Origin of the sequence: Pseudoalteromonas sp. MMG006, from assembly GCF_018101025.1 — a bacterium.
In the GTDB taxonomy this organism is placed as follows: Bacteria; Pseudomonadota; Gammaproteobacteria; order Enterobacterales; family Alteromonadaceae; genus Pseudoalteromonas.
Genome location: NZ_JAGJEJ010000010.1, coordinates 57,672 through 140,019, shown reverse-complemented (window position 1 = coordinate 140,019; position 82,348 = coordinate 57,672). Strand labels below are relative to the sequence as shown.

General features: G+C 38.8%; 73 protein-coding genes (1 of these 73 running past the window's edge). 27 read left to right on the top strand and 46 right to left on the bottom strand.

Going from position 1 to position 82,348, the window contains the following annotated elements; genetic code table 11:
- Positions 1-1,160, bottom strand: a 1,160-nt coding sequence (locus J8L73_RS11675; protein WP_211017247.1) for an ATP-binding protein, incomplete at its 3' end; no start/stop codon positions are given.
- Positions 1,161-1,448: 288 nt separating this feature from the next.
- Positions 1,449-2,078: a cold shock domain-containing protein gene (locus tag J8L73_RS11670; RefSeq protein ID WP_211017245.1), complete on the bottom strand. Its 630-nt coding sequence runs from the start codon at positions 2,076-2,078 to the stop codon at positions 1,449-1,451.
- Positions 2,079-2,483: 405 nt separating this feature from the next.
- Between J8L73_RS11670 and J8L73_RS11665 the strand changes: the two genes are divergently transcribed.
- Positions 2,484-3,104 carry a trimeric intracellular cation channel family protein gene (locus J8L73_RS11665; RefSeq protein ID WP_211017243.1) on the top strand — a complete coding sequence of 207 codons (621 nt, stop codon included), beginning with the start codon at positions 2,484-2,486 and terminating at the stop codon, positions 3,102-3,104.
- Positions 3,105-3,175: 71 nt separating this feature from the next.
- Here the strand turns inward: J8L73_RS11665 and J8L73_RS11660 are convergent, their stop codons facing one another.
- Entirely contained in the window at positions 3,176-3,685 is a 510-nt protein-coding gene (locus J8L73_RS11660; protein ID WP_211017242.1) for a YetF domain-containing protein, read from the bottom strand.
- 186 nt (positions 3,686-3,871) lie between these two features.
- Here J8L73_RS11660 and gloA point away from each other — a divergent pair, with 186 nt between their 5' ends.
- Positions 3,872-4,399 carry a lactoylglutathione lyase gene (gene gloA, locus J8L73_RS11655; RefSeq protein WP_211017239.1) on the top strand — a complete coding sequence of 176 codons (528 nt, stop codon included), beginning with the start codon at positions 3,872-3,874 and terminating at the stop codon, positions 4,397-4,399.
- 65 nt (positions 4,400-4,464) lie between these two features.
- Here gloA and htpX read toward each other — a convergent pair whose 3' ends face one another.
- The 6 genes from htpX to bioB all read right to left on the bottom strand — a co-directional run bounded on the left by htpX (position 4,465) and on the right by bioB (position 11,132).
- Positions 4,465-5,328: a protease HtpX gene (htpX, locus tag J8L73_RS11650; RefSeq protein WP_211017238.1), complete on the bottom strand. Its 864-nt coding sequence runs from the start codon at positions 5,326-5,328 to the stop codon at positions 4,465-4,467.
- A gap of 258 nt (positions 5,329-5,586) precedes the next feature.
- Positions 5,587-7,146, bottom strand: a complete 1,560-nt coding sequence (locus J8L73_RS11645; protein ID WP_211017236.1) for an FAD-dependent oxidoreductase — start codon at positions 7,144-7,146, stop codon at positions 5,587-5,589.
- A gap of 151 nt (positions 7,147-7,297) precedes the next feature.
- Positions 7,298-7,981, bottom strand: coding sequence for a dethiobiotin synthase (gene bioD / locus J8L73_RS11640; RefSeq protein ID WP_211017233.1), 684 nt, complete (start codon positions 7,979-7,981; stop codon positions 7,298-7,300).
- A gap of 28 nt (positions 7,982-8,009) precedes the next feature.
- Positions 8,010-8,927, bottom strand: a complete 918-nt coding sequence (locus tag J8L73_RS11635; protein ID WP_211017225.1) for a methyltransferase domain-containing protein — start codon at positions 8,925-8,927, stop codon at positions 8,010-8,012.
- The gene (locus J8L73_RS11630) at positions 8,924-10,081 is read right to left on the bottom strand and encodes an 8-amino-7-oxononanoate synthase (protein ID WP_211017223.1); all 1,158 of its coding nucleotides are present in this window, start codon (positions 10,079-10,081) and stop codon (positions 8,924-8,926) included. The genes J8L73_RS11635 and J8L73_RS11630 overlap by 4 nt, the downstream gene beginning before the upstream one ends.
- Before the next feature lie 10 nt (positions 10,082-10,091).
- On the bottom strand, positions 10,092-11,132 hold the full coding sequence (gene bioB, locus J8L73_RS11625) for a biotin synthase BioB (RefSeq protein WP_058550095.1): 1,041 nt from the start codon (positions 11,130-11,132) through the stop codon (positions 10,092-10,094).
- A 92-nt stretch (positions 11,133-11,224) separates the two neighbouring features.
- Between bioB and bioA the strand changes: the two genes are divergently transcribed.
- From bioA to J8L73_RS11600, 5 genes are all read left to right on the top strand, one after another.
- The gene (gene bioA, locus J8L73_RS11620; RefSeq protein ID WP_211017221.1) at positions 11,225-12,526 is read left to right on the top strand and encodes an adenosylmethionine--8-amino-7-oxononanoate transaminase; all 1,302 of its coding nucleotides are present in this window, start codon (positions 11,225-11,227) and stop codon (positions 12,524-12,526) included.
- A 158-nt stretch (positions 12,527-12,684) separates the two neighbouring features.
- Positions 12,685-13,497 carry a hypothetical protein gene (locus J8L73_RS11615; RefSeq protein ID WP_210999441.1) on the top strand — a complete coding sequence of 271 codons (813 nt, stop codon included), beginning with the start codon at positions 12,685-12,687 and terminating at the stop codon, positions 13,495-13,497.
- On the top strand, positions 13,498-14,538 hold the full coding sequence (locus tag J8L73_RS11610) for an extracellular solute-binding protein (RefSeq protein WP_211017219.1): 1,041 nt from the start codon (positions 13,498-13,500) through the stop codon (positions 14,536-14,538).
- On the top strand, positions 14,538-16,037 hold the full coding sequence (locus J8L73_RS11605; RefSeq protein ID WP_211017217.1) for an iron ABC transporter permease: 1,500 nt from the start codon (positions 14,538-14,540) through the stop codon (positions 16,035-16,037). Before J8L73_RS11610 ends, J8L73_RS11605 begins: the two co-directional genes overlap by 1 nt.
- A gap of 13 nt (positions 16,038-16,050) precedes the next feature.
- Positions 16,051-17,067: an ABC transporter ATP-binding protein gene (locus J8L73_RS11600; protein ID WP_211017215.1), complete on the top strand. Its 1,017-nt coding sequence runs from the start codon at positions 16,051-16,053 to the stop codon at positions 17,065-17,067.
- Positions 17,068-17,130: 63 nt separating this feature from the next.
- Here the strand turns inward: J8L73_RS11600 and J8L73_RS11595 are convergent, their stop codons facing one another.
- Positions 17,131-17,565: an ATP-binding protein gene (locus J8L73_RS11595; RefSeq protein WP_211017213.1), complete on the bottom strand. Its 435-nt coding sequence runs from the start codon at positions 17,563-17,565 to the stop codon at positions 17,131-17,133.
- Positions 17,566-17,858: 293 nt separating this feature from the next.
- On the opposite strand from J8L73_RS11595, the gene asnS reads away from it, so the two are divergent.
- Positions 17,859-19,256 (top strand): asparagine--tRNA ligase, encoded by a 1,398-nt coding sequence (gene asnS / locus J8L73_RS11590; protein ID WP_211017204.1) that lies wholly within the window; start codon positions 17,859-17,861, stop codon positions 19,254-19,256.
- Between the two features lie 152 nt (positions 19,257-19,408).
- On the top strand, positions 19,409-20,341 hold the full coding sequence (locus tag J8L73_RS11585) for a substrate-binding domain-containing protein (RefSeq protein ID WP_211017202.1): 933 nt from the start codon (positions 19,409-19,411) through the stop codon (positions 20,339-20,341).
- A gap of 270 nt (positions 20,342-20,611) precedes the next feature.
- Here J8L73_RS11585 and J8L73_RS11580 read toward each other — a convergent pair whose 3' ends face one another.
- Both J8L73_RS11580 and J8L73_RS11575 read right to left on the bottom strand, forming a co-directional pair.
- Complete coding sequence (locus tag J8L73_RS11580; protein WP_211017200.1) at positions 20,612-21,538, bottom strand: FAD-binding protein; 927 nt, start codon at positions 21,536-21,538, stop codon at positions 20,612-20,614.
- A complete protein-coding gene (locus J8L73_RS11575) occupies positions 21,539-22,288 on the bottom strand; it encodes an electron transfer flavoprotein subunit beta/FixA family protein (protein ID WP_211017198.1) in 750 nt (249 codons plus the stop codon).
- A 206-nt stretch (positions 22,289-22,494) separates the two neighbouring features.
- Here J8L73_RS11575 and J8L73_RS11570 point away from each other — a divergent pair, with 206 nt between their 5' ends.
- The 6 genes from J8L73_RS11570 (at position 22,495) to J8L73_RS11545 (ending at position 29,273) form a co-directional block, all read left to right on the top strand.
- Positions 22,495-24,141, top strand: coding sequence for an electron transfer flavoprotein-ubiquinone oxidoreductase (locus J8L73_RS11570; protein ID WP_211017196.1), 1,647 nt, complete (start codon positions 22,495-22,497; stop codon positions 24,139-24,141).
- Positions 24,142-24,274: 133 nt separating this feature from the next.
- Positions 24,275-24,739: an acyl-CoA thioesterase gene (locus J8L73_RS11565; protein WP_210999448.1), complete on the top strand. Its 465-nt coding sequence runs from the start codon at positions 24,275-24,277 to the stop codon at positions 24,737-24,739.
- A 260-nt stretch (positions 24,740-24,999) separates the two neighbouring features.
- The gene (locus J8L73_RS11560) at positions 25,000-25,569 is read left to right on the top strand and encodes an outer membrane beta-barrel protein (protein WP_211017194.1); all 570 of its coding nucleotides are present in this window, start codon (positions 25,000-25,002) and stop codon (positions 25,567-25,569) included.
- A 199-nt stretch (positions 25,570-25,768) separates the two neighbouring features.
- Positions 25,769-26,473: a tRNA (N6-threonylcarbamoyladenosine(37)-N6)-methyltransferase TrmO gene (gene tsaA, locus J8L73_RS11555; protein ID WP_211017192.1), complete on the top strand. Its 705-nt coding sequence runs from the start codon at positions 25,769-25,771 to the stop codon at positions 26,471-26,473.
- 88 nt (positions 26,474-26,561) lie between these two features.
- Entirely contained in the window at positions 26,562-28,286 is a 1,725-nt protein-coding gene (locus tag J8L73_RS11550; protein WP_211017190.1) for a proline--tRNA ligase, read from the top strand.
- 159 nt (positions 28,287-28,445) lie between these two features.
- A complete protein-coding gene (locus J8L73_RS11545) occupies positions 28,446-29,273 on the top strand; it encodes a UDP-2,3-diacylglucosamine diphosphatase (RefSeq protein WP_211017188.1) in 828 nt (275 codons plus the stop codon).
- Positions 29,274-29,310: 37 nt separating this feature from the next.
- Here J8L73_RS11545 and J8L73_RS11540 read toward each other — a convergent pair whose 3' ends face one another.
- The 4 genes from J8L73_RS11540 to J8L73_RS11525 all read right to left on the bottom strand — a co-directional run bounded on the left by J8L73_RS11540 (position 29,311) and on the right by J8L73_RS11525 (position 35,424).
- The gene (locus J8L73_RS11540; protein WP_211017186.1) at positions 29,311-32,370 is read right to left on the bottom strand and encodes an ATP-binding protein; all 3,060 of its coding nucleotides are present in this window, start codon (positions 32,368-32,370) and stop codon (positions 29,311-29,313) included.
- 255 nt (positions 32,371-32,625) lie between these two features.
- Positions 32,626-33,834 carry an ABC transporter permease gene (locus tag J8L73_RS11535; RefSeq protein WP_210999657.1) on the bottom strand — a complete coding sequence of 403 codons (1,209 nt, stop codon included), beginning with the start codon at positions 33,832-33,834 and terminating at the stop codon, positions 32,626-32,628.
- On the bottom strand, positions 33,827-34,615 hold the full coding sequence (locus J8L73_RS11530; protein WP_211017184.1) for an ATP-binding cassette domain-containing protein: 789 nt from the start codon (positions 34,613-34,615) through the stop codon (positions 33,827-33,829). Before J8L73_RS11530 ends, J8L73_RS11535 begins: the two co-directional genes overlap by 8 nt.
- The gene (locus J8L73_RS11525; RefSeq protein ID WP_211017182.1) at positions 34,612-35,424 is read right to left on the bottom strand and encodes a DUF3025 domain-containing protein; all 813 of its coding nucleotides are present in this window, start codon (positions 35,422-35,424) and stop codon (positions 34,612-34,614) included. The genes J8L73_RS11530 and J8L73_RS11525 overlap by 4 nt, the downstream gene beginning before the upstream one ends.
- Before the next feature lie 113 nt (positions 35,425-35,537).
- Here J8L73_RS11525 and J8L73_RS11520 point away from each other — a divergent pair, with 113 nt between their 5' ends.
- Both J8L73_RS11520 and J8L73_RS11515 read left to right on the top strand, forming a co-directional pair.
- Entirely contained in the window at positions 35,538-37,163 is a 1,626-nt protein-coding gene (locus J8L73_RS11520; RefSeq protein WP_211017180.1) for a M28 family metallopeptidase, read from the top strand.
- Positions 37,164-37,284: 121 nt separating this feature from the next.
- A complete protein-coding gene (locus J8L73_RS11515; protein ID WP_211017178.1) occupies positions 37,285-38,454 on the top strand; it encodes a putative manganese transporter in 1,170 nt (389 codons plus the stop codon).
- Between the two features lie 47 nt (positions 38,455-38,501).
- Here the strand turns inward: J8L73_RS11515 and J8L73_RS11510 are convergent, their stop codons facing one another.
- The 7 genes from J8L73_RS11510 to seqA all read right to left on the bottom strand — a co-directional run bounded on the left by J8L73_RS11510 (position 38,502) and on the right by seqA (position 46,439).
- Positions 38,502-38,750, bottom strand: coding sequence for a DUF4282 domain-containing protein (locus tag J8L73_RS11510; RefSeq protein WP_211017176.1), 249 nt, complete (start codon positions 38,748-38,750; stop codon positions 38,502-38,504).
- Positions 38,751-39,017: 267 nt separating this feature from the next.
- The gene (locus J8L73_RS11505; RefSeq protein WP_211017174.1) at positions 39,018-40,604 is read right to left on the bottom strand and encodes a dihydrolipoyllysine-residue acetyltransferase; all 1,587 of its coding nucleotides are present in this window, start codon (positions 40,602-40,604) and stop codon (positions 39,018-39,020) included.
- Between the two features lie 8 nt (positions 40,605-40,612).
- Positions 40,613-41,590 carry a transketolase C-terminal domain-containing protein gene (locus J8L73_RS11500; protein ID WP_211017172.1) on the bottom strand — a complete coding sequence of 326 codons (978 nt, stop codon included), beginning with the start codon at positions 41,588-41,590 and terminating at the stop codon, positions 40,613-40,615.
- Complete coding sequence (locus J8L73_RS11495; RefSeq protein WP_211017170.1) at positions 41,590-42,804, bottom strand: thiamine pyrophosphate-dependent dehydrogenase E1 component subunit alpha; 1,215 nt, start codon at positions 42,802-42,804, stop codon at positions 41,590-41,592. Before J8L73_RS11495 ends, J8L73_RS11500 begins: the two co-directional genes overlap by 1 nt.
- A 264-nt stretch (positions 42,805-43,068) precedes the next feature.
- Entirely contained in the window at positions 43,069-44,121 is a 1,053-nt protein-coding gene (astE, locus tag J8L73_RS11490; RefSeq protein ID WP_211017168.1) for a succinylglutamate desuccinylase, read from the bottom strand.
- An 80-nt stretch (positions 44,122-44,201) separates the two neighbouring features.
- Positions 44,202-45,839, bottom strand: a complete 1,638-nt coding sequence (gene pgm / locus J8L73_RS11485) for a phosphoglucomutase (alpha-D-glucose-1,6-bisphosphate-dependent) (protein WP_211017166.1) — start codon at positions 45,837-45,839, stop codon at positions 44,202-44,204.
- 9 nt (positions 45,840-45,848) lie between these two features.
- Entirely contained in the window at positions 45,849-46,439 is a 591-nt protein-coding gene (seqA, locus tag J8L73_RS11480) for a replication initiation negative regulator SeqA (RefSeq protein WP_211017164.1), read from the bottom strand.
- A gap of 240 nt (positions 46,440-46,679) precedes the next feature.
- On the opposite strand from seqA, the gene J8L73_RS11475 reads away from it, so the two are divergent.
- The 5 genes from J8L73_RS11475 (at position 46,680) to fur (ending at position 49,216) form a co-directional block, all read left to right on the top strand.
- Entirely contained in the window at positions 46,680-47,447 is a 768-nt protein-coding gene (locus J8L73_RS11475) for an alpha/beta fold hydrolase (protein ID WP_211017162.1), read from the top strand.
- Between the two features lie 94 nt (positions 47,448-47,541).
- On the top strand, positions 47,542-47,763 hold the full coding sequence (locus tag J8L73_RS11470; RefSeq protein WP_002962930.1) for a DUF2788 domain-containing protein: 222 nt from the start codon (positions 47,542-47,544) through the stop codon (positions 47,761-47,763).
- 2 nt (positions 47,764-47,765) lie between these two features.
- Positions 47,766-48,044: a LexA regulated protein gene (gene ybfE, locus J8L73_RS11465; RefSeq protein WP_002962928.1), complete on the top strand. Its 279-nt coding sequence runs from the start codon at positions 47,766-47,768 to the stop codon at positions 48,042-48,044.
- Positions 48,045-48,058: 14 nt separating this feature from the next.
- Complete coding sequence (gene fldA / locus J8L73_RS11460; protein ID WP_211017160.1) at positions 48,059-48,586, top strand: flavodoxin FldA; 528 nt, start codon at positions 48,059-48,061, stop codon at positions 48,584-48,586.
- Positions 48,587-48,772: 186 nt separating this feature from the next.
- Positions 48,773-49,216 (top strand): ferric iron uptake transcriptional regulator, encoded by a 444-nt coding sequence (fur, locus tag J8L73_RS11455; protein ID WP_058550126.1) that lies wholly within the window; start codon positions 48,773-48,775, stop codon positions 49,214-49,216.
- 275 nt (positions 49,217-49,491) lie between these two features.
- Here the strand turns inward: fur and glnS are convergent, their stop codons facing one another.
- Entirely contained in the window at positions 49,492-51,150 is a 1,659-nt protein-coding gene (gene glnS / locus J8L73_RS11450; RefSeq protein ID WP_211017158.1) for a glutamine--tRNA ligase, read from the bottom strand.
- 215 nt (positions 51,151-51,365) lie between these two features.
- Between glnS and J8L73_RS11445 the strand changes: the two genes are divergently transcribed.
- On the top strand, positions 51,366-52,436 hold the full coding sequence (locus J8L73_RS11445) for a DUF3083 family protein (RefSeq protein ID WP_211017156.1): 1,071 nt from the start codon (positions 51,366-51,368) through the stop codon (positions 52,434-52,436).
- Positions 52,437-52,498: 62 nt separating this feature from the next.
- Here J8L73_RS11445 and sucD read toward each other — a convergent pair whose 3' ends face one another.
- From sucD to sdhC, 8 genes are all read right to left on the bottom strand, one after another.
- The gene (gene sucD, locus J8L73_RS11440; RefSeq protein ID WP_008127375.1) at positions 52,499-53,371 is read right to left on the bottom strand and encodes a succinate--CoA ligase subunit alpha; all 873 of its coding nucleotides are present in this window, start codon (positions 53,369-53,371) and stop codon (positions 52,499-52,501) included.
- A complete protein-coding gene (gene sucC / locus J8L73_RS11435) occupies positions 53,371-54,537 on the bottom strand; it encodes an ADP-forming succinate--CoA ligase subunit beta (protein ID WP_006794719.1) in 1,167 nt (388 codons plus the stop codon). The genes sucD and sucC overlap by 1 nt, the downstream gene beginning before the upstream one ends.
- A gap of 176 nt (positions 54,538-54,713) precedes the next feature.
- Positions 54,714-56,228 carry a 2-oxoglutarate dehydrogenase complex dihydrolipoyllysine-residue succinyltransferase gene (gene odhB / locus J8L73_RS11430; RefSeq protein WP_211017154.1) on the bottom strand — a complete coding sequence of 505 codons (1,515 nt, stop codon included), beginning with the start codon at positions 56,226-56,228 and terminating at the stop codon, positions 54,714-54,716.
- Positions 56,229-56,231: 3 nt separating this feature from the next.
- Positions 56,232-59,051 (bottom strand): 2-oxoglutarate dehydrogenase E1 component, encoded by a 2,820-nt coding sequence (sucA, locus tag J8L73_RS11425; protein ID WP_211017152.1) that lies wholly within the window; start codon positions 59,049-59,051, stop codon positions 56,232-56,234.
- Between the two features lie 91 nt (positions 59,052-59,142).
- Entirely contained in the window at positions 59,143-59,859 is a 717-nt protein-coding gene (locus tag J8L73_RS11420) for a succinate dehydrogenase iron-sulfur subunit (RefSeq protein WP_211017151.1), read from the bottom strand.
- Positions 59,860-59,869: 10 nt separating this feature from the next.
- Complete coding sequence (gene sdhA / locus J8L73_RS11415; protein ID WP_210999472.1) at positions 59,870-61,642, bottom strand: succinate dehydrogenase flavoprotein subunit; 1,773 nt, start codon at positions 61,640-61,642, stop codon at positions 59,870-59,872.
- Complete coding sequence (gene sdhD / locus J8L73_RS11410; protein ID WP_210999473.1) at positions 61,643-61,990, bottom strand: succinate dehydrogenase, hydrophobic membrane anchor protein; 348 nt, start codon at positions 61,988-61,990, stop codon at positions 61,643-61,645.
- Positions 61,981-62,358 (bottom strand): succinate dehydrogenase, cytochrome b556 subunit, encoded by a 378-nt coding sequence (gene sdhC / locus J8L73_RS11405; RefSeq protein ID WP_084554498.1) that lies wholly within the window; start codon positions 62,356-62,358, stop codon positions 61,981-61,983. The genes sdhD and sdhC overlap by 10 nt, the downstream gene beginning before the upstream one ends.
- Positions 62,359-62,774: 416 nt before the next feature.
- Here sdhC and J8L73_RS11400 point away from each other — a divergent pair, with 416 nt between their 5' ends.
- From J8L73_RS11400 to J8L73_RS11390, 3 genes are all read left to right on the top strand, one after another.
- A complete protein-coding gene (locus J8L73_RS11400) occupies positions 62,775-64,061 on the top strand; it encodes a citrate synthase (protein ID WP_210999474.1) in 1,287 nt (428 codons plus the stop codon).
- Positions 64,062-64,174: 113 nt separating this feature from the next.
- Positions 64,175-65,401 carry a SufS family cysteine desulfurase gene (locus J8L73_RS11395; protein ID WP_211017149.1) on the top strand — a complete coding sequence of 409 codons (1,227 nt, stop codon included), beginning with the start codon at positions 64,175-64,177 and terminating at the stop codon, positions 65,399-65,401.
- Between the two features lie 33 nt (positions 65,402-65,434).
- A complete protein-coding gene (locus J8L73_RS11390; RefSeq protein ID WP_210999476.1) occupies positions 65,435-65,851 on the top strand; it encodes a SufE family protein in 417 nt (138 codons plus the stop codon).
- A gap of 6 nt (positions 65,852-65,857) precedes the next feature.
- On the opposite strand, the gene tcdA is transcribed toward J8L73_RS11390, so the two are convergent.
- From tcdA to J8L73_RS11355, 7 genes are read right to left on the bottom strand one after another with little or no spacing between them, the layout of a single operon-like run.
- A complete protein-coding gene (gene tcdA, locus J8L73_RS11385; protein WP_211017147.1) occupies positions 65,858-66,655 on the bottom strand; it encodes a tRNA cyclic N6-threonylcarbamoyladenosine(37) synthase TcdA in 798 nt (265 codons plus the stop codon).
- On the bottom strand, positions 66,656-67,336 hold the full coding sequence (locus tag J8L73_RS11380; RefSeq protein WP_211017145.1) for a TIGR01621 family pseudouridine synthase: 681 nt from the start codon (positions 67,334-67,336) through the stop codon (positions 66,656-66,658). It abuts the gene before it with no gap.
- Entirely contained in the window at positions 67,333-68,094 is a 762-nt protein-coding gene (kdsB, locus tag J8L73_RS11375; RefSeq protein ID WP_211017143.1) for a 3-deoxy-manno-octulosonate cytidylyltransferase, read from the bottom strand. The genes J8L73_RS11380 and kdsB overlap by 4 nt, the downstream gene beginning before the upstream one ends.
- Positions 68,082-68,279 carry a Trm112 family protein gene (locus tag J8L73_RS11370; RefSeq protein ID WP_210999480.1) on the bottom strand — a complete coding sequence of 66 codons (198 nt, stop codon included), beginning with the start codon at positions 68,277-68,279 and terminating at the stop codon, positions 68,082-68,084. The genes kdsB and J8L73_RS11370 overlap by 13 nt, the downstream gene beginning before the upstream one ends.
- Complete coding sequence (lpxK, locus tag J8L73_RS11365; protein ID WP_211017141.1) at positions 68,269-69,249, bottom strand: tetraacyldisaccharide 4'-kinase; 981 nt, start codon at positions 69,247-69,249, stop codon at positions 68,269-68,271. Before lpxK ends, J8L73_RS11370 begins: the two co-directional genes overlap by 11 nt.
- Entirely contained in the window at positions 69,246-70,991 is a 1,746-nt protein-coding gene (gene msbA / locus J8L73_RS11360; RefSeq protein WP_211017139.1) for a lipid A export permease/ATP-binding protein MsbA, read from the bottom strand. The genes lpxK and msbA overlap by 4 nt, the downstream gene beginning before the upstream one ends.
- Positions 70,992-71,051: 60 nt before the next feature.
- The gene (locus J8L73_RS11355) at positions 71,052-73,319 is read right to left on the bottom strand and encodes a DNA internalization-related competence protein ComEC/Rec2 (RefSeq protein ID WP_211017137.1); all 2,268 of its coding nucleotides are present in this window, start codon (positions 73,317-73,319) and stop codon (positions 71,052-71,054) included.
- Here J8L73_RS11355 and J8L73_RS11350 point away from each other — a divergent pair.
- Complete coding sequence (locus J8L73_RS11350) at positions 73,299-73,805, top strand: DUF2062 domain-containing protein (protein WP_210999484.1); 507 nt, start codon at positions 73,299-73,301, stop codon at positions 73,803-73,805. The two genes, J8L73_RS11355 and J8L73_RS11350, sit on opposite strands and share 21 nt — an antisense overlap.
- 78 nt (positions 73,806-73,883) lie before the next feature.
- On the opposite strand, the gene J8L73_RS11345 is transcribed toward J8L73_RS11350, so the two are convergent.
- The 7 genes from J8L73_RS11345 to J8L73_RS11315 form a co-directional block, all read right to left on the bottom strand.
- On the bottom strand, positions 73,884-75,638 hold the full coding sequence (locus J8L73_RS11345; protein WP_210999485.1) for a DUF3466 family protein: 1,755 nt from the start codon (positions 75,636-75,638) through the stop codon (positions 73,884-73,886).
- A gap of 11 nt (positions 75,639-75,649) precedes the next feature.
- A complete protein-coding gene (locus tag J8L73_RS11340) occupies positions 75,650-77,566 on the bottom strand; it encodes an ABC transporter ATP-binding protein (protein WP_211017135.1) in 1,917 nt (638 codons plus the stop codon).
- 15 nt (positions 77,567-77,581) lie between these two features.
- Positions 77,582-77,821, bottom strand: coding sequence for a glutaredoxin family protein (locus tag J8L73_RS11335; protein ID WP_138682400.1), 240 nt, complete (start codon positions 77,819-77,821; stop codon positions 77,582-77,584).
- On the bottom strand, positions 77,814-79,931 hold the full coding sequence (gene rlmKL, locus J8L73_RS11330; protein WP_211017133.1) for a bifunctional 23S rRNA (guanine(2069)-N(7))-methyltransferase RlmK/23S rRNA (guanine(2445)-N(2))-methyltransferase RlmL: 2,118 nt from the start codon (positions 79,929-79,931) through the stop codon (positions 77,814-77,816). Before rlmKL ends, J8L73_RS11335 begins: the two co-directional genes overlap by 8 nt.
- Positions 79,932-80,022: 91 nt before the next feature.
- The gene (locus J8L73_RS11325) at positions 80,023-80,553 is read right to left on the bottom strand and encodes a cell division protein ZapC domain-containing protein (protein ID WP_211017131.1); all 531 of its coding nucleotides are present in this window, start codon (positions 80,551-80,553) and stop codon (positions 80,023-80,025) included.
- A gap of 127 nt (positions 80,554-80,680) precedes the next feature.
- Positions 80,681-81,691: a quinone-dependent dihydroorotate dehydrogenase gene (pyrD, locus tag J8L73_RS11320; RefSeq protein WP_210999490.1), complete on the bottom strand. Its 1,011-nt coding sequence runs from the start codon at positions 81,689-81,691 to the stop codon at positions 80,681-80,683.
- A 118-nt stretch (positions 81,692-81,809) separates the two neighbouring features.
- Positions 81,810-82,348, bottom strand: partial view of an NAD-glutamate dehydrogenase gene (locus J8L73_RS11315; RefSeq protein WP_211017129.1) — the final stretch only. It continues 4,303 nt past the right edge of the window; only the last 539 of its 4,842 coding nucleotides appear in the window; its start codon lies off the right edge, out of view; it ends in the stop codon at positions 81,810-81,812.

Below are 82,348 nucleotides of genomic sequence, written 5' to 3'. Positions count from 1 at the left end.
ACACCATCTAAGACATCGAATAGTTCTGATAGCCTATTTGATTGAACTATTCTATCCAATAATTTTATTAATATTCTTTTTTGAGATTTATTGAGCTGCTTCGAAAAGACTGATGGTTCAGCCTCGTAAATAGTTTTTATTGTAGATATAAGTTGCTCTCGATGAAACTCATTGAGGACACGGTTATCCCCATTCATATCAGGGAATACACCTTCTTTAATATATTGCTGTATTAAATTGTCCGCAGCTGAATTACGGAAATTAATATATTCTTGCCTTAATTTTTTTCTAGCTAATGCCAATATATTTTTAAAAACATCTGAATCTTTATTCTTACTACCTGGTAACATTTCTAATTCTTGATTAAATCCATCAAACCAATCAGACTTTACGTAAGAAGAGCAATAGAAACCTTTTAGGTTTAACTCTGAAAGTTCTTTATGAATTATCTCACCTGAAGAATCGATAAAATATACGAGTGACTTTTCTTGGTTTGGTTTTTCGTCCCAAATAACGCTATCTAAATTAAAAACCCCTTCTTCTACTTCTTCGGTGTGAGGTATTGAAGAATACTCAGCTTTATTTATATGAATTCCGTTGATCAATAATTGAAGCTTAGGATTTGAAACAAGCAACCACGTGAATTCATTAATTAAAAAAGGAACGGTAAAATCATTAAATTGGTTAAAATCAATATTCTTAATGTGGGAGAAAACTACTTTTGTACCTTTTGATTTAGAGCTATTCTTAATGATCTCCTTAGGTTCATATTTATTAAGATAGCCTGAATCAATAGTAAAACTAAAACCTTTATTACCTGAAAAAGTTTTCCAAAAAGCTTGTTCACAGAATTTAATAAAAGTGAATCGTCCTCTACCTTTTTTACCTCTAGTTGTAGGTTTTGAAATGTTTTTCTTTTTGGAATCAAGGAACAAATCCAAGGTGTTTTCTAGTTCGTCATAATCAATACCATCTCCATTATCTCGTACTGTAATTGAAACTAATTTATTCAATTCGTTCATTTCAGTATTTAATTCAATTTTGGTGGCATTAGCATCGAAACCATTCCAGATGTATTCAGCCAATGCTTGTTCAGGTTTTACTTTTGATAATTGACCTTGAATGCTCTGGTCTGTTGTTTTTAAGTATCTAGGTTTCATTAATGCCTCCTCCTTGGTAGAGACTATATCATGCTTCATAACAGCTTATTGAACCCTACTTTGGGGGGTTATAACACCCCAAAACGGCATATGTTACGTTGTTCGATAATTACACCAAACAACTCGTTTATAATTAGACAATAACAATTGCCATTCAGTAGCCTTTATTATTTAACCCTATAACCCATTTTAATAATTTTATGGGGTAAATTGCGCACCACTGTATTTATATACAGAATACAGTAAAGCCTATTTTAAATTTAACTTTTAACTAATCGGTTTCTAAAATTACCATTCATTTTGAAACCTTGTATCGTTCTCGCAAGGTTTTCCATCTCTATCGCCATCCATTTTTGTATTCGGGCAGTTATTAATAAAAAATATTGCTTCATCTTTAGATGTCATTTGGCTGCAATGCTGCCGTCCATCGCAGGTAAACTTTTGCGTGTTTTTAGGAATAACGACTTTTGGAATAACGATTTTTGGGTATTGCTCATCAAGGGTGGCTAAATCGGCGTTGGTAATAACAGGTGTTTGGTTATTAAATTGCTCGTTACTTTGATAATGGTTGTATTTATTTACTGCGATAAAGCCAAGCACAGCGATAATGCTAATTGAGGCAACTTTGCCTAAAAAGCTACTGGCAAAATTAGATTTGGCAATGCGGTGCGGCTGTTGTTTGTTTTTTTGGTAAGGGGCTTTAAACTCTGCAACGCCTTCTATGCGGCAGTTAATGGCTTTGGTTTTACCATCGGGCTGTGATGCGACTTCAAAGTAAATGGTGTCGCCCACTTTAGGCTTGCGGCTCATATGTTTGAGCGCTGAAATGTGTATAAACGTGTCGTGTTCTAGGGTGTCTGATTTAATAAAACCAAAACCTTTGTCGGTTTTCCACGACTTTAACAATCCTTTTTGCATGTACCCGCCTATTATGCTTAAGCTGCGTTTTACGCAAATTCCATTTAGTTAACATTTGTTATTATACGTTCCTAAATTAGGACGATGCAACTATATATTCATGTTGCGTTAATTTTTTACGCTTTACCTAATTAACTCAACTATTAAATTCAGCCTAAAAATAAACGCACTAAAACAACTAAACCTGACCTGTTTTATTTATAATTTGCGGCCAAATGTCCTTTAATTCATATCAACCATTAGGTACTCACCCACCAGCTTAACAGCTTGTTTACACTCAGTTTTGTTATTAGTTATTTCTATCTAAATTAACCGTTTTTAGTACGATTTTTCATTCGTTATTTACTTAATTTATCTATACAATCCACACCTTATTTTTACGCACGTATTTTAAGTGATTATCTCATGTTACTAACCGTTGTTTATATTATTGGTATTACCGCAGAAGCCATGACCGGCGCACTTAGTGCTGGGCGTATGAAAATGGATTGGTTTGGTGTTGTACTGGTTGCCAGTGCTACGGCCATTGGTGGTGGCAGCGTGCGAGATATTTTACTAGGCAATTACCCGCTCACCTGGGTACAGCACCCTGAATATTTATTAATTACCTGTATTGCCGGTATTGTCACTACGTGGCTTGCTAAGTGGGTGGTTAAATTTAAGGGCATTTTTATGCGCTTAGACGCACTGGGCCTTGCTGCCTTTAGTATTATTGGCTGCCAAGTTGGCCTAAATATGGGCCTGCATTACGGTATTTGTGTAGTGGCTGCGGTTGTAACGGGTGTTTTTGGTGGGTTACTACGTGATTTAATATGTCGCCAAGCGCCGCTGGTATTACATAATGAGCTATACGCGAGTGTATCGTTACTTGTAGCCTGCTTATACTTAGCGATGCACCATTACAATATTGATGACAACATCAGCATTATTGCAAGCCTTTTTGCAGGCTACTTAATACGTATGGCATCAATACGCTTTAAATGGCGCTTACCTACCTTTAGTTTATTAGAGCAGCACGCTAAATAAAAATACGCTTTACTACCAAATAAGGCAGGTATTAAACCTGCCTTAATTAATATAATTATTAGCGTATTACTTTATTGCTCGCTTACATCACTCAGCGCCGTTTTTAACCCACTGTTATTTTGTTTAAGTACACTAAAACTGCCGTCGGTTTCGAGCACTACGGCGGCAACATCTTCTATGGCTAATATACCCGCACCACGAATAGCCGCGCGAATTTCTGATTTAGTTACCCGCTGTGACTCAAGTGCCGCGGTGCAGTATTCACCATCACTTAGTAACAGCGTGGGCTCTGCTTTTATAAGCGCTGCAAATTTAGATGAGCGCACACTAAGCCACGTAATAACATATTGCAGCCCTATTAACACAACAAACGCGAGTATACCCTCTATCAACGCAACGCTTTTTGAAATGATCACCGAGGCTAAAATAGAACCCAGCGCAATGGTGACTATAAAGTCGAACACGTTCCATTTAGAAAGCGTACGCTTGCCCGATATACGCAGCCAAAACACCAGTGCGATATAACCAAGTACGCCAATAATAAGTACGCGTATTAAACCCTGCATATCATCAAAAAACATAGTTACTCCCTGTAGTTTAAATTACGTATAGCCTTAAGTTAAACCGTACATGCCTAAAAATTAAAACTGTATGAATAAAAGGGGTAAGTAGTAAGTTAAAGTAGTTTAAATTTAAACTACGGTTGATTATGATGATTTAAGCATTATATCTCCATTTTCGCTTCTTAATTTATACAAAGGATTACCATGTCTAGCTATAACGAATCTCCAGAGCAAATCGAACAGGCCACTAAAGGCTATGTGATGCAGCAAACTATGTTGCGTATTAAAGATCCCAAACCGTCGCTCGAATTTTATCAAAATGTATTAGGTATGAAGCTGTTAGGTAAGTATGACTTTCCTGAAATGAAGTTTACACTTTACTTTTTGGGCTATGAGCAAGAGCAGCCAGAAGGTGATGATAAAACTAAAGCAAAATGGGTATTTGGCCGCCCTGCGCTAATAGAGCTTACCCATAACTGGGGCACAGAAGACGACGACAGCTTTGAGGGTTACCACAGCGGTAACCAAGAGCCTAAAGGCTTTGGCCACATTGGTATTAGTGTGCCTGATGTTTACGCAGCGAGTGAACGTTTTGCAAAGTACGATGTAGAGTTTGTGAAAAAGCCAGACGATGGCTCAATGAAGGGCTTAGCATTTATAAAAGACCCTGATGGCTACTGGATAGAAATACTCTCACCAGAGGGCATTACCGATATTATTTTTGGTAAATAACCAGCTCCCAAACACTAAAAAGCCAGCTATTACGCTGGCTTTTGTGTTTTTAAATAAGGGTTAGCTTATTTACGTAATGCGTCTATTCGCGCATCAAGCGGTGGGTGAGATGAAAACAGCTCAGCAACACCTTTACCACTTGCAATACCAAAAGCCATCATAGAGCCTTGTAATTGCGATGGGTGGTTTTGCTTTAATCGCTCAAGGGCTGAGCGCATTTTATCAGCACCTACCAATTTAGCTGCGCCGCTGTCGGCTGCAAATTCGCGTTTACGGCTGTAACTAGCCACCACTATGCTCGCAAGTACACCAAATAGTACTTGGAATAACATATCGAATAAGAAGTAAGACCAGCTACTGCCGCCCTCTTCTTCATCGCCATTTAAAAAGTTATCTACTATGCCTGCAAGTACTTTTGCAGCAAATATTACAAAGGTATTTACCACGCCTTGTATTAGCGTAAGCGTTACCATGTCGCCGTTAGCTACATGCGATACTTCGTGGGCAAGTACGGCTTCGGCTTGGTCTTGGCTCATGTTATGTAATAAGCCTGAGCTTACCGCCACCAGCGAGTTGTTTTTACTTGGGCCAGTTGCAAACGCGTTCATTTCTGGGCTGTCGTAAATTGCCACCTCAGGCATTTTAATACCTGCTTTTTGTGCTTGTGCAGATACGGTTTGTACAAGCCAATGCTCGGTTTCATTACGTGGTTGGGTAATTACTTGTGCGCCGGTTGATTTTTTAGCAATCCACTTAGACATAAATAACGAAATAAACGAGCCACCAAAGCCAAATACAGTGGCTATAAGTAATATTCCGCCAAGGCTACGATGGCTCAAGCCCAGCACACTCATTATTATTGAAAGCACTACACCTAATACCAACATAACCGCTAGGTTAGTTAATAAAAACAAAAATATACGTTTCATATTGTCCTCACAAAAATAGGTTTGATCACCGAACATAAAAATTAAATTAGGTTAAAGCAATCACTGCGTTATGACACACTATGTCATAACGTTAGCGCTATTCTGTGACAAACTATGTCATAACGCAAGTGTTATTTGTGGGTTTATAAATAATTTTTTGAAGGGTTTTAGGGCATGAAATTTTTATAGGCTTACTGTTATTTAAAAATAACAGTAAGCCTAAAACTTTTACTTATCAGGTAGTTAATGGATTTAAGATTAGGTAGCTTTGTTTATACCATTATTAATATTTGCCATAGCTACAGGGAAACCACGCTCTTTTGCAAGTACTTGTGCAATTTTAGTTATGTCTTCATTACAGTTGTGTTCAAGATACGCCCATTGGTGGTTATTACGGTGATTATTAATATTCGGCTCGCTACTTACTAAGCCTAACTTTGTAAATTCAGCGACTATTTCGTCGGCAGCAATAAGCGTAGATGACGCTTTTACGTTTTCAGCGCGCGCATAGCTAATATGCGAATATAAGCTAACATCAGCTACCCGTAATGTGTCGTCTTCTCCTGGGATTTGTTGCCCACCAAATAATGCATTGTTTTGCGCATCTGCATTATTAAATGCCGGTACAAACTCGGCAACAAAATCTATTGCTTTTTGGCTGCGTGCTTTAAGTGCGGTTTCATCCCAACCTTCGCTTATATAGTTTAAATATTTGCTAGGTAGTTTTGGTTGGGCGCTATTACTGCTTGTTTCTGCAAGGCCATCGTTAAATAAAGTTATTGCGTTGGTCATACCATGTATTTGAAAGTACCCGTCTGGGTATGGTGTTAACTGCGCCATACCTTCGGGCGTACCACGGTTACCGTAAATAATAATTTCGGGTATTTGCCCACCTGCGCCCTGCCAATGTGTAATGTACGAAGCTTTAAATTCGACCATACGTTTAGCATCAACTCCTACCATGTCATCAACAATACCCGTTTGAAAACCGCAGGCATTAATGAGGTAATCAACTTCTGTTGTTTGTGTGGCGTTGCTTTGTGCGTTTTGGTATTCAATTTGCCAACTTTGTGATTGGGTTTTGCCATTACTGCTATTTACTTGGCTAACCTGTTTAACCTCTGTACTGGTAAGTACGTTAGCGTGTTCATATTGTGCTAGTGCAAGCTGTGCACTGGCCGACAATCTAAATATGTTCCAGCCATATTCTTGAGCAACAATAAGTGGGTATTTTATTTTGTTTAAATTTAGATGCTTTGCAACGGGGATCATCCACTCATCAAGTGTTTTAGGCTCTGCTATTTGATCTTTATGTGAAAGCGCGATCATTTGCTCATAGCTATAAAGTTGGTAGTAATTGTCGGGCTCGCCGAGTACTTGGTTGTTAGGGTCTTGCTCAACTAACTCTTTATACGCATTGGTTATTTTATTTAGCCTTGGTAGTAAATCATCGGGTGAGTCGTCATCGCGGGTTGGTACAGCAAACACGGTTGGACGTACATCTATGGTGAAAGGGTACAGCCTTAAAATATCAATGCATTGCTTTAGTAACTCTACGCAGTCTTCGTCGGGTATCTCTCGGTATAAATTTCCCCCTGCGTGCAAGTGACACATAGGCGGGCCATCTATTAATGACTTTTTTTTCTCAAAAACAGTAGTGTGAATACCTAATGCCGCTAAGCGAATTGCTATTGTTGCCCCTGCAGTGCCCCCACCTAAAATACCCACACGGGTTTTAGGCAAAGCACTTTTAAGTACGTCTGGCTCGGCCTTTACGTGCGTATTTTGAGCGTAATTTTCAATAAATGGGTGGGTCATAAGAGGTGTTATTTCCTTAGTAACAATAGCAACTTGGTTATAAATGTAATATGCGTACTAAGGGGGATTATTTCAAGGCTGAAACGAAATATTAAGCTTATGTATTTTATACAAAAGCTGCTTTGTATTTAACAAAGCAGTTTTTTAACTTTTAAGAATTTAAATCGAGAGTATTGAGTAAGCTTTTGTATATTTGTAGTTTTGGTGTTTGCTCGCTGTAAGGGCTTATTGCCAGAATAGGAAATGGTAAACGTGATTTAAGCGAATCAAGGTTAGCTTGGTATTCGTCCATGTTTGGGTCTACTTGGTTTGCAACCCACCCTACACAGTTAATACCTAAACTTTGCATATGTGCAGCTGTAAGTAAGGCATGGTTTAAGCAGCCTAGCTTCATGCCTACCACTAAAATTACAGGCAGTTGCTCTGCTTTAACCCAATCGTATAAATAATCGGTGTTATTAATAGGTAATGCCCAGCCACCAGCGCCTTCTGTTAGGTGATAATCAGCACCTTGCTGTTTAAGCGTAGAGTACGCTGCGCTTAATTTATCTAGCGTGATGGTTACGCCTACTTGTTTTGCCGCTATGTGCGGAGCAATTGGCGGCGCAAATGCAAATGGGTTAATTACATCGTACTTGGCACTTACCGTTGCGCTTTCCATAAGCATAAGCGCATCGGCGTTTACCAGCTGATCAAAAGCCATTTCGCATCCAGCAGCAATGGGTTTAAAACCAATAGCAGGCTTTTTATGTTGAGCAAGTAGCTTTAATAGCAAACTGGTTACATGGGTTTTGCCTGCATCGGTATCGGTGCCCGTAATAAAAAATTCTTTCATTGCTTAACCTTGGTATTTTAATCGTGCGCTATTTAAATTTTGTGATTGGTTTTTGTAGTGATAACAATACCACATGGTACGACACACACGCTTGATTGTTTATAAGCGGATACGCATTACACACCTTTTGCAGTGCCGATTTAGTTAATAACCCTTGGCGTGCATTAATATGGTTTTGCGTAGTAGCACCAATGGCTTTAATTGATTTAATGGCCTTTAAAGGTGTTGAGTAACAATCGGTATAAACCCTTTTTTGTGTGCTATTAATTGCAAACCCAGCCTTTTGGACTGATTGGTTTATATATTCTTGTGTATTAAATGAGTTTATATGGCTGCTGTTATCAAGCGCAGTAAAGGCTGTTTTTATTTCATTAAGTGACCCCTCAACCACAGTGCTTATATACGCCTGCCCGCCAGGTTTTAAAACACGATAAAGTGATTGCATTAACAATTCAAAATTAGCAGACCACTGCACAGCAAAGTTACTAAATATGGCATCTACACTGTTTGCTTGTAGCGGTAGGTTATCCATATCGGCGCAAATACGTGGTGAGCTTAACGCGCTGCTTTTTAACATGTTTAAGCTTAAATCTATAGCTATTACCTGCCCAAACTGATTTTGCAACGTATGTGTATTAACAAGCGGGCCTGCTCCTAAATCTACACACAGTTTGTTTTTATTTTGTGGATTTGCATTTATTGATTTAAATAAGTCGTTTGCTGCACGTTTTTGTACATTAGCATGGCTGTTGTATTGCTCTGCCGCTTTTGAAAACTTAGTTTGCGCTGCTTTTTTTAGTGACTTATTGGCAGGATGTTTAGTTATACCGATAGCCGTATTTGCAATTGGTTTTATGTTTTGAGGTGCTTTATGCTCAACTAGCTCAACTACCTCAGTTTTACGCTCAGCTTGCTTATATGTGCTACTTAGTGTGTGTGCAATCATGCTATTGCACCTTTTAAATGTTTAATTAGCGTTGTTATATCGGCTTGTGTATGTGCCGCCGTTAATGTAATCCGTAAGCGAGCGGTATTATGTGCAACCGTGGGCGGGCGAATAGCCGTTAGCCAAATACCTTGCTTTTTTAATTCCTCAGCGGCTTTTAGTGTTTGCTCAGCGCAGCAAAGTACAATGGGTTGAATTGCCGTATTTGATTCCATTACTGCTAGGTTATGCGTTTTAGCAAGCTGTTTAAAAAAAGTAATATTGCTATTAAGTTGCTCGCGTTTGCTGGTTGCTGATTTAATTGCTTTTAAACGGATAAGTGTGTGGCTTGCCATAAGCGGCGACATAGCAGTTGAGTACGTGTAATCGCGGTTAAATTGCAGCATGTAATCAATAAACTGTTTACTGCCTAGTACGCACGCGCCACTGCTGGCAACGGCTTTGCCAAAGGTGATTACTAGTATTTCGGGGAGCGCTAAACCCTCTTCTAAAAGTGCTTCACAACTACCTAAACCCGTTTTACCTAATGCGCCAAAACCATGGGCGTCGTCTATCATGAGCCACGCATTGTGCGCTTTAGCTAAGGCAAGTAACGCTTTTAATGGCGCAATATCGCCATCCATCGAAAACACCCCTTCGCTTATAATAAGCTTGTTTTGCGCTTTTGATTTTTCGAGCCGAGAGCGTAAATGGTTTAAATCGTTATGATTAAAGCGCACTAATGCGGCGTTAGAGTGCATTGCACCGTCAATTAAGCTGGCATGATTTAACTTATCTTGAAAAATAGCACTATTTTGCGCGGCGGTTTTATCTTGAAACAGCGCTTTAATTACACTGCTGTTTGCACTAAAGCCTGAGTTAAATAGCATACCCGCACCATAGCCAAATTGTTTACATAAGTACTGCTCAAGCCGTTTTTGCTGCGCTTGATATCCGGTAACTAACGGCGAGCTGTGACTACCAAGTGTTTGGCTTTGCTCAAGGTTTAATGCGCAATCGCCAAATCCTAAGTAATCATTACTCGCAAAGTTAAGGTAAGTTACGTCATTTACTGTAATGGTGCGGGGTGTGGCGCTTTGTACAATATGGCGATTACGTAATAACGCATCTTTCTTTCGCGTTTGCAGGTGCGTATTAATAAATTCAAATGGCATACGTTTAAACTTAAGCTTCGTAAAATAGTTCTGACGTTGCTTTATCAGCCACTTGCGATGAAAGCGACGCTGCTACAGCTTCATCTGAGTAATCTTCGCGAGTTTCTGGGTTCATGCCTAATTTTTTAATTAAGTTCATGTCGGCATCGGCTTCTGGGTTTTCAGTAGTTAGAAGCTTATCGCCATAAAAGATTGAGTTAGCGCCAGCAAAAAAGCACATTGATTGCATTTGCTCGTTCATGGCGTTGCGCCCTGCAGATAAACGCACATAGCTGTGTGGCATCATAATACGAGCTGTGGCTATGGTACGTATAAATTCAAAGTGGTCTAAATCGTCAACGTTTTCAAGCGGTGTGCCTTTTACTTTAACCAGCATATTAATAGGGACGCTTTCGGGTTGTTGTGGCAAGTTAGCTAACTGCATTAAAAGGCCAAAACGATCGCTTGCTTGTTCGCCCATACCAACTATACCGCCTGAGCACACTTTCATGCCTGCATCACGTACGTGATCTATGGTGTTTAATCTGTCTTGAAATGTGCGAGTTGATATAATTTGCTCGTAGTATTCAGGTGAGGTGTCAAGGTTATGATTATAGTAATCAAGCCCAGCGCTGCTTAGTTCATGGGCTTTTTCGTTACTAAGTTTACCAAGGGTCATACAGGTTTCTAGGCCAAGCTCTTTTACTTCTTTAACCATTTGCGAAATGTACGGCATGTCTCTGTCTTTTGGATCTGACCAAGCTGCTCCCATACAAAAACGTGTAGCGCCTTTTTGTTTAGCAAGGCGTGCTTGCTCTACTACTTTTTCTACTTCTATGAGGCGTTCACGTTCTAGGTCGGTTTTATAGTGCCCCGATTGCGGACAATATTTACAGTCTTCTGGGCAAGCGCCTGTTTTAATAGATAACAAAGTAGATATTTGTACTTCGTTAGGATTAAAATTAGCACGGTGAACCGACGCCGCTTTAAAGAGTAAATCGTTAAATGGCATTTCAAATAATGCTTTAACTTGTGCGTGGGTCCAATCGTGGCGAACAGGTGCAAATTCCATAGTAGTCTCTTATTTTTCTCAGTGGTGATATTGGCTTAGTCTACGTCTTGAAGTACCATTGTCAACGAAGCCCACCAAATTAAAGTTTACATATGAATGAAAAACAAACGATTGACCTTGATTTTGATCGTGAGCACATTTGGCACCCATATACGTCTATGACTCAGCCAATTCCGGTTTACCCTGTTACCCATGCCAATCATAATTTAATTCACCTAGAAACCGGCGAGCAACTTATAGATGGCATGGCCTCATGGTGGAGCGCCATTCATGGCTATAACCACCCTACTTTAAACGCTGCCATGGTTGAGCAAATAAATAGCATGAGCCACATAATGTTTGGTGGCATAACGCATAACAGCGCGGTTGAGCTGTGTAAAAAGCTTGTTGCTATTACCCCTGAAAATTTAACTAAAGTGTTTTTAGCCGATAGCGGCTCGGTAAGTGTAGAAGTGGCCATAAAAATGGCTCTGCAATATTGGCTTAGCCAAGGCATTACTACTAAACAAAAATTAATGACCCCGCATAAGGGTTACCATGGCGATACATTTGCTGCCATGAGCGTATGCGATCCCGTTAACTCAATGCACAGTTTATATCGCGGCTTTTTACCCGAGCATATATTTGTGCCTGCGCCAGTGAGTCAATTTGGTAGCGAGTTTAACCAAGCAGAAGCCCAAATGCTTGAGCAATACTTTAAAACTCACCACAACCAAGTAGCCGCCTTTATTATTGAGCCCATAGTGCAAAACGCGGGTGGTATGAACTTTTATCACCCCGATTATTTAGCCTGCGTACGCACACTATGCAACCAATATAATGTACTGCTGATTTGCGACGAAATTGCCACAGGATTTGGCCGCACAGGTAAATTATTTGCTGTTGAGCACGCTGACATTGAGCCCGACATTTTATGTATAGGTAAGGCACTCACCGGTGGCACAATGACACTTTCGGCAACGCTTACCAGCGAAAAAATAGCAACGGGTATTAGTGAAGGCGAAGCCGGTGTTTTGATGCACGGGCCTACCTTTATGGGTAACCCACTCGCCTGTGCCGTGGCGTATGCGAGCATTGATTTACTTTTAGCGCAGGATTGGCAACAACGTATTAGCGATTTAAACAGCCAATTACAACAACTTAATAAGTGCCGTGAACTTAATGATGTAGCTGATGTACGCACATTAGGCGCAATAGGTGTAGTAGAGCTAAACGATACTGCGGGCAGCGTTAATGTAGCTAAAATTCAAACCTACTTTGTTGAGCATGGCGTATGGATTCGCCCGTTTGGTAAACTTATTTACCTTATGCCTCCGTATATAAGTGACGCAAACAGCATTAAAACACTGTGCGATGCTATTTATAATGCAATTAAAGGTAAACATTACGCCTAATTTCTGCGCTTGTTAAACTTAAAACCGTATTTACACGTAACTTAGCGCTGTATTTAGTGTTTTTATCTATTTAGCCAGTTTGTGGTTATTGATCTAGCTGATCAATACGGATATGATAATGTCTATCATTTACAATTACCTTTATGGACTCTTCTGCAATGAATTTATTATTTAAACCAGCTAAAACCTTAGGTGCAAGCCTTTTACTTGCTTCAGCTTTTATGGCGCAGCCAGTACTTGCTAATGGCCCAATTGGTGAGCATGTAAATCACCTTCAAGCTAATCTAAAAAGTTATGCTGAAGAAGTAGAATGGATGGTAGGCAAAGTAGATACCATGGTAAGCGACTACGATACAAAAGGCGCTAAAGCGGTTAAAACTGACGATTTAATTGAATACTGGGAGTCTGTTAAGTTCCACAGCGCAATTGAAACAAACTACGTACCTGTTTACGCATCTATTTGGCAAGGTATATATGGCGTAAAAATGGCCATTGAAAATGGTAAACCTGCCGCTGAAGTACGTAAAGAGCAAGAAGCGATGAACATAGCCTTGTGGCAAGGCCTTGGTGCTGTTAAGCTTGCCGCAAAATTCCAGCAAAAAGGCTTGTTAGACACTGTAAAAGCAACGGCTACAGAAGAAATGACTCAAAGTGCAACAATTGATGAAATTAAGCACAAATTAGACCGAGTAGTCGCTAAATTTGCTGAACGTTTACAAGATGAAGCCACTGACATTGTTCACGATACTTACCTACACCTATTTGAAGGCGTAGAAGGTACGCTTATCGAACAAGATGCCAACTTAGTTGAAGTGCTGGAAAAAGACTTTAACGTAACACTGCCACAAGCAATTAAAAATGGTAAAAGCGTAGACGACGTACGCAATGTGGTAAGTGATATGCAAACCAAATTAGACCGCGCTAAAACGCTTATAGAAAAAGCAGAGAAGTCGCGTAAGGATGTATTTTAAGTGAAGCGTAGGACCTTTATACAAGGCCTAGCTGCGTTAGGGGTTGTTGGCTCATTGCCACTTCCTCTTTCTCGCGCACTAGCTGCCAATATAGCAAACCCTGTTTCTGTTGATGATTTACCAAAGCTTAAAGGTGAACTCACCTTATATTTAGGCCGTGGTGAAGGCGGTTTATACGAAAACGTATTACAAGCTATTCAAAAAAGAAATCCAGACTTTAAGTTAGGCATTCGCCGAGGTCCAACTGCTGCACTCGCTAATACCATTGTTGCCGAGGCTAAAGCCGGCGTTAAACGCGCTGATTTGTTTTGGGCTGTAGATTCTGGTGCGATTGGTTTAGTAACCGATGCTGGGCTTGCTCAAAAAATTCCTACTGATTTATCTGAGCAATTACAGCCGCAATTTAGATACAAAGAATGGGCTCCTGTAACTGGGCGCATTAGAACATTGCCTTACAACACCGCTCGCTTAACGAAAGAGCAAATTCCGACAAGTATTATGGAAATTGCCGATAGCGATTTAAGTATTGGCTGGGCGCCGGCTTACGCGTCTTTTCAATCGTTTGTAACCGCAATGAGAATTTTAGAAGGCGATGACAAAACCGCTAAATGGCTTAAAAAAGTTCAAAAACGCTCTAAAACATACGCCGGAGAATTAGGCGTAGTTATGGGTGTTGAACGCGGTGAAGTAGATATTGGTTTTGCTAATCACTATTACACCCTTCGCCTTAAATCAGGCAAACCGGATGCAAAACTCGATTTAGCCTTTACTCAAAATGATGCAGGTTGTTTAGTTAATGCATCGGGCGTACTTGCACTAAACGACGACCCACTTGCTACTAACTTTATGCGTTATTTACTTAGTAAAGAAGTACAAGGTTATTTAGCAACTGAAGCGTACGAAATTCCGCTAATAAATAACATTAGCCAACCCGATGGATTACCATCGCTCGCTAATATTTCACCGCCGAAGATAGATTTAACCCAATTGGCAGATTTACGACCTACCATCGATTTGATGAGAAATAACGGCGTTTTATAATGCGACTACCCGCTTCTTACCCAATGGCGCTGCTTGCAGCGCTCATTACGCTTACCCCTGTTTTTATATTAATGGTACTGGCTAGCGATGCTAGTACTGTTTTTGATAGTCATAATTTAAAAATTTTAGGAAACACCCTGTCGTTAATGGGCTTAACTGTTTTAGGCTCTATTTTAATTGGTGTGCCATTGGCGTTTATTAGTGCCTATGTGCACTTGCCCTTTAAAAAATTATGGCTGGTATTTTTTGCAGCGCCACTTGCTGTACCCAGTTATATAGGTGCATTTACTTTATATGCGGCCTTTGGCCCCGGCGGTGAAATTAATACAGTGACCGGCATAGAAACCCCTTCTATGTATGGGTTAACTGGCGCTGCCATTGTAATGACTTTGTATACCTTCCCTTTTGTAATGATGACTACCCGCTCATCGCTTTTAAGCTTAGATGCTAGTATGGTTAACGCAGCGCGTACTTTAGGTATGTCGATGACACAAAGCGTGTTTAAAGTAATATTACCGCGTGTAGTTAATGGTATTGCAGCAGGTTCTTTATTAGTTGCGCTTTACACCCTCTCTGATTTTGGTACTCCGGCGATGATGCGCCTAGATACCTTTACCCGCGTTATATACGTAGAATACAACGCCTTTGCGTTAGGCCGAGCAGCAATGCTTTCATTGCAGCTAATGGTTATTGTTGGCTTTTTATTATTAGTAGAATCACAAATAAAAACAGCCAGTGAAAAACAAGGTCGTCCGCTAATTTTATTTCCTAGCAAGTGGCAGTTAAGTGCTATGTTTGTGACCTTTGCGCCAGTGTTATTGTTAGCCATTGGCTTACCTCTAGCCATTTTTACACTGTGGTTAGGGCGTGATGGTTTTAGCTCGTTTGATTTTAATATTGCTTGGAACTCAGCTTATGCATCAGCCATTGCCGCTGTGGTTGCCGTAATTGTAGCCGTGCCCGTTGCTCATGCTGCATTAAGTGGTAAAGCCGGTAAAGTAATGGAGCGCGTAACTTATTTTGGTTTTGGTATTCCGGGTATAGTAATGGGTACTGCTTTGGTTTATGGCGGCTTACAACTACCGTTTTTATATCAAACGTTAGGGCTTTTAATTATTGCATATATGCTGCGTTTTTTACCGCTTGCGGTAGGCTCTGTTCGTACTAGCACAGAACACTTAGATCCTAGTTTAATTAAATCTGCCAGAGTACTAGGAGCAAGCCCACGTGAAGCCTTTACGCGTATTACATTACCGCTGACTATGCGCGGAATAATAGCAGGTGCAGCACTTGTGTTTTTAGAGTCTATGCGTGAACTTGAAGCCACTCTTTTACTTGGCCCTACAGGCTTTGAAACACTTTCAACCTACTTATGGCGTGTTTACGAAGCAGGTTATTTTGGCCGCGCTGCAATACCTGGTTTATTGTTAGTAGTGATTTCTGCGTGCGCGTTAGCTATTATGCTCACTGGCGAAAAACGCAATCAGTTAGAACATTAAGGATTTAATAACAATGCTATCTGTAAGTCAGTTGTCTATAGATTATGGCAGTAACCGTGTAGTCAGCGATTTAAATCTATCGCTTGAACAAAGTGAAATCCTTATGCTTGTCGGCCCTACAGGCTGTGGTAAGAGCACAATTTTACAAGCACTTGCTGGGCTTTTACCTATCAGCGAAGGCGAAATAAACGTGGGTAAATGGCGTGCTACGCCTAAATTAACGGTACCACCTGAAAAACGCAGTGTTGGTATGGTGTTTCAAGACTTTGCATTATTCCCGCATTTAACGGTTGAGCAAAACATTTGCTTTAGATTAAAAAATACAGCGCCTGCAGAGCGCTGGATAAAACTATTGGGTCTTGACGAATTTAGAAATAAAAAACCTGCTACGCTTTCAGGCGGTCAAAAGCAGCGTGTTGCTCTAGCCCGAACTCTTGCACACGAGCCAGACTTTGTTTTACTTGATGAGCCATTGTCTAACCTAGATGCTGCACTAAAAGATATGCTGCGTTGGGATATTAGAAACGCACTTAAAGATGCCGGTGTTCCTGCCATTTGGGTAACGCACGATCAAGAAGAAGCGCTTTCTGTTGGTGATCGTGTTGGTGTTTTAAAAGCGGGTAAAATTCAGCAAATAGATACACCTGAGCGCTGCTTTAGTATTCCTAACAATCGTTTTGTTGCTCGCTTTTTAGGTGAGGCTAGCTTTATTGCCGGTAAATTTGAAAACGGACAAGCCACTACTTCTATAGGCAACGCACCAGCTCAAGGTGTTGATTGTGAAAGCGGCGATGTTGATGTACTGCTTCGCCCTGATGACGTATTACTTGTACAAAGTAGTGTTGGTAATAATGGTGAAGTTGTATGGGTACGCTTTGAAGGTGGCAGCAGATTATGCGCTGTAAAACTTGCCTGCTCTACCGTGGTAACCAGCCGTGTTAGCCATGAGGTTGTAGTAAACCCAGGCGATGAAGTACATGTATCATTAAGTACATCGCACCCACTTGCGGTTTATACAAAAGCTAACTAGTCGCGCTTAAAAACTAAAAAAGCCCATATGTATGGGCTTTTTAGATTAAAACATTAACGCAAATCACCACTCAAACATGTACGCCATTTTACTTATGGTTTTAAGCGGCACATTATGTGAGTTACGCTTAGCGTATAAATGCTGCATAGATTTGTCTTTTACTTCACCTACGATCACTTCTTTAACTTGATACCCTAAAGCAACAGCAGCTTGTGAATACGCGATAAATTCCCACTTTTTAATATTAGTGTTATCAACTATGACTAATGGGATATTTTGTGCGAGTGCATTAATAAAACGAACCAAGTTTAAATTATGGTATTGCGAGAGCCTAAACTTATCGAAGTGGTATTCGCCTTGCTCATTTATAAAGTAGTCATCGGTTGAACAAATTAGATATTGGCTTTCGTCAACACCACCTAGTTCATCTGCAAGGTTTTGCGCGTAATAAGACTTACCGCTTCCTGGTAGTCCTCGTAAAATAAAAACTTGTTTCATGGCATCCGTTTCTAAGTAAAAGGCAACATTAAAGAATTTAAAAACTTATAATGCCACAAAATAGTTAAATTTCAGAGTATCAAATCACAAAGTTAATCATTAATGCTGTAAAAATGGCTAAAAATAAAGCGCATTGATAAAAACTTTTAAAGAGTTGCCCACAATAGTTTTTTTATTTGAGTTAACTAGGTAAGATACAGGGTTCAAGTGCAGCAACGTTTATGCAATTAATGCCAATGTGCTGCGCACAGTTTAATAAATAAAGTTAGGCAACTTATATCATTGGAGTGAAGATGAGCCATTTAGCGATTTCAGAGCTATTAAAAGGCAACGTTGCGGTAGACAGCCAAGTGACAATTAAAGGCTGGATCCGTACTCGCCGCGATTCAAAAGCAGGAATATCATTTTTAGCCGTTCATGACGGTTCGTGTTTTGATCCTATTCAAGCGGTAGTTCCTAATTCACTGAATAATTATGATGAAGTTACTAGCTTAACAGCCGGTTGTTCTGTATCGGTTACTGGTGTTTTAGTTCAATCTGCTGGTAAAGGTCAGTCGTTTGAAATTCAAGCTAATTCTGTAACGGTTTTAGGTTGGGTAGAAAACCCAGATTCTTACCCAATGTCGGCAAAACGCCACAGCATTGAGTACTTACGTGAGCACGCTCACCTTCGCCCTCGTACAAATATGATTGGCGCGGTAACACGTGTACGCAACTGTTTAGCACAAGCTATTCACCGTTTTTACCACGAGCAAGGTTTTTACTGGATCAGCACACCAATCATCACGGCAAGCGACTGTGAAGGTGCTGGCGAAATGTTCCGTGTATCTACGCTTGATATGCAAAACTTACCGCGTACAGATAAAGGCGATGTTGATTACAGCGAAGATTTCTTTGGTAAAGAAGCATTTTTGACTGTATCTGGCCAGTTAAACGGCGAAACTTACGCATCAGCAATGTCAAAAATCTATACATTTGGCCCTACTTTCCGTGCTGAGAATTCAAATACTTCTCGTCACTTAGCTGAGTTTTGGATGGTTGAACCTGAAGTGGCATTTGCTGATTTAGAAGATATCGCAAAACTTGCAGAAAACATGCTTAAGTATGTATTTAAAGCCGTACTTGAAGAGCGCCGTGACGACATGGAATTTTTTGCACAACGTGTAGAAAAAACCGCAATCACTCGCCTTGAAGAGTTTGTAGATAAAGACTTTGCACAAGTTGATTACACAGACGCTGTTGAAATTCTTAAAACGTGTGGCAAAAAGTTTGAGTACGCTGTTGAATGGGGCGTAGATTTACAGTCTGAGCACGAGCGTTACTTAGCAGAAGAGCACTTTAAAGCACCGGTAGTTATTAAAAACTACCCGCGTGATATTAAAGCGTTTTACATGCGCCAAAACGAAGACGGCAAAACAGTTGCAGCAATGGACGTTGTAGCACCTGGTATCGGTGAGATTATTGGTGGCTCGCAACGTGAAGAACGTCTTGACGTACTTGATGCTCGCTTAGACGAAATGGGCTTAAACAAAGAAGATTACAGCTGGTACCGCGATTTACGTAAATACGGTAGTGTGCCACATTCAGGCTTTGGTTTAGGCTTTGAGCGTTTAGTTGCATACGTAACCGGTATGGGTAACGTACGTGATGTTATTGCCTTCCCTCGTACTAAAGGCAGCGCAACCTACTAATCAATAATTTGATTTGAAAAGCCAGCTTAATTGCTGGCTTTTTATTTTGTGCATCATATTTATTTTAAGCCGTATTAACGTAATATCTATTAACTAGTGATTTATAAATTCTGAACTATAGTTTTATAAACTCTCATTAATTTGGCTACTTTATGATTAAAAACCTAATTTTGGCAGTTTCAGTTCTTGTTTCCGCCTCAAGTGTAACCACCAGCCCCTCACCCGATTTTTCACAGCATAAACCTATTTTAATTGGTGGCTCATCCTCTGTTTCACAGTTATTTGAAATAATAAAACCTGAGTACGAAAAACAAACCAATACATTAATGCAAGTACGCTCTATGGGCAGCGATAAAGGCATTAAAGCTATCGGGCAAAACATTATAGATATTGGCACAAGCTCCCGTTACTTAACACATGAAGAACAAGCGAGTTACCCTCATGTTAGGCAAATTGTTATTGCACAAGATGCGTTAGTGTTTTTCACCAATAAAGAAAATAAAATTGACTCCCTTCAAGTTAAGCAGTTAACCGATATCTACGCAGGTAAATATAAAACATGGCAAGAAATTAACCCAAGTTACAACCCTCAAACAGAACGGGATAATAAAATACTGCTTTTTAGTAAAGCGTATAACCATGGCACCTTTGATGTGTTACTTGAGTTTTTAAACCTTAGTTATATGAAAGTACCGAGCAATAACAGCATAAAATTAAAGCATGCAGGAAATAGAGGTTTATTCCCTAAAACTGAAGTACAAATGTATGATGAATTTAATCAAGCGCTAGGAATTGTGCAGCGCATGCCTAATGCGATTGCTTTTGACTCGTATGGTGCAGTTTCACAACTTTTAGGCTCTAAAAAAGTTGATATGGTAAATTTAGTTGGTATAGATGGTGTAAAAGTCAGTGACCGCACAATTAAAAATGGAGAATATACTTTTGTTAGGCCGCTCATTCTATTGGTTAATACCCAGTCATCTCGCTCTGTAGAACAGGTGGAGTTAATGTTAAGCTTTCTCAAAAAAGATAAAATCCAAAAGATACTCTCTGAACACCACTATTCAATGGTTGAAGATAGTTAGTCAATAAAAAAGCCGCAAGAACATAAGTTCACTGCGGCTTTAAACCAGAATAAGTTAACTACCAATGTGCAATAATACACAACCATTTTATAAGGCTAAGTGTGTCGCTACCTACCTTAAATACTCTCATTTACGACCGCATGGATGCAGAAGGTAGAGCAATGCAGTAGCAATTGCCGAGAACAACTAAATAGCAATTTTTTTGTCTAGCTATCAACTCATTTTTCCACCCGCAAAATAGATCACTTAATTAAGCGAATTGATATAAATTTAAAGCGCGTTTTCAAGCTGCGGTAATACCTCAAATAAATCCGCAACTAAGCCGTAATCTGCTACTTGGAATATTGGCGCATCAGGATCTTTGTTAATTGCGACGATCACTTTAGAGTCTTTCATACCGGCTAAGTGCTGAATAGCCCCGCTAATACCTACTGCAATATATAAGTTAGGCGCTACAATTTTACCGGTTTGCCCTACTTGCATATCGTTAGGTACAAAGCCTGCATCAACAGCTGCACGCGATGCACCAATGGCTGCACCTAGTTTATCGGCAATACCGTTTAATAACGCAAAATTTTCGCCATTTTGCATACCACGCCCACCCGATATAACCACCTCTGCTGCGGTAAGCTCTGGGCGCTCTGATTCAGTTTGCTCAACGCTTACAAACGTACTTAACTGTGAGTCCGATACCGTATCTAACGTATTAATACTTACAGCGCCTTGCTCGCCTTGTAAATCAAAGCTACTTGCGCGTACGGTAATAACCTTTTTAGCATCAAGTGATTTAACTGTCGCAATAGCGTTACCTGCATAAATTGGGCGTTTAAACGTATCTGCATCTATTACATCGATTATTTCTGAAATTTGAGCAACATCTAAAAGTGCTGCAACGCGTGGCATAAAATTTTTGCCTGTAGTAGTGGCACTTGCCACAATATGACTATAATCGTCAGCAAGGCTCAATACTAAGTCTGTCATGCTTTCAGCAAGTTGATGCTCATAAACAGCGTGGTCTACTGAAAGTACCACATTAACACCGGCAATTGTTGCTAGCTTTTCGCTCATCGCGCTTATATTTAAGCCGGCAACGAGTACATCCACGTCTAAGCCTAATTTAACAGCGGCATTAATTGTTTTTGAGGTTTCTGGTTTTAAGGCACCGTTATCGTGCTCTGCAATTACAAGTGTTTTCATTTAAATCACCTTTGCCTCTGTTTTAAGTTTTTCTACAAGCTGTGCTACATCTTCTACAATAATGCCACCGCTGCGTTTTGCTGGCTCTTCTACGCTTACAAGCTGTATGCGAGGCGCTAAATCAACGCCTAACGAGTCGGCTGCAACAACTTCAAGCGGCTTACGTTTTGCTTTCATTATATTGGGTAATGATGCATAGCGAGGCTCGTTTAAACGTAAATCGGTAGTAACAATAGCTGGTAAGCTAAGTGCTACCGTTTGCAGGCCACCGTCTACCTCTCGGGTTACGTTTACTTTGTTATTTTCGATAACGACTTTTGATGCAAACGTACCTTGTCCACGATTTGTTAAGGCAGCAAGCATTTGTCCCGTTTGGTTATTATCGGAATCGATAGACTGTTTTCCTAAAATAACCAGCTCGGGGGCTTCTTGCTCAACAATTTTTGCAAGTAGCTTAGCAATATGAAGTGACTCTAGTTTTTCATCGGTTTCGATGTGAATTGCTTTGTCGGCACCTAGGGCAAGTGCAGTACGTAATTGCTCTTGCGATGCTTTAGCGCCAATGGTTACAGCAACTACTTCTGATGCTGTGCCTGCTTCTTTTAATCGTATAGCTTCTTCAATTGCAATTTCGCAAAATGGATTCATTGCCATTTTTACGTTAGCTAAATCAACATCGCTATTATCACATTTAACGCGAGCTTTTACGTTGTAGTCGATAACTCTTTTTATTGGTACGAGAACTTTCATAGGAACTCCATAATTATTTAAACCTACAAGGTAACGTGCACGTCAACTTATTTATTTTATGAAATCAGACTACTTCCTGTTGACGTAAACGTCAACCTAAAATAACCTTAAACTATTCACAGCCTGTAATGTTTAATGTGCAAGTATTAAAAAGGCTGCATTGCTTATCTAATTTAGCTAAGCCCGTTATTGATTGAGAGGTTATTATGGTCGAACGTGAAACCATGGAATTTGATGTAGTAATTGTAGGAGCAGGCCCTGCAGGTCTTGCTAGTGCAATTAAACTCGCGCAATTAGCACAAGAAAAACAACAAGAATGTATGATTTGCGTAGTAGAAAAAGGCTCTGAAGTGGGTGCACATGTACTCTCAGGAGCCGTATTTGAAACTAAAGCGCTTGATGAGCTATTACCCAATTGGCAAGAACTAGGCGCGCCTGTTTCAACAAAAGTAACTAACGATGAAATCTACTGGTTTAATAACGAACACAAAGCGACATCAATCCCCCACTTCGCTACACCTAAAACATTTCATAATGATGGTAACTACATTGTGTCTATGGGTAACGTATGTCGATGGCTTGCAGAACAAGCCGAAGGTTTAGGTGTAGAAATATTCCCAGGTTTTAGCGCACATTCGTTAATTATTGAAGATGAAGCCGTTAAAGGCATTATTACTGGCGATATGGGAGTCGATAAAGACGGTAACGAGAAAGACGGTTATATGCCCGGTATGGAGCTTCGTGCTAAATACACTATTTTTGCTGAAGGTTGTCGCGGTCATTTGGGCAAACAGCTTATAAACCAGTTTGAACTCGATGCCGATGCATCTCCTCAACATTACGGTTTGGGTTTTAAAGAGATTTGGCAAATTGATGAAAGCAAACATGAGCTAGGTAAAGTAATACATGGTGCAGGTTGGCCACTTGCAGGCGATACCAACGGTGGTGCATTTATGTATCACAGTGAAAATAACCAAGTTGTGGTTGGCCTAATAGTTGACCTAAATTATTCAAACCCGCATTTAAGTCCGTTTGATGAGTTTCAACGAATGAAACATCACCCTGTATTTAAAAACGTACTTGAAGGCGGTGAACGTATTGCTTATGGCGCACGTGCAATTGCAAAAGGTGGCTTACATTCGTTACCTAAAATGAATTTTGCGGGTGGCTTATTAGTTGGTTGTAATGCAGGCACACTCAATTTTGCAAAAATTAAAGGTAACCATACCGCAATGAAATCGGGAATGGTGGCAGCCGAGGTCATTTTTGATGCACTACAAAATAATATGGCTAATACTGATTTAACCGAATTTAAGGCGGCATTTGAAAACTCGTGGGCATATAAAGAGCTATATCAATCACGCAATTTTGGCCCAGCAATGCACAAGCTCGGAAAATTTGTAGGTGGTGCTTATAATACGCTTGAGCAAAACCTATTTAATGGCGCGTTACCGTTTACATTTAAAGATAATACACCCGATCACTCAACGCTTGTTGACGCTAACACCGCTGACAAAATAGCGTATCCAAAGCCAGATGGACAATTGAGCTTTGATAAACTCTCGAGCGTGTTTTTATCAAACACAAACCACGAAGAATCACAGCCATGTCATTTAAAATTAAAAGATGCGTCTATTCCTATTACAGTTAACTTAGTTAAATTTGATGAACCCGCACAACGTTACTGTCCGGCTGGCGTATACGAAGTGCAAAAAATTGAAGGTGAAAACCAGTTTGTGATTAATGCACAAAACTGCGTGCACTGTAAAACCTGCGATATTAAAGATCCTAGCCAAAATATTACTTGGGTAACACCAGAAGGCGCTGGTGGCCCTAACTACCCTAATATGTAACTATTTTATGCACAAAGGGGCATTTAAACCCTATCTTTTACATATAAATTATAAACCTATCCTAAATTGCAGGGGCTTCGGCCCTTTTTTTGCGGTATGCTCATAGTTATGTTTAATAAAGTGAGTATTTAATATGCCGTCGTCAAAAGTTGTTTTTCGTTTTTTAGCCGAGCCCACCGATGTAAATTTTGGTGGTAAAGTCCACGGTGGAGCTGTAATGAAGTGGATTGACCAAGCTGGTTATGCATGTGCAGCGGGTTGGAGTGGTCATTACTGTGTAACTGTATCGGTTGCTGGTGTTAAATTTAGGCGCCCTATTCTCGTTGGCCAAATTGTAGAGGTAGAAGCTAAAATCGCCCATACAGGCAGAAGTAGTATGCAAATATTTATACAAGTTCGCTGCGGCGATCCTAAAACACAAAACATGGTTGAAACTAATCATTGTGTTATTAGCTTTATTGCTATGGACGAAACCGGCTACCCTATCGAAGTACCTTCATTTAAAGCGGTCACAGAAGAAGATATAAAATTAGAAAACTACGCAATAAAAATGAAAGAAATTGCGATAGAGACTGAAAACCTATTACACGAAGTATAAACTACTGTAATTTTTAATAGGACTGAACAACCCTGTAAAAATCACATGGTACTTTGTAAAACATTCAACTTTAGTTAGAAAACAAAAATACTAAAAAGTTCAAGTTGATTATAAAACACTCTCAACGCCATTAAATTCAATACTAAAGCATTGTTTATGGCGTTTTTTATTACTATTTTAAACTTGGCACGCCAGCTGCAACTGAGTAATTGTCGTTTGATGAGATTAATCAAACATTTATTATTTAAAGGAGCTATTCAATGATTAAAACACTTTCTCTTTCTGCACTTGCTTTAGCAACAATGGGTTTTAACTCTGCAGCACACGCCGATATTGCCGATTTCGACTCTCCTCGTATTTACACCGGTATTGGTTACGGACAATATTCTTTTGAGTTTGAAGATAGCGACAACGACACTGACTTCGACGATGACGCACAAATGCTTAAAGGTTACGTCGGCACACAATTTAATGAATATTTAAGCTTAGAGCTTGCTTATCAAAATTTTGATGAGGTGAGCGACATAGACAATAAAGCTGAAATTGATGGTGTATCACTTGCAGCACGCCTAGGTTTACCGATCAGCGAAAGCTTCTCTGTATACGCAAAAGGCGGTTGGTTTGAATGGGATGCAGACTATGAGCAAGAACTACCTGTAGGCAGCATTTCAGCTTCTCAAGATGGCGGCGATGTATTTTACGGTGCTGGTATCGAGTACGCTCTAACAACAAACGTGCAATTTCGTTTAGAATATGAGCGCTTCAAACTAGATGATGACATTGACCCTGATATGGATGTTGCATCTGTTTCAGTTCAGTACATGTTTTAATTAAACATTACTCTATTTAAAAAGGTAAGCTTATGCTTACCTTTTTTGTTTTGTAACCCTTCTAATAACATTATAAACTAATCAGTCTATTTAATTCTTTTATACCAGTAAGTCTATAAATAATTAACTTGCTGTCATTAATGCCATAACTATTAAATAAAGGTAGAATAACGCCCTATTTTATTATTACCTGAGTACTATGAGCGATTACAGCATTTCGGCAATAGGCCATATTCAATCTCCATACAAACAAAAATTTGCCATTCCTAGGCAGCCTCGATTAGTACCAGAAGCTAAAGCTAAACTTATATTTACACCTGAGTTTAATCGTGAAGAGTTTGTACGTGGAATTGATGAATTTACTCATATATGGTTGCTATTTAGATTTCATGAAACCGCTGATAAGGGCTTCTCCGCTATGGTACGTCCTCCTCGATTAGGCGGTAATGAACGAAAAGGTGTGTTTGCTACACGCGCTACCTTTAGACCTAACGCCATTGGTATGAGCGCTGTAAAACTCGAAGGAATTGAATATAAAAATGGGCAGCTTAGTTTATTGCTTGCCGGCATAGACTTACTTGATGGCACACCCATAATAGATATAAAACCCTACTTACCTTATTCAGATGCAATGCAAGATGCTAGTGCAGGGTTTGCCGATACACGCCCAGAAACACAAATGAGTGTGGAGTTTACGTCTGAAGTAACCAATTTTATTGAGCAACAAACACAATACACCGATTTGCTCAACTTTATTAGTAATGTTTTAAAACAAGATCCTCGCCCTGCTTATAAAAAACAAAAAGATGGCGAGCAGAGCTACGGAATGACTTTGTATGATTATAATATTCGCTGGCAAGTTAATGGCGAGCATAACGTAGTAACAAGTATAGAAAAAAACTAAATAACTCACTTAGCGCTTTAGTGTAAAAGCATCCGCTGGTAAACTTAAGCTCTATTAAAAGAACATATTACTCTATTTCGGAAAAATAATGCGTACCAGTCAATATATACTCGCAACACTTAAAGAAACGCCATCAGATGCTGAAATTGTATCGCATCAGTTAATGCTTAGAGCCGGTATGATCCGTCGCGTCGCTTCGGGTTTATACACTTGGCTACCCTCTGGTTTACGTGTACTACGTAAAGTAGAAACTATTGTACGTGAAGAAATGGACAAAGCAGGCGCTATTGAAATGCTAATGCCTGTTATACAGCCTGCAGATTTATGGGAAGAGTCAGGTCGCTGGAGTGAATTTGGTCCAGAGCTTATACGCTTTACTGACCGTCACAACCGCACATTTGCACTTGGCCCAACACATGAAGAAGTAATTACTGATTTTGTTCGTAAAGAAATTAGCAGCTACAAGCAGCTGCCAATTACATTGTACCAAGTTCAAACAAAAGTACGTGACGAGCGCCGTCCTCGCTTTGGTGTAATGCGTGCTCGTGAATTTACAATGAAAGATGCATACTCATTTCACTTAAGCGAAGAATGTTTAGATGCTACTTATAAAGCAATGCACCAAGCATATTGTAATATTTTTGAGCGTTTAGACCTTGATTACCGCCCTGTTATCGCAGATACAGGTTCGATTGGTGGCAGTGTTTCTCATGAGTTTCATGTACTTGCTGAATCAGGCGAAGATGCTATAGCCTTTAGTGATGGTAGCGATTACGCCGCTAATATTGAAAAAGCAGAAGCGCTTGCTCCAAACGTTTCACGCCCAGAGGCAACAAAAGAGCTAAAAGCATTTCCTACACCAGACGCTAAAACTATTAGCGAGCTTAAAAAACATTACGGCGTTAAACCACATCGTGGCGTTAAAACGTTAATTGTTTACGGCACGCCTGATGAAAACGATGTACGTGGTTTAGTGGCGCTTGTACTTCGTGGCGATCATGATTTAAATGAACTAAAAGCCGAAAAGCACCCACTTGTTGACTCGCCTCTTGAAATGGCTACGGAAGCAGACATAGTTGACGCTATTGGCGCAAAACCAGGTTCACTTGGCCCTGTTGGCTTATCAATGCCTATTATTGTTGATAGAACAGCAAATGTAATGGCTGATTTTGTAGCTGGCGCTAATAAAGATGACGAACACTTTAGCGGTATTAACTGGGATCGCGACGTAACTAACTACGAAGTTGCCGATATCCGCAATATTGTTGAAGGTGACGCTAGCCCATGTGGTCAAGGTAATCTTCAAATTAAACGTGGTATTGAAGTAGGCCATATTTTTCAGCTGGGTACTAAGTACTCAGAGGCAATGAAGGCAGGTGTATTAAGCGAATCCGGTAAAAACCAAGTTATGACTATGGGTTGTTATGGTATTGGTGTATCTCGTATTGTTGCAGCGGCTATTGAGCAAAACAATGATGACTACGGTATTAAATGGCCGCAACCAATTGCACCATTTGATTTAGCAATCGTACCGATGAATATGCACAAATCTCATCGTATTCCTGATATTGCTAATAACCTTTATCAAGGTTTAAAAGATGCCGGCCTTGATGTGTTATTTGACGACCGTAAAGAGCGCCCAGGTGTTATGTTTAATGATATGGAACTGATTGGTGTTCCTTATACATTGGTTATTGGCGAACGTAACCTTGACGAAAATAAAGTTGAACTTAAAAATCGTCATACCGGTGAAAAGCTTATGGTTGATATAGACACCGCAGTTGAAGTTATTAAGGCCACCGTAAAAGGTTAATTAATAGTTTAACGAGCTTATAAACAGATAGCCGCTTTAATTAGCGGCTTTTTTATATTACTTTTTAGCATGTAATGTCATGTAGGCTTAGCCAAAGTGCCTTATAAATGTCACGCGGCTTATCTAAAGTGGATAATTATTCAACTATGTGTAGATGACATGACAGATAAATTAAACGCAGACAAGCAACACTATCCTGCGGTATGGATTTCCGACATACACTTGGGGTTTAAAGATTGTAAAGCAGAATACCTGCTAGATTTTTTAAACTCAATTGAATGCGATACGCTTTATTTAGTCGGTGATATTGTTGATTTGTGGTCACTAAAACGCCAGTTTTATTGGCCCCCTTCTCACTACCAAGTACTTAACTGTATACAACAAAAAGCACTGGATGGAACGCGTGTAATTTACATCCCTGGAAATCACGATGACACATTTCGACAGTATCTTGACCAAACAATGTGTGGTGTAGAAATACACCAGCAATATATTCATACCACTGAAGCTAATAAACGGTTTTTACTTATGCACGGTGATGAATTTGATACCGCAACGCGCTATAGCACACTCATTAGCATTGCAGGAGATGCTGGCTATGATTTTTTGCTGTTTTTAAATCGTTGGACTAACCGGATTAGAAAAGCATACGGAGGAAACTACTACTCACTTGCCGCCTATAAAAAAGCACGGGTACATAAAGCCCAAGCGGCAATCACAGCCTTTGAAGATGCCGCTATACACGAAGCTAAAAAACAGAAGGTGGATGGAATAATTTGTGGACATATTCACCATCCTAAAATCAAGGTTGAAGATGGCATAGTGTATTGCAACGATGGTGATTGGATAGAAAGCTGTACTGCACTAGTAGAGCAGAAAAACGGTAAAATAGAATTGCTACATTGGTCAGATACACAAAAAATACTACAAAGCGCAGAAGTAAATAATACTGCTACACTCGTAAAACCAAACAAGTCAGCGGCCTAACCACTGACTTATCAAATCACACTCCTTAAAACGCTAGTTAATTCAACCAAGTTATTAGCCTGTCTTTCAGCGTTTTAGGTTTTATAGGCTTGGTAATATAGTCGTTCATACCAGCAGCTATACAGCGCTCTCTGTCACCTTCCATAGCACTTGCGGTCATAGCGACGATTGGTACGTGAATATAGTCAATGCCAGCTTTAGCATTACGAATTTCGCTAGTCGCATCGTAACCATTTAAATTAGGCATTTGGCAATCCATTAGTACTAAATCAATAGGTGGCCCTTCATTAAATTTCAGCGCGTCAATTGCCTCCACGCCGTCAGAAGCACACGTAATATTGATTTTAGTCCGATTTAAAATAGCTTTAGCTACTTCTATATTGATCATATTGTCATCAACAAGCAGTACATGATATGCCGATAAATCAGGCTCAGCTAATTCCTCTGCAAGTGTATTAGGAGGCGTTAAAACGAACTCTTTGCTGGCACCAAACAAGCTTGCCAACTTATATGTAAACTGATCTTGCGTAAGGGGTTTATTAAGAATATGACTATGCTCTGGGAATACCTTTTTAGATTGCTTATTCATCACCATATCACGCAAAATTAAAACGTAGCGTTTATCATGTTGCTTACAAAAGTTTATAAGAGCATCCACTTGAGGATGCTCATCATCAATGATTAATAAATCAGCGTCAAAGGCCTCATGCTCACTAAAGTAATCGAGCCTTATTATTTTGTCTTCATCGACCTTACAGGTTTGTAATAATAAATCAGTAACGTTATTAAATACGTTATCGCGCGCAATTAAGGCTGCCACATTAATGCTCGTTGCAAGCTCAATACCTGTGTTTAGCTTTTTCTGTGCCGCTACATGAAGTTCAACTGATGCTGTAAATGTACTTCCTTTGCCTTTTTCACTCATTACAGTAATGTTGCCGCCCATTAACTGTGCTAATTTTTTACAAATAGAAAGGCCTAACCCGGTTCCACCAAAATGTCTGGTTGTACTTGAGTCTTCTTGGGTAAACACATCAAATAATTTATTAATGTTTTCTGGCGCAATACCTATACCGGTATCTTTAATTGTAAAACTCATTAGTAGTTTTGAATCAGTAATATATTTAGAAGATAACGTTAAACTCACTTCACCTTTGTGTGTAAATTTGAATGCGTTATTTACAAGATTTATTAAAATTTGTTTTAACCGATGGCTATCACCAATGACCATCCTATCGACCACGTTTTTAGTATCTAAAAATACTTCAAGGCCTTTACGTTGTCCATGCAGCGCAAGCGATGTGATCATATCACTACAAACAGTCACAACGTCAAACGTATGGTTGTCTATATCAAGCTTGCCGGCTTCTATTTTAGAAAAATCTAAAATATCGTTTATTAAATTCATCAAAGAATTAGCACTGCTATTAGCGAGTTTTAAGTAATGATGTTGCTGATCGGTAAGGCTATCTTCTTTAAGCATTTCTAACATGCCTAGTACGCCATTCATCGGTGTGCGTATTTCGTGCGATATATTAGCAACAAAATCGCTTTTTGCCTGGCTTGCAGCCAGTGCTTGGTCAATTGCGCGCTCGAGCTCTACAGTTCGCTGAGATACTTTTAACTCTAATGTATTATTTAGCCCTTCAAGTTCAGATTGAATATTTTTTAGCGAACTAATATTCCTTAAAATGGCTGCTACTTGGTAACGGTTTTTAAATACATCAAAAATACTACTTAACGTAATAGAGTAAAATTGCTTGTTACCAAATCCATCTGTATAAACTGCCTCAAAAGGCATTTTAACGCCATCGGTAATCGTATCTTCTATACAGTTTTCATCAGCTTCATTTAGCTCAAACAGTGAAGTAAAACTGACCTGCTCACCTTTTAACTTTGAGCCAAACACCTCATTGGCTGTATTATTAAAATTAACTATTTCACCTGTTTGTTCAATAGTGAAAATAGCATCAAGTGAATTTTCAATTACTTTATTATTTTGCTCTTTTAATGAGTGAATAAGTAACTTTCTATTTATAAAACGCTGATACAAACCTGTAATAACTAAAAATATGCTTAAAAATACCACCAGCATAGTTATAAAGTTATCCCTTCTTTGACTTACTTTAGCGAGTAGCTCCTGTGAATTTACACTTACGGCAAGTTCAAGCGGCAGCATTGCTATATGGCCGTCAAAGGTGATGCGTTTTTTTAAGGTATAAAAAGGCGGGTAGTCGCTAAAAGTAAGCGTGCCTTGTGGCTTCATTGTTGCTGAACTCGAAAATTCGTCATCCCACGTTTTAGCTTTACTAAACTCAAAGCCAAATCTAAGTTCAGGATTGGGGTGATACAAAAATTCATTTTCGTTGTTCATTAAATAAATTTGAGTACCATGAGGAAGCTCAACAGTAAGGCTCTTTATTAAATCTTCTGCAAAGTAGTTAGTCACTAATATAGCAAAAACTTGTTTTTGTTCGTCAAATACAGGCTTAGCAACGCGGAACGTACTAACGTAAGGCTTTTGAATTTGCCCATTTTCGCGGTTGTAATTAATTGGTGAAATATAAACGCTTTTATCATCTAGCATGCTTGCCTTAATTATATAGTCACGTTCACCTTTTTTTTGTAACTGGGTGCCCTGCAACCTTATAATTTCACCTAATTGATTACGATCAACTCTTACTATTTCTTGCCCACCGTCCGCTAACATTATGTAACGCGCTTGCAATATGCTCTCGTCTGTACGCATAAAACCGCTAAATATGCTGGCTAAACGAGTTTGCCAAACATCTATAGGCGTACCTAGCAACGGATCTATGTATTTATTTTCAGATGCACGAGATATGCCTTGAATAGGAGGTGTAGCATCTAAAAATCTAATTGCATTAACGCTATCTTGCAGGTGTTTTTTTAAAGAGAGGCTTTTTAGTTCTAGTTCACGCTTTAACTCAATTTGCGCAGAGTGATAAATGTCACTTCTAACATTTTTCTCAAATATATACAAAGATGGCAACGCAATCAGCAAAAAGAGTCCCGCTGCTATAACGATTAGTTTATTACTTTTTGCTATATCCAAAAAAACATTCCTTTTTAACATTTACCTTCACCACCAAACTTTCTTGCTACAGTATAGTGTATTAAAAGCTAAAAAAGGACCCTAAAACTAATTAGTTATCATTATTTCATTTTATAATCTTGTATATTAATGTATGGACACGACAGCTTATACTTAGCCACACAATAAGACTGAATTCAAAGTGAATATGTTCTCCATTATAAGTTTTATTAAATATGTTATTTATTCGCAAAAAAGGTAGCATTTGCTACCTTTTTAGATATTTAAAAGCACCTTTTATCTAAACAGTACGTCTTCTCTATTAAACCATTTAACACAAAATGCTAGTAGCGCACCGGCTATCAGCGCCGTAGCCAAAAATATTAAGCCTACAAAAGTGTAATCAACGGTGCCTTTAATTATATCTTTAATTGCTAAAGCAACATTAGTAACAGGAATAAACGCAGTTTTAGCGGTTAGCTCCATATTAGGTAATATTGAAATTATAATAGGAAAGAACACACCCATACTAAGCGGGGCCATATAATTTTGAGCTTCTTTAAACGTACGTGCATAGATAGATATAGCCAATGCTAATGATGAAAATATTGCAGCCAAAGGTAGTAGCAATACAAATATCATTAGTAAATCGGTTACTGCTAAAGAACTAAAAGCCGTTTTAATCACATCTAAATCTGCAAACGCTAATGCTAACGCAACCCAACAGCCCATACTGAGTACCGTTATTGTTGTGGAGGCTATAGAAGTCGTTAACAGCGTTATAAATTTACCAAGTACTAACTCAGTACGCGTAATCGGAGTAAGCAGAAGAGTTTCTAGTGTGCCACGCTCTTTTTCACCGGCGCCTAAGTCTATAGCTGGGTAAGTCGCCCCCATTAATACGAGAGGGATAAGTAAATAAGGTAAAAAACCACCCATTTTTTCGCCTAAGTTTTCACGCTTATCTGCGGTATCAACCTTTATTACATCTACTGGATTTAACAGCGCTGCGTGCGCTGACATATCAATACCAAAACTAATCAATTGTTCTTTTTGTAAGTTGTCGCTGTATTCTTTTGCGAGCTCTTTTACACGTTCAAATAAAAAATTAATTGATTTTGAATCGTTAAATACTACTTGCCATTTACTTTGCTTTTCATCATTTAGCGTTTGTTTTGCATCACTGGGTAAATAGATACCCATATCGATATCACCAGCAATAACACCCGCTTTCAGCTCTTCAATAGTATTAAACGTTTTGTTGCCTTTATACAACTCAAAACTTTTGTGATAAAACACTTTGTCTGTAAATTCTTGTGCGTACTCACCATTGATAATTACGTATGTATTTACTTTTTGATCAGCATCAAGCGCTGCTTGAGAACTTATAAATGCCATTACTGCAAATATTATTGGAAATATAATAACGGGCAGCGCGACAACAAACATTAAGGTTTTTTTGTCGCGAAGGAGTTCTTTTAATTCCTTTTTAAATACTTCAAACATCATGTTTCTCCGTTAGTATATTTATAAACGCTTTGTTAAGCTCATCGCTTTTACCCGCTTTTTTAAATTCATCTATTGTGCCATCAAAACAGCTAATACCTTCATTAATAACCGCTACTCGGTCGCATAAAAGTGCAACTTCATCTAAATGATGAGTCGAGAAAATAACAGGCGTGCCCTGCTCTTTTAAGCCTTTAATAAAGTTTATAACCGTTTGTGTAGTCATTATATCAAGGCCCGTTGTTGGTTCATCAAGCACTACCACATCAGGATGATGAACTACCGCACGCGCTATATTTGCTTTTTGCTTCATACCTGTTGAGAGGTTTTCTGCGCGTTTATCAATAAATTTGTGCATATCGAGCATACTAAACAGCTCTTCACAACGCGATGCTATGTCTTTTTTACTCATCCCATGGAGTTTTGCAAAGTACTCTATGTTTTCTTTTACGGTTAAGCGGCCGTACAACCCTGTAGATCCTGATAAAAAGCCGATTGATTTGCGCCCAAGCAATGGTTTTTTTACTATGTCGTTACCCGCTATAGTAATAGAGCCTTCATCTGGTTTCAGTGCGGTTGATAACATACGTAGTGTTGTTGTTTTACCCGCCCCATTTGGGCCTAATAAACCAAGCACTTCACCTTTAGCACAACTAAAGCTTACATTACGAACAGAGTGAAAATAGTCTTTGTCTTCACGTGGGTCGATATCGTCGACTTTGTTTTTTTTATGATCTTTGGTTAACTTAAATTTCTTTTTAAGCCCAGCGATTTCTATCATGTTCGTATCCTTCGTTTCGCTCTAAAATAATCTGTATTGTCGTAAAATGACGCGTCTTGATTTTCATCATGCCAACCTGGCACACCTAATAAAGGTAAAGGTGAAAGCTGTGTGTTATCAGCTAAACAGTTGTTAGTATTAATCATCTCATAAAGGGCTTGGTCTAGGTACTGATATTGAGTAACTAAATCTTTACAAAATATTTCATCGGGCATACATACAAACAACGCTTTACCCGTTAACCCTATATAAGGCTTGGTAAGCATTTCGTAATTTGCATGACCAAACATGAATGGCTTTATTGTTTTACCCCACTCGTTTTTATTATCAACAAAAGCTGACTTCCATTGGTGCTCGCGAAGTAGCTCAATCCATTTAGTGTCGCTAATGGCTAATACAACACCACATTCATCAAACAAAGTAAGTGCATTTCTGTGTTTGGTACGCTTTTGTAGCCCATATTGCGCTATATCTTGCACGTGACGTTGGTTGATCAGTGCCTTAGTTTTTGGGAATAAACACCAAATAAAACCACCAAATAAGTCATGCCAATTTTCTGCACGAGTTGGCACTACACCCGTTTCAAAAATAACCTGCTCATAATACCTATCGCCAAAATCTACTTTTGCGTCGTCTTCAAAGCTAATAGCAATATTATTAGCATTAATCGCTTTTAAAAAAGGAGAAAACCACTGAGGTGCAGGCCAATTAGTTAGCTCGTCTACTTTAAATAGCTCACGTAAGTGCGAAAATGCGCCTGTTTGTAAACTACTCACTTGCCATTGCTCTGGAGGAGTAAAGCGTTTCATTTGTACCTTTAACAATTTATACCTTTAATTTGCGGGAAGTTTACCGCAAAAACTGGTTCTACTTAATAGAACTTAATATACTTATTAAATCTTAAAACAAGAAAAGAGCTGACATGAAACGTTATTTTTCTCTCACATTACTTGCAGGTGCTGTTTTAGCAGGCTGTACAACAACAAGTATTACCTCTACCGATGTAACTACAGGCTATAACAGCATTAAAGCTGATGAACTGGCTAAACATGTAAAAGTACTCGCATCTGATGAATTTGGCGGACGCGCTCCTTCATCGCCTGGCGAAAAACTAACGCTTGATTATTTAACAGCGCAATTTAAAGCCCTAGGTTTAGAGTCTGGCAATGGCGACAGCTACTTACAAGAAGTTCCACTTGTGTCGCTTGAGGCTGATGCAAACATGGTATTAACTATTGGTGGGAAAGATTACCAATACAAAAAAGACATGGTTATGGGTAGTAGCCGTATCAGTGCACAAGAAGGCATTGAAAATTCAGAACTTGTATTTGTTGGCTACGGTGTAAATGCGCCAGAGTACAACTGGAATGATTACGAAGGGCTAGACGTTAAAGGTAAAACAGTGGTTATGCTTGTTAACGATCCGGGTTTTGCTACAAAAGATCCTGCGTTATTTACAGGCGATGCAATGACCTACTACGGACGCTGGACTTACAAGTACGAAGAAGCAAGCCGTCAAGGTGCAGCTGGAGCCATTATTATTCATGAAACAGCACCTGCTTCTTACCCGTGGTCGGTTGTAGAAAACTCTTGGAGTGGTGAGCAATTTGGGTTTCAAAAAGAAAATAACAACATGGACCGCGTTGCCGTTGAAGGTTGGGTAACTAGTGATGTAGCAAAAGAGCTATTTACTAAGGCTGGCCTTGATTTTGAGACTGTAAAAACAAATGCAGCAAAAGGTGCTTATAACGTTGATATGGGCGATTTAACTGCATCGGTAAGCGTTAAAAATACAATAAAAAAATCGGTGTCGTACAACTTTATTGCAACCCTCCCAGGTAGTGAAAAACCTGACGAACACGTTATTTACTCTGCACACTGGGATCACTTAGGTACAGATAAAACCCGTAAAGGCGATCAAATTTATAACGGTGCACACGACAACGCAACAGGTACAGCTGGACTTATTGAAGTAGCTGAAGCCTTTACTCAATTACCAAAGCACCCTAGCCGCTCAATGACCTTTTTAGCCGTTACTGCAGAAGAACAAGGCTTACTTGGTTCTAAGTATTACGCAGCAAACCCGGTTATTGCTGCTAATAAAACCGTTGCGAACATAAATATGGATAGCTTAAACCTACTAGGTAAAGTTAAAGATATGAATGTAGTAGGTATTGGTAAATCGCAAATGGATGAATTTTTAACTACCGCAGCCAAAGAACAAGGTAGGACAATATCAGGCGATCCAAAACCATCATCGGGTGGCTATTACCGCTCTGATCACTTTGCATTTGCAAATATGGGTATTCCTGCAATGTATGCAGGCGGTGGTACCGTAGCGGCCGATGAAGAAACAGCAAATTATCGTAAACGTATGAGCTTAGTACTTCGCGGTTGTTACCATCAGCCTTGTGATAGGTACCGCGATGAGTGGGATTTATCAGGCGCTGTTCAAGACTTACAATTATTTTATAAAGTAGGTTTTAATATATCTGAGCAAGAGCAATGGCCTACTTGGAATGCCAACTCAGAATTTCAACGTAAATAGCACAGAGTTTAACATCGAAAAACTCAAAGTGAGTAATCGATATAAATAGATGCAAATGATATTGATTATCATTTAATTAAAATATACAGTGTTACTAAGTTTATTTAATTGGTGACACTGTATGATTTTACTCTCTCAAATAGGATTTATTACGCCCGCTTCTAAACGCTTTGTTACCCAAAATAAACGTTTATTATTACCACTGTTTTTGTTGGTATGCTTAGTTTTGCCATCACTTCGTGAAATGACCGTAACAGCACTAAGCGATGCTTTTTTTCAAGTTAGCGTATTTGTTGCTGCTACATTATTAATTTATTACTACGCCATAGAGCATTTACCTCAGTTAGAGCTTAGTTATTTAAGTGCTAAGTCGCCGATACTAGAAATATTTTTTGCAGCCGTATTAGGTGCCCTTCCTGGATGTGGTGGTGCAATAATAGTGGTTACTCAATTTACAAAAGGCCAAGCAAGTTTTGGTGCTATAGTCGCCGTGCTTACTGCCACAATGGGCGATGCTGCATTTTTACTCCTTGCCACTCGCCCTACTGAAGGTTCAATTATAATGGCGATTGGTTTAGTCGTCGGTACACTTTGTGGTGTTGTAGTAAATGCCCTTCATGCAAAAGATTTTTTACGCCCAACTAAGCAAGAACAAAAACACCAAGTTAAAGTATTACCTACTCGAATAATTAAAATAAGCAAACCCGTTTGGATGTTCGCTATTATTCCAAGCCTCATTATTGCTTTTTTAATTGCGTTTAATGTCGACTTTGATCAATTTGGACAATACACAGGCACAAGTATTAGCCTTTTTGGTGCTGCAATGGCGTTATTTACTATCACTATATGGGCGTATTCTTCTAAAGGTGAAAGCTATAAAGAAGTAACCTCTGAAGACGATGAATGTAATCCACCTTCTAAAATTATTAAAGTACTTCAAGACACACACTTTGTGACTGCATGGGTTGTGGCATCGTTTATGTTGTTTGAAATTTTAGTAAATATTGCAGGGCTTGATTTAAAAACTTGGTTTGCACATTACGCTTATTTAGCGCCGCTTATCGCTGTAGTGATTGGTTTTTTACCAGGTTGTGGCCCGCAAATAATTGTTACTACGTTATATATTCAGGGGATCATTCCATTTAGCGCATTAGCTGCTAATGCAATTTCTAACGATGGTGATGCATTATTCCCTGCAATTGCCATGGCACCTAAAGCGGCTATAATTGCGACTTTGTATACGTCTATCCCTGCATTAGCTGTTGGCTATGGCCTTTACTTTTTAAGCTAAAATAGCCAAACACAAAAAAGCTCAGCAATTGCTGAGCTTGGTTTTAATTAATTTTCTTTATCAGCTATTTTTTGTAAATTACTATTTATTTTGAATAACACAATCACAAACTCACACCAAACTCTTGCACCAATTGCTCCGAAAACAATAATGCCAATACCATTAATAAAGCCACCACCATAACTTGTAAACATAGCAGTAATCCCTGAAACTAATGAAGCAAATAAAATTAGCCAGTAGATAAAAGTGATTATTTTAGGGGTTATCATTGAATCGAAAAAGAAAAGATCTTTCATTGTAATCCTTATTATTTTTTATAAGTGGATTTGATATTCGTACCTACATTAAAACAAAATTACAGAGTTCAAATTAAGATAGTATGAGGGGGTTTATAAATTGACTAAGTAAAAGTCAATATTATTTCAAACATCCCTATATCAGACCACAATCCATTGAGTGTTGATTAAACTTCTTCAACAAATTAATCTTAATATAAAGCAATTTTTTTAAAACAAAAAACCAGCAAATTGCTGGTTTTTTATTAGGTTTAAACAATTGTATTATTAACTCATAGCCATCATCATTGCCGATGGGTTTTCTAGATATGATTTCCATAGGTTATTAAAGCGTGCAATTGTTCCACCATCAATAACGCGATGATCGCCAGACCAACTTACTTGCATAATTGCTTTACTCACAACTTGCCCGCTTTCATCAAAACGCGGTAGATGCTGCAATTTACCTAATGCAACAATTGCGACTTCTGGCTTATTAATAATAGGCGTCGCAATAGTGCCACCAATTGCACCAATATTCGAAATGCTAATTGTGCCACCTTTTAAGTCATCCGGTGCTACGCGCCCTTCGCGTGCTGAATGAGTTATACGAGTTAAATCGTTTGCTACATCTACAATGCTCTTACTCTGACACGATTTGATATTAGGCACTAACAAACCAATTTTAGAGTCAACTGCAATACCAATATTATGATCATCAAAGTAGGTAAGCTCTGAACATTCGTCATTTACTTTTGAGTTAAGTATTGGAAACTCTTTCATAGCCAGTGACAGTGCTTTTACAAAAAATGGCATCATGGTGAGCTTTATACCTTGCGCTTTATACTGCTCTTTTAAAGCACTTCTGAGTGCAATTAAGTGTGTTAAGTCAATTTCATCACTAAAGGTGAAATGCGGAATAGTAGACACAGAAGCCATCATTTGCTTTGCCATCGCCGCTTTAATACCTTTAATTGGCTCTGCGCGTGTACCACCACTTTGATTTTGCGTTTGATTTTGTACTGTACTTTGAGAGGCATTGTTATTAAGAAGTGAAGTATCAATAGTATTTGGCACTTCACCTTTTACAAACTCTTCTATGTCTTGCTTATAAATACGGCCATTTTTGCCACTACCTAGTACACACGTTAAATCAACATCAAGCTCGCGTGCTTTACGACGAACCGCAGGTGAAGCCACTGCTTTTTGGTTGATAACTCTAGCAGTTTGCTGCGTTTTAACGGGTGCTATTTTTTCAACAACAGCATTAGTTTGCGCCTTTACGACCGCTTGGTTTATATCAACATTTGGCGTAGCTGCACTGCCTGTAATTGTCATTTGAAATAACGGGCTGTGTACTTTAGCAATTTCACCTTTTTGATAATAAAGCTTTTGCACAGTCCCCGTATATTTAGCCGGAATTTGTACTAATGCTTTATCCGTCATTACGTCGCAAACAGCTTGGTCTTCTTCTATTTCCTCGCCTTCTGAAACTAACCAATCAACAATTTCACACTCAACAATACCCTCGCCGATATCGGGTAGTATAAACTCTTCTAAAAAATCAGTTGAGCTAGTGTTTGCTTGTAGTTCAGTTGTAACGTCTTCTTGAACGGCTTCATTATTTACACTGTCACCGGCTACATCCATAGCAAATAATGGGGCATGTACTTTAGCAATTTCACCTTTTTGATAATAAAGCTTAGTAATTACACCATCATGTACAGCCGGAATTTGCACTAATGCTTTATCTGTCATTACATCACAAATAGGCTGATCTTCAGATACGCTATCGCCCTCTTTGACTAACCATTCAACAACTTCGCATTCAACAATGCCTTCACCAATATCGGGTAATATAAAATCTTTAGCCATGGTAACCCCTAAAAATCCATTGATTGTTTAATTGCAGCCAGTACTTTTAACGCATCCGGTACATATTCTTTTTCAAGTGCAAGCGGATATGGTGTATCTAAGCCGCACACTCGCATAATAGGAGATTCTAAATATAGGAAGCACTCATGTTGAATAGTTGCCGCTATTTCAGCGCCAAAGCCATTTGTAATAGGCGCTTCATGGCTAACAACTAGCCGGCCCGTTTTGGTTACCGACTTAGCAATGGTGTTTACATCCCATGGTAATATACTTCTAAGATCTATTACTTCACAGCTTATACCTTGCTCACTGGCTTGTTTAGCAGCCTCTTCTACAATCTCCATTTGCGCGCCCCAAGCAAGTACGGTTATATCAGCCCCTTCTTGTACTACTTCGGCTTTTCCGAGCTCAATAGTGTAATCTTCTTCAGGTACTTCACCAATTGATGCACGGTACAAACGCTTTGGTTCAAAGAATAAAACAGGGTTATCGTCTTTGATACACGCACGTAACAAACCTTTTGCTTGATAAGGGTTGCGTGGTACCACTATTTTTAAGCCAGGCGTATGTGCAAAATATGCCTCTGGTGACTGCGAATGATATAACCCACCGGCAATACCGCCACCATAAGGAGTACGTATGGTTAAATTCCCTACGTTGAACTCGTTACCACTGCGGTATCTAAATTTTGCTGATTCATTAACTATTTGGTCAAATGCCGGAAAAATATAATCAGCAAATTGTATCTCCGCTAAAGCAGGTGCACCAAATGCCGCTAAACCATTAGCAAAACCTAAAATACCTTGCTCAGTTAAAGGTGTATTAAAAACACGGTGTTTACCGTATTTCTCTTGTAAGCCCGAGGTTGCTCTAAATACGCCACCAAAGTAACCAACATCTTCACCAAAAATACAGGCTTGAGGATGTTCATTCATGGTAATGTCGAGCGCAGAGTTTATTGCGTGAAGCATGTTCATTTTAGCCATTACTTAATTCTCCCTGCTGTGATCGGATACGCATCTGGGTGCTTTTTAATATGCTCTTTTAATTCGTTATATTGACGAACAAGAGAAGGAATTGGCGTATCGTATACATCAGAAATTAGCTCTTCTAATGCAGGTTTTTGTACTATTTCTGCACGTTTAAGGGCTGCTAAAATTTCTTCGCGAATAGACTCTTTTGCTTTTACGTCTTGCTCTTCGCTTAACCAGTCTTGCTTAACAAGCCATTTTCTAAATTTATCGATTGGACACGTTTGATTATTTGCCTCTTCATCTTTTGAGCGATACCCACTAGGATCGTCAGATGTAGAGTGCGCACCTAATCGATATGCTATAGATTCAATTAAAACGGGCTCACCTTGGGTAGTTGCAATTTCTCGCGCTTTTTTTGTTGCAGCGTAAACAGCCAATGCATCAGCCCCATCCACCCTAATCGTTTTAATGCCGTAGCCAACACCACGAGATGCAATACCATCACCTTTAAATTGCTCTTCGGCCGGAGTAGATATTGCGTAACCATTATTACGGGCAAAAAATATAACGGGTGCTTTGTGTACAGCAGCCATATTTAAACCAGCATGAAAATCCCCTTCCGATGCCGCACCCTCACCAAAGTAACATATAGTCACGTTATCAATAGTACTTGCAAGCTCACCTGTTTTTGCATCTATATGCTTTACTTTTTGTCCGTAGGCATAACCTGTAGCTTGAGGAATTTGAGTACCTAATGGCGATGAGATAGTCATGTAATTCAATTCTTTAGAACCATAATGAATCGGCATTTGGCGACCTTTGCCTAAATCCAGTTCGTTTGAAAACATTTGGTTCATAAACTGATCAAGTGTAAAGCCACGATAGTGCAGTGCAGCTTGCTCACGGTATTGCGCCATTATCATATCATCTTGATCTAGTGCTGCAGCAGATGCGGTTACAGCAGCCTCTTCGCCTAAGCATTGCATATAAAAGCTAACTCGGCCTTGGCGCTGTGCACCTTGCATACGTTCATCAAGCAGGCGTATAAAACGCATGGTTTCGTATAACTTAATAGCGGTATGTTTTGAAATATCAGGTGCGGTTGCACTAGGATGGATGTCGCCGTCCTCAGTTAAAATACTAAGGGTAGGAATATTAAGTGCTTGGCCATCAATAAATTCAAGCTCATGGTTAATATTCAGCGATACGTTATTTGGATTACTCATAACCTACCTTCTTTTGTTGTCGGTAAAACAGTGCCCCTGTAAATTATTATTATGGGTGATAGCTGCGAATAAACTTTGCAGCATCTGCACTGTCTTTAATTAAAGCTGCCAACACTTTACGTTAACGTAAAGTGTTATTCAACAAATCTGTGACGAAACAAAAACAAATACTGATTAATAAACTGGCAAGTTAACTATACGGCTAATTAAATTAATACCAACCATATAGTTAACTTAAATGTAGGTGTAGTCTGATGAGTTCTATTAGACGAAATTACTATCAATTTGCATAGGAATAACAGTAAGTAATGCTCGCTGCCCTAAAGCAACGTGTGCATTTGGGAAAATGATAGCTTCGCCCTCAACGTCGGCATAGTAAGGCGTATCGCCGTCTGTAGCAAGCAGCTCCCCCTTTGCAAACCCAGTAAAGTTTTCTGCATCATCTGAAAACGGAAAACTAAACTCATCTTGTGTTCTGTTAATTGTACGATGTACTGCAAACAGCTCAAAGTCACCTGCATTAAATTGAGGATATTCAACTTTATTTTGACTAATTAATGCAGTTAGTGTTTTTTTGGTTTTTTCAAATCGAGTCATGTCGTTTTGACCAAAAGGTTTAACTTGACCCAATTCAACAGTAAACGAGTCAGCACCGTGAACAAACGACGAATAATAACTAAACGTTGTAGCTTCAGATTTCATCATCAATACGGTATTTACACCACAGCTTAATAAAAACTGTAATTGTGATTTTTTCCATGGTTTACCATGTAAGTATGGATAGACGGCAAACTTCTCATTTTTTGAGCCACGAATTGCAGTATGTAAATCATAATGACTACGTGCACTACCGTGCTCACCACGCTCAAAAAAATCACTCACGTAGTGTTCAAGCTTTGCAGCACGAACACGTTCATCATTCATAGCTATACCCTCTACAGTATGATGACCGTTAAATAACCTATTTAGGTTTTCTTCAACAAAACGTAAACCAATATTTATAGACTTAGGGTTACCGTAAATAAATAGCACTCGTTGAGCTAGCTTAAGCTCGCCACTTATAATTTGCTTTATGAGCGCATCACAAATTTCTATTGGCGCTGTTTCGTTACCGTGCACTGCACTTGAAAGCACGACATCTTTTGTTGTTGTAATACTTGGCTGAAACTCAATAACGCCCGTATCATGAACAGTTACGCGCGTGCCGTTTTCTAAAGTAAATTCACTTGACTCTAAATGCCATTCATTATTACGACTCAGTGTTAAAAAATCACCGGTATCTTTTAATTCGTTTAAGTAACTTGGTTTGGCTAACATGATAAGCCCTTTTAATATTGTGAGAGGTACAAACAAAAACGGCTGAATAAATCAGCCGTTTTTAAATAGTTTAAGCGATGTTAGCTGATCACAGAGTCAACTAACTTTTTAGCTTCTTTTTCTAGAAGCGCTAAATGTTCTTCACCTTTGAAAGACTCAAGATAGATTTTATATATATCTTCAGTCCCTGATGGACGTGCAGCAAACCAACCATTTTCAGTTACTACTTTTAAACCACCAATGGCAGCGTTGTTACCAGGAGCATGCGTTAGCTTTTGTAAAATAGGCTCTCCAGCTAAGGTATCCGCTTTTACATCATCAGCACTAAGTGCTTTTAAACGCGATTTTTGAGCGCTGCTTGCTGGTGCATCCAGGCGTTTATAAAGTGGCGAACCAAACTCCTGCTCAAGCTCTTTATAAAGCAATGAAGGTGTTTTACCTGTAACAGCTAAAATTTCTGCTGCAAGTAGCCCCATAATAAAGCCGTCTTTATCTGTACACCACACGGTGCCATCAAAACGTAAAAATGCTGCACCCGCACTTTCTTCGCCGCCAAAAGCAAGTTTGCCTTTGTTTAAGCCCTCAACAAACCATTTAAAGCCTACAGGCACTTCTTTTACTTTGCGCTCATTTCGTGCAGCAACTTTGTCTATCATTGAGCTTGAAACCAGTGTTTTACCAATTTCTACGCTTGCATCCCAATCTCGGTGTTTTAATAAGTAATCAATCGCCACAGCTAAAAAGTGATTTGGGTTCATTAAACCATCTGGCGTAACAATGCCATGACGGTCGTAATCTGGATCGTTACCAATTGAAATATCGAAATCATCTTTAAGCTTGATTAAGCTAGCCATAGAATAAGGTGATGAGCAATCCATACGTATTTTGCCATCCTTATCAAGTGGCATAAATGCAAAACGCGGATCAACACTGTCGTTTACTACGGTTAAATCTAAATTATATTTTTGCGCTATGACTGGCCAAAAGTTAATACCAGAACCACCTAGTGGATCTATACCTACTTTAATGCCAGCTTTACTTACCGCTTCTAAATTAACGATATTTTCTAAATCATTAATGTATGGCGTCATTAAATCTTCATATTTAATAAAACCAGAACGAGATGCTTTTGCAAATGGGAATAACTCAACTTCTACTAAATCTTCTAACAAAAGTTGATTGGCTCTGTCTTCAATCCACTTTGTCACATCGGTATCAGCTGGGCCGCCATTCGGTGGGTTATATTTAAAGCCACCATCTTCAGGAGGGTTATGCGAAGGCGTTACAACAATACCATCGGCTAGTTCATTTGGGTTAACTTTGTTATGGCAAACAATGGCGTGGCTAATAACTGGAGTAGGCGTAAAATCGCCATTTTCTTGAGTAATTACTTGCACTTCATTTGCAACCAATACTTCGATTGCTGAGTTAAACGCAGCTTCACTTAAGGCATGAGTATCTTTGCCCAAAAATAGTGGACCAAAAATGTCATTTTGCTTTCGATAATCACATATAGCTTGTGTAATTGCTAAAATATGAGATTCGTTAAATTTTACATCGTACGAACAACCACGGTGTCCTGATGTACCAAAAGCAACACAATGCTCTGGATTTTGCTCAAGGTCTGGCTCATTTAAATAATAAGCAGAAACTAACTTAGGAACATTAACCAATACTGATTGTGGAGCAGTGTTTCCTGCGCCTGAGTGAATAGCCATTATATTTCCTTACAAGTAATCGCGAATTTTTTCAGCTTGCTCTGCACTGTATCCTAGGCAAAGCGCAACTTCGTGAAGCATCATCTTTTTTCGTGTTGTATTAGAGTTAGTCATTACCCAGTATTCACTATCAGTTATATTTTTAGGGTTCATGCTACTGCCACTATTAATTAAGTCTTCTTTGCTTGTTGCAAAATAAACTCTATCGCGGCCTTTAATTTCTAATACAGCACTAAAGTCCGTTTTATGCGTTCTATAAAACGCACTCAAAATAAATAAAAACCGACCAACAACGCCCTTTTGCATTGCTAACTCTTCTTTATTTAATATATTAAAAACATTAGCGCTTTTTTGCTTCACAGGTGTGACAGCATCAGGCGCTTTTACCTTTTTAGGCTCATCAACTTGATCAGAAGTTGATAAAGTATTAGTTGTTATCGCAGTTTGATTATTTTGATTAAGTTCTACGTTAGCAGCTTGAATTTTTTCGCCGCTGAGGTTTAATAAACGACGTAAAATAGTGGATGCACTCTCACCAATACTTTGCGTATTGCTGGCAATATATTGGTATAACTCGTCGTCTATGTCGATTTGTTTCATGTTCTTCCTGTCATTACGGGTCACATTTTTTTCTCCCGTGTGATTATACCCAAACCAATTAGAAATGCGAGTTACAACAAGCACTCCCATAAACATAACCAGTAAACAATAATTAAAGAATAAAGTTTACCCAATGTTGTTGATTTAAAACCCAATAGCCCAATGAAATAAATAGTGGCTGCATTTTTTTGCTTTTTACAGCAATGCTCGTCAAACTATGCAAAATTTTTGGAGACTGGTATGCAGTTAAATTACAAACAACAAGGGCAAGGCCCGGATGTTATTTTAATTCACGGCCTTTTTGGTTCGCTAGAAAACTTAAATGTGATCGCAAAACCGCTTAGTGAGCATTTTAATGTAATAAATGTAGATTTACGCAACCATGGCCGCTCCCCCCATAGTGACGAAATGAACTACCCTGCTATGGCGCAGGACGTTTTAGAGCTAATGGATAGCTTAAATATAAAAAAAGCACATGTGATTGGTCACTCAATGGGCGGTAAAGTTGCAATGCAATTAGCACTAACACAATCTGAACGTGTTAATAAGCTTGTGGTGCTAGATATTGCCCCCGTAAGCTACCCAGCTCGTCATACACAAATTCTAAAAGCACTCAACGCAGTGGCTGACGAAAAAGTAAATGACCGAAAACAAGCTGATTCAATTATGATCCCTTTTATTGATGAACCAGGCGTTCGTCAGTTTTTACTTAAAAGCTTGGCCAAAAATGAAAGTGACCAGTTTACTTGGCGATTTAATTTAGAAGTACTTAGCAAAAAATATTCAACAATCACAGCCAATGTTAATGAAAACGATTCTTGTTTATGTGATACTCTTTTCATAAAAGGAAATGATTCTGACTATATTTTGCCCGAGCATCGTAGTGCAATAACGGCAAGGTTTAAAAATACCAAAGCAAAAATTATTCATGGTGCCGGTCACTGGTTGCATGCGCAAAAGCCACTTGCTGTAAATAAAGCAATAAGTGACTTTTTAACTGCGGTTTAAAGCGATTTTATCGCGTGTTTTTGATTCAGCGCACTAAATTATTGCAGATTTATATGCTATAGTACGCGCCGTTTAATTTAAAGGTTATACGTTGATGGTCAGTCAGTTAATTAACGAATTTGATACCCTAGGGTTGTATTTTGGCTTAGCCGGTATATTCATATTCATCGGCATGGCAATTAAAGACGTACTAAAAAGTGGTAATGTTCCAAAGTTTGGACAATATATTGTTTGGGGTGTGCTCTTTTTAGGGTGTTCTGGCTTTATTGCTAAAGGCCTTATTCAAGTATTTTGGCAAGGCGCAGGTGTAGGTTAAGCATGGCTAAGTCAGAAACAGATAGAACAACACTCGATTTATTTGAATACGAAAAACGTCCAGGCAGACCTAAAACCAATCCCCTTTCAAGGGATATGCAGTTAAAGGTTAATAAACGTAATCAAATAAAAAGAGATAAAGCACGTGGTTTGAAGCGTGTTGAATTTAAAGTTTCATCACAGTTATATCAAGCACTTAGTGATATGGCAGATGCACAAAATATTAGCCGCAGTGCGTTGATCGAAACGATTTTACAAGAAAGATTGGCTATAGATACATAAAAGGTTGTAAATCCATGGCAAGTGTTGGCATTTTTTTCGGAAGTGATACAGGTAACACAGAACACGTAGCAAAGATGATCCAAAAAGAATTGGGTAAAAAGCTTGTTGCTGTTCACGATATTGCAAAAAGCTCTAAAGAAGAGATTGCTGAATTTGATTTGATCTTATTCGGTATCCCTACTTGGTACTACGGCGAAGCACAATGTGATTGGGATGATTTTTTCCCAGAGCTTGAAGACGTAGATTTTGAAGGTAAGCTAGTCGCTATTTTTGGTTGTGGTGACCAAGAAGATTACGCAGAGTACTTTTTAGATGCAATGGGTATGATTAACGACATTGTTACTGAACGTGGCGCTATTGTTGTAGGCCACTGGCCAACTGAAGGCTATGATTTTGAAGCATCAAAAGGTATGGCTGATGACAATCACTTTGTAGGTTTAGGCATTGACGAAGATCGTCAACCAGAACTCACTGAAGAACGTGTTAAAGCATGGTCTGCACAAGTCTTTGAAGAAATGTGTTTAAGCGAATTAGCTGACTAATTTCTCCCCTCTTACGCTAGCTGTTTAAATAATTATCAAACAGTTAGCGTTTTAAGTTAAAATTACAATTATCATCAATTGTTCTTTGCACTTACCCCCTAGGCACGTTATTCTTACTGTTGCTAATGTGTCGTGTACATCTTTGCAAGATGTCTAGTATAACCAAATAAAATTGAGACAGATTTAATGACTGATCACAACTTGGAACTTAAAAAAGCCGGTTTAAAAGTAACTTTACCGCGTATTAAAATTTTAGAGATTTTACAATCTCCAGATAACCAACACATCAGCGCTGAAGATGTTTACAAAATTCTATTGGACCTTGGTGAAGAAATTGGCCTAGCGACAGTTTACCGTGTACTCAACCAATTTGATGATGCAGGTATTGTAAGCCGTCATCACTTTGAAGGTGGAAAATCAGTATTTGAACTTTCAGGAAGCACTCATCACGACCATTTAGTATGTTTAAAATGTGGCAAGGTTGTTGAGTTTGAAGATGACATGATTGAACGCCGTCAGCTTGAGATTGCTGAAGAAAATGGTATTACACTTACTAATCACTCTTTATATTTATACGGCGAGTGTAACGACAAAGCAGCGTGTAAAGCATTTAGCGATGCCAACAGCTAATACTGCTTTTAAAGTAATAAAAAAACCTGCTAATTGCAGGTTTTTTTGTATCTAAATATAGTGACTCATGTAAATCTTCTAAATTATACCAATTCGCTTCTTTTTAGAATGTGGTAAACGTGCTGATAGCTCTTACAGGCAATTGCACCTGCATTTATGCATTCAATAAACAGAATTTTTAACACTGCTAATGTAAGGTTTACCTCTTAAAATGATTAAGCATTATTACAAATTAGTATTATGCCCAATTTATTATTGGGCATAACAATTAGTAATTACTGAGTTTTAGACCACGAGTCACGTAGGCCTACAGTTTGGTTGAATACAACGTTTTCTGATTTTGAATCGCGAGAAAAATAACCTGTTCGCTCAAATTGAAAGCCCTGCTCTGCTTGTGATTTAGCAAGTGAAGGCTCAAGTTTAGCATTTGGTAAAACAACTAACGATTCAGGGTTTAATGTCGTTTCAAACTCATCAGCGGCAGCTGGATTTGGCACATTAAACAAACGGTCATACAAACGTACTTCAGCGGTAATAGACTCTGGAGCAGAAACCCAATGAATAACGCCTTTTACTTTACGACCATCACTTGGGTTTTTACCAAGGGTTTCGTTATCGTAAGTACAGTAAATAGTGGTTATTTCACCATTATCATCTTTTTCTACACGCTCTGCTTTAATAACATAAGCACCGCGTAAACGTACCTCTTTATCAAGCACTAAGCGTTTAAACTTATTATTTGCTTGCTCTTTAAAGTCTTCACGTTCAATGTAAATTTCACGCGTAAACGGAACGTCACGACGACCCATTTCTTCTTTATTAGGGTGGTTAGCCACTGACAAAGTTTCAACTGTATCTGCATCGTAATTTTCGATAACCACTTTAACGGGGTCTAATACTGCCATTGCACGAGGCGCATTTTCGTTTAGATCTTCACGAATACAAGCTTCAAGCATGCCCATTTCAACCATGTTTTCTTGTTTTGTAACACCAATACGTAAACAAAACTCACGAATAGAACCTGGCGTATAACCGCGACGACGTAAGCCGGCAATAGTAGGCATACGAGGGTCGTCCCACCCTTCTACAAAGTTATTCACAACTAAGTCGTTTAGCTTACGCTTAGACATAATTGTATATTCCAAGTTTAAACGTGAAAACTCAATTTGCTGTGGGTGACACTCAAGGCTGATATTATCAAGCACCCAGTCGTATAGACGGCGGTTATCTTGAAATTCAAGCGTGCAAAGCGAATGTGTAATGCCTTCAATAGCATCAGATATACAATGAGTAAAATCGTACATAGGATAAATGCACCACTTATCACCCGTTTGATGATGATGCGCAAAGCGTACACGATAAATAATTGGATCGCGTAGCACCATAAATGAGCTGGCCATATCAATTTTAGCACGTAGAACACACTCACCTTCTTTGAATTCACCTGCGCGCATCTTTTCAAATAGTGCTAAGTTTTCTTCAATTGAAGTATCTCGGTACGGGCTATTTTTACCAGGCTCTTTTAACGTACCACGGTATTCACGTGCTTGATCTGCTGTTAAAAAACAAACGTATGCTAAGCCTTTTTCAATAAGTTCTACGGCATAACCATATAAAGTATCAAAGTAATTAGACGAATACTTTATGTCGCCACTCCAGTTAAAACCTAACCATTTAACGTCTTCTTTTATAGAGTTAACATAGTTGATATCTTCTTTTTCTGGATTTGTATCGTCAAAACGTAGATTACATAACCCATCGTAATCTTTTGCGATACCAAAATTTAAACAAATTGATTTTGCATGGCCAATGTGTAAAAAGCCATTTGGTTCAGGTGGAAAACGGGTATGCGTTGTTGCATGCTTTCCACTTGCTAAATCTTCATCAATTCGGGTTCTAATAAAGTTACTTGGGCGATTCTCAATTTCCGCCATAGGAGTGCAATCCTCTGAATATTCGTGATAACAAAACTAATGCATTATTACAAAAACAAACACTAACATACAGCACTAGATGCGGGTTTATTCTAGAAATTGCTTAACTTTAATTCTGATTAAGTGTTGTTTATAGATAAAATTTGTTTTAACGCAATATTTAAGTCATCTAATAAATTTATAGTTGTCGTAATACGAAATAAAAGGACTCTAAGATGGCTACCTCTACTCAACACCGCGTATATATCCCTACAAATGCTCGTGCAAACCATTACTTACTGGCAGAGTTAATACCTAACGAAGATTTTTATAAAAACTTTAGCAATAGTGATTGCTGTTATGAGCGCATAGCGCGCCAGCTTTTTGCTTGTTGTGATGAATATGAATTACACAATGTACATTTATTAGCTAACGATAAACTTCCCGTAGTACGCTTTCATGATGAGTCTTATCAATTAGAAACACAAAAGCAAATGCTGTTTTTTTATAACCCTCGCTATCACGAAGCGCATAAGGTCTATTACGCTAAAGGCGAGAAAAGTAAAAAAATACGATTATTATTTTTAGCAACCGGCGATGATTTAAGAGCAAACTCGGCACATTTTCATAATAAGGTGCTTAAAGTGCTAAATTATTTGCAAGAGCAGTTATTTCTAAACCAGCCTCAATTTAAATTACGCGATCATCAACATTTAACATACGACTTATTTGCTAAAGAAAAAGGTAATAAAGAAAGTTATGGATACAAATTAAGAAGCCTCTACCCTCGCTACCAGTCTAGGCAATGTAATATTCCAGATACTCACGCTGAAATGACCTATGTAACGTTTTCTATTACCGTTTCACGTGCTATTAAAACCCAGTTTCAAACGTTCTTAAATAATAACGACTATGCTAAATTTTATGATTATTTTGAAGATTCATTTAATAAAGCGTGTATTACAAATAAATTGAGTCACGGCGCTATGGTTGCCAATGGGGCACTACCTATAATTCGTAATAGTAAAATAGATAAAAATGAGAGCAACTGTGAAATACAAAAATTAAGCTTTAATACACAAGACAATCAATTGGATTTAAAAAGCTTTTACCAAAGTGATAAGTTAGTAGAAACATTACATTTTGTAATTGTTGCAACAGATAAAGATAGGCATGAGATAGGCTATGGGCGTTTTATGAATCAAGTAGAAAAAACAATACATACAATGTCCTCTGAGCTATCTATAAATAAAGAGCGACAAGATTTATCTATACGGTTTTTTCAGCATATTAGTTACCCTTACTAATTTTTAGTCAATAACAAAAAGGCTCGCAAATGCGAGCCTTTTTAAAGATTAAACCAAGCTGATTACCAGCCTGTTTTTTCTTTAAGTGCTTTACCGATATCAGCAAGTGAACGTACAGTTTGTACGCCAGCAGCTTCTAGTGCAGCAAATTTCTCATCAGCAGTACCTTTACCGCCTGCGATGATTGCGCCAGCGTGACCCATGCGCTTACCTTCTGGAGCAGTAACACCAGCAATGTAAGATACAACAGGTTTAGTTACGTTAGCTTTGATGTACTCTGCAGCTTCTTCTTCTGCAGTACCACCAATTTCACCAATCATTACGATTGCTTCAGTTTGTGGATCTTTTTCGAACATTTCTAGAACGTCGATAAAGTTAGTACCTGGGATTGGATCACCACCAATACCAACACACGTAGACTGACCAAAACCAGCATCTGTAGTTTGCTTAACCGCTTCGTACGTTAAAGTACCAGAGCGAGAAACAATACCTACTTTACCAGGCTTGTGGATGTGACCAGGCATGATACCAATCTTAGTCTCACCAGGAGTGATAACACCTGGACAGTTAGGACCGATCATACGAGTACCTGTTTGATCTAGTTTAACTTTAACGTCAACCATATCAAGTGTAGGGATACCTTCAGTGATACAAACAATAAGCTCGATGCCAGCATCGATTGCTTCTAAGATTGCATCTTTACAGAAAGGTGCTGGTACGTAGATAACTGAAGCAGTTGCGCCAGTTTCTTGTACTGCATCACGTACTGTGTTGAATACAGGAAGACCAAGGTGCGTTTGACCGCCTTTACCTGGGCTAACACCACCAACCATTTGTGTACCGTACTCAAGCGCTTGCTCTGAGTGGAAAGTACCTTGGCCACCAGTGAAACCCTGACAGATAACTTTTGTATCTTTATTGATTAATACAGACATTATTTGCCCTCCGCAGCAGCAACAACTTTTTCAGCAGCATCTGTTAATGATTCAGCAGCGATGATGTCTAAGTCAGAGCTCTTAAGAACTTCACGACCTAATTCAGCATTAGTACCTTCTAAACGTACAACTACAGGTACATTTACGCCAACTTCTTTAACTGCGCCAATGATACCTTCAGCGATCATGTCACAACGTACGATACCGCCAAAGATGTTAACTAAAACAGCTTTAACATTGTCATCAGAAAGAATGATTTTGAATGCTTCAGAAACACGTTCTTTAGTCGCGCCGCCACCAACATCTAGGAAGTTAGCTGGCTTGCCGCCGTGTAGGTTTACGATGTCCATAGTACCCATCGCTAGGCCTGCACCGTTAACCATACAACCTACGTTACCATCTAAAGCTACGTAGTTAAGCTCAAAGCTTGCTGCATGTGCTTCACGAGCATCTTCTTGAGATGGATCGTGGAACTCACGGATTTTTGGTTGACGGTAAAGTGCATTACCATCGATACCGATTTTGCCGTCAAGACAGTGAAGGTTACCTTCGTCTGTAATTACTAACGGGTTGATTTCAAGAAGTGCGAAATCGAAATCGTTAAACATTTTACCAAGACCCATGAAGATCTTAACGAACTGTTTCATTTGTGTTGGATTAAGACCCAATTTGAAACCAAGTTCACGTGCTTGGTAAGCTTGAGGACCTACTAATGGATCGATCTCAGCTTTGTGGATAAGTTCTGGTGTTTCTTCAGCAACAGTCTCAATTTCAACACCGCCTTCAGTAGACGCCATGAAAACAACTTTGCGAGAAGCACGGTCAACTACTGCACCTAGGTACAGTTCGTTTGCGATATCTGTACAGCTTTCAACTAAAATTTTAGCTACTGGCTGACCATTTTCGTCTGTTTGGTAAGTAACTAGGTTTTTACCTAACCAGTTAGCTGCAAACGCTTTAACTTCGTCGATAGTTTTAACTAGCTTTACACCGCCAGCTTTACCACGTCCACCTGCGTGAACCTGGGTTTTAACAACCCACATATCTCCGCCGATTTTTTCAGCAGCTGCAGCAGCTTCTTCAGGTGTATCGCAAGCGAAACCTTGAGAAACTGGTAAACCATATTCGGCAAAAAGTTGTTTTGCCTGATACTCATGCAAATTCATGATGCTTTATCCAATTTTTTATACTAAAAGAGCTGAATATTTATTCAATAAACAACTATCCCAAATTGCGCACCTAGTATAGATCCCAAGGCTTAACATGAAAACCCCAGTAAGACCAAAGGCGCAAAAAAAAAGCTGTGAATTGTGGTTCACAGCTTACATTTCATACTACTTGATTAAACATCCAGTAATAAGCGAGTTGGATCTTCAAGTAACTCTTTAATAGTTACTAAGAAACCAACAGATTCTTTACCATCTATTTGGCGATGATCGTAAGAAAGTGCCAAATACATCATAGGAAGAATTTCAACTTTACCATTTACTGCCATTGGACGGTCTTGGATTTTGTGCATTCCCAAAATTGAAGACTGTGGCAAGTTAATGATAGGCGTAGATAGTAACGAACCAAATACACCACCGTTTGTAATTGTGAAGTTACCACCCGTCATATCGTCAAGCGTTAGCTTACCGTCACGACCTTTAAGTGCTAGTTCACGAATACCTTTTTCAATTTCAGCAACTGATAGCTTATCGCAATCTTTAAGAACTGGTGTTACTAAACCACGAGGCGTAGAAACAGCAATGCTGATGTCAAAATAATTGTGGTATACGATATCGTCGCCATCGATTGACGCATTTACATCAGGGAAACGTTTAAGTGCTTCAGTGACTGCTTTCACGTAGAAAGACATGAAACCTAAGCGAATACCGTGACGCTTTTCGAATACTTCTTGGTACTGCTTACGAAGATCCATAATTGGCTTCATATTAACTTCATTAAACGTAGTTAACATTGCAGTAGAATTTTTAGCTTCAAGAAGGCGGTTAGCAATCGTTTTACGTAGGCGAGTCATAGGAACACGTTTTTGAGTACGATCACCCATTGGCGCAGCCGGAGACGCAGCTTCAGTTTTCTTAGCTGATGGCGCAGGTGCTTTTAAGAAGGTATCAACATCTTCTTTAGTTACACGACCATTTTTGCCAGTACCTTTGATTTTTGAAGCATCTAGACCTTTTTCAGCAATTAAGCGACGAACTGATGGCGTTAACACATCAGAGCTGCCACTTGAATCAGCCGCAGGAGCCGCTTCTTCTTTAGCAGCAGGAGCAGCTGGTGCGCCGCCCGCTTTCACTGAGCCAATTACTTGCTCACCAAGAACAGTATCGCCTTCAGCGTTGATTATCTCGCCCATAATGCCGTCTTCTTGAGCTACTACTTCAAGAACAACTTTATCAGTTTCAATATCTACTAAGTTTTGGTCGCGTGTAACTGCGTCACCTGGTTGTACATGCCATGTAGCAACTGTTGCGTCTGCAACTGATTCTGGAAGTACAGGTACTTTAATATCCACTTCTTTACCTTCTGATGCTGGTGCTGATTGCGCCGCTGGCGCGTCTTCTGATTTAGTTGGTGCAGATTCTTTGTCAGAGTCATCACTTGCTGGTGCTGCATCAGCATCACCAATTAAACCGATAACTTGATCGCCAAGTACCGTTGCACCTTCTTCTTGTGAAATTTCAGTGATCACACCGTCATTTGGTGCAACTACTTCTAAAACCACTTTATCTGTTTCAATGTCTACTAAGTTTTGGTCACGGCTTACTTTGTCGCCCACACTTACATGCCATGTAGCAACGGTAGCATCTGCGACCGACTCAGGAAGAACAGGAACTTTAATTTCTGTGCTCATTGCTTATCCTTTATTTTCTATAGTAAGCGCGTCTGCAACGAGCGCTTGTTGTTCTTTCGTATGTACTGACATGTAACCACACGCTGGTGATGCCGAGGCTTTACGCCCTGCATATTTTAATTTAGCACCTTGTGGGATTGCATCAACAAAGTGATGTTGCGAACAGTACCATGCACCTTGGTTTTGTGGCTCTTCTTGACACCAAACAAAATCAGTTACGTGTTGATAGCGCGCCATAATCGTTTCCATTTCATCATGTGGGAACGGGTATAGCTGTTCAACACGAACAATAGCAATATTGTCTTGCTCTGACTTGCGACGCTCTTGTAATAGCTCGTAGTAAACTTTACCACTACAAAATACAACGCGTTCTACTTTCTCAGGATTAATATCATCAATTTCATCGATCATATTATGGAAAACACCCTGTGATAGTTCTTCAAGCGATGAAGTAGCAAGCGGATGGCGAAGTAACGACTTAGGTGTCATAACAATCAACGGACGACGAAGTGGTCTAACTGATTGACGACGTAACATAGCATAAACTTGCGCTGGTGTAGAAGGAACACATACTTGCATATTGTGATCCGCACAAAGTTGTAAAAAGCGCTCAAGACGCGCAGAGCTATGCTCTGGACCTTGGCCTTCGTAGCCATGTGGTAACAAAATTGTAAGACCACATAAACGGCCCCACTTTTGCTCACCTGAACTTAAAAACTGGTCGAATACAACTTGAGCACCATTAGCAAAGTCACCAAACTGCGCTTCCCAAAGTACTAAAGAAGTAGGCTCTGCTGTCGCATAACCGTATTCAAAAGCAACAACAGCTTCTTCAGAAAGAACAGAGTCGTATACTTCAAAAGTACCTTGATCTTCACTTAAATGTTGAAGAGGTGTATACGTTGCGCCATCGGATTGACTGTGAACAACAGCGTGACGGTGGAAGAAAGTACCACGACCTGAATCCTGCCCTGTTAAACGAATATCAGTGCCTTCAGTTGCAATTGTTGCGTAAGCAAGTGTTTCTGCCATACCCCAATCAAGTGGTTTTTCACCGTTTGCCATTAATTTACGATCATCGTAAATCTTTTTAACGCGAGATTGCGCTTTATATTGCTCTGGGTAAGAAGCAATTTTCTCACCAAGTGCTTTAAGCTCTTCTACTGGTACACTAGCGTCATAATCCACATTCCATTCATGGCCTACATATTTAGCCCAATCAGATGAATGCGAAGTTTCTGGCTGAATTTCTTCAACAACACAGTTGCCATCGTCTAGACCGTTACGGTAATCATCAGCTAGTGCTTTAATTTCACTTTCTGTAAATGAACCTTCAGACATAAGCTGATCAGCGTAGATTAAGCGTGGCACTGGGTGCTTTTTGATTTTTTGATACATAAGAGGCTGAGTAGCATTTGGCTCATCAGCTTCATTATGACCATGGCGACGGTAACAAACTAAATCGATTACAACGTCACGCTTGAACTTGTTTCTAAAATCAAGTGCAATTTGCGTTACAAATGCAACTGCTTCAGGATCATCAGAGTTAACGTGGAAAATAGGAGACTGAACCATTTTAGCAATGTCAGTACAGTAATCAGTAGAACGTACGTCGTCTTGTTTTGATGTTGTAAAACCAACTTGATTATTTACAACAATACGAATACTACCGCCACACGAGAAGGCATTTGTTTGCGACAAGTTAAAGGTTTCTTGTACAACACCTTGACCCGTTACTGCAGAATCACCATGAATCGTAATTGGTAATGCTTTAATGCCTGAACTATCGCCTAAACGATCAAGGCGAGCACGTACCGACCCCATAACAACAGGGTTAACAATTTCAAGATGAGATGGGTTAAATGCAAGCGCCATATGAACATTGCCACCTTTGGTCGCAAAATCTGACGAGTAACCCATGTGATATTTAACATCACCAGAGCTTAATGTGTCTTTATGTTTACCGGCAAACTCATCAAACAACTCTGATGGATTTTTGCCAAGTACATTTACAAGAACATTTAAGCGACCACGGTGAGCCATACCAATGACAGCTTCTTGTTGTCCGCTTTCACCTGCACGGTGAATAAGCTCTTTAAGCATTGGAACTAACGCATCGCCACCTTCAAGTGAGAAGCGCTTAGCACCCGGGAACTTAGCCCCTAAATATTTTTCAAGACCATCAGCAGCCGTTAGTCCTTTAAGGATACGTAGCTTTTCATCTTTTTCGAATTTAGGCCTAGACTGAACAGATTCTAAACGTTGTTGTAACCAGCGTTTTTCCTCTGTTGATGTGATGTGCATATACTCAGCACCAATCGAACCACAGTATGTAGTTTTGAGTGCTTGGTATAATTCACCTAAAGGCATAGTATCGCGGCCTACGGCAAACGATCCTACGTTAAACTCGCGGTCAAAATCACTTGAAGATAAGTCGTGGTACTCTAGCTCTAAATCTCGAACACGCTCTCGCTGCCAAATACCTAATGGATCTAGGTTTGCATTTTGGTGTCCACGAAAACGGAAAGCATTAATAAGTTGAAGTACTTTAACCTGTTTAAGGTCAGAGCCACTTCCCTCTGCTACCACCACTTCTCTATGCTTGTTTTTAGCAAGCTGTGCAAATTGTGAGCGAACTTCTGAATGTTTTACTTCAACATCCACACCATCTACTTTAGGTAATTGTTCGAACACTTCTCGCCATTCTTCTGGCACAGAAGTCGCATCGTCTAAATACGCTTCATAAAGCTCTTCTACATAAGCAACGTTACCGCCGTTTAAATGTGAAGATTCTAGCCATGCCTTCATCACACCTTCGTGCATTTATAAGCCCTTTTCTTTAGCGCAGAAATTAATAGTTATCATAACAAGATGGCTAATAAAAATTATTAGCCATCTTACGTTTACTAAGTAATCAAACCGCTCGGTTTAATAACATAGATTTGATTTGCCCAATTGCTTTGGTCGGGTTAAGACCTTTAGGACAAACGCTAACACAGTTCATGATACTGTGGCAACGGAACACACTGAAAGCATCGTCTAAATCCGCTAAACGTTCTTCAGTAGCCGTGTCTCGGCTATCAGCCAAGAAGCGGTAAGCATGAAGAAGGCCTGCTGGACCAATGAACTTGTCTGGATTCCACCAGAACGAAGGACACGATGTTGAACAACATGCACATAATATACACTCATAAAGCCCATCTAATTTATCACGTTCTTCAATTGATTGAAGACGTTCGCCTGCAGCAGGCTCGTCATTAATTAGGTATGGTTTAACTTTTTCGTATTGAGTGTAGAACTGACTCATGTCAATAACAAGGTCACGAACCACTGGTAAGCCTGGTAGTGGACGCACTACTATTTTACCTTTACCACTTTTTTGCAGTGTAGATAAAGGAGTAATACATGCCAAACCATTTTTACCATTCATGTTAACACCGTCAGATCCACACACACCTTCACGGCATGAACGACGGAAAGATAATGTTGGATCTTGCTCTTTTAAAAGTAAAAGTGCATCCAATACCATCATGTCGTGACCTTCTTCTGTTTGCAAGGTGTATTCTTGCATACGAGGAGCGTTATCAACATCTGGATTATAACGATAAACTGAAAACTGTACTTGTGCCATCGTCTATCTCCTAGTAAACACGTGCTTTAGGTGGGAAAGCTTCACGCGTTTTAGGCGCATAGTTCACATCACGTTTACTCATCTCATCCGTTACCGGATTAAATACTGAGTGACATAACCAGTTTTCGTCATCACGATCTGGGAAGTCAAAACGAGAATGTGCACCACGGCTTTCAGTACGGAAGTTTGCAGCTACTGCAGTTGAGTAAGCTGTTTCCATTAAGTTGTCTAGTTCAAGACATTCGATACGTTGCGTGTTGAAGTCTGATGATTTGTCATCAAGACGAGCATGCTTAAGACGTTCACGAATTTCTTTAAGTTCAGTAAGACCCGTAGCCATTGAATCACCTTCACGGAATACCGAGAAGTTAAGCTGCATACATTGCTGTAAGTCTTTTTTGATTTGAACTGGATCTTCACCTTGGCCAGCCGTTGAGCTTTCCCAACGGTTGAAGCGTGCAAGCGACTCATCAATATCAGATGCAGTCGGTGCTTTAGTGATTTCAACTTCATTTAGGTATTTACCTAAGAAGTTACCAGCAGCACGACCAAATACAACTAAATCAAGTAATGAGTTACCGCCTAGACGGTTTGCACCGTGAACAGATACACAGGCTATCTCACCTACAGCAAATAAACCTTCAACCACTTTTTCGTTGCCATTAGCATCGATTTGTAGCGCTTGGCCATTTACATTAGTTGGAACACCACCCATCATATAATGACAAGTCGGTATTACTGGAATTGGCTCTTTTGCAGGGTCAACGTGTGCGAATGTTTTAGCTAAGTCACATACACCTGGTAAACGTAGATTAAGCGTTTCTTCACCTAAGTGATCAAGTTTAAGCTTAATATGAGGACCCCATGGACCATCACAACCACGTCCTTCACGGATTTCAGTCATCATTGAACGTGCAACAACGTCACGAGACGCTAAGTCTTTTGCGTTTGGTGCATAGCGTTCCATGAAGCGTTCGCCATCTTTATTTAAAAGATAACCACCTTCACCACGACAACCTTCAGTTACAAGCGTACCAGCACCTGCAATACCCGTTGGGTGGAATTGCCACATTTCCATGTCTTGCATAGAAATACCAGCACGTGTTGCCATACCAACACCATCACCGGTGTTGATGTGAGCATTAGTCGTTGATGCAAATATTCGACCTGCACCACCTGTTGCTAACACTACTGCTTTAGATTTGAAGAAAGTGATTTCACCCGTTTCAATCTCAATTGCAGTACAACCTACAACATCACCGTTATCGTTTTTAACTAAATCAAGTGCATACCACTCAGAGAACACATTTGTTTTGTTTTTAACGTTTTGTTGATAAAGAAGATGTAATAATGCGTGACCAGTACGGTCAGCTGCAGCAGCAGTACGAGCAGCTTGCTCACCACCAAAGTTTTTCGATTGACCACCGAAAGGACGCTGGTAAACACGGCCATTTTCAAAACGAGAAAATGGTAAACCCATGTTCTCTAATTCTGTAATAGCTTCTGGGCCTGTTTGACACATGTATTCAATAGCGTCTTGGTCACCGATAAAATCGGAACCTTTAACGGTATCGTACATATGCCATTCCCAGTTGTCTTCGTGTGAATTACCAAGCGCAACTGTAATACCGCCTTGAGCAGATACAGTATGTGAACGCGTTGGAAATACTTTTGAGATTAATGCACACGTTTTGCCAGATTCTGTAATTGCTAAAGCAGCGCGCATACCTGCACCACCTGCACCAATTACTACGGCGTCAAATTCACGAACAGAATATTTCACTTAAACACCCCATAAAACGATTAGACCAATAGCTACGTAAGCTAATGCCATAAGGTTTAAAACAAACCCTAATACGGCACGAAGCTTTGCGCACTTAACATAGTCTGTAAGAACTTGCCAAAGGCCAATGTGGGTATGAACCATCATGCATATAAGGGTAATTAGAGTAAACCCTTTCATTGCTAGGTTAGAGAATAGGCCTGTCCAGGCTTCGAAAGTGACTTCTGGCGTCGCTAAAAAATAGCCAATAATAAAAATTGCATACGCAGTGATTATTAATGCCGTGGTACGTAAAGATACGTAATCTTGTACACCATCACGTTTAAGAGTTGCTTGATTTAAGACCATATCCACACCCCTGCCAATACGGCAAATACAACGCCAAGTGCCATTGCAATTTTAGCGCTAAGGTTACCTGATTCAAGTTCTTCCCAATGTCCCATATCCATAATGATGTGACGGATACCACCGATTAAGTGATAACCCAATACAGAAAGGGTGCCCCAAGCTATGAATTTGGCAATGAATCCGCTAAACAGACCCTTGACGAATTCAAAACCTTCAGCTGAAGAAAGAGACTCAGACCAAGCCCAAATGACAAACGTTAAAGCAAAAAATAATGCAACACCGGTGACGCGGTGAAAAATTGAAGCTTTAGCCGTTGCCGGCATAGATATAGTTGTTAGATCTAGATTTACAGGTCTTTGCTTTTTCACAGTTACTTGCCCATCTTTGCTCACAGTGGAGCTCATCTACTTGTTTTTCTAAAAACCCACCAAATATTACTGGTGGAACTATCAAAATAAACGCATCAAAACATTTAAAGTTCACATAACTGTAAAAATTATCTGTAAAAATTTGTTTACCCAAAGTCAATACGGTTTAAAACCACCGTTAGTATATATACCCACAGGGCTTTTTACAATTCTTGTTTATTTATAGATGTTTGCGAATTAGCCAATAGTATTATATTTAATTCATACCGAATATTTATTATACATATATGCATAATGTTTATAAAAATTGACTTTAACCCCCTCTTTCACGTTAAAATGCGAAGATGTGCTTAAAACAGATTTCAGAACTTTAAAATCTAAAAATCAGAATAGATATCTTAATAGGAGATACATAGATGGCAGATAAAAAAGCCACAGTCCATATTGATGGGCTAGATCCAATCGAACTTCCAATTTATCAAGGCACTGCTGGCCAAGATGTAATCGACGTACGTACACTCGGTTCTCATGGTCACTTTACTTATGACCCAGGTTTCATGTCGACTGGTTCTTGTGAATCTGCAATCACCTACATTGACGGTGGTAAAGGTGTACTTCTTCACCGCGGTTACCCAATTGAGCAATTAGCTGACGACTCAAACTACATTGAGCTTTGCTACTTACTATTAAACGGTGAGTTACCAACTAAAGAACAATATGATGCTTTTGCTAAGCAAATCACTCGTAGCACAATGCTAGACGAGAAAATTGCTAACTTCTTCCAAGGCTTCCGCTTTGATGCTCACCCTATGGCAATGCTATGTGGCGTTGTTGGCGCACTATCTTCTTTTTATCATGAAGATCTTGATATTACTGACGCTGAGCAACGCAAAACGAGCGCAATTAAGTTAGTAGCTAAGCTACCTACTATTGCTGCAATGGCTTATAAAACAAATATCGGCCAGCCGTTTGTATACCCGCGTAACGATTTAAGCTACGCAGAAAATTTCCTACACATGATGTTCTCTGTACCTGCTGAAGAATACAAAGTTAACCCTGTAACTGCTAAAGCGATGGATAAAATCTTTATGCTTCATGCAGACCATGAACAAAATGCATCTACGTCTACAGTACGTCTTGCTGGTTCATCAGGTGCTAACCCATATGCTTGTATTGCTGCAGGTATTGCTTCACTTTGGGGCCCTGCACACGGTGGCGCTAACGAAGCATGTTTAAACATGTTAGAAGAAATTGGTTCTGTTGATCGTATTGATGAATACGTAGCTAAAGCTAAAGACAAAGCTGACCCGTTCCGCCTTATGGGCTTTGGTCACCGTGTTTACAAAAACTTCGATCCACGTGCTACAGTAATGCGCCAAACGTGTCATGAAGTTTTAGCTGAGTTAAACATTCAAGATCCACTTTTAGATATTGCTATGAAACTTGAGCAAATCGCACTTGAAGACCCGTACTTTGTAGAGAAAAAACTATACCCTAATGTAGATTTCTACTCAGGTATCATCTTAAAAGCGATAGGTATTCCAACAAGTATGTTCACTGTAATCTTTGCAATGGCACGTACTGTTGGTTGGATCACTCACTGGGATGAGATGTTGTCTCAACCTGGTCATAAGATCAGCCGCCCTCGCCAAATGTACACGGGTTACACTCAACGTGACTTCGTATCAACTGATAAACGTTAATTAGCGTGAGTTAGTTTAAAAGGCCGCTTTTGCGGCCTTTTTTATTATCGATACTTGAGAATTATTATAAACCTATTACAATTCCTGCCTTAAAATAACCATGTTGAAGAGCTATGCCTGCTTTAGAATTTGATATAAATAAAATTAAAAATGATTTTCCTACATTAAAGCAGTCAATAAATGATAACCCACTTGTTTATTTAGACTCTGCAGCAACTACACAAAAGCCCCAATCAGTCATAGACGCTATTAATGAGTTTTATACTAGCCAGAACGCAAACGTGCATCGCGGGCGTCACACTCTAAGTGAGCACGCCACAACTTTATACGAGCAAGCACGCGATAAAACAGCTGACTATTTTAATGTTTTAAGTAAAGAAATTGTTTGGACTAAAGGCGCAACAGAAGCAATCAATTTGGTTGGTAATGGCCTGCGTAGCCGCTTTAATAAAGATGATACTATTATCATTTCTGCTCTTGAACACCACGCTAACATTGTCCCGTGGCAAGTTTTAAGTCAGCAAACAGGTGCAAAATTAATAGCACTGCCCGTTAATGATGATGGTACGTTAAATATTAAGCAATGCTCTGATTTTATTAAACAAAACAAACCCAGTTTGCTTACGATCACTCAAGCATCTAACGCACTGGGGAATATCACTAATCTAGAACCTCTTATTAAAGCAGCAAAGGAAATAAACTCACTCGTTTTAATAGATGGTGCACAAGGTGCAATGCATCTAAAGCCTGATTTACGTGAGTTAAACTGTGATTTCTATGTGTGTTCAAGCCACAAAATGCTCGGGCCGACAGGTTTAGGTGTCCTTTATGGCCGTTATGAAGCGCTTAATGCTTTAGATGTTTATCAAACTGGTGGGGAAATGATTGATAAAGTCTACCTCACTCATAGTACATATAGGCCTGCCCCTGCAAAATTTGAAACGGGAACCCCTAATATAGCCGGTGTTTTAGGTTTTTCGGCGGCTTTAGATTATTTAGATACGTTACATAATTCAAATATACAACAATATGAGAATGATTTATTTACATATGCGGTTGAAAAACTGGTAAGCATTGATGGTATTACAATATACAGCAACCTCTCTAACAATATTGGTACGCTAAGTTTCAATTTTAAAGATGAACATCCTTACGATTTGGCAACATTACTTGACGGTTACGGTATTGCAGTGAGGGCTGGACATCACTGTGCGCAACCTCTTATGACCCATTTGGGGCTAAATGGAACATTAAGAGCCAGCTTTTGTTTTTATAACACCCACAAAGACGTTGATATATTCATCAATTCGCTTAAAGAATGTATTGATTTGTTAGATTAAACGTCTCTTCTATAGAATTATTTAGGATAACTCATGACAAATACGTTTAAAAAAGTCACCGAATCAATTGATAAGGCTTCTGCCTGGCAGCAAAAGTACCGTGAAATAATGCTTTTAGGTAAAACATTACCCGTTTTACCTGACGTATTGAAGACTGATGATGCACTAGTCCCAGGTTGTGAGAGCAAAGTTTGGATGTTTGTAGAATTTGATTTAAAAGAAAATACATTAGTCGTTATTGGCGACTCAGATACACGTATTGTCAAAGGTCTATTAGCAATTATTCTAGCGTTATATAACGGGCTTACACCTGAGCAAGTAGTAAATATAGATGCGTATGAAGAATTTGATAAACTAGGCCTTATTAGCCACTTAAGTGCATCACGCGGCAATGGGATAAAAGCCATGGTTGACAAAATTCAAACCATGGCACAGCACAAAATAAGCTAAGTAAAATTAAGCCTGTAAACGCTGTTTTTTATCTAAGTATTTTCGGATAGCTTTAGCAGCCACAAAAAAGCCAAAACTTCCTGTAATCATAGTTACAGAGCCAAAACCATTGTTACAATCCATATTCATGCTGCCATCCGCATTTTGCTTCGCATGACAGACGCTACCGTCACTACCGGGATAAACCAGCTGCTCTGTAGAATAAACGCAATCAATATTAAACTTACGTTTTGGATTGCTGCTAAAGTTATATTGTTTGCGTAGGATGTAACGAACTTTAGCTAATAATGGATCTTGTGTCGTTTTTGCTACGTCCCCGAAAGTAATCTGGCTGGGATCCGTTTGCCCACCAGCACCACCTGTAGTAATAATTGGTATTTTATTGCGTTTGCAGTGAGCGATTAAAGCTGCTTTTTCTTTCACAGCGTCTATACAGTCGATCACAAAGTCAAAACCCTGAATGTGCTCTTGAATATTATCAAGAGTGATGAAATCATCAATTACGTTAATTTCGCACTCAGGATTAATCAGTTCGCAGCGCGTTTTCATCGCATCTACTTTAGCTTGACCTACAGTCCCGCTAAGTGCATGAATTTGCCTATTAACATTAGTTGCGCAAATATCATCTAAATCAATAAGTGTAATTTTACCAACACCTGTACGCGCTAAAGCCTCAGCAGTCCAACTACCTACTCCACCTATGCCAATAACGCAAAAGTGTGCTTCCTGTAACCAATCAAATTGCTGGTTACCATATAAACGTTTAATGCCGCCAAAACGGATATCAGTTACTTTTTCACTCATTTACCAATCCAATTGCCATGGCGATTGCCACGCTTTAAAATCTTGATGCTTGTTTAATAATTTGTACTCGTCCCCTTCATTGGGAAATAAAGTAAATTGCATACACTCATTGTTCCACTCAAAACTCAATGCATATGCATGAAGATAAGTACGCTGTGCGCTTGAGCCTGCATAAAGTGTATCTCCCAATATAGGAGCGCTTACGCTTTTTAATGCTACTCTAAGCTGGTGAGTTTTACCTGAATAAGGCTTTAAAATATAAGCCCTATAACCTGCTTTATAGCTCAAAGAATAAAAGCGTGTAATTGCCGGGTTTACTTTAGTGCTAAGAAGTTTAAACATACCACGGCGGGATTTGGCCATATCGCCTTTTATCCAACCTTGCTTTTTTTTAGGTTTAGCATCACTAATCGCAAGATAATATTTATCAATAGCGTGCTTTGTAAACATAACGGTAAGCTCAGCCGCAGAAACTTTATTACGCGCTAAAATAATTAAGCCGGATGTAACTTTATCAAGGCGATGCACAGCAAATAATTTTTCACTTGTTTGCTGCTCAGCTAAAACGACAAAGCCTGGGCCATCTTCAGAATGAAAATTCAGCCCTGCTGGCTTTTCGAATATATAAAAGTCATTATGTGTAAAAACAATATTTAACGACTTGTGCAAAGATTCATTCACGCATTACTGCTTTTTAAATAGGCTATAACTTTCGCTAAATCCTCTTCGGTATCAACACCTGCATGTGGAGCAACAAGAGCTTGCTCTATTTTTATATTAAAGCCATGGTACAACACACGTAACTGCTCAAGTGACTCAAGAACCTCTAAAGGAGAAATGCGAAGCTCAATATATTGCTTAATAAAACCAGCCCTATACGCGTAAATACCCACATGGCGTTGAAAAGGTGCTAAATTAAGAGCATTATTTTTTATCATCATTGCACTTCTATCAAACGGGATACTCGCTCGTGAAAAGTACAATGCATTTTTATTAATATCACTGACCACTTTAACTGCATTAGGGTTAAACACTTCATCTTGCTCTTCAATAGCAACACTAAGCGTAGCCATAGGCGCAGTTGAGTCATTTAAAAGTGAAGCCACTTGAGATACATTTTCAGGCGCTAATAATGGCTCATCACCTTGTACATTAACTACTATTGTATCGCTATCTAGATTTAATATATCAACAACTTCAGCTAATCGTTCAGTACCCGATTGATGATCTTCACGGGTCATTATAACATCACTGGTAAAACGGCTGACTTCATCAAAAACGTTTTGATGATCAGTTGCTATAACCACTTTACTCGCACCCGCTAAGCATGCTTTTTCATAAACGTGTTGCACCATAGGCTTACCGCATATGTCAGCAAGTGGCTTACCTGGTAAGCGTGTAGATGCATAGCGAGCAGGTATTATAACTACGAATTCCACTTTTCAATCTCTTCTAAAGATAACTCACGGGCTTCATTCTCAAGTAATACTGGAATGTCGTCTTGAACAGGATAAGCAAGTTTAGCTGCCGTGCTAATTAACTCATTATTATCCCTATCAAAACGTAATTTTCCCTTACATACTGGGCAAGCAATTATTTCAAGTAACTTTGTATCAAAGGCCATTATGTATTCCTTTTTCTTTTAATAATAAATTTAATTTGTCTATAACCGCATCGGTTGGCTTTGCATCAACCGGTAAATAATACCAGTTAGCTTTCGCAAAAGAGCGGCACTTTACCGCATCTTTTTCTGTCATGACGATACTCTGATCACCAAACTGCTCAAAATCTTCAGCACTATACGCATAATGATCTCTAAAGTGATGGGTTGATAAAAGCTGTATCCCCTGCGTTTCAAGCGATTTTTCAAATCGTTGCGGGTTACCAATTGCGCTAACTGCATGAGTCTGGTTTACTTTATCTTTTGTCTCATCACCTGAATTAACTAAGCGAAGGGTGTTTGTTTCTAATAGATAGCTATTATTAGCGCTACCACCGTTTTCAATAACAATATCTACGCTATTTAAACGTTTTGTTGTTTCTCGAAGCGGCCCTGCTGGCATCAATAAACCATTGCCAAATCTGCGCTGGCTATCAACAATACAGCATTCAATCGCACGAGGCATTTTGTAATGCTGCATTCCATCATCAGAAATGATGACGTCGAGCTTAAAACGCTCTTCAAGTAAAGCTATATTTTGCTCACGACTCGGCCCTACAGATATCGGACATTTCAAACGGTGATATAAAAGTATCGGTTCATCACCGGCTTGAAGTGTCGTTATATCGTCAGTTACTAGCAATGGGTAACTATTAGATTGCCCGCCATAACCTCTGCTTATAATACCAACCGATAAGCCTTGCTTGGTTAAATACTCATAAAGCCATAAAACAAATGGCGTTTTACCATTTCCGCCCACACTAATATTTCCGACAACTATAATAGGAGTTTTACATTCAAAACTATCTAAAAATTTACAACGATATAAGAGTTTACGAAATGACGAAATAAGCCAAAACAGAGCACTTAAAGGTAATAACAAAAGTGTAATTAAACCAAATGGTTTAAACCAACTTCGTTCTATTCTACTCACCCCTGTTCACCAAATTGCATTTTACACAAAGCTGAATAAGTGCCGTCATTTGCAAGTAAGCTGTCATGATCGCCACTTTCTATAACACGGCCATTATCAATAACATAAATACGGTCACTATTTTCAATTGTAGAAAGCCTGTGCGCTATTACAATAGACGTTTTATCTTTCATTAATGTATCAAGTGCATGCTGAATTAATTTTTCAGATTCGGTATCAAGCGCAGATGTAGCTTCATCTAAAATTAAAATGGGTGCATCTTTTAAAATAGCGCGAGCAATAGCTATTCGCTGGCGTTGACCACCAGAGAGCATGACACCGTTTTCACCCACCATAGTGTTAAGTTGCTCTGGTAAATCTTTTACAAACTCCCAAACATGGGCTTGTTTAACTACTTGCTCTAATTCTTTATCTGATACATTTCGCTGTATGCCATAACAAATATTATTGGCAATAGTATCGTTAAATAGCACTACTTGCTGTGACACTAAAGCAAACTGTCGGCGCAAGTCGGTTAATTTGTAATCTTGCAGAGCAATACCATCAAGCAAAATTTCACTAGGGAGCTCTAAATCATAGTAGCGTGGTAATAAATTCGAAATTGTTGATTTACCAGAACCTGATCGTCCTACTAAGGCAATACTTTCACCCGCTTTAATTGTCAGTGATAAATCGTTTAAAACGGCTTCATCTTTCGTTGGGTACTTGAAAGTTACATTCTTAACTTCAATTAAGCCTTTAACTTTATCGACTGAAACGGTGCCGGTATCTTTTTCGATGTCTTCATCTAGCACTAAAAAAACACTTTGCGCGGCAGAAATACCACGCTGCATATCACTATTCACATTGGCGAGCTGTTTGAGTGGGCGTAATAGCATCATCATTGAAGCAATTAATACCATGAAATCACCAGAGCTTATTGTATCAATCATGGAGGGCATTGATACCACCCACAAAATAACAGCCATGGCACTGGCTGCTAGTATTTGAATAATTGATACACTTAATGCTTTTGTTGCATCCATTTTAATGCGTTGTTGGCGGTTGTGGTTATTAATTTTAGAAAATTTGTTTATTTCTTGATCTTGCCCACCAAAGCCATGAATAACTTTATGGCCGCTAAGCATTTGCTCAGAACTACGGGTAACTTTCCCCATAGCCGATTGAATACTTTTAGATATGTGGCGAAAGCGTTTAGATACTACTGCAACTATTACCGCTACAAGTGGAATAATAACTAAGAATATGAGTGAAAGTTTCCAACTGGTATAAAACATTACACCCAGTAGAAAAACGACAAAAGCCCCTTCACGTACAACAATGAGTAATGCCTTGGTAATAGCTTGTTGAACTTGCTCTGTATCGAAAGTGATTTTTGAAATTAAATCACCCGTTGAATTTTTATCGTGAAAAGACACTGGCAAATGAAGAATATGCTCAAATAACTCTTGTCGTAGAGAGCGTACAACTTGCGAGCCTACATAACTTAAACAGTAAGAAGACATAAAGTTGAAAATACCACGCCCTAATACTAACGCTATTACAACAAAAGGAGCATATTTTAACACTTCAGTATTACGTTGGTTCAAACCTTGGTCTATAAACGGCTTCATTAATTGAATAAATAAAGCATCCATTGCTGAATACCCGATCATTCCTATAATTGCGACGAAAGCGATAGTTTTATATGCGCCAACGTAAGAAATAAGCCGTTTATATATTTGTGTAGTACTTTGATCCATAACACTCTCTAAATACAGTAACAACCTGTATTGTATCCTTCGGTGAGAGAAAACTAAACGTCAATCTTTGATAAACCAGTAACTTTCCTGCTCTCTTGCTGTTTCTATAACCAAATTATCTGAATAAAATTTAACAGTTATTTGCCCTACCTTACCCGTGGTTAATTGTTTAGCCCCTGCTTTTTTATAACGAGACACAACAGCTGGTTTTGGAAATTCCCACTGCCCTTTATAAGCACTCGAATGAATTACAATTTTAGGTCGAACTGCATCAATAAACTCACTGCTTGATGATGTATCACTCCCATGATGGGGGCTTAACATAACCGTACTTTGTAAGTTATGGTTTGCATCAATTAATAACGCCTCTCGAGATGTAGATATATCGCCAGTAAGCAAAACACTGTAGTCACTACTAAAGACTTTGACGACACACGAATCATCATTTTTATTTTCAAAAGTTTTACTTTTAAAGCTTTGAACAGTAAGAGCATTAAAGTTTATGCTTTTTTCAATACAAACATCGTGTGTACTATTAGGGTGAAACTGTGTAAAAGTATCTTTATAGCCAGCAGCTATGAAATGTTTTAATCCGCCTGCATGATCATTATCTTCATGACTTAAAATAGAGGTCGTCACAATTAAATTTTTAGCTTTTATGTATGGCAATAAAATACTTCTAGTACGACTATAGCGATTAAAATAGCTAGGTCCAAAATCATAAACGAATGCGTGTTTGTCCTTTTCAATTAAAACCATTAACCCGTGTCCTACATCAAATACATGTAATTGCCACAAAGGCTCATTTTTTACAAAATAATTAAACGTAATTGCAGCAATGGGTAATAGAGCCAACCACTTAAAGGGCATTAAATATAACAGCAACATAGTGGCGTAAGAAAAAACCAAAAAAGTAATATCTACTTTCCCTGTACTAACCCATCTAATCGCTTGTGGTATTTGTGCAAGTAATTCAAATATATAATGAAGAATATTGTCAAAAGCTAATATGATTACGCTTATATCAATAAAACTACTCAGCAGAGTAAAAACGATTAACAAGGGTAAAATCACAATGGATAACAACGGGATAGCAATTAAGTTTATAACTAAACCCGCAATGCTTACTCCATTAAAAAAATAGAGTGATAAAGGTAATAAGCCAATAAATAACCCTACTTGAATAACAAGCATCGATAAAAGTTTACTTTTTATTCCAGTATTAACGATAGGAAATTTATTTAGTACGATAAAAATAATAGCAACGGCTAAAAAAGAAAAATAAAGTCCTGGATTTAATAAATAAAATGGATTAACGAGTAGTACTATTACTAAAGCGAATAAAATACTTCGCCAACGTAGCGGTTGTATTGCTATAAAATATAATAACAAGCAACATGCCAGCATAATTAGCGCACGTGTTGCAGATACTAAAAAGTTGCTTAAATAAACGTATAAAAATGCCGCCAAAAACCCCGCTATACTGTAATAAATAGATAGATTTTTTGTTTGTTCAAACATTATATTTACTTTTATAAATACAAAGCGCATGAACATATAAGCAAAACCAAAAATCAAACTTATATGTAAGCCTGATATAGCTAATAAATGACTTAATCCAAGCGATTGCATAAATTGCTTATCATCAAAGCTCATTAAAGATTTGTCGCCACTTAAAAGTGCATAGTAAAGCCAAAGTAGTTTAGTGTTTTTATAAGTATTTTTTAAAAACTGTTGATAACCTATAATTAAACTATCGTCGTTGTAATGCTTTATTACTAAACTTTTGTTTAATACCTTCCCTTTAAAAAAGGTTTTATTTATAAAAGCATTTTGTTCGTTATCGAATACATTAAAATTTTTATTACTTCTAAAATACTTTAAATTTAATGATGCAGAAAACTCATCCCCTTTAGATAAAACATTGTCTGTATTAACACTTAATAAAGCACTTGGCGCTAAAAAGGTTGGGTAGGTACTTGTCTCCAAAGAGAGAATTTTAACTTTTATATATTGTGGTACTTTTGCTGAAATAACCTCCTCAATTATAACATCAGCATTAAGCGCATACTTTTCACTCGATTCAGGTATTTCAAAACTGTAAAAAACATAAAAATTGATAACCACGCTGCAAATTGCGCAAATAAAGCCTAACAATACGTTCAAAAACGGCTTAAAATAAGCACTTACAATTACAATGAAAATTGTGAGTATTGTAAATTCGAGAGTTTGGTAATAAAACACGGTTGCGATACAACCAATTACAAACCCAAGACATATCCACACAGAAGTAAATGGTTGCTTTAAATGGCTAAAAAAACGATCCAAAGATTTTTACCCGATCCAAATAAAATTAGACATCATAAAACTCTAAAAATATTTGGACGCCTTTTGCAAGATGCAAATCTTTGGCATTTGAACAGGCGCTCTGCGAGAGGTGCGTTTGCTGTTGGATTGTTTTTTGCCTTCATCCCTGTTCCTTTTCAAATGGTTTTAGCTGCCGCAGGCGCTATTTTATTTAGAGTAAATCTGCCTATATCCGTGGCTCTAGTGTGGCTAACCAACCCTTTAACTATGCCGCCTATTTTTTATGGTTCGTATTTAGTGGGCACTTTAATATTAAATCAACCAGAGCAACACTTTGTGTTTGAAGCTAGCTGGGAGTGGTTCATACAAAGTATTGAAACTATTGGTCCCGCATTTCTTTTAGGCTCCTTAGTATGTGCATCTGTTGCTTCAATCATCGCGTATGTAAGTATAGATATAATTTGGCGCCGTTCTGTTAAAAAAGCATGGTTAGCCCGCAGTAATTAGATAGCATTTATTATAGACGAAAAAAAACCAACTTTATTAAGTTGGTTTTTTTGTGGCTTATGTATTTATATTTAATTTTTAAAAACGAAATACACGGCGTAAACCAACTAACGGTAGTAGCAGTAGTGTATACCAAGGAAAGCTTGCAGAACTACGCTCGTACTCTTCAGCTTCTGGCGCTGCACAATCTTCCACTTCACCATTTTCGATAGGTGTAAGTTTTACTGCTACAGCAACACTTTCGTATTCGATTTCACCGTTGATGTCTGTAACAACACCACCTAAAGTATCACGCTTTTCTACTGTTTTAGTCGCTGTGCCAAATATTTCATTATTCTCATTAATCGATGTAGCTTCTACCATTGTATAACCGTAATCGGTTTCACCATCAGTGTCATAACATGGCAGTAAATCGTTTAAGTTAGTGATTTTATCTTCACCAATTTTATAAATAAACGCTTCTTTACGGCGTGTATTATCTGAAACACCAACTTCACCTTCACCAACAATATAACCTTGATTATTTATATCATTACCGTAAGAGCTTGAGCTATTAAAGTAATCTGTTGGGAATACAGTATTACCCGTATTAATGTCATGGTAAAAGAACTTACTTCTTCTAGTATTTTCAATAAATTTAACTGCGTTACCAGTAATAACGTCGTTATCGTTAATTGCTATTGCACTACCTGAGATCCAATCATCTTCTTGATCTATAAAGTCGGTTACGCCGCCGTCTTTAAAATACACAGGCATAGTGATAATAGAGTCATCGTTTTTGTAATAACGTGTATTTGAAGAGCCAACAATTGTACCATTTGAATTAATCGCTAAAGCGGTACTTGTAAACGCGTCGTCTTCTGTTTCATCTTCATCAGGGGCAAGTGCTAAGCCTAGCTCTTCAACTGATGTAATATTTAATGACTCATCAAGTTCCCATTTTACTGCACGTTTATTAAATAAACCTCTGGTAATATTAGAGTTTAATAAGTTAATGCACACCGATGTAGGTTCATCTTCATTATCACAGTTATCCTCAATATCCTCTTCTCTTTCAAGCGGAATATCTACAGAGACATTACCTACTACTGTGTAGCCACTGTTTGTTTTGACAATATCGTTAGCGCGACTTGTGCCACCATATTCATTAAACTCTGGCTCTAACGGCACTTTTACTCCGTTGGCACCAATTACAACTCCACGCTCAATAAATTCATGCGTAAACCATGTTTCTTCTTCGTCTTCGTCGTCAGGTGTAAACGCTACTTTGTCGTAAGGCGCGCTTCCCCAGCCTACCATTACACCGTCTTCACTAACTGCGTTAAAAATATTTGTTGTTGAACGCGTCAGGCCATCGTAATCAACAGAGGCTATATCAAATAATGGCTGCTCAACGACTTGCTCATCAGTAAATACAACCCCCACTAAAGAGCTTAATTTTTGGTACTCATAATTAGAGGTTATGCCAAAAGTAGAGCTTGATAAAAAGCTAACCATAAAGCTATGAGCATCAGGGTTTGTATTTACAGCGTCATTAAATTCAATATCATTAAGTGTAAATGTAATTTCTTTATCACTTAGTTCAAATGCAGCTTCTTCAGAGTCGTATGCACTTTCAACTTCATTTTCACCAAAATCAATGTAACTAATATCTATTGGTAAATTATATAAACCGTTTGCAAAACCTATAATATGCCCGCTTTCGCTTACATCTGATACGTAAGAATATTTAGCGTCCTCAAGAGTCCCTAATTCACTTAACTGGTAGGTAGCACTTGTTGCGGTTGTGCTCAATGTCGCTAAAATACTTGCAGCGAGTAATTTATATTTCATTTTAATCCTTACTACTGATTCTTTAATTCTTCAAGTTCTTCCCAGCGCTCAAAGGCAGCCTCAAGGTCAGACTCAAGTTGTGCTAAATGGTTCAATGCTTTAGTGGTAACGTCACTGTCTTGTTTAAAAAAGTCAGGATCACTCACAATTGTTTGCTGAGCTTCTACTTCAGCTTCAAGTTGTTCCATTTTATTTGGTAGTTGCTCTAATTCAAGTTTTAATTTGTAAGAGAGTTTATTGTTTTTATTTTCTGCTTTAGCTACAGGCGCGGGTGCTGTCTTTTCAGCTTTTTTTACCGGCTGCTGTTGTGCTGTTTTTTCTTGTTCAGCTAAATATTTTACATACGCTTCGTAATCACTATAACCACCAACAATATCAGTTACTTTACCGTTACCTTCAAATGCCCAAACACTTGAACATGTATTATCAATAAACTCACGGTCATGGCTAACTATTAATACAGTACCTTGATACTGATTAATAATATCTTCTAATAACTCTAGTGTTTCAATATCTAAGTCATTGGTTGGCTCATCGAGTACCAAAATGTTAGATGGTTTTAGGAAAAGCTTTGCAAGGAGCAATCTGTTCTTTTCACCACCAGAGAGTGCTTTAACTGGGGTACGAGCACGAGCCGGCGGAAATAAGAAATCTTGTAAATATCCAAGTACATGACGAGAACGCCCGCCCATCATTACTTCTTGCTTACCCTCTGCAACGTTATCTTGAACTGTTGCTTCTTCATCTAACTTTTGTCTGTATTGGTCAAAATAAGCAAACTCTAGATTAACGCCTTGCTTAATTACACCACTGTCGGCTTCTAAATCACCAAACAAAAGCTTTAATAGAGTTGTTTTGCCTATACCATTAGGGCCAACTAAACCAATACGATCGCCACGCATGACCAACGTAGAAAAATCATCTGCAATTATTTTGTCTTTAAATGCATGATTCAAATGCTTGGCTTCAAACACTAACTTACCTGAGCGATCAGCTGTTTCAATATTAAAGTCTGTTTTACCAACTTGATCTATACGTTGTTTACGCTCGTTCCTCAGTTGCTTAAGTTCACGTACTCGTCCTTCGTTACGTGTTCTTCTTGCTTTAACACCTTGACGGATCCAGGCTTCTTCTTCGGCAAGTCGCTTATCAAACAGCGCATTTTGACTTTCTTCTACTTTTAAATCATGAGCTTTTTGTTCAAGGTACGTAGCGTAATCACCAGGGTACGATATGAGCTTCCCGCGATCTAAGTCCAAAATACGAGTAGCAACAGCGCGAATAAACGCACGGTCATGCGATATAAATACAATACCGCCTTTAAACTCTTTTAAAAATTGCTCAAGCCACATAACACTTGCCATATCTAAATGGTTCGTTGGCTCGTCAAGTAATAATAAATCAGGTTCACTTACAAGTGCTCGAGCAAGTGCAACTTTACGCAACCACCCACCAGATAGCGATTCAAGTTTTGCTTGCGGTGTTAATTCTAATTGCGTTAATACTAATTGAATACGGCTGTCAAAACGCCAACCATCAGCCGCCTCTAACTGATTTGATAAACGTTCAAGTTTATTGAGTAATTTATCTGTACATTCAGTTTGTAATTGCGTGCTAACATGATGAAAATCAATTAGTAAATTAGCAATCTCAGGCATACCTTGGGCTACGTAGTCAAATACTGTACCACTGGCGCCTTTTGGTGGATCTTGCTCTAGACGAGATATTTTTAATCCACCTAATTGGTTAATTTCACCATCATCAAGAATAACTTGGCCATCGAGTATTTTTAAAAGTGTTGATTTACCAGCACCATTACGGCCAACAATACACACTCGCTCGCCACTTTCAATGACAGCATCCGCATTATTAAGTAATGCATGAGTGCCAAAGGCAAGTTGTGCTTTTAAAATTCTAATTAAATCCATAGTTCTTATTTGCTCTTAATCTGCTTGCGTCATAAATTCACGTGCACTGTGTGCACTAAAAGGCCAATATAGTTGCAGGCCTTGTTCACTTTTTAATACAGGAATACGTGTCTGATATTTGTTAATAAGCTGCTCATCAGTAATTATATCAACCAATTCTAATGAGCTTGAGGCATCAAGCAAATCAGTAACTAGTTGCTCAGCTTGCTCACACAAGTGGCATCCTTCTGTATGATACAAAACCCATTTAGCCATGCGTAATTAACCAGCTATTGTGAATTTTTTTGTTACGCTTAAAATCTGGCGATAATGTTTTTTCAGAAATATTAACTGCTTTTAAACCTAAACCAATTAAGCCTACTTCATCCATAACAAAACCACGCTTGTTATTTGAAAATATTAAAGTACCTGAAGGGCTTAAAATCTTTTTAACCCAAGTTAGTAGCTTAATATGGTCGCTTTGCACATCGAACGCATCTTTCATACGTTTAGAATTAGAGAATGTAGGCGGATCTAAAAATATTAAATCGTACTGTGCTGTTGCATGCTCAAGCCATTTTAAGCAATCGGCTTGTTCAAAACGATAACGTGTGTTGCTTATATTATTTAGATCAAAGTTATCTTGGCCCCACTTTAAGTAGGTTTTAGATAAATCAACAGTAGTAATCGCTTTTGCGCCGCCAAGAGCTGCATGCACAGATGCACTTCCTGTGTAGGCAAATAAATTTAAAAAGCGTTTATCTTTGGCATTTTCTTGAATATAACGGCGTACTAAACGATGATCTAAAAACAAGCCTGTATCTAAATAATCAAACAGGTTAACTTTGAATTTTGCGCCAAATTCTTCAACTACCATAGTACGATTTTGCTTTGCCATAGGTGTATATTGCTCTTCACCCTTTTGCTTTTTACGCACTTTTACAGCAATGTTTTCTGGTGCGATATTTAACTGTTGTGCAGTTAAACTAATCACATCTTGAAGACGTTTATCTGATGTTTTTTCATCAATTTCTTTGGGTGCTGCATATTCAAAAATAACAGCCGAATCGCCATATACATCTACTGCTACGTTGTATTCAGGAATATCAGCGTCATAAACACGGTACGCTTGCACCTCGTTTTGTTTGAGCCAGTTTTTTAACCCTTGCTTATTCTTTTTCAAACGATTAGCAAACGACATAGAGCCTTCAAAGTTAAGGGCTGGCTTATCTTCAGTCGTTAAACTAACTTGCTTATCATCTAATTGATACAAATTAAGCTCAACATCAAGGGGTCCATTTTTAAACTTATAACGTTTTAGCCTGACTAGTTTTAACAGTTTAAATAAGCTCTCATCCATGCCCAGTAAAGCAAGTTTCCAATGGTTAAAGTGCTTTTTAAAACCAACACCCATATTACGGTGTAAATTTACAAGCTCAGCCATAGAGCCAATCCGTTCGCCATAAGGTAAGTTTGAAATAACGACCCCTGGTAACTTAGCAACGGGAGTTAATTTTGTCGCATCACTTTGTTTAAATTTAATAACTGTATCAAGCTCAGCTCGCTCTGCATTTGCTATAGCTTTATCGAGTACTTGGGCGTCGTAATCGTGACCAATTAACCATAATTTAGGATCGGTGATTTGCGCTAATAACTCTTCACGAAGTTGTTTAAATTTAGCCGCTCTAAAGCTTGGCAAACGCTCAAATGCAAACCCTTCTCTAAATAAACCAGGGGCTTCATTGCGTGCCATACCCGCAGCTTCTATTAAAATAGTGCCGGCACCACAACATGGGTCAAATAAAGGTTGATTCACGTTATCAAGCCAGCCACTTCGTTTAATAAGTGCAGCTGCTAAGTGTTCTTTAATTGGCGCTTTACCTTGACCTTGACGGTAACCACGTTCAGATAAACGCGGGCCAGAATAGTCAATGTACATTGAAACGCCATGACGATTAAGACGCGCAACAACGCGCACGTTTGCATCTTGTTTATCTACATTTGGGCGTTGTTCATATAAATCATTGAAATAATCTACAATGGCGTCTTTAATCACTAATCCTGAAAACTGCGTGTTTTTCAGTGAGTCATTTGTACCATTAAAATCTACAGCGAACGTTTGGGTAGGACCAAACCACTCTTGCCAAGGTTGCAAGCGAGCAAATTTGTATAGGCTATCTTTGTCATTAACGCCTTCTTTTTCTTCGATAAGCATAAGCACACGCGTAGCAAAACGGCTTGATAAACACACCTTTTGCGCCAGTAATGAGTCAGCCTCAAAACGAACAGAACCCACAGTTTGCTTAGACACAACTGCGCCAAGCTCTGTTAGTTCATCAACCAATAAATTTTCGATTCCGATAGAAGTAAGTGCGATAAATTGCAAAGTAATAACCCTTAATAGCTAATTGCGCAGGATTATAACATAGGTTGGGGAACAAACGCGCCATAAACACACGTATAAACGTTAAATTTGGTTATGCTGTTTGGCTTTGATATTGCTGATTTAAAAGTGGGTGAACGCGATTATTAAGAACACGGATCACTTCAAACTGCTCAAGAGATAAATTATCATCAAGTTTAAAGTTTTCGCTTAAATTAATGCAAATAGAAGCATCAGGGCAATGCTCTACAATTAAAAACTCACCAATTTGTACTTTAGATGCAAGCTTAATTATTGCCTCAACGCTTGGCTCATTTCCGATATATTCTTGAAAAAACCAACTTTTAGCAAGTACAGGTTTTAAATGAAATTTTACAGCTGTTGCATTTAACGCTATCTGGCATATTTGAGCTGGCTTATATAAATTAAAACCATCTAAGTAATTATAAACTTGTTCATAAAATGCAGCATCTTCAAGGCTAAAGCGAGGATTACTAAATACGCAGTCGGTAAGTTGTCTTAATTTATAAGGTGTGCGTAATTGCATATTATCGTCTAAATCGAGTAGTAAACGATTTTGTTTAGGACAAGCAATCCACTGCCATTGCTTTGATGCTTGTAACATGTGCTCCTCCTTGGATAACGTAGTAAATAAATAATGCAATAAGCTTAAAGTATAACCGCTTTTGACCATTTTATAAATGCCTGCTTAGAACATTTATTGAACGATCAAAAGCTTAGATAACTGATCCTTATAAGCCGTTGACGATCGATTTGACCAATTGTGGACCTTTGTAGATGAACCCAGTATAAACCTGAACCAAATTTGCACCGGCATTTAACTTTTCTTTTGCTGATTGGGCGTCATCAATACCCCCCACCCCAATTATTGGTAAGTTACCTTTGGTTAAGCGTTTTAGTTCGCTAACTACATGCGTAGAGCGCTCTCTAACAGGCAATCCAGATAAGCCACCCGCTTCATCAGCGTATTGTTGACCCATTACGGCACTGCGTTCTAGTGTGGTATTAGTTGCAATTACACCATCAATTTTATTACTTAATAATGATTCGCTTACTTGTGCTATTTGGATCTCATCAAGATCTGGCGCTATCTTTACAAGCATTGGTACTTGTTTATTGTGCTTTGCAATTAAATCTAACTGCTCATTTTTTAAACTTTGCAATAAGTCATCTAGTGCTGCGCCATATTGTAAGTCACGAAGTCCTGGAGTATTTGGTGATGAAATATTGACGGTAATATACGAAGCATGTTCAAACACCTTACGCATACAATGAATATAATCATCCTTACCTTGTTCGTTAGGCGTATCTTTATTTTTACCAATATTGATGCCTAAAATACCTGTATAGTTCGCGGCTTTTACATTACTAACTAAATTATCCACGCCTTTATTATTAAAACCCATACGGTTAATAATCGCATTTGACTGAGGAAGTCTAAATATACGTGGTTTATCGTTACCCGCTTGTGGACGGGGTGTAACCGTACCTACTTCTACAAAACCAAATCCCATTTGGCTAAAAGCATCAATACATTCAGCATTTTTATCGAGGCCAGCCGCAAGCCCAACAGGATTTTTAAACTCTAGCCCTAAAAAGTTTACTGGTTTATCTGCGATGCTTTGAGACCAAGCCGCATTAAGTGGTGTATTAGCAAAACGACGAAGATTATTAAGTGCAAACTCATGTGCCCACTCCGCATCACGGGTAAACATAAAACGGCGAGCTAAATCATAAAACATTAATATAATCCTCTTTAAATTGCAGACAAAAAAATACCTCGGACAAGGCCGAGGTATTATATAGCAATTTTCAAAATTAACTGATTATTTACTAAATAAATAACCGTTAAATGTTAGATTATTTGCCCGATGTATCACAGTTATGGCTTAACAACATCAATTCACGAAGCGCTACTGAGAACTTAGCAAAGTCGTGGCTTTGTGATGTTTTAAACTCAGCAAGCATTTGCTTCCAGCGCTGAAGTAATAAATCTTGGCTATCCATCCATTGATCAATTTGTTTATCAACATCGTTGTCATCGCCTTCAAAGCTATTTAATACAACTTCAGACAATGTACGTTGCTGCCAATCTAGTTCTTCACGGTACGAAGAACGGGCAAGCGCTTGCCAATGATTTGCAACAGGCTGATGCGTTATTTGATCTAAGAACCAATGTAAGCCCATACGCGCACCTAGTTTAAAGTAGGTGTTTGATACCATGGAAATATTTTTACTCGAGCTATTTGCTATTTCAGCTAAATCCATCACAGAAAATAAACTAGATAAAGACACAATACGCTTAGCAATATCTTTAGGTACACCGCTTTGAACTAGCTTATCTGACTCAACAACTATACGTTCATTCTCTTTTTCAACCATGTAAGAGTTTAAGTTCT

Coding starts and splice junctions, on each gene's coding strand:
- sdhD (WP_210999473.1), bottom strand. CDS start 61,990: ATGGTCTTAAATCAAGCAACTCTTAAACGTGATGGTGTACAAGATTAC.
- J8L73_RS11495 (WP_211017170.1), bottom strand. CDS start 42,804: ATGAGTAATCCAAATAACGTATCGCTGAATATTAACCATGAGCTTGAA.
- msbA (WP_211017139.1), bottom strand. CDS start 70,991: ATGGATCAAAGTACTACACAAATATATAAACGGCTTATTTCTTACGTT.
- fldA (WP_211017160.1), top strand. CDS start 48,059: ATGGCAAGTGTTGGCATTTTTTTCGGAAGTGATACAGGTAACACAGAA.
- J8L73_RS11390 (WP_210999476.1), top strand. CDS start 65,435: ATGACAAATACGTTTAAAAAAGTCACCGAATCAATTGATAAGGCTTCT.
- J8L73_RS11670 (WP_211017245.1), bottom strand. CDS start 2,078: ATGCAAAAAGGATTGTTAAAGTCGTGGAAAACCGACAAAGGTTTTGGT.
- J8L73_RS11560 (WP_211017194.1), top strand. CDS start 25,000: ATGATTAAAACACTTTCTCTTTCTGCACTTGCTTTAGCAACAATGGGT.
- pgm (WP_211017166.1), bottom strand. CDS start 45,839: ATGGCTATTCACTCAGGCGCAGGAAACACTGCTCCACAATCAGTATTG.
- J8L73_RS11605 (WP_211017217.1), top strand. CDS start 14,538: ATGCGACTACCCGCTTCTTACCCAATGGCGCTGCTTGCAGCGCTCATT.
- J8L73_RS11520 (WP_211017180.1), top strand. CDS start 35,538: ATGAAACGTTATTTTTCTCTCACATTACTTGCAGGTGCTGTTTTAGCA.
- J8L73_RS11575 (WP_211017198.1), bottom strand. CDS start 22,288: ATGAAAGTTCTCGTACCAATAAAAAGAGTTATCGACTACAACGTAAAA.
- J8L73_RS11420 (WP_211017151.1), bottom strand. CDS start 59,859: ATGGCACAAGTACAGTTTTCAGTTTATCGTTATAATCCAGATGTTGAT.
- bioA (WP_211017221.1), top strand. CDS start 11,225: ATGAATGAAAAACAAACGATTGACCTTGATTTTGATCGTGAGCACATT.
- J8L73_RS11350 (WP_210999484.1), top strand. CDS start 73,299: ATGGCTAAAAAAACGATCCAAAGATTTTTACCCGATCCAAATAAAATT.
- asnS (WP_211017204.1), top strand. CDS start 17,859: ATGAGCCATTTAGCGATTTCAGAGCTATTAAAAGGCAACGTTGCGGTA.
- J8L73_RS11545 (WP_211017188.1), top strand. CDS start 28,446: ATGACAGATAAATTAAACGCAGACAAGCAACACTATCCTGCGGTATGG.
- J8L73_RS11535 (WP_210999657.1), bottom strand. CDS start 33,834: ATGTTTGAAGTATTTAAAAAGGAATTAAAAGAACTCCTTCGCGACAAA.
- glnS (WP_211017158.1), bottom strand. CDS start 51,150: ATGGCGGAAATTGAGAATCGCCCAAGTAACTTTATTAGAACCCGAATT.
- bioD (WP_211017233.1), bottom strand. CDS start 7,981: ATGAAAGAATTTTTTATTACGGGCACCGATACCGATGCAGGCAAAACC.
- sucD (WP_008127375.1), bottom strand. CDS start 53,371: ATGTCTGTATTAATCAATAAAGATACAAAAGTTATCTGTCAGGGTTTC.
- J8L73_RS11470 (WP_002962930.1), top strand. CDS start 47,542: ATGGTCAGTCAGTTAATTAACGAATTTGATACCCTAGGGTTGTATTTT.
- J8L73_RS11445 (WP_211017156.1), top strand. CDS start 51,366: ATGGCTACCTCTACTCAACACCGCGTATATATCCCTACAAATGCTCGT.
- ybfE (WP_002962928.1), top strand. CDS start 47,766: ATGGCTAAGTCAGAAACAGATAGAACAACACTCGATTTATTTGAATAC.
- J8L73_RS11600 (WP_211017215.1), top strand. CDS start 16,051: ATGCTATCTGTAAGTCAGTTGTCTATAGATTATGGCAGTAACCGTGTA.
- J8L73_RS11505 (WP_211017174.1), bottom strand. CDS start 40,604: ATGGCTAAAGATTTTATATTACCCGATATTGGTGAAGGCATTGTTGAA.
- J8L73_RS11510 (WP_211017176.1), bottom strand. CDS start 38,750: ATGAAAGATCTTTTCTTTTTCGATTCAATGATAACCCCTAAAATAATC.
- J8L73_RS11340 (WP_211017135.1), bottom strand. CDS start 77,566: ATGGATTTAATTAGAATTTTAAAAGCACAACTTGCCTTTGGCACTCAT.
- J8L73_RS11585 (WP_211017202.1), top strand. CDS start 19,409: ATGATTAAAAACCTAATTTTGGCAGTTTCAGTTCTTGTTTCCGCCTCA.
- J8L73_RS11580 (WP_211017200.1), bottom strand. CDS start 21,538: ATGAAAACACTTGTAATTGCAGAGCACGATAACGGTGCCTTAAAACCA.
- J8L73_RS11345 (WP_210999485.1), bottom strand. CDS start 75,638: ATGAAATATAAATTACTCGCTGCAAGTATTTTAGCGACATTGAGCACA.
- pyrD (WP_210999490.1), bottom strand. CDS start 81,691: ATGTTTTATGATTTAGCTCGCCGTTTTATGTTTACCCGTGATGCGGAG.
- J8L73_RS11665 (WP_211017243.1), top strand. CDS start 2,484: ATGTTACTAACCGTTGTTTATATTATTGGTATTACCGCAGAAGCCATG.
- astE (WP_211017168.1), bottom strand. CDS start 44,121: ATGTTAGCCAAACCAAGTTACTTAAACGAATTAAAAGATACCGGTGAT.
- J8L73_RS11400 (WP_210999474.1), top strand. CDS start 62,775: ATGGCAGATAAAAAAGCCACAGTCCATATTGATGGGCTAGATCCAATC.
- J8L73_RS11335 (WP_138682400.1), bottom strand. CDS start 77,821: ATGGCTAAATGGGTTTTGTATCATACAGAAGGATGCCACTTGTGTGAG.
- J8L73_RS11645 (WP_211017236.1), bottom strand. CDS start 7,146: ATGACCCACCCATTTATTGAAAATTACGCTCAAAATACGCACGTAAAG.
- seqA (WP_211017164.1), bottom strand. CDS start 46,439: ATGAAACAAATCGACATAGACGACGAGTTATACCAATATATTGCCAGC.
- J8L73_RS11550 (WP_211017190.1), top strand. CDS start 26,562: ATGCGTACCAGTCAATATATACTCGCAACACTTAAAGAAACGCCATCA.
- J8L73_RS11630 (WP_211017223.1), bottom strand. CDS start 10,081: ATGCCATTTGAATTTATTAATACGCACCTGCAAACGCGAAAGAAAGAT.
- bioB (WP_058550095.1), bottom strand. CDS start 11,132: ATGGAATTTGCACCTGTTCGCCACGATTGGACCCACGCACAAGTTAAA.
- J8L73_RS11595 (WP_211017213.1), bottom strand. CDS start 17,565: ATGAAACAAGTTTTTATTTTACGAGGACTACCAGGAAGCGGTAAGTCT.
- sucC (WP_006794719.1), bottom strand. CDS start 54,537: ATGAATTTGCATGAGTATCAGGCAAAACAACTTTTTGCCGAATATGGT.
- J8L73_RS11515 (WP_211017178.1), top strand. CDS start 37,285: ATGATTTTACTCTCTCAAATAGGATTTATTACGCCCGCTTCTAAACGC.
- tsaA (WP_211017192.1), top strand. CDS start 25,769: ATGAGCGATTACAGCATTTCGGCAATAGGCCATATTCAATCTCCATAC.
- J8L73_RS11525 (WP_211017182.1), bottom strand. CDS start 35,424: ATGAAACGCTTTACTCCTCCAGAGCAATGGCAAGTGAGTAGTTTACAA.
- J8L73_RS11540 (WP_211017186.1), bottom strand. CDS start 32,370: ATGTTAAAAAGGAATGTTTTTTTGGATATAGCAAAAAGTAATAAACTA.
- J8L73_RS11395 (WP_211017149.1), top strand. CDS start 64,175: ATGCCTGCTTTAGAATTTGATATAAATAAAATTAAAAATGATTTTCCT.
- J8L73_RS11325 (WP_211017131.1), bottom strand. CDS start 80,553: ATGTTACAAGCATCAAAGCAATGGCAGTGGATTGCTTGTCCTAAACAA.
- tcdA (WP_211017147.1), bottom strand. CDS start 66,655: ATGAGTGAAAAAGTAACTGATATCCGTTTTGGCGGCATTAAACGTTTA.
- J8L73_RS11500 (WP_211017172.1), bottom strand. CDS start 41,590: ATGGCTAAAATGAACATGCTTCACGCAATAAACTCTGCGCTCGACATT.
- J8L73_RS11370 (WP_210999480.1), bottom strand. CDS start 68,279: ATGGCCTTTGATACAAAGTTACTTGAAATAATTGCTTGCCCAGTATGT.
- J8L73_RS11570 (WP_211017196.1), top strand. CDS start 22,495: ATGGTCGAACGTGAAACCATGGAATTTGATGTAGTAATTGTAGGAGCA.
- J8L73_RS11615 (WP_210999441.1), top strand. CDS start 12,685: ATGAATTTATTATTTAAACCAGCTAAAACCTTAGGTGCAAGCCTTTTA.
- J8L73_RS11475 (WP_211017162.1), top strand. CDS start 46,680: ATGCAGTTAAATTACAAACAACAAGGGCAAGGCCCGGATGTTATTTTA.
- odhB (WP_211017154.1), bottom strand. CDS start 56,228: ATGAGCACAGAAATTAAAGTTCCTGTTCTTCCTGAGTCGGTCGCAGAT.
- J8L73_RS11660 (WP_211017242.1), bottom strand. CDS start 3,685: ATGTTTTTTGATGATATGCAGGGTTTAATACGCGTACTTATTATTGGC.
- J8L73_RS11530 (WP_211017184.1), bottom strand. CDS start 34,615: ATGATAGAAATCGCTGGGCTTAAAAAGAAATTTAAGTTAACCAAAGAT.
- J8L73_RS11635 (WP_211017225.1), bottom strand. CDS start 8,927: ATGATTGCACACACACTAAGTAGCACATATAAGCAAGCTGAGCGTAAA.
- fur (WP_058550126.1), top strand. CDS start 48,773: ATGACTGATCACAACTTGGAACTTAAAAAAGCCGGTTTAAAAGTAACT.
- gloA (WP_211017239.1), top strand. CDS start 3,872: ATGTCTAGCTATAACGAATCTCCAGAGCAAATCGAACAGGCCACTAAA.
- J8L73_RS11565 (WP_210999448.1), top strand. CDS start 24,275: ATGCCGTCGTCAAAAGTTGTTTTTCGTTTTTTAGCCGAGCCCACCGAT.
- sucA (WP_211017152.1), bottom strand. CDS start 59,051: ATGCACGAAGGTGTGATGAAGGCATGGCTAGAATCTTCACATTTAAAC.
- htpX (WP_211017238.1), bottom strand. CDS start 5,328: ATGAAACGTATATTTTTGTTTTTATTAACTAACCTAGCGGTTATGTTG.